Annotated in this window: 69 protein-coding genes (1 of these 69 cut by a window edge); 31 read left to right on the top strand and 38 right to left on the bottom strand. The window is 61.9% G+C overall.

Annotated elements, in window-relative coordinates:
* The coding region (locus tag K8U03_04790; protein ID MCE9604204.1) for a hypothetical protein at positions 1-250 on the top strand (250 nt) is incomplete at its 5' end.
* 65 nt (positions 251-315) lie between these two features.
* Here K8U03_04790 and K8U03_04785 read toward each other — a convergent pair.
* Positions 316-969, bottom strand: coding sequence for a hypothetical protein (locus K8U03_04785; GenBank protein ID MCE9604203.1), 654 nt, complete (start codon positions 967-969; stop codon positions 316-318).
* A 290-nt stretch (positions 970-1,259) separates the two neighbouring features.
* Between K8U03_04785 and K8U03_04780 the strand changes: the two genes are divergently transcribed.
* The 9 genes from K8U03_04780 (at position 1,260) to K8U03_04740 (ending at position 13,169) form a co-directional block, all read left to right on the top strand.
* Positions 1,260-2,234 carry a DnaJ domain-containing protein gene (locus K8U03_04780; GenBank protein ID MCE9604202.1) on the top strand — a complete coding sequence of 325 codons (975 nt, stop codon included), beginning with the start codon at positions 1,260-1,262 and terminating at the stop codon, positions 2,232-2,234.
* Positions 2,235-2,279: 45 nt separating this feature from the next.
* Positions 2,280-2,699: a ribonuclease P protein component gene (rnpA, locus tag K8U03_04775; protein ID MCE9604201.1), complete on the top strand. Its 420-nt coding sequence runs from the start codon at positions 2,280-2,282 to the stop codon at positions 2,697-2,699.
* A 5-nt stretch (positions 2,700-2,704) separates the two neighbouring features.
* Positions 2,705-2,956, top strand: coding sequence for a membrane protein insertion efficiency factor YidD (yidD, locus tag K8U03_04770; GenBank protein ID MCE9604200.1), 252 nt, complete (start codon positions 2,705-2,707; stop codon positions 2,954-2,956).
* Positions 2,957-3,150: 194 nt separating this feature from the next.
* Positions 3,151-5,016, top strand: a complete 1,866-nt coding sequence (locus K8U03_04765) for a flagellar basal body P-ring protein FlgI (protein ID MCE9604199.1) — start codon at positions 3,151-3,153, stop codon at positions 5,014-5,016.
* Between the two features lie 51 nt (positions 5,017-5,067).
* Positions 5,068-8,721: a chromosome segregation protein SMC gene (smc, locus tag K8U03_04760; GenBank protein ID MCE9604198.1), complete on the top strand. Its 3,654-nt coding sequence runs from the start codon at positions 5,068-5,070 to the stop codon at positions 8,719-8,721.
* A 119-nt stretch (positions 8,722-8,840) separates the two neighbouring features.
* Positions 8,841-9,677, top strand: coding sequence for a TPM domain-containing protein (locus K8U03_04755; protein ID MCE9604197.1), 837 nt, complete (start codon positions 8,841-8,843; stop codon positions 9,675-9,677).
* A gap of 85 nt (positions 9,678-9,762) precedes the next feature.
* The gene (locus tag K8U03_04750; protein MCE9604196.1) at positions 9,763-10,440 is read left to right on the top strand and encodes a hypothetical protein; all 678 of its coding nucleotides are present in this window, start codon (positions 9,763-9,765) and stop codon (positions 10,438-10,440) included.
* Between the two features lie 840 nt (positions 10,441-11,280).
* A complete protein-coding gene (locus K8U03_04745; protein ID MCE9604195.1) occupies positions 11,281-11,856 on the top strand; it encodes a helix-turn-helix domain-containing protein in 576 nt (191 codons plus the stop codon).
* A gap of 215 nt (positions 11,857-12,071) precedes the next feature.
* On the top strand, positions 12,072-13,169 hold the full coding sequence (locus K8U03_04740; GenBank protein ID MCE9604194.1) for a tRNA-dihydrouridine synthase family protein: 1,098 nt from the start codon (positions 12,072-12,074) through the stop codon (positions 13,167-13,169).
* A 53-nt stretch (positions 13,170-13,222) separates the two neighbouring features.
* Here K8U03_04740 and queG read toward each other — a convergent pair whose 3' ends face one another.
* Positions 13,223-14,359 carry a tRNA epoxyqueuosine(34) reductase QueG gene (queG, locus tag K8U03_04735; GenBank protein ID MCE9604193.1) on the bottom strand — a complete coding sequence of 379 codons (1,137 nt, stop codon included), beginning with the start codon at positions 14,357-14,359 and terminating at the stop codon, positions 13,223-13,225.
* A gap of 145 nt (positions 14,360-14,504) precedes the next feature.
* Between queG and K8U03_04730 the strand changes: the two genes are divergently transcribed.
* Together K8U03_04730 and K8U03_04725 are read left to right on the top strand one after the other, a co-directional pair.
* Entirely contained in the window at positions 14,505-15,038 is a 534-nt protein-coding gene (locus tag K8U03_04730) for a hypothetical protein (protein ID MCE9604192.1), read from the top strand.
* A 180-nt stretch (positions 15,039-15,218) separates the two neighbouring features.
* Positions 15,219-16,142: a hypothetical protein gene (locus tag K8U03_04725; GenBank protein MCE9604191.1), complete on the top strand. Its 924-nt coding sequence runs from the start codon at positions 15,219-15,221 to the stop codon at positions 16,140-16,142.
* A gap of 14 nt (positions 16,143-16,156) precedes the next feature.
* Here K8U03_04725 and K8U03_04720 read toward each other — a convergent pair whose 3' ends face one another.
* The 14 genes from K8U03_04720 to K8U03_04655 form a co-directional block, all read right to left on the bottom strand.
* Positions 16,157-16,528, bottom strand: coding sequence for a hypothetical protein (locus tag K8U03_04720; GenBank protein MCE9604190.1), 372 nt, complete (start codon positions 16,526-16,528; stop codon positions 16,157-16,159).
* The gene (locus K8U03_04715) at positions 16,528-18,510 is read right to left on the bottom strand and encodes a PDZ domain-containing protein (protein ID MCE9604189.1); all 1,983 of its coding nucleotides are present in this window, start codon (positions 18,508-18,510) and stop codon (positions 16,528-16,530) included. Before K8U03_04715 ends, K8U03_04720 begins: the two co-directional genes overlap by 1 nt.
* Positions 18,511-18,527: 17 nt before the next feature.
* Positions 18,528-19,595 (bottom strand): S1C family serine protease, encoded by a 1,068-nt coding sequence (locus tag K8U03_04710; protein ID MCE9604188.1) that lies wholly within the window; start codon positions 19,593-19,595, stop codon positions 18,528-18,530.
* Between the two features lie 8 nt (positions 19,596-19,603).
* Positions 19,604-21,496 carry a trypsin-like peptidase domain-containing protein gene (locus tag K8U03_04705; GenBank protein MCE9604187.1) on the bottom strand — a complete coding sequence of 631 codons (1,893 nt, stop codon included), beginning with the start codon at positions 21,494-21,496 and terminating at the stop codon, positions 19,604-19,606.
* A complete protein-coding gene (locus K8U03_04700; protein MCE9604186.1) occupies positions 21,496-22,680 on the bottom strand; it encodes an NPCBM/NEW2 domain-containing protein in 1,185 nt (394 codons plus the stop codon). Before K8U03_04700 ends, K8U03_04705 begins: the two co-directional genes overlap by 1 nt.
* A 63-nt stretch (positions 22,681-22,743) precedes the next feature.
* Positions 22,744-23,853 (bottom strand): hypothetical protein, encoded by a 1,110-nt coding sequence (locus K8U03_04695; protein ID MCE9604185.1) that lies wholly within the window; start codon positions 23,851-23,853, stop codon positions 22,744-22,746.
* Positions 23,850-25,502 (bottom strand): hypothetical protein, encoded by a 1,653-nt coding sequence (locus K8U03_04690; protein MCE9604184.1) that lies wholly within the window; start codon positions 25,500-25,502, stop codon positions 23,850-23,852. The genes K8U03_04695 and K8U03_04690 overlap by 4 nt, the downstream gene beginning before the upstream one ends.
* Before the next feature lie 214 nt (positions 25,503-25,716).
* Positions 25,717-28,017, bottom strand: coding sequence for a hypothetical protein (locus tag K8U03_04685; protein ID MCE9604183.1), 2,301 nt, complete (start codon positions 28,015-28,017; stop codon positions 25,717-25,719).
* Between the two features lie 140 nt (positions 28,018-28,157).
* On the bottom strand, positions 28,158-30,617 hold the full coding sequence (locus K8U03_04680) for a hypothetical protein (protein ID MCE9604182.1): 2,460 nt from the start codon (positions 30,615-30,617) through the stop codon (positions 28,158-28,160).
* Positions 30,614-32,863: a BatA domain-containing protein gene (locus tag K8U03_04675; protein MCE9604181.1), complete on the bottom strand. Its 2,250-nt coding sequence runs from the start codon at positions 32,861-32,863 to the stop codon at positions 30,614-30,616. Before K8U03_04675 ends, K8U03_04680 begins: the two co-directional genes overlap by 4 nt.
* A gap of 69 nt (positions 32,864-32,932) precedes the next feature.
* Positions 32,933-33,835: a DUF58 domain-containing protein gene (locus K8U03_04670; protein ID MCE9604180.1), complete on the bottom strand. Its 903-nt coding sequence runs from the start codon at positions 33,833-33,835 to the stop codon at positions 32,933-32,935.
* Complete coding sequence (locus K8U03_04665) at positions 33,804-34,874, bottom strand: MoxR family ATPase (protein ID MCE9604179.1); 1,071 nt, start codon at positions 34,872-34,874, stop codon at positions 33,804-33,806. Before K8U03_04665 ends, K8U03_04670 begins: the two co-directional genes overlap by 32 nt.
* Positions 34,875-34,966: 92 nt before the next feature.
* Complete coding sequence (locus tag K8U03_04660) at positions 34,967-35,956, bottom strand: terpene cyclase/mutase family protein (protein MCE9604178.1); 990 nt, start codon at positions 35,954-35,956, stop codon at positions 34,967-34,969.
* A 52-nt stretch (positions 35,957-36,008) separates the two neighbouring features.
* Complete coding sequence (locus K8U03_04655; protein MCE9604177.1) at positions 36,009-40,934, bottom strand: PQQ-like beta-propeller repeat protein; 4,926 nt, start codon at positions 40,932-40,934, stop codon at positions 36,009-36,011.
* A gap of 43 nt (positions 40,935-40,977) precedes the next feature.
* Between K8U03_04655 and K8U03_04650 the strand changes: the two genes are divergently transcribed.
* The gene (locus K8U03_04650) at positions 40,978-41,373 is read left to right on the top strand and encodes a hypothetical protein (protein ID MCE9604176.1); all 396 of its coding nucleotides are present in this window, start codon (positions 40,978-40,980) and stop codon (positions 41,371-41,373) included.
* 73 nt (positions 41,374-41,446) lie between these two features.
* Positions 41,447-41,773 carry an HU family DNA-binding protein gene (locus K8U03_04645; protein MCE9604175.1) on the top strand — a complete coding sequence of 109 codons (327 nt, stop codon included), beginning with the start codon at positions 41,447-41,449 and terminating at the stop codon, positions 41,771-41,773.
* 236 nt (positions 41,774-42,009) lie between these two features.
* On the opposite strand, the gene K8U03_04640 is transcribed toward K8U03_04645, so the two are convergent.
* Complete coding sequence (locus K8U03_04640) at positions 42,010-42,576, bottom strand: LemA family protein (GenBank protein MCE9604174.1); 567 nt, start codon at positions 42,574-42,576, stop codon at positions 42,010-42,012.
* A 50-nt stretch (positions 42,577-42,626) separates the two neighbouring features.
* Positions 42,627-43,322 (bottom strand): hypothetical protein, encoded by a 696-nt coding sequence (locus tag K8U03_04635; GenBank protein ID MCE9604173.1) that lies wholly within the window; start codon positions 43,320-43,322, stop codon positions 42,627-42,629.
* Positions 43,323-43,455: 133 nt separating this feature from the next.
* On the opposite strand from K8U03_04635, the gene K8U03_04630 reads away from it, so the two are divergent.
* Entirely contained in the window at positions 43,456-44,622 is a 1,167-nt protein-coding gene (locus K8U03_04630; protein ID MCE9604172.1) for a PLP-dependent aspartate aminotransferase family protein, read from the top strand.
* A gap of 27 nt (positions 44,623-44,649) precedes the next feature.
* The gene (locus K8U03_04625) at positions 44,650-45,708 is read left to right on the top strand and encodes a M42 family metallopeptidase (protein MCE9604171.1); all 1,059 of its coding nucleotides are present in this window, start codon (positions 44,650-44,652) and stop codon (positions 45,706-45,708) included.
* Here the strand turns inward: K8U03_04625 and K8U03_04620 are convergent.
* The 3 genes from K8U03_04620 to K8U03_04610 form a co-directional block, all read right to left on the bottom strand.
* A complete protein-coding gene (locus tag K8U03_04620; GenBank protein MCE9604170.1) occupies positions 45,698-47,350 on the bottom strand; it encodes a hybrid sensor histidine kinase/response regulator in 1,653 nt (550 codons plus the stop codon). The two genes, K8U03_04625 and K8U03_04620, sit on opposite strands and share 11 nt — an antisense overlap.
* A 144-nt stretch (positions 47,351-47,494) precedes the next feature.
* Positions 47,495-48,253, bottom strand: coding sequence for a TerC family protein (locus tag K8U03_04615; GenBank protein ID MCE9604169.1), 759 nt, complete (start codon positions 48,251-48,253; stop codon positions 47,495-47,497).
* Between the two features lie 174 nt (positions 48,254-48,427).
* Entirely contained in the window at positions 48,428-49,615 is a 1,188-nt protein-coding gene (locus K8U03_04610) for a hypothetical protein (protein ID MCE9604168.1), read from the bottom strand.
* 206 nt (positions 49,616-49,821) lie between these two features.
* Here K8U03_04610 and K8U03_04605 point away from each other — a divergent pair, with 206 nt between their 5' ends.
* From K8U03_04605 to K8U03_04595, 3 genes are all read left to right on the top strand, one after another.
* Positions 49,822-50,097, top strand: coding sequence for a hypothetical protein (locus K8U03_04605; GenBank protein MCE9604167.1), 276 nt, complete (start codon positions 49,822-49,824; stop codon positions 50,095-50,097).
* A gap of 154 nt (positions 50,098-50,251) precedes the next feature.
* A complete protein-coding gene (locus K8U03_04600) occupies positions 50,252-50,554 on the top strand; it encodes an acylphosphatase (protein ID MCE9604166.1) in 303 nt (100 codons plus the stop codon).
* A 61-nt stretch (positions 50,555-50,615) separates the two neighbouring features.
* Positions 50,616-51,563 (top strand): ABC transporter permease, encoded by a 948-nt coding sequence (locus tag K8U03_04595; protein ID MCE9604165.1) that lies wholly within the window; start codon positions 50,616-50,618, stop codon positions 51,561-51,563.
* A gap of 18 nt (positions 51,564-51,581) precedes the next feature.
* Here K8U03_04595 and K8U03_04590 read toward each other — a convergent pair whose 3' ends face one another.
* The 8 genes from K8U03_04590 to dnaK all read right to left on the bottom strand — a co-directional run bounded on the left by K8U03_04590 (position 51,582) and on the right by dnaK (position 62,769).
* Complete coding sequence (locus tag K8U03_04590; protein MCE9604164.1) at positions 51,582-52,673, bottom strand: Gfo/Idh/MocA family oxidoreductase; 1,092 nt, start codon at positions 52,671-52,673, stop codon at positions 51,582-51,584.
* Positions 52,674-52,720: 47 nt separating this feature from the next.
* Positions 52,721-53,593 (bottom strand): UDP-3-O-acyl-N-acetylglucosamine deacetylase, encoded by an 873-nt coding sequence (gene lpxC / locus K8U03_04585; GenBank protein MCE9604163.1) that lies wholly within the window; start codon positions 53,591-53,593, stop codon positions 52,721-52,723.
* A gap of 133 nt (positions 53,594-53,726) precedes the next feature.
* Positions 53,727-54,371 carry an OmpH family outer membrane protein gene (locus K8U03_04580; GenBank protein ID MCE9604162.1) on the bottom strand — a complete coding sequence of 215 codons (645 nt, stop codon included), beginning with the start codon at positions 54,369-54,371 and terminating at the stop codon, positions 53,727-53,729.
* A gap of 302 nt (positions 54,372-54,673) precedes the next feature.
* Positions 54,674-57,022, bottom strand: a complete 2,349-nt coding sequence (locus K8U03_04575; protein ID MCE9604161.1) for a M20/M25/M40 family metallo-hydrolase — start codon at positions 57,020-57,022, stop codon at positions 54,674-54,676.
* A 101-nt stretch (positions 57,023-57,123) separates the two neighbouring features.
* The gene (gene clpB, locus K8U03_04570) at positions 57,124-59,823 is read right to left on the bottom strand and encodes an ATP-dependent chaperone ClpB (GenBank protein MCE9604160.1); all 2,700 of its coding nucleotides are present in this window, start codon (positions 59,821-59,823) and stop codon (positions 57,124-57,126) included.
* A 31-nt stretch (positions 59,824-59,854) separates the two neighbouring features.
* Positions 59,855-60,496, bottom strand: a complete 642-nt coding sequence (locus K8U03_04565; GenBank protein MCE9604159.1) for a toll/interleukin-1 receptor domain-containing protein — start codon at positions 60,494-60,496, stop codon at positions 59,855-59,857.
* Between the two features lie 5 nt (positions 60,497-60,501).
* Positions 60,502-60,822 carry a hypothetical protein gene (locus K8U03_04560; GenBank protein MCE9604158.1) on the bottom strand — a complete coding sequence of 107 codons (321 nt, stop codon included), beginning with the start codon at positions 60,820-60,822 and terminating at the stop codon, positions 60,502-60,504.
* Positions 60,823-60,849: 27 nt separating this feature from the next.
* On the bottom strand, positions 60,850-62,769 hold the full coding sequence (gene dnaK / locus K8U03_04555; GenBank protein ID MCE9604157.1) for a molecular chaperone DnaK: 1,920 nt from the start codon (positions 62,767-62,769) through the stop codon (positions 60,850-60,852).
* A gap of 365 nt (positions 62,770-63,134) precedes the next feature.
* Between dnaK and pheA the strand changes: the two genes are divergently transcribed.
* The 8 genes from pheA (at position 63,135) to K8U03_04515 (ending at position 68,728) form a co-directional block, all read left to right on the top strand.
* The gene (gene pheA, locus K8U03_04550) at positions 63,135-64,262 is read left to right on the top strand and encodes a prephenate dehydratase (GenBank protein ID MCE9604156.1); all 1,128 of its coding nucleotides are present in this window, start codon (positions 63,135-63,137) and stop codon (positions 64,260-64,262) included.
* Between the two features lie 248 nt (positions 64,263-64,510).
* On the top strand, positions 64,511-65,269 hold the full coding sequence (gene tpiA, locus K8U03_04545; GenBank protein MCE9604155.1) for a triose-phosphate isomerase: 759 nt from the start codon (positions 64,511-64,513) through the stop codon (positions 65,267-65,269).
* Positions 65,270-65,671, top strand: coding sequence for a preprotein translocase subunit SecG (gene secG / locus K8U03_04540; protein MCE9604154.1), 402 nt, complete (start codon positions 65,270-65,272; stop codon positions 65,669-65,671). It abuts the gene before it with no gap.
* 70 nt (positions 65,672-65,741) lie between these two features.
* Positions 65,742-66,614 (top strand): YicC family protein, encoded by an 873-nt coding sequence (locus K8U03_04535; GenBank protein MCE9604153.1) that lies wholly within the window; start codon positions 65,742-65,744, stop codon positions 66,612-66,614.
* 34 nt (positions 66,615-66,648) lie between these two features.
* Complete coding sequence (gene gmk, locus K8U03_04530; protein MCE9604152.1) at positions 66,649-67,227, top strand: guanylate kinase; 579 nt, start codon at positions 66,649-66,651, stop codon at positions 67,225-67,227.
* A gap of 3 nt (positions 67,228-67,230) precedes the next feature.
* Positions 67,231-67,494 carry a DNA-directed RNA polymerase subunit omega gene (locus K8U03_04525; protein ID MCE9604151.1) on the top strand — a complete coding sequence of 88 codons (264 nt, stop codon included), beginning with the start codon at positions 67,231-67,233 and terminating at the stop codon, positions 67,492-67,494.
* Positions 67,491-68,039 (top strand): phosphopantothenoylcysteine decarboxylase, encoded by a 549-nt coding sequence (locus K8U03_04520; protein ID MCE9604150.1) that lies wholly within the window; start codon positions 67,491-67,493, stop codon positions 68,037-68,039. Before K8U03_04525 ends, K8U03_04520 begins: the two co-directional genes overlap by 4 nt.
* A gap of 44 nt (positions 68,040-68,083) precedes the next feature.
* The gene (locus tag K8U03_04515; GenBank protein MCE9604149.1) at positions 68,084-68,728 is read left to right on the top strand and encodes a phosphopantothenoylcysteine decarboxylase; all 645 of its coding nucleotides are present in this window, start codon (positions 68,084-68,086) and stop codon (positions 68,726-68,728) included.
* 870 nt (positions 68,729-69,598) lie between these two features.
* On the opposite strand, the gene K8U03_04510 is transcribed toward K8U03_04515, so the two are convergent.
* Positions 69,599-70,957 carry a hypothetical protein gene (locus K8U03_04510; protein MCE9604148.1) on the bottom strand — a complete coding sequence of 453 codons (1,359 nt, stop codon included), beginning with the start codon at positions 70,955-70,957 and terminating at the stop codon, positions 69,599-69,601.
* Positions 70,958-71,209: 252 nt separating this feature from the next.
* On the opposite strand from K8U03_04510, the gene K8U03_04505 reads away from it, so the two are divergent.
* A complete protein-coding gene (locus tag K8U03_04505; protein MCE9604147.1) occupies positions 71,210-72,163 on the top strand; it encodes a sugar kinase in 954 nt (317 codons plus the stop codon).
* A gap of 83 nt (positions 72,164-72,246) precedes the next feature.
* On the opposite strand, the gene K8U03_04500 is transcribed toward K8U03_04505, so the two are convergent.
* Positions 72,247-73,455, bottom strand: coding sequence for a PLP-dependent aspartate aminotransferase family protein (locus K8U03_04500; GenBank protein MCE9604146.1), 1,209 nt, complete (start codon positions 73,453-73,455; stop codon positions 72,247-72,249).
* A 495-nt stretch (positions 73,456-73,950) separates the two neighbouring features.
* On the opposite strand from K8U03_04500, the gene K8U03_04495 reads away from it, so the two are divergent.
* The gene (locus tag K8U03_04495; GenBank protein MCE9604145.1) at positions 73,951-74,589 is read left to right on the top strand and encodes a hypothetical protein; all 639 of its coding nucleotides are present in this window, start codon (positions 73,951-73,953) and stop codon (positions 74,587-74,589) included.
* Between the two features lie 153 nt (positions 74,590-74,742).
* On the opposite strand, the gene K8U03_04490 is transcribed toward K8U03_04495, so the two are convergent.
* From K8U03_04490 to truB, 6 genes are all read right to left on the bottom strand, one after another.
* The gene (locus K8U03_04490) at positions 74,743-78,021 is read right to left on the bottom strand and encodes a valine--tRNA ligase (protein ID MCE9604144.1); all 3,279 of its coding nucleotides are present in this window, start codon (positions 78,019-78,021) and stop codon (positions 74,743-74,745) included.
* Between the two features lie 42 nt (positions 78,022-78,063).
* The gene (gene cimA, locus K8U03_04485) at positions 78,064-79,641 is read right to left on the bottom strand and encodes a citramalate synthase (protein ID MCE9604143.1); all 1,578 of its coding nucleotides are present in this window, start codon (positions 79,639-79,641) and stop codon (positions 78,064-78,066) included.
* A 403-nt stretch (positions 79,642-80,044) separates the two neighbouring features.
* Positions 80,045-80,443 carry a type II toxin-antitoxin system VapC family toxin gene (locus K8U03_04480; protein ID MCE9604142.1) on the bottom strand — a complete coding sequence of 133 codons (399 nt, stop codon included), beginning with the start codon at positions 80,441-80,443 and terminating at the stop codon, positions 80,045-80,047.
* A 1-nt stretch (position 80,444) separates the two neighbouring features.
* A complete protein-coding gene (locus tag K8U03_04475) occupies positions 80,445-80,678 on the bottom strand; it encodes a hypothetical protein (protein ID MCE9604141.1) in 234 nt (77 codons plus the stop codon).
* Between the two features lie 92 nt (positions 80,679-80,770).
* Positions 80,771-83,452 (bottom strand): DNA translocase FtsK, encoded by a 2,682-nt coding sequence (locus tag K8U03_04470; GenBank protein MCE9604140.1) that lies wholly within the window; start codon positions 83,450-83,452, stop codon positions 80,771-80,773.
* Between the two features lie 248 nt (positions 83,453-83,700).
* A complete protein-coding gene (truB, locus tag K8U03_04465; protein ID MCE9604139.1) occupies positions 83,701-84,591 on the bottom strand; it encodes a tRNA pseudouridine(55) synthase TruB in 891 nt (296 codons plus the stop codon).
* Between the two features lie 129 nt (positions 84,592-84,720).
* Here truB and K8U03_04460 point away from each other — a divergent pair, with 129 nt between their 5' ends.
* Both K8U03_04460 and K8U03_04455 read left to right on the top strand, forming a co-directional pair.
* Positions 84,721-85,632: a hypothetical protein gene (locus K8U03_04460; GenBank protein MCE9604138.1), complete on the top strand. Its 912-nt coding sequence runs from the start codon at positions 84,721-84,723 to the stop codon at positions 85,630-85,632.
* A 277-nt stretch (positions 85,633-85,909) separates the two neighbouring features.
* The gene (locus K8U03_04455) at positions 85,910-86,296 is read left to right on the top strand and encodes a hypothetical protein (GenBank protein MCE9604137.1); all 387 of its coding nucleotides are present in this window, start codon (positions 85,910-85,912) and stop codon (positions 86,294-86,296) included.
* 34 nt (positions 86,297-86,330) lie between these two features.
* Here the strand turns inward: K8U03_04455 and K8U03_04450 are convergent, their stop codons facing one another.
* Positions 86,331-87,471, bottom strand: the 3' portion of a protein-coding gene (locus K8U03_04450) for an MmgE/PrpD family protein (protein ID MCE9604136.1). The gene runs 386 nt beyond the window's last position; only the last 1,141 of its 1,527 coding nucleotides appear in the window; its start codon lies beyond the right edge, outside the window — the gene reads right to left on this strand; the stop codon is at positions 86,331-86,333.

Here is an 87,471-nt window from a genome sequence, read left to right as displayed (position 1 = left end):
AGTCTCGCGCGGCATGCTGATCGCGATCGGGCCGAAGCACTGGCGCGCCGCGGCCGAGCTCGACGACGAAGCCTGGCGCGCGCAACTCCTCGATGTGGCTCGAACCGTCGACGTGAAACGCTACTTCACCGAACCCCGCAATAAAAAGAAATCTCCCGCGCAGCCCGTAGCTCCGCTCGGTCCTAAAGCCCGAGGAGGCCACCTCGCCACACAACGAATCCTCGATCAAGCAAAACAACCGAAAAGCTAGCTTCACAACCCTGGCAGTCATGCCCCCGTTTCTGCGCAATCGATGAACGGATGCAACCTGCCGCTTTATCGCACCGTCGTCGGTCGGCCGGCGATGGGGTTCGAGACTTTCATCAGCGACTCCGACTCGCCTGTCGCCTTCTCCAACTCCGCGGGCACGTTGCCGCTCACGATCTGGCCGGTGCCCAAGACGCTCCAGGCTTTATGATCGCTGCGGGCCAGCATCGTGCCGGAGTTGATGACCGGCTGTTTCGTTTTGATGTCGTAGGCCAAGACCGCGAGCTTCGCGGTGCCGTTGGATTTTACGCGGTTGTAAAGCGCCATCTTCGGAATGCTGATCGGGAGCGGAATCGGGAGTTGAATCTCCGGAATACCGACGAACATTTCTTGCCGATCGGTGCCGACGCCGCCGCTGCCGATCTCGACGCAGACGTTCGCATCGTCGGGCTTCTCGACCAACGTGCAGCCGGCCTTCAGCAATCGCTGGTGCAGGGCGACGACGACGTAGTTCTTGTCGACGCATTCAAGATACTTCTGTTCGACGTACACGGAAGCTCCGGAGATCGAACGGAAATCGACCCGATCGAGCGAACGATCGATCGCGCTGGAAACGAGCAACTGTTCGACTCCCGTTCGCGCCGTGTCCGATTGTTTGATCGACGCACAGCCGACGAAGAGCGGCAGAATCGCCAAGTACGCGCAGCGACGCAAAGCGAGCATGATCGAGTTCCTCAGGATTTGCGACGAACGAAGACGTGTGCCGGAGCGACGATCGAGGGACCGCCGGACCGGCCGATGTTCGGCACTAATTTTCGATTCGGAAATGAACGGAAATGATGTGTGCGGACGAAGGGGAGGCGGGATATAGCGGAACTCCGCACGCGCATCAAGACAAGTTGCCCGTGCCGCCGAGCGGCAACGCCCACTCACTTGAAGCCGCGCGGCCCTCCCACCTACAATGGAAGCGGAGCAAAGGTGCCCGTACTGCCGGCAGAGAGCGATGTTTCCCAATGGCCGAAGACTACTACAAGATACTCGGGGTCGAGCGCAGTGCATCGGCCGCGGATCTGACGAAGGCGTATCGCAAACTGGCCCGGAAGTACCATCCTGATTTGCATCCCGACGACAACGCCGCGAAGCAAAAGTTTAAGGAAGTTCAGCAGGCCTACGATGTGCTGAACGATCCCAAGAAGCGCGAGCTCTTCGATCGCTACGGCTCCGACTTCGACAAGATCAACCCGAGCGGCCCCGGCCCGGGACAAGCCTGGGCACGGCGCGGTGGGCCCGAAGCGGCCGGAGACGACGGACCCGGCTTCGATTTCTCGCAGATGTTCGGCGGCGGCGGAGCAGGGGCGGGGATCGATCTCGGCGACCTGTTCGGGCAATTCGGGCGTGGTGCCGGCGGCGGAGCGGCCGGTGGCCGGCGCACTCGCGGCGCTCGGGCCAAAGGGGCCGATGTCGAGTCCGAGGTGCATGTGCCGTTTAAGACGTTGATCGTCGGCGGCGAGATTCCGCTGCGGTTGATGCGTTCCGATGGGCAGAGCGAAGAGCTCGTCGTAAAAATTCCGGCCGGCATCGAAGAGGGAAAGAAGATCCGGCTGCGCGGCAAAGGAGAGCCCGGCGCAGGAGGTGCGGGCGATCTTTACGTCGTCGTGCGCGCCGAGGCGCATCCCTACTTTCACCGTCGCGGCGACAACTTGCACGTCAAGCTGCCGATCACGCTCGGCGAAGCGGCCGTCGGGGGAAAGATCGATGTGCCGACGCCGACCGGAACCGTGTCGTTGCGCGTCCCGGCGGGCGCGTCGAGCGGGATGAAGTTGCGTATTAAAGGACACGGAGTCGCCGTCGCCGATAAGCCGGCCGGCGATCTTTTCGTCGAGTTGCAAATCGCGCTGCCGAATAAGTATTCCGAAGAAGAACTGGCCGCGATCGAGCGCATCGAAGCCAAGCACAAGCTTGAGCCGCGCAAAGATTTGAACTGGTAGCGAACCGCTGTTACAAGAAACGCCGTTACGCTAAGAAACGCCGCTATACCAAGAAAGACGACCATCGTGACGCTCGGCTTCGGCAGCGATCGACGCCTGCGCACCGGTGCCGAATTCCGCGTCGTCTATCAAGCGCGGGTCTCCGTAGCCGACGGCCTGCTCGTGGTCTACGGCTTGGAGAACGACGTCGGGCTTTCTCGGCTCGGGCTCTCCGTCTCCCGCAAAGTAGGCGGAGCCGTGGTGCGCAATCGTTGGAAGCGGGTCTTACGCGAGGCTTTCCGGTTGCATGTAGCGCAGTTACCAGTCGGCGTCGATTTCGTCGTCGTGCCGCGCTCGGTTGCGCCGCCTTCGATGCCGGAAGCGGCAGAGTCGTTCGTGCGGTTGGGTGGCGACTTGGCGCGGAGATTGGAGCGCCGCCGTTCGCCCGAGCGGCGCTCTCCCAAGCAACCGCGAGATCGGACGTAGCCGTTATGCGACAGCGACTTCTCGCGACGGCGAAACTGCTAGTGCGCTTGCCGGCATTGACCGCGATCGGCTGCGTGCGGCTCTATCAACTCTCGTTGAGCCGGCTTATCGGGCCGGTTTGTCGCTTCGAGCCGTCTTGCAGTCGCTATTTTATCGGAGCCGTCGAAAAATACGGTCTGCTCCGCGGCGGCGCGAAGGGGGTGGCGCGCATCTGTCGTTGCCATCCGTGGCATCCCGGCGGCTACGATCCGCCGTAGCCGGCGTCGTGTTGCGCGGTGCTCGCATCGCGTGCGCAAGTCATATTGACCGCTTGCCGGCGGCTCACTACTCTGCCCGCCCACGTCTCGTCACATCTCCGTTTCACGTCCGTAGCGCTGCGGCATCGTCGTCGTCGGCTTCTCAGAAGCCTACGCATCGATCGCCTCGCAGGCAGCTAGGGAGCGAGCATTCCATGAAAATTTTCGTTCAGCGCCTCGCCGTCGTTCTCGCACTTGTGCCGATTTCGCTCGGCGGTTGCAACGGCCTGTCGATTCGTTCGCAAAGCCCGGAAGATAAATCCGAAGAGCTTTCCGAAAAGCGACAACTCGTGGGCGATGTCTCCGCGCCGTTCGGAATGTTTCCGGTTCGGCTGGAAGCGGTCGGCCTGGTGACGAACCTGCCCGGCACCGGAAGCGATCCGATTCCTTCGCCCGAGCGTGCGAAGTTGCTTTCCGAAATGCATCGCAAAGGGATTCAAAACGCGAATCAAATTCTGGCGTCGAACGCGACCGACTTGGTGCTGATCCGCGGATATCTTCGTCCCGGCATTCAAAAAGGGGACAAGTTCGATCTCGAAGTTCGAGTGCCGACGCGCAGCGAAAACACCGGTTTACGCGGCGGTTGGTTGATGCAGACGCGTCTCACGGAGCTCACCGCCGCCGGCGGCTCGCAACACGAAGGCGAACTCGCGGCGTTCGCCGAAGGTCCGGTGCTCGTCGATCCGACGGTCGACGCCAAATCCGACAAAGTGCTCGTCGGCCGGGGCCGTGTGTTAAGCGGCGGCGTTTCGACCGTAACGCGCCCGCTCGGACTATCGCTCAAAGGTAAATTCAAAAACGTAGCCGTCAGTTCGCTGGTCGGCGCGGCGATCAACAAGCGGTTTCATGTGTACGAAAAAGGGGTGAAGGTCGGTGTCGCGAAGCCGAAGACCGAGGAGTTCATCGAACTCACCGTTCACCCGCGCTACAAAGACAACATCGAACGCTTCGTCCGCGTGATCCGCTCGGTGCCGATTAAGGAAACCCCCGCCGAAGAATTGGCACGGATGCAGGTCTTAGAGCGCAATCTGCTCGACCCGATCACCTCGTCGGCCGCGGCTCTTAAATTAGAAGCGATCGGCAAGGCCGGAATTCCGGTTTTGAAGAAAGGTCTCACCGCTTCGGATGTCGAAGTCCGCTTCTACTCGGCCGAGGCGCTGGCTTATCTCGACGAAAAAGTCGCGGCTCAGCCTTTGGGCGATGTCGCCCGCGACCAACCGGCGTTCCGCGCTTACGCGCTCGCCGCGCTCGGCGCCATGGACGACTTCGATGCCTTCGAAGCCTTGAAGAACTTGCTGGAAGTTCCGAGCGCCGAAACGCGCTACGGTGCCTTCCGCGGCTTATGGGCCATGAACAAGAACGACGCACTCATCAAAGACGAAGCGATCAGCGATCAGTTTCACTACCATTTGCTCAAGGTCGCCGGTCCGCCGATGGTTCACTTCACCCGCAATGCTCGCCCGGAAATCGTGTTGTTCGGCGGCGATCAGCGGTTGGTGCCGCCGGTGTCGCTCGAAGCCGGTCCGAGAATCATGATCAATTCCATCGACGCCGACCATCTTTCGGTGAGCCGCTACGTGGCGGGCGAGGCCGATCAGAAGCGGATTATTTCGACGAGCATCGACGAAATGATTCGCGCCATCGCCGATCTCGGCGGCACCTATCCCGACGTCGTGCAAGCCTTGCAACAAGCACGCGGCACGAAAGCCCTGGCCGGTCGCTTGGAAATGGAAGCCATCCCGCAAGCGGGTCGTGAATTCGAACGGGAAGCGCCAAAGGGAAGTCCGGCGACGGGAGAGGGAGACACCTTGGCGAAGTCCGGCGACACGGCGGACGACGAGAAGGCCGAAGCGAAAAGCATCTACATCGGTGCCCCGGCCCCTGACTTATTTCCTCGTCAAAAGCCGCGTGATCGGCTGCCGAACGTCGCCGATGAGCCGAAAAGTGACGAAAAACAGGACTCGAAGGAGGCCGGCCCGAGCCTTTGGCAGCGAATTACTGGTAAAGTGGCAAGTAAGTAATTCGCTCCCCGCTGATTCCTCACGCTGCCGATTTTCCTCGGCGTTCGCCGCATGCTCAAGGCTCTCGAACTCGTCGGCTTCAAAAGCTTCGCCGATCGTACACGCTTTGAATTCTCGCAAGGAATCACCTGCGTCGTCGGGCCGAACGGTTCGGGAAAGTCGAACGTCGTCGATGCCATTAAATGGGTGCTCGGCGAGCAGAGCGTGAAGAGCCTGCGCGGCAAGGAAATGACCGACGTCATTTTCAACGGCTCGGCCACTCGCACGCCGATGAACGCCGCCGAAGCGACCCTCGTCTTCGACAATTCCGCGAAGCGGCTGCCGATCGACGCCCCCGACGCCGCGATCACGCGCCGCGTGTATCGCAACGGCGAAAGCGAATATCTGATCAATAAGCAACCCTGCCGGTTGCGCGATATTCGCGATCTCTTCTCGGGCACCGGTGCCGCGACCGACGCCTATAGCGTTATCGAGCAAGGTAAAGTCGACGTCTTGCTCCAGTCGTCGCCGAAGGAACGCCGCAACATTTTCGAGGAAGCGGCCGGCATCAGCCGTTTCAAAGCCCGCAAGTTGGAGTCGCTCCGCCGACTGGAACGGGTCGACCAGAACTTGCTCCGCTTGAAGGATATCGTCGAAGAGGTCGAGAACCGGCTGAAGAGCGTGCGCAATCAGGCGACGAAAGCGCGCCGCTATCAAGAACACGTCGAGCACTTGCAACAGCTGCGAACGCAAACCGCGCAGGTCGATTGGCGGCGCATGAGCGAGAAGCTGGTCGAGCAAGAGACGTTGGTCGCGGAGAAGACGACGCGTCGCGATAGCCTGTCGCGCGAGCTCGATACGGCCGAAGCGCGGCTGCTGGAAATCGATGTTCGGCTCGGCGACGTCGTGGCTTCGTTGCGCGTCGTCGAAGGTCGTGGCTCGCAAGCCGTGCAGCGCATCGCGGCCGATGAGTCGGTGATGCATCACGAGCGGGAACGCTGTCGCGAGTTGGAAGAAGAGGCTGCTCGACACCGTCGGCACCTGCGCGACTTGCACGGCAAAGCCGGTGACCAGAAAGTTCGGGTCGTCGAAACGTCGTCGGCTCTCGAATCGGCGCAAACGCAATACGCCGCGTTGACCGAAGGCCGCGCCACGGTCGAATCGCGCCGCACGGCGCTCGACGACCGACGTCGCGTAGCCGAAAAACAACTCGAACGGCTCCGCGCCCACATGCGCGAGCTACAGCAGACCGAAGCCGCCGCCGAGAGTGAGCTCGCCATGCTCGGTGCGCGGCTCGCCGTGCAACGCGAAGAAGCGGCGCGGCGCGAAGCTCGCCACGCCGACTTAAGCGAACGCCTCGCCGTCGCGACGACGAATCTTGCCGAACACCGTGAGCGCCTCAGTGCCTGGGAAGCGCAGCTCGCCTCGGCCTCGGCGGCTTGCCAAGCGGCCCGAGGCGAGATTGCGACGTTGCAGTCGGAGTTGCAGCAAAGCGCCGAGCGCGTCAACGAGATGCGCCGCCGGCAAGCGGCGCTGGCCGAACGCTCGCATCTGCTCGAAGATTTGGAACGCCGCCGCGAGGGGCTTCAAGTCGGCGTGAAGCAAATTCTCGGCCTCCGCGAGAAGCAAGAAGCCGGCCCTCTGCAAGCGACCATCGGTCTCGCAGCCGACCTGATTCGCTCCCCGTTCGATGCCGCTCCGGCGGTCGATGCGGTGCTCGGCGAGCGTGCGCAGTTCATCGTCGTCCCTGCCGAAACCGGTCCGCTCGCAGCCGCGGCTTTCGCCTCGCAGCAACTCGATGGTCGGGTCGGATTCTTATTTCTCGAAGGGCTGCCGCCGGTCGCGATCCCGGCTGCCGATAGTTCGCCGGCGGGGCGGGTCGGCGTCGTCGGGCGTTTAGACTTGCTCGTCGATTGCGACTTCGAGCACCGCGGCTTGGTCCGCTTGCTGCTCGGCTCGACGTGGTTGGTCGAGTCGGTGGCGCGCGGATTGGAATTGCGCGCCGAGTTCCCGTGGCTCGATTTCGTCACGCGACAAGGAGACCTCACCACTGCGGCCGGCGAAATGATCGTCGGGCGCCGCGCTGCGGGAGCAGGGCTCGTTTCGCGACGGAGCGAGTTGCAAGCTCTCCGCGATCAGATCATCGAGGTCGATCAAGAAATCACCGCCGCCGCCGAAGCGTTGAAGCTCGTCGAAGGGCGTGTCGCCGAACGGGAAACGGAATTGCAACTGCTCGTTTCCGCCGAGCGAGGTTTGCTGCAAACCGTGGCCGATGAACGAAGCCGCGGACGGGTGTTGGCTCAGCAGCATGAAGACCTGACGGGCCAGGCGTCGGCCCTGCAACGTGAAACCGAAGCTGCTACGGCCGAGGCGCGCGAAGTGGCTCGGCGTCGCAGCGAAGTCGATCTGCGCATCGCCTCGGCGCAGGGAGACCGACAAACATCTGAAGGAGAGATTTCGGATCTCAAGACGCAGCTCGAATCGTCGGCCGGGGAACGTCGCGAACTCGAAGAACTATTGACCACGGCGAAGATCGAACTCGCGACGAGCGAAGAGCGGCTCAATCATCTGCGCGCGCAAAAGATTCGCCATGAGCAAGACCAAGCCGAGCGCCGACGAGCCCTCGATGAATGCCGCGCGAACTTGGCCGAGTGTTTGATGCGCACTCGCAGCTCGGAGTTCAACATTTTGCGTGCCGAAGGGAACGCGGCGGAAGCGTACTTGGTGAAGGAATCGTCGCTGCGTGAAGCGGCGGCGCAGGTCGAGCGCCAAGAAGGGTTGCGCTCCGAGCGGACGACCCTTGCCACGCACGCTCAGAAGGAACGGAGCCGGCTGCGAGGCCTGCAAGAAGAATTGCACGCGCTCGAGCTATCGGTCGAGACGACGCGCATGGAACGAGCGAACCTCGCCGATCGGATTCGCGACGATTACGGGATCGATCTCGCGACGCTCGAGCTTCCGGCCTCGGCCGAAGAACAGCAACAGCGCGAGGAAGTCGAACGCCAGATCGCCGACCTGCGCCGCAAGATCAACAACATCGGCAACGTGAATCTCGATGCGCTCGACGAGCTTGATGAACTCGAGACCCGCTTCAAGTCGCTCTCGGAGCAGTACGACGATCTGACCTCGGCGAAGAAGTCGCTCGAAGCGATCATCGTGAAGATCGACGCCGACAGCCGGCGGCTCTTCGCCGAGACGCTCGACACCGTCAAAGGCTATTTTCAGATCTTGTTTCGCAAACTCTTCGGCGGCGGGCAAGGAGACATCGTCCTCGAAGAAGGGGTCGACATTCTCGACGCCGGAATCGAGATCTTGGCCCGACCGCCCGGCAAAGAGCCACGCAACATTTCGCTGCTGAGCGGCGGCGAGAAGACCCTGACCTGCGTGGCGTTGTTGTTGGCCGTGTTTCAATATCGGCCGAGTCCGTTCTGCGTGCTCGACGAAGTCGATGCCGCGCTCGATGAAGCCAACATCGGCCGGTTCGTCGGCGTATTGCATGAGTTCCTCGCCTGGACGCAATTCATCATCGTCTCCCACTCGAAGAAGACGATGACCTGCGCGACGACCCTCTACGGCGTCACGATGCAAGAGTCCGGCGTGTCGAAACGGGTCGCGGTTCGCTTCGAAGACGTGCGCGACAACGGCGAAATCATCGAACGTCGTGGCGCGAGCGATGAAGCGAAGTCCGGCGACGCAGCGGCGTCGAACGATACCGACGCCGCCTGACTGCCTCGCTCCGCCGATTGACCGCGCCGTCGGTCTGCCGGATAATCTTCGTATCGCAGCGCTCTGAGAATCGCTTGCTTTCTCGAATCTCGCGCTTCGCTGCCGAGGAGCTCCGAATCATGTCGCATCGCAAACGCGTGCTTGTGTTCCTGGTCGCGCTCGTCGCGGCTTATTGCGGGCCGTCCGTAGGTGTCGCGCTGGCCGAGCCCGGCAAGATCACGCTCGATCGGCCCGGCGATCGGGAATTCGTGCGCGATGAAGCCCACCTGCTCACGCCGGCCGAGATCGCGAAGATCACGCAGATCGGCGACAAGCTGCTCACCGAGAAAGCGACGCCGATCATCGTCGTCACGATCGACAAGATGGCGAATCACGGCGGCGAGGGGATGCGGATCGAAACCTTCGCCAATCTACTATTCGATCAATGGGCCGTCGGTGTTGCCAAAGTGAACGGCCAAGATTGGAACACCGGCATCCTGCTGCTCGTTTCGAAAGGAGATCGCAAGGCCCGCATCGAACTGGGAGACCATTGGCGACACGACCAAGACAAGCTCGCGCAGCAAATCATGAGCGAGCAGATCGTGCCCCGCTTCAAGCAAGGAGACTTCCCCGGCGGCATCTTGGCCGGTGTCGAAGCACTCGACAAGATGGCGCGAGGCCTGACGTTGCCGGCTCCTGCTCATTCGTCGACCGGTTCCACGGGCGGGGCGAGCGGACCTCCGCAATGGCTCGTGATCGTGCTCGGCATCGTGGGAATCGTCACGATCATCTCGCTGATTCGCAGCGGCTCGGGGGGCTGGGCCTGGATCGGCTGGGGGCTGTTGTTCGGCCTCATCGGCACGATCCTCTATCAAATGCTCTCGAATAGCAGTTCAAACAGTTCAGGTGGCGGCTATTCCGGCGGCGGGTTCGATGGTGGCTTCTCGGGCGGCGGAGGGGCGACCGGCGACTGGTAAACGGACACACGCTTCACCTCAATGCCGGGCAAGCACCCATCTCCCGGCTTAAACCTTTCACGACTCTTCACGAAACTCTCCCGCTATGAAACTCCCCAGTCGCACGATCACGGCCGAAGATCGCCATCGGGTCAACGAAGCGATCGCCGCCGCCGAGTCGCGCACCTCGGCCGAAGTCGTCGCCGCGGTGGCCGGTTCCTCCGGTCGCTACGATCGCCCGGAGGATGTCGTCGGGCTGTGGCTGGCGCTGGTCTTGCTGGCCGGCGTTTGGTTCGTTTGGCCGACGCCGGCACAAGAGCTCGGCAGTTGGAGCGAAACCTCGCATGGTTGGCAACTCGCCGCTTTCGCGGCGGCGGTCGTCGTTGGGTTCGTGCTCGGTGCCGTGCTCGGGTCGAAGTCGTGGACGCTGCGCCGGCTATTCACGCCGAGGGTGCAGATGCAGGAAGAAGTATTTGCCCGGGCCCGGCAAACATTCTTCGACCAGCGCATTCACCGCACTGCCGGCGGGTCGGGACTATTGATCTATGTTTCCCTCTTCGAACGGATGGCCGCGATCATCGCCGATCAGTCGGTGTTGGAAAAGCTCGGGCAACCGGCGCTCGACGAGCTGTGCCGGCAACTCACTGCCGAGCTCCGCAAGCAATCGCCGATCGGCGCGATCTGCGACGTGGCTCGCACCGCCGGCGATCGCTTGGCGGCCGTCCTTCCGCGCGCTACGGACGACGTCAATGAGTTGGATGACGGGCTGATCGTCATCGACTAGCGCGGCGGGCTCGTTCGACCCGAGGCTTGGATTGCGCGACGAGCAACGATTGTCGGGTGCGGTGCTCAGCGCTTCTCCTGCGCCGGAATAATCGGAAAAATCGTCGTTTTCGATCCAGAGCGGTGCTGCCAGCCGGATATTTCCGATCGCTCCGGCCGGTTGATCGGTAGCTTCGCAAAAATATCCACAATGGTCCGAACCCTCATTATTGCCGTAAATACTGCGGCGGAATCGCTCGTCACGACGCTGCGGACCGCGATGTTCCTTACACGCGGCAAATGTTTCTAAAGTAAACCCCCGTCCGCAATCGAAAGTAACTTACGGAAGGTCATGTTTTGAAAGTGCGGCTTCGCAAGAAGCGGCCCTCTTGAAACGAGACTGCAGGGGGGAACCTGCCGTCAGCCAAGCGTATTCGTGCTTGCATCGATTGAGCGCAATCCCGCGCGCTCGTTCGGTGTGTCTTGTGGCTGCTCCCCTCTGACCTTGCCTCGCCGGGCAACAGTGCTGCCGGTCGCCTGAGAAGCTCCGTAATCTGCGGGCTGTAACAAGCCTGAAAGGTCGCGCACCGTTTCTTTGGTTTCCGAATGCCGAAGTCGCCGAATGAGATTCTTGGCCGAGGTTTCGATTTCGAAACCGAGACCGAGCCGACAACACCAACACCCGAAGCGAGAAGGGTCCCAACCCAGTTGTTTGCGGTTTGTGTTCCGAACCACCCACGGACACAAAGGGCATGCCCCGATACCGCCGACCGCAAGCAAGGGACCGCATGTGCCGCAAACAACGCAACAGCGGCGCGTGCTCCATAAACCAAACAGCGTATAGACAACGGGAGAGCGTGCGATGAAGGTATTCACTACGGGACAGGTCGCTAAGATCTGTAAAGTGGCCCCCCGCACCGTCAGTAAGTGGTTCGATTCCGGCCGGCTCAAGGGATACCGCATCCCTGGCTCGCAGGATCGACGGATTCCTCGTGAGTACCTGATCAAGTTCCTCAAGGAGCATGGTATGCCCCTTGGCGACTTGGAAGACGAAGCGATGGCCAAGGTGCTCATCGTCAGTCAAGATCAGATCCTCATCGAGAATCTGAAGCGTGAACTGCCGGTTGAAAAATCGTTTAAGCAATCGGTCGCGGCGTCCGGCTTCGAAGCCGGTATCCAAGCCGAGAGTTTCCATCCGGATAGCATCGTGGTCGACTTCTCGATCGGTCGAACCGAGGCCCTCCAAATTTGCCAAAATCTCCGTCGCAATACGGAGTACGCCGAAACGATCTTGATCGCTTTGCTGCCGGACGACGGCAACACGGCGGGCATCGATCGCTCGACGATCAACGAAACGTTCAAGAAGCCTTTCGACGCTGCTCTGCTCGCGGAACGCCTCCGCACGCTGATCGGCGGCCGCAAGGAACTCGTCCGCTAAGTAGTCCGAAATTAGTTCGATATCGCCGATTAGAAGACATCTTAAAAATCGCCACGGTGACCCCCGTGGCGATTTTTTTTTTGCGCTAGCAGAAGACGCGCCTTGGCGGCAGCGGTCAGTTTAGAGAGTTTACAATTCAGCCGTGCCGCGTCGTGGTCCGCTTGCGGTTTCGCGAGCCCTCAATCCGCCCGTCGCAATCTGTTATAATCGCTGGGATGAATCCAGCTCCATATCTAGCATCGCCGCCGCTCCTCTTACCGCATCTCGCGATCGGGTCCGTCGACATCGGGTTCCCCATCGTCCAAGCGGCCTTGAGCGGCTATAGCGACATGGCGATGCGCGTCATCGCGCGTAAGCTCGGGGCTTCGTATACGCTCTGCGAAGTGGTGCTCGACAAGCTGATTCTCGAAGCCGGCAACAAGCTGAAAAAGCGATTTCTCCAGGTCGACCCCGGCGAGCATCCGGTCGCGGGCCAGCTCATGGGCAGCGAGCCCGACCAGTTTGCAGCGGCCGCTCTGGAGCTCGTCGCCGCCGGCTTCGACGTGGTCGACATCAACTTCGGCTGCCCGGTGAAGAAGGTGCTCGGGCGTTGTCGCGGCGGCTTTCTCTTGAGCACGCCCGACACGGCGCTCGAGATCGTCTCGCGCGTGCGCGATGTCGTGCCGCCGCACGTTCCCGTCTCGGTGAAAATGCGACGCGGGCTCGACGACACACAGCAAAGCCGCGACAACTTCTTCACGATCTTCGACGGCGCGTTCGCTCGAGGCGTAGCGGCCATCACGGTCCACGGTCGCACGGTCCATCAGCGCTACGTGGGCCCGAGCCGTTGGGAATTCCTCACGGAAGTGAAACGCCACGCCGGCTCGCGCACCGTGATCGGCAGCGGCGACTTGTTCACGGCGCAGGCCTGCCTCGACATGATCCGTCAGACGGGCATCGACGGCGTGACGGTCGCGCGCGGCTGCATCGGCAATCCGTGGATCTTCGAGCAATGCCGAGCGCTGGCCGCCGGGTTGCCGCTGCCCCCGCCGCCGAGCGTGTTTGCGCAGCGCGAAATCATTCACGAGCATTATCGCTTGGCCGAAGGCATTTACGGCAGCAACCACTTTGGGCGGCAGATGCGCAAGTTCGGCATCAAGTATTCGCGGCTGCACCCGCAAGCCTTGGAAGTTCGCAACGCCTTCATCGCGGTTTCTTGCACGGAACAGTTGCAGCAAGTCCTCGACAAATACTATTCGGAAGACCTGCCGGGCCGGTACCCGCCGGATCACCCCGATGAATCGCCGGAAGACACGACCTGCGAGATTGGGTAACGCAAGTTGCGAGTCGCTTTATAGTGCGTTTGACTCGGAAACCGTCAGGTCGCTTACGGTTTCGCGGAAATCCGTTCCAGCGCCCAACCACAAGCCTCGCGTATCAGAGGCTCCTCGTCGGCCAAGCCTTTCGTGAGTGTCGGAATAGCGTCGATACAGCGTTGATTCCCCAGTACGATCGCGGCGTTGCGCAGAATTCCGCGTCGTTTCGAGCGCCACAGCGGCGTATGCCGAAATCGTTGGCGAAAGCCGGCGTCGTCTAAATCGAACAGCTCGATCAAGTCCAGCGGATGCGAAACGTCGCGCGGCCGGAACTCCGGCTCGTCGACGATCGGCGCTTTGCGATTCCACGGGCAAACGTCTTGGCAGACGTCGCAACCGAAGACCCAATCCCCCTGGCCCGCACGGAGCTCTTCGGGAATCGAGTCGCGTAGTTCGATCGTCGTATAGCTCAGGCACTTCCGCGCATCAAGCACATACGGCGCGACGAACGCTTGCGTCGGGCAGGCGTCTAAGCAAGCCGTGCAGGTGCCGCAATGATCGGTTTCGTGCGGAGCATCGTACGCGAGCTCCTGGTCGGTGAGCAGCGCCGCGAGAAAGAAGTAGCTCCCCCACTGCTTATTGAGCAGCAAGGTGTTCTTGCCGATCCAGCCGAGCCCGGAGAGTTGCGCGAACTCGCGCTCCAGCAGCGGCGCGGTGTCGACGACGCCGCGCACGCGCGCTCCCGGCACGCTCGCGCGCAAGAAGTCTGCCAAAGAATGCAGCCGATCGTGGATCAAGTCGTGGTAGTCGTTCCCCCACGCATAGCGCGAGACCCGACCTTGCCCGGGCTCGATCGGCACCGGTTCCGAGGTGCGATAGCCGATCGCGAGAACGACGATGCTCCGCACTCCCTCGAGTACATGCTTCGGATGCGCATAGGCTGATTCGCGCTCCGTGAGATAGTGCATCGTGCCGCCGTAGCCCGAGGCGAGCCATTGGCGGAGCCGCTCGAAACCGGTCGGCGCGACGGCCGGCGCAATCCCCGTGAGGCTGAAACCGAGCCGTTCGGCCTCGTTTTTTAGCTTCACGGTCAACGTCGAGGCGTGCTCCGCGGCGACGTCGAATGGGGGCGAAAGGGGTGGTTTCAAAGTGTTCGGTGCTCGTCCGCCGGTCGAACTCGGCCGTTTTCCAGTTGTCGGGCCGGTCATTCGGATTAGCCTGGAAGATACGGTACGAAAATCACCGGTTCGGCCTACGGCAGACCGTCGCCGTTTCGGCCGTCGACTCGACTCTTCCGAAACCAACAATCGACTTTACACGAATCGCCTCTTGGGTGCATCTATGATCCGCAACTTGTCGCGTGCCCTCGTCCTTGCCGCCCTGCTTTCCATCTTCGCTCCCGGCGATGCCCATGCGCAATGGGGATGGATGGGCTATCCGCAGTTCTACGGCCGCAACGTCTACACGGTCTACGATCAAGATCGCCTGCCGTACTTCGCGTTGCACCCACCGGTGTACTACAGCCGTGCCGTGCCGCGTACGTTCGGCTACAGCCCGTTCGCTTATCCGGGCATCGTGCAAACGCCTGACGTCGCGCCGGCCGGACCGGAGATGGTGGTCAATCCGTTTATCGAACAGCTTCCTTCGGCTAGCGGCTCGAACGGACCTACCGCGCCGAATGGCGCTCCGACGCCGGCACCCGTTATTTCCCCTTCGCCGAAGGCGGGACCGTTGCAAGGCTTCAAGCCGCCGAAGGCGAACTCGAAGGGAGGCGTCGGTGCCGCTTCGAAAGCCGATAAATCGGCGTCGGCCGTGCCGCACCGCATCGTGAACCCGCACTTCGAGCGCACCATCTTGAACGCGTCGGCAACTAAGCTCGGCCGCTAACGGCAGCGGGAGCGTTCATAAATCGGCAGGCCGGGAAGCAGTGCCGGCGTCCGTCTTCGGTCGTCGCTCCGCTCCGACCGCTCTAGGCGCTCGTCCCGATTTCGCTACTCTAGCACCCCTTCGTAGGGCGAATCGGCAGGGCCGAGTTGCGCCGCGTGGTGTTTTAGCGGAGTTCGAGTTATGGGGCGCTTGCTCGCGCTGGCGATGTTGTTGAGTTTGTGCAGCGGTTGCAAGAACCGACCTGCCGCGCTCGATCCGTTTCTCGGGCGCACGAAAGTTCCGGCACCGCCGACCGGCAGCGTCGGAGCGCAGCCCCCCGGCGCATGGAACTATCCCGCCGCGCCTCCCACGCTGAATACCTCGACGACCGGCAGCTCGATCTACAGCCCGCCGGGCGGATTCAACTCGAACAATAGCACCGGCGCGACGCCGCCGAACCCGTTCACGACTCCCGCGCAACCGGCGACCGTAAATCCTTCGTCGACCCCGGCGCGCTTCACCGGCACGAGCGGCGCAGCGCCGATCGCGCCTTCGAGCATTCCGTCGAACGGAGTCTCCGGCGGACAATCGATTCGCATCGTCGAGCCGTCGGCTATGTCGACGCCGTCTGCTTCGGCCGGCAACTCCGGCACGTATACCGGCGCCGCGCGCGGAGGGGTCGACATTATGGACTTGCCGGTCGCGGGCCGAACGTCGCAACCGAAGACCGCCGAAGGGGCCGGACGCGCCACACAACAAAGCTACACTCAGCCGGCCGCTGCGCCGAGCGCGCCGATCTCCTCGGGAATCGATCCCGCCACCGTGCGCAACTCCACGCTGCCGGGCCAAGAGCCGGCCTTTGGGTTCGACGCGGCCTATTCGCAGCTCAACGGCCGGCTCGAGTATTCCGCAGCCGATAGCCGGTGGATCCTGCGCTACGTCGAGCCGGGGCAGCGGCCCGATCAGGTCGGCGGCGTAGTCGTGCTTTCGCCGACGAGCCCTGTGAACGGGTTCCGCAACGGTGATTTCGTTTCCGTTCGAGGGCGATTGGAAGCCGGCGGCGGGGGGACTTCGCTACCGTCGTACACCGCCGCGAGCGTGACGCCGCAGCGCGATCGGCGCTAGAGCAAAAGCCGTCGCTACCGCGGCTTGCCGGTCAGCGCGCTTGTGAACTTGCGCAGGAACGCCAACGCGCTCAGAATCGCGATCAACGGAATGACGGCCTTGAACCCGAGCTTCCCCGCGCGCGAGAGCATCGCAACCGCGAAGACGAGGGCGCCGAGAAAGATCCAGACGCCGGGGCCTTTCGTCGTGTCGGGAAGGGCGAGCCAGAGGACGGCGAGGACGGCCGTCATGCGCACGCTGCCGGATTGCAGCGCCGCGTAGGTGTCGCCCGTCGCGCGATCGAACACGTTCAGCCAGAGCGCCATGAGGGCCATGATGCCCGTGAGGACGCCGAGAATCATGCGGCGGCGTTTCGCTTCCTGCTTTGCTGCGGAGTCTTCAGCCATCAGATCCGATCCAGCGTATCGATCCAGCGCACCAACTCGGAGAGTTGCTCGGCATCGAGATAATTGGCTTGCGGAGGCAACTCGCGAACCGTGACGGGCAGGAATTGCTTTCGTAGAAGCTCGATGCCTGCGACGATGCGCGTCTTGGCTTGGAAGTCGGAGACGGTCGCCACGTAGTAGGCGATCGAATGGGCCGGATCTTCCTCGATCGGTGCGGCGAGCGAAGGGCTGTTGACGACCGCCGCGGCACGAATGCGCTCGGGGAATTGAGCCGCCGTGCGCAGAGCGACGAGGCTTCCTTCTTCAACGCCGTGCGCAACGACGCGCCCCGGATCGACCGCGTAGCCTTCGGCGACCCGATCGATCACCTTGCCGATGAATTCCAGATCGGCCGCCGCCCATTTGCCTTCTTCGCCGGCGGCGCTCGGCACGAGCAACATCAAACCATCGCGCCGGCAATGGGGCATCCACTGCTTCACGAGAGCTGCGAGCTCGGCGTCTTGAAAACCACCTTCGGGATGCAGCAACAGCACCAGCCCATGTGGGTGCTTTTCCGAATAGGTCTCCGGCACGTAGAGCTTGCACTCATTCTTATGCTCGGCGAATTTCACGCTCACGCCCTTCGGCTCGGCCCCGTCGTCGCCGGCCGCAGGCTCGCCCGCTGCTTGCGGAAGTTTCGCGGGGACGGTTTCCGGCTGCGGCGCGGCTTCGAGCTCGACTTGGACTTTCTCTCCCGCTCGTTGCAGCTCGAGCTTGAGCGGCTTGCCGGCTTCCGATTCGGCAACGGCAAGCCGGAGCGCGTCGCGGTCCTTGATCGCCGCTCCGTTGATCGCTTGGACGACGTCGCCGACTTTGATTCCCTTCAGCGCCGCCGGCGAATCTTCGTACACGTACCGCACGACGACTTTCCCTTCGTTCGCTGCGGGCGAGCTGCGCTCGGCGAGCAAACCCAGAAACGGTCGCTTGTAGGGATCGAGATGATCGACGAGCGGCAGTTCGCGATCGAAAGTTTCCTTGCCGTCGGGACCGCGCGCGATCGAGACACGAAGCTTATCGCCGGCGTAGCGGCTTTGAATCGCTTCCATCACCTGCACTTGCAAGTCGACCGGCTTCCCTTCGACGGCCCGAATCCGATCTCCTTTACGCAGCCCTGCTAGATACGCGGGAGAATTCGCGCGGGCCCGAGCGATAATCGGCGGATCGGCGTAGACGTTCTTCCCCCGAAAGCTAACGCCGATCAGGCCGGTTTTCAGGTCTTCCCCCTTTTTCAACCGGGGCAAGATCCGCTCGATATGCGCCATCGGCACGGCGAAGCCGATGCCCGAGTCGTACCATTCGACTCCCGACTGATCTTCTTTTTCGTTCGGCGACAACGGCACGAGCACGCCGAGCACGCGCCCCCGAATGTCGACCAGCGGACCGCCGTAGTTCGCCGGCGAAATCTTCGCGTCGGTTTGAATCGCTTTGCCCCAGATTCGATTTACGGCGCTGATGATGCCGACGGAGACGTTCGGCTTCTCCGGCTCGAACGCGCGGCCCAACGCGATCGACCAGATGCCGACCGCGATATCCGACTCGGGAGCGGTTTGCGCTACGGGAAGCTTCTGCGCGTCGATCTTCAACAGCACGAGCTTGCGTACTTCGTCCCGCGCGACGAGCTTCGCCGGAGCGCGGCGTCCGTCGTTGAGGCTCACGATGATCGACGCCGGCTTGTGCGCGAAGTTGAAGGTGCTGGAAATAATATAGCCGTCGTCGGACACGACGAGCCCGCCGGTCGGACCGGTGCCGACGAGCAACTCGCCGAGCGTATCCAAACCCCCGACGGTTTCGATCGCGACGACCGACGGGGACACCTGCGCCGCCGCCGCGCGGAACGCAGCCTCTTCGCGGAGCGACAGGTCTTCGGCCGCATGGGAGATACCAGGCGCGTTTGCTGCGCCAAAGAAGCAAATCGCCGCGAGCAGAGTCGAGCGAACAGGCATGGTAACGCGATTCAAGCTCACGGTGTTTTCTCCGCGGCAGCTGCCGAAGTCGAGCTGCGGAGCGGCGCGCGAAGCGTCACTTCGATCAACTCCTGCCCCCGCAGCAAAGTGGCTTTCACCGGATCGACGCGGTGGATGAAATCCAATTCGTTGCGCACGGCGGCGCACGATTGCGTGATGCGATTGTTGATGAACAAGATCTGATCGTCGGGCCGGACATCGGACATCGCGGCGGAAGAGCCCGGCACGACGGCATCGATAAACGGCGGCGTCCGCTCCAAGACGTCGGGCACCAGCACGATCCCGAGCAGGTCGAGCGTTTGCGGTTGGTCGGGCTTGGCGACTCGTTCTTCCGGCGCGCGGCGCACATACTTGCCGGTGCGGATCGCTTCGGCCGTCTCGCGCAGCTCCGAAGTGGGGATCGCGAAGTTGAGCCAAATGTTCGACTGCGTATGCCGTAGCTCTTTGCCGAGCATCCCGAGCAGGTTGCCCCGATAGTCGACGAGCGCTCCGCCGGCCGCTCCGGGATTATTCGTCATCGCATCGACGATATACGCCGGGCCGTCGTAAGGAGTGGCGAACGCTCCACGTCGCGCGTTGAGCTTCGTCACGACGCTGACGACGCCGTGCAGCACGCTCGCTTCTTCATCACCCACCGCTACGCCGAACATATTGCTGAACGCTAAGACGCGCGTGCCGGAGTCGGCCGTCGTCGCAGCGGCAAGGTCGAAGTGTGGCAACTCGGATCCGTCGATCTTGAGTACCGCCAACTCCAAGCGAGGATCGGAAGCGACGAGCTTCGCTTCTTCGAACTTCCGGCCGTTGTCGAGCGTGACGGTGATGTAATCGGTGTCGAGCACGTAGCTCATTACGGTGAGAATGTAGCCGTCGGCGGAGAACAGGAATCCGCTTTGATAGGCTTCGAGCCCCCGATAGCCGCCGGCCCCTTGAATTTTGACGATCTTCGGCTGCGCCCCGCGAATCACCTCGCGCAGCGGCGCCGCTTCGAGCGCTCCGCCCGTGGCGAATAGGAAACACGCCGCAAAGAGCACTGCGCGGCGAAATGTCCCATCGGCGTTAGTCATAACTCGGATCATTTCGCGGCCTCCGGCGAGAATTTCCATTCACGCGGCACGACGACGGCATACGTCGCATCGCCGTGGCGGATCTCGATGCGCGTCGGTAAGCGTCGTCCCTTCTGTTCCCGATAGTCGGCGAAGAAAAGCTCGCAAGGATCCAGCTCGTCGTCGGCTTGCATTTCGACGCTCACAAGATCGCCGCTGCGCGGGTCGACGAAGAAGCGGCAGGCCACGCCGGCCTGCCGGCCGAGCAATACGTCGTAGTTGTCGGGCAGGCCCGGCAAGGAAAACGCCCCTTCGTAGCGTAGGTCGCCGAAGCGCGTCGGGCCGAGCACGATGAGCCGCCGCCAGAGCGAGAGGGCGGCGAGCAAGCCGCCGGTTCCTTGCGGATCGACTGCCCCGGCAAACGAACCGCCGACCGGCAGCGTCGCCGCGCCGGAAGGGAGCCGATATTCGACCAACGCGTCGCCGATCGTGATCGTGAGGTTCGATTTCGCAGCCGCGGCCCCTCCGGAGATTTGCTCCGCTTCGATCGTCCAGGTGCCGCCGATACTAGCGGCGGGTTGCATCGAACGGGAGAGGGCGTTCCAGGTGCGGTCGCGCTCATGCTCGTTGAATTTGTAATTCGCGAAGCCGCGCTTCTCGGCGTAGTGCTTCTTCACGATCTCGGGCACCGCGATCTCTTCACCTGCGTCCGACTTTTGGAACGGCAGCTTAAACTTCTTCGGCAAATGATCTTCTTGAGACTTGCCCTCTTTCGGTTGCTCTTCGGGGCCGTCCTTCGGCTTCTTCTCGTCGGGCTTGTCGTTCGGGCCCGGCTCTTCCGGCGGCTTCGGCGGGCCGGGGGGGAGACCTTTCTCGGGTTCGGCCTTGCCCATCGTTTTTTCGATTAGGTCTTCGATATCGTGGACACCCGCGAGCCGAATGAAAGTCTTGTGAGACGTCCCTTTGTTGCGATAGGTGACCGGTACGCGCCAACCTTGCGGGAAGATTCCCAAAATGTTTTTGAAGGCGTTGACCGTGCGGACTTGCCGCCCGCCGAACTCCGTGATCTCGTCGCCGATACGCAGCCCGCGCCGCCAAGCATCGCTGTCTTCCAGAATGTCGGCGACGATCACACGGCCGTCGGCGTCCGACGCGGTGCGCGCGCCGAGCGTAGCATGGTCGACGATCCGGCCGCTTTTCAGGCAGCCGAGAAAGTGCTTGATCTGGTTGATCGAGATCGCATAGCCGACCCCGACGTTCACGCGCCCGCGTTTCTCGAACGAGCCGCGGCCGTTGATGCCGATCAGCTTTCCTTGTGCATCGAAGAGCGGGCCGCCGGAGTTGCCGGGATTGATCGAGGCGTCGGTTTGGATGCAGTCGGCGTATTCCAGCAGCGTGCCGGAGGGATATTGATAGCGATGCACTCCGGACACGATGCCGTAGGTGACGGTCGGCTTGAAGTCGTGCGCGAGCAGAAACGGATTGCCGGAAGCGAAGACCCAATCGCCGGTTCGCACGGCATCGCTGTCGCCGAACTCGGCGTGGGGGAAGTCGTCGCGGCCGAAGATCTTGATGAGGGCCACGTCGCCGACCGGATCGATGCCGACGACGACGGCGTCGTACGAACGGCCGTCGCTCAGGCCGCACTTCATGAACTTTTCCGAGCCCTTCACCACATGGAAGTTCGACAAGGCGTAGCCGTCGGCCGAGATGAGCACGCCGGAACCGCCGCCGTTTCCTTCCGGCGGGAAGATCGCGACCGTCTTGCTGCGAGCCTCGGCCATCACGGCGACTCGCGCCGCCTCGGCATCCAGCACGTCGCGCTCGACGTCTCCGTAGGCCGCGGGCACGGCGCCGAAATCGGCGACGGCAACCCAAGCCGCGAGCATGCTCGCGATCATCATCCGACGGCGTGACGACATCATTGAAACAACCTCGGATCGCAGAGATCTAAGTAATCGCCTGCGTCGATGCGATCGGCACCGAAGTCGACGGTGAACTTCAAACGGGTCACGCCGGTAAGATCGAGAGAAATCGGCAGCGGTTCTTCCGCGCCGGTGATGTTGCGTTCGAGCAACACCCGATCGTCGCCGTGGATCGTGAGCAAGACGTTGCCGTGCGGGCGGACGCGGTCGTCGATGCCGGCGATCGCCGTCAGTTTGACGAACGGCTCCGGCAGCAGGAACGTCACGCTCGAACGACTGTGCAGCGCGATCCCCTTAAAGTATTCGCGCCCGCCGAGCCGCAAGGGGCCGGGCTCCATGGCTTGATCGAATCGGGGACGGTAGCGCGCGCCGATGCTCTCGGCGACGATGCGCGGCTCGCGGACCAACGGCTCGAACGATAACGCTTCCGGCTTCATCTCGCTCAAATAACGGGCCGGGAAGTCGATCGCGTTCACACGCTCGAGCGGCAGGGTCAGCTCGGCACCGGTTGGCGTCGTGATCTTAAGTCGGCCGGCGGCGAGCGTCGTGCGCGCGGCTTGAATGGACGAGCCGGCTCGATCGGTCACGACGCAGAACGGGCCTTCGAGCGTCGGAGCCTTGGGGTGATAGTAGACCAGCCCTTCGACTTTCGGGCGCTTGACGGGAATCGCTTCGCCGTCGAGCGTGAACTGCACCGAGTCGGCAGTCACGTCGCCGAAGACCCCTTCGAGGTAATCGATCGAAGTCTCTTCGCGGATCACGATCAGATCGGCCGGCGCGGGGCGATTCAAAATCGCGTTCCACTGCTCGGCGATCGCTTGCGGTTGCTCTTTCAGTCGCACGGAATGGATGGTCGCGGTCGGGACGACGATGTCGAGCCCTTTGCCGAACGAGATCGTCGCCTTGCCGCCGGCGACTTGGTAGGAGACGGCGTCGAAACGGGTGCCGTCGAGCATCCGGACCCAAACCACGGCGGTGCCGACCATCGAGGTCGAAGCTTCGCTCGGGATCATGCGTACGAGCCCGCCGGTCGGGATGCTTCGTTCCCCTTCGCTGGTGCGGAACACGGCCTTCTCGCCGGTGAACTCGGTAAGCTCTCCGCGAAACTTCGAGCCGTCGGAACCGACGGCTTGAAACTCCGGGGCGGCGGCCAGCAGCGCGAGGGCGATGAAGTTCAGCATGAATGCGGATCTAAGTGCGGGAAAAGTAGAGACGAACGGCGGACGGTGCGAGCGAAGACGAAACTATTTCGGCCGCGCCCCTGACCGTTCGGGGTTGTTGAAATACTGCTGAATGAGGTCGTAGTAATGGGCCGGTAAGTCGCGGCCGATTTGTTGCTTGATCTGTTCGCGCGCTTCGGGCGGAAGATCGCCCCAGTCGGATTTGCGACCGATATCTTTCGGGTCGGTTTGGCCGGGGCCCTTCTGTTTGCCGATCTGGCTGTCTTGCATCGGCTGGCCCGACTGCGAGCCGCCGCCCCCACCTCCGCCACCGCCCCCCTGTTGTTGCTTCTTTTCCAGGTCCTCGATCATCTTATCGAGCGACGCGATCACGCCGTCTTCGATCCGGCGCGTCCGCTTGTCGGCCCGGCCGTGGTCGAGCCGGCGACGGATGTCTTCCATCCGGCGGGCGATGTGATCGAGCGATTCGTCTTCGAGCTTCTTCAAGTCTTCGCGCATCAAGCCGGCGACGATCTGAAACCGCGCCGGACAGTGGTCGACGTCGTTCAACAAACGATCGATCGCCCGGAGCCCCGGCGCTTTGCGCAGCTGATGATGGTATGCGGCGGCCTGATAGAAGAGGAGCGAGGCGGGGTCGACGACGTCGGTCGGCTCAAGGCCGGCGAGCGCCACGAGGGCTTGGTCGTACATCTTCCGCTGAGCCAGCCAGCGGCCGAAGTACAAGCGTAGTTGGTCGCGGAGCCAAGGATCGAGCCGGTCGCCGGCGGCGGGGCTCATATCGCGCAGCCACGCTTGATCGGGGACGAGCCAAGGTTCGGTCGGGCCGGAGCAGATGCGAACTAAGCTCGCCGCACGGTCGTCGAACAGGGTCGCCGTGCGGGCGATCCGCTCCAGGGGGTCTTCGCCGGGAGCGACGTTCGTGGGCCCGCTCCAAAGCGCCGCGATCGCGAGTTGCACGGAGACGTCGTCGGCGGTTGCGGCGGCGGTCGTGCGCAAAATTTGGCGTTGAATCTCGGCCGGATCGGTTCGGCCGAGGCGCCGAACCTGCACCTTCGACGGCACGCCCGGCGCGTCGTTGGCGGCCCACGCCGGCAGCACCGACGCCGCTCCGACGATCCAAGCCGCGCTCCAGACCAGCGCTAGCGAAAAGAAGTTGTTCACGCGATGCGTCATTTGTTTTTCCCCAACACGATGTCGCGGGTAATCCGGTAGACGTCCAGTTCGGTAACGGCGAGCTTCTTCAACATTTCGAGCGCGGCTTGTTCGGCCGAGACGTCGACCGTTTCGCTGATGAGCTTGGTCCGGCGGTTCACGCGCAGTTGCAACGAGCGAATCATCTTCAGTTCGGCGATCTGGTCGATCAGCGATTGCTGCTGCTCGCTCGGTTGGCCTTCGCCCGGCTTCGGCGGTTTCTTATCCTTCATGTCTTTCTTGGCCTTCTGCAAGGCCTCGATCAACTCCTTGAGCGCCATCACGACGTCTTGCTCGACGGCGAGCGTCAGCTCGTCGACTTTCACGGCCGCGAGCAGATCGACGATCTGCGCGATGTCGTCGCGCATTTGCTCGACCGTGCGCGGGAACGCCACAGCGGTGCCGTCTTCCTTGAGCAGTTGCAAGGCCTTGTCCGCCTCGATGAGGATCAACCCCTCTTCGCGGCTAAGCCGACCCGCTTCGATTTCTTCGCCCTTGCCGCGCGACGCGAGCGGGATGGCGTGCAGCCCTTGCGTATCGCGGTTCACCGCTTCCTGCATGCGGAGCATTTCGGTAAACCGGCGCTCGAGCACTTCCAAGAGGCGCGCCTTCTCTTCTTCGCGCAGCTGCCGGAGGATCTGTTCCAACTCGGCTTTCGCTTGCTCGAGCTCTCGCACCGCTTCTTCCTGTTCCTTCATCGCGTTTTCGCGTTTGGCTTCGTCGAGCTTCTTGCGCGCTTCCGCCATGCGCTGCTGAGCCGCTTCGACTCGCTTTTGCGGCGACTGCATCGGCGACTTGTTGTCGTCCGATTTTTGATCGTCCGACTCGCTCGGCGGGCTCGGCGGCGATTGCCCCTCGCTCGGCTTCCCCGGCTTCGGCTTGCCGCCCGACTTCGAGGGCTCTCCCGGCTTCGACTCGCTCGGTTTCGCTTCACCGGGCTTCGACTCACCCGGTTTGGCCTCGCCCGGCTTTGCTTCGCTAGGTTTCGACTCACCGGGCTTCGCTTCGCTGGGTTTACTTTCACCCGGCTTTTTGTCGCCGGGTTTCTTATCGTCCGGCTTCGACGCACTCGGCTTCCCTTCGCCCGGCTTCGAGTCGCCGTCTTTCGGCTTTCCGGATTTCGGGTCGTTCTTCCCTTCGTCGTCGTTCGGTTTGGCTTCGCCCGGCTTCGGCTTGCCGGCTTCGCCCTCTTTCGGCTTTTGGTTACCGCCGGGGTTCATCTTCTTGGCGAGTTCGGCCGCGGCGTCGGAGAGGCTTCCTTGATCGGGGGCCACGCTCTTCGGGTCGGCTTCCGCCGTGCGCCCTTCCAACTCCATCTGCTTGTTGATCATCTGCTTGATCTGCTTGATGAACTCTTTAACGCGCTCTTGCTCGTTCTTGAGTTCCTTATCACGCTCGGCGGCCAAGAGCATCGTCAACAGTTGCTCGAGCTGGCCCGTCAGTTGGTCTTGATCTCCGACGGCTTGCGCCAGCCGCTTCTCTTGCAGCATCTTCACGACGTCTTCGAACTTCACGTCGAGGGAGCGCGATTGGCTTTCCGCGAAGACTTGCCGCAGCAAGCGGGCTTGGTCTTGATCCGCTTCGTCGGAGAATCGCAGCCGGCTTCGCCGTCGCAGCAGGGACCGCCGCATTCGCGGGAGCTTTGCTCTCCACCGGTGCCGGGTCCGCGGCCGCGACGCGCGTCGACCAACATAATAGTAAGCAGGCGATCATCGCCGGCAGGGCGACGAGCACGCTCGGCCTCATGCGGCCGGCGTCCGTTGCAGTTTGCGAATTGCGCACCATCGATCGGCTCCTGTTATCCGAGACGCGGCGACCATGAACCGGTCGCGCGGCAGACGGCCTCTAATCGCCCAATAATCGAACCTTGCTCTTTCGTTCGGCTTTCGTTCGGTCGCCGATGTCCTTTTGTAAAGCGATGATCGACCGCAGCAGGTCGACCGCCTCTTTAAACGATTCCAACTCCAGCATCTTATTCAACACCACGTTCATCTCGACCAAGATCCCGTCGGCCGCGCGCAGCGCCTCGCGCCGCGCCGCTTCGATCACGGCCGGGTCTTTCGTCGTCCGATCGACCGCGAGTTGCAACGCCGTCAACTTCGCGTAGTAATCGGGAAAGCGTTCGGTGCCGATCCGTGCGAGCGGAGCCGAGATGTCGGCCGCCAGCCGGTCGCGAAGGTTATCCGAATCGGGCACCCGATTGTTCACCAACTCGGCGACGATGCCCGCGAAGCCGGTGGAGACGACGAGCGTTTCCGAACGATTCTCCTGCGTGTGCGAGCGGGCCTGATCGACGATGATCTTGTCGCGATTGCGTGGCTGCGATTCTTCGTCTTTGTCGACTTTTTCGGCACTTGCGGCAGGCTGAGCCTTCCCGACGTCGACGAGCGAGTCGCGGTCGCGCGTCACCTTTTCGATCAACGCTTTGAATTGCTCGCGGTACATGATCTCGCGCCCTTCGAGCAGCCGAAGTAAGTCGGCATCGGAGACGATCGTGAACGTGAACGAATCTCCGCCGGCGACGTTGCCCGCCGGTTGGTCGGGCAGCTTGCGATTGTCTTGCGCCTTGAGCCCGATCGTTATGGTTCGGCCCGGTGCGAGCGGGGTGGAGGTGCCGCCGGGGGTGATGTCGCGCAGGTCGAGAGCTTCGTCGAGCAAGACCTCGCGCGCTCCGCCGGCGGAAACGATGGTCGGAACCTGGAGTTGTTCGCTGCCGTCGAAAGCGTAGTCGAACCAGAGCCGCGACAGACCGTAGTCGTCGTTGATTTTACCGGTAAACGGCAGGCGGGCCCGCGCCGTGACGGAAGTGTCGACGCCGTTGCGAGCCAAGTCCTTAAACGCCGGCGGCGCATCCGCCACGACCTGCAACGCGAGCTTGGCCGCGTCGTCGATACCGTCGGCGTCGAAAAGGCGAATCGTCACGACTTGGTCGGCATCGAGCCGACCGAGCTCGAACCGGAACTCGCTTTGGGGCTTGCCGTCGTGCATGAGATCGAGCGTTTCCGAGATCGTGCCCGCTTTGGCGTCGGCGCCCGAATCGGCAAGTCGTTCGACGACGGCCCGGCGCAGCGGCTTGTTGGCTTCGGCTTCGACCGTGACGAGCGTTCCTTGCGGCAGCGGCATGATGCCGGTCACGGCGATCGGCAGATCGTCGGCGCGGTTCATATACGGCGGGAACTTGCACCGCAACCGCATCGTGATTTGCGGCCGTTCGACGACGCGAATCTTCAAGTCGCGCAGGCGAGCGTCGCCGCCGCGAATGTCGAGATCGAGCGTCGAAGCGATGCCGCGGAGCGGGGTCTTGTATTGTTGATACGGATCGATCCCCGGCTTAGCGAGACCTTCGCGATCCATGATCAATTCTTCTTCGACGGAGCCGTCGTCGGATTCGTAGTACAAGTAGACGACGCCCGGCACTTCCATCGTTGTGTCGGCGCGGACGACGAGATCGAGATCGGCTCCTCTCGGGACGACGATCTCGCCGTTCTCGAAGCCGTCGATCGTCAGTCGTGTGTTGCGCGGATAGAGCATGTCGGTTCGGCCGGCGAGCCGATCGATGCCGAGATGAAAGGTCTTCGGCACGGCGAGCGCGAAGCTCGCGATGGAAAGCAAGAGCCCGAGCGCCGCGACGACGGCGCGGGTGCGGGGGCGCGGATCGAAGAGCTCGCCGAGGCGCGCGTCGGCCAGCTTGCGGCGCGCTTCGAGGCGCGTCGCTTCGAGCATGGCCTGTGCCGGCGTGGAGAGCGCGGCAGAAGGGGCGGCGCCCCCCTTGCCTTTGTGCTTCGCTTTGCGGTCGGAGTCGTCGATCGCGGTGAGTAGCGCATCGTCGAGGTTGCGGAAGCGGCGTTCGAGCAGAATCGCGACGTTCCGATCGGCGAACCGGGCGAAGAAGCGCCGCAAGATCATCCGATAAACGGCGACGACGACCACGAGCGCCAACGCGACGACGAACCCTTGCCGCACGCGCGAGGCCGGCTCAAAGAGCCAATCGAGCGCGAACGTGACCCAAAAGCCGAGACACGCCGTCGCCACGACGAGCGCCAACCCTTCGACGGCTACATAGGAGCGAATGCGCCGCCGCACCTCGCGGAGCATCTGCTCCAGCGAAGGACTCCGATCGGCGGTTTTCGGGGGTGCCGAGGCCATGGCTCTCTTCAGTCTACCCGACACGCACGAAGCGGTCGGCTGGTAATTTCGAAGCCGGCGGTTTCAGGGGAGATTCGGGGTCGGTTCGTAGCAGGTTCGTTTCTAGTTCCGGCGTGGGTTAAGTTCGGGGGATAAGCCGATTATGCCAGTTTTACCAAGCGGCGGATAAGCCATTCGAGGCACATGAGCGAGCAAAGCACGATCATCGTCCATTGGTTGTCCCACAGGGACACGGGCCGGGCCAAGCGAGGCGTAATCCGGGTCTTGTCGAGCAACCGGGAGACGAGCGACGTCGGGGGGGCGATTGCCGCACCCGCGGCCGGCGTACCCGCAGCAGGCGTTGCGGCGGAGCCGATGCCGGCCAATGCACCGTCGACCCCTTCATAGTAGGCCCCGCCGGTCGCTTCGGCCAAACGACGCAGTAAGACGGCGTTCAGGCGCACGTCGTCGCTTTCCTTATTGGGAACGCGCACTTGCAGCCGGCGGGTCAGAAGGTCGCGGTCGCCGTCCGGCAGCACGAGGTCGAGCCGGTAAGGGCCGGTCAGGCGAACGGGGAACAAGCCGCGAAAGTTGCCGGGGAGGGCTGGGTCGGCCTGCAGCTTTACGGTGAACGACGTGCGATCCGGCGCCGAGACCTCGAGCGGCACGTCGGTCGCTTTGAGCGGCTTGGCCTGCGCGTCCATCAGTTGGGCCCGAACTTCGACGATGTCGTTGAGCACGTAGCGTCCGTTGTCGTGGTCGACCATCAGCACGCCCCGCTTCGAGCCGCGCAACAATCGGGCCTGCGCCACATGCCGGACGAACTGCGTGTAGAGCCGGGTGAAGTAGCCGGAGTTGACGGTGCGCAACCGCCAGAACTCGCCGCTGCCGACGTAGAGCACACGGCCGGCACCGACCGCATGCTCGACGAGGAAGTAAGGCCGGCCGTCGTCGGCGAACTTCGCATTGGGCTTGCCGCCGGCCGGCGCGCGAGGATCTTGCAAGCCGGCCAGCACTACGGACTTCTCCTTGATGCTCTTCGCGGGATAGCAATCGTAGAAGCCGGGGAAACTTTCCCAAGCGTCGAGACCGGCCGCTTCCGTATCGGCAAGGCGGAGGAATTCGCTCTTGCGGCCTTCGGGCGTGAAGGCGAGTTGCCAAGGTTCCGACGTGCCGTTGAGCTGGTCGCCGGCCGACGCGAAGATGCGCCCGAACTCGACCGGGTACAGGCTCCGGATCGTCGACAGGGCAGGGTCGCGCGCCGTGATGTCGGTAAAGATTCTGCCGGCGACGAGAATCAAGCCGCCGGCCTTATCGGCGACCCATTCCTTCAGCAGCGCGCTCTGCGCCGGCGTCAGCCGACGCCAATCGGGATCGAAGGCGATGATGCAATCGTAGTCGAACAGCGCGGCACCGGTTTCCGGGAAGTCGGGTAAGATCTCGCTCGAATCTTGCGAGATCCCTTCGCTGCCGGTTTGCAGATAGATGTCGACGATGAACTCTTTGTCCTTCGAGCCGTCGCTCCGCAGAATACGTTGCAACTGGTTGCGAAGGAACTGGTACTCGCGCGTCGCCGCGGAAGCGAACAGCAAAATCTTATTGCGCCGCTCGCTGATTTCGACGTCGGCATCGAGCACGTTGTCGAACTTGTTGTGATCGTCGGCCGGCGGGTTCTTGATGCTTACTTGCACCGTCGTCCGGCCGAGTTGCGTCGGCTTGAGCGTAAAGTCGACCCCGATCGGCTTGCCGTCGGCCGGCAGCGCCACTTGCTTCGTCAGCTGCGCCAGCGGCGGCTTCGGAGCGGCATTGGCATCCGGCTTTCCCGCCGTCGCTTCGCGCCAAGTGAGCTCGACCGTCACCGTGCGGCCGGCCATCCCTTGAGCCTGGAGATAAGCCTTCACGCCGAACTCGTCGTTCGGATACGTGCGGGCCGGCGCGGCGACGTCTTGAATCCGGACGTTCTTCAACTCTTCCGAAGACCCGAGCCCGACCGCTTCGATCGGCGGGACGGGCAAGTGATCGAGGCGGGCTCGCGTGAGGGCGTCGAGCGGTTCGACCCCCGTGTTTTGCCCGCCGTCGGAAAGGAGCACGATGCCGGAAAGCGGCGCGGCCCGTTGATCGAACAACGTCTGAGCCAGCGCTTCGCCGAGCCTCGTTTCGGCTCCGCGTGGGGCGATCTCGTCGAGCAGCGGCGACTTCAACAGTCGCAAGGCCTCGGCCGAGCGCGAGCCGGGAGCGATGCCCGCCGATTCGGAGGCCGCAACGGCGGGTGCCGAGGCAGCGCCGGGAGCGGCATCGCGAGCGGCTTCCGCCATGCTCAGGCTCGAGTCGACGAGCACCACCACGCGCGACGGAGTCACGACGTCTTCCTCGTTGCGCCATTGCGGTTGCAACCACACGGCCAACAAGCCGATGAACGTCAGCGTTCGCAACAGCACCAGAAAGAGGGAAAGCGCCGGATGCAAGGCCCGCGTGTCGCGACGATACATCCACCACACATACCCGAGCAACAAAGCCGTCACGGCGATCGGCAACAGCCAATCTTCGGGTGCCCGAATGCGACCCCATTGAAAGGTCGTTCGGACGACGGAATCGGCGGCTAGCAGGGTGAGAGCGTTCATGCGACCGCTCCCTTGCGCACGATGCTCGCGGTCGACGGATGGTACGCAGCCGAATACGCGAGCGCTTGTTCCCCGATCAGCAAGATCGCCAGGGCATAGAGAATCGCCGTGCTCATGTTCGACGACGAATTCTCGCTTTCCGACAGTTGGATTCGATCGGCCCGACGGAAGTTGACCTTAATGCCGGCGAGTTGCTCGCGCAGCGTGTCGTCGTCGATGCGGCGTAGCTCCCCTTCGTCGGAGTCGACGTTGCGGGCCGAGTGGCGAAGTTCGCTGGTCCGATCGGTTTTCGTAAGTTCGGTTCGATAAAAGCCGGCCGTGCTCGTATCGGCGAATTCCACCTTGAGGCCTTGGGGTGCGATCGCGGCTTGCACGACGACGGCCGTGCTTTCCGAAGCGCCGGGAGCGAGGAAGCGCACTTCCGGATCATACGATTTCGGGTCGAGAGTCCAGGCGATCGGCGTGCCGACGAGACTTTCATCGCCGGCGTGTTCGCGCGACGAAATGTAAGACTGCAACTCGAGCATCGCGACGATGAAGCTCGGATTATCGTACATCCAATCGCTCCACGGCCGGCTCGGCTTCGTCAGCAAGGCGACGACGCGCCCTTTGCCGAACGGCTTTTCGACGGCCAGCGGCGCGCCGTTGCGCAGCTTCACGATCACCGAGGCCAGCGACTTCGCGGCGACCTCCGGAGTCCAATCATCGCGGACGCCGAAGTATTTGTCGACCGTCCACTGATAGAGCCGGCTGTTCTGCTCGTCGGCGAAATGCTTGAAGATCGGATGGGTGCTCGCCGCGACGTCGGAAGCCTTCGCTTCGCGATCGCGGAACAGCGGCTTCTCGGAATCGAGCGGAGCGGGGAACAGGCCTTCGCCGTCGCGATACAGGCTTTCGTTATAGAACTGCGCCGAGGCACGATCGCCGACGACGAACGCTAGGCCTCCTCCCGCGCGAACGTAGGCTTCCAAGTTGCGCACCGCTGCGGCATCGAGCTTCGGCACGTTCACGAGGTAGATCGAGCGGAATCCGCCGAGCGGGTTCTTCTCGGCGTCGTTCAAGTAGGCGGGGGCTTGCCGACGAGGCGCGATGCCGCTGCGCACCGGGCCCGGGGGCGCGAGCGCCCAAGCGATCGCCGCGGCATCGGGCGATTCCGCTTCGCCGTCGATCAGCAGCACCGGCATCTCGGCCGGAAGGTGCAGCGCCGCGTAACGGCGATTGTCGGCATCGACGGCGTCGGCCTCGAGACTGACCGAAACAAGGTGCTCGCCCGGATCGGAGAAGTACACCGGAAAGGTCCCTCGCACGGTCTTGCCGGGCGGAATCGCTTCGAGGAACACGACGCCTCCCGAGGCGCCGTCGGAACGAATCTCGACCGCGGTCTTCTCGGCCGTCGTCGTGCCGAAGTTCGTCACCTCGACTTGCATGTAGAAATGAATTCCCGCGGCGACCGTGCCCGACTGCGGTTGCAGCGAGGCGACGGCGAGGTTCGGACGATCGGCATCGGCGCAGCGGATGAAGTAGATCTGCGCCGATTTCTTTTCCTGCGCTCCGAGCAGCGTGCGGAGGTCGGAAATGTCGCGCCAATCCTTCGCGCGGAAATCGGAGACGATGTAGATCACGCGCTCTTCCGACTCCTTCGATTTCAACAACGACGACAACGCCTTCAGGCACGCTTCCGGGCCGACCGCCGAATCGGACGGCGCGAGCGGCTCGAGCACGCGATTCAGCTTCCGATCGGGGCGATCTTTGAAGACGAAGTCGGAGTTGACGAGCTCTTCGAGAATGTCCGGCTTCGGGCCGGCTGCCGAGGCGCGCGACGCGCGGAGCAGCGTAAACGTCTGCGCCGACGATTCTTCTAAGGCCGTCGAAGCGATCCGCTCTACGGCGGCCTTCGCTTCGTCGAACACGTTGCGCTCGGCGAAGCGGTCGCTCATCGAGAAGCTGTCGTCGAGCAGCACGATGTGGTGCGTCGTGACGTCGCCGAGTCGCTTGCCGACGGAGCCGTCGAGCCGGGGCCGAGCGACGATCATTACCACGGCCGCTACCGCCGCCATGCGCAACAGCAGCAGAAGGAGTTCCTTCAACCGAATCCAAGTGCTGTGCTTCCGTTGGCTCGCGAGGAGGAATTCCATCGCCGCCCATTTCACGCGCTTGTGCCGCAGCATGTTGATCATGTGGATGATCACCGGGGCGGCGACGATGCCGAGGCCCCAGAGCAGCGGTTGATTCAAAAAAGTCGGCATGAAGAAAGGAGTTCGGCGGCGAGAGAGCGGAGCGTGGCGGAAAGATCGAGTGGCGAACGGGCGTTTCGTTTAGTTACGGTGGTGCATGCCGAGGCGGCTGCTGAGGTAGGCGGCAAGCGCGGCGTCGAGCGGTTGGCTGGTGCGGATCAGGGCGTAGTCGCAGGCGTTTTGGGAGCAGCCGCGGCGAACTTCATCGAGAAACCCGTGCATCGCTTCCATGTAGCCTTCGCGCAGCGCGCGGGGATTGCAGTTGAGCTGGTCGATGGTCTCCAGCCCCTCGAAGCGGGTTGCGCCGTCGAAGTTGAAATCGAGCTCGTCGTCGTCCATCACGTGAAAGACCATGACGTCGTGCCCCCGGCGACGAAGCAAGCGAAGGCCTTTGATGAGCCCCGCGCGATCGGCGAACAAGTCGCTGATGATCGCGACCATGCCTCGGCGCGGCACTTCGTTGGCGACATGATTCAGGATGCCGAACAGATCCGTCTTGTCGCGCGGCGCGCTGGCGTCGAGTGCGCCGATCACCGATTGCAGATGGTTCATGCGGCTCTTGATCGGCACGGTGCGCCGCACCTTTTCATCGAACGAAATGCAGCCGACCGCGTCTTGCCGGCGGAGTAGCAAGTACGCGAGGCTTGCGGCGATCGTCGAGGCATATTCGTATTTATTGAGCGGTCCCGAGCCGTATTGCATGCCGGCCGAGACGTCGACGACGAGCGTGGCGCGCAGGTTCGTCTCTTCCTCGTATTGCTTGATGTAATACTTATCTTGCTTGGCCCAGACCTTCCAATCGACGCGGCGCAGATCGTCGCCGGCGACGTATTCGCGGTGCTGCACGAACTCGATCGATTGCCCGAAGTACGGACTCCGATGCTCGCCCGAGAGAAACCCTTCGACGATATGCCGAGCCCGAAGATCCATGCGCCCGATGCGCTGGATCGCCTCAGGATGCAAAAATCTTTTGGAATCGGACATCGCGTGTCAGCTCATCTTCTTTGGAGGGAGTGTTTTCGAGCAGCCGTTCGACCACCTTGTCGGACGTCACCCCTTCGCTTTCGGCGGCGAAGTTGACGACCAAGCGATGCCTCAACACCGGCTTGGCGAGAGCCTGGAGATCGGTTTCGGTCACGTGCGTTCGGCCGTAGAGCAAGGCCCGGGCCTTCGCGCCGAGGATCAAGTTCTGCACGGCTCGCGGTCCGGCGCCCCAAGAGACTTGGTCGCGGATGAAGCTCGGCGTTTCCGGTTCGTGCGGGCGGGTTTGGCGAATCAGCGCGAGGCAGTAACGCACCAAGTGATCGGAGATCGGCACCTCGCGCACCAACTGCTGTAAGAGAATGATCTCTTCGCCCGAGAGGACGGCCTGCACGGGGCTCGACGCGGCGCCGGTCGTGCGCTTCGCGATCTCGAACTCTTCTTGAAACGACGGATACTCGACATAGACCTTGAGCATGAAGCGGTCTTGTTGCGCTTCCGGCAGCGGATAGGTGCCGTCTTGCTCGATGGGGTTTTGCGTCGCCAAGACGAAGAACGGGTCGGGCAGCTTATGGCGCACGCGACCGACCGTCACTTGGCGCTCTTGCATCGATTCGAGCAACGCGGCTTGCGTCTTCGGCGGCGTACGGTTGATTTCGTCGGCGAGCACGATGTTGGCGAACAGCGGACCTTCGAGGAAGCGGAAGTCGCGCTTGCCGCCGTCGTTTTGATCGAGGATTTCCGTGCCGGTGATGTCGGCCGGCATCAGGTCCGGGGTGAACTGAATGCGGCTGAACGAGAGGTTCATCGTTTGCGCGAGGGTGCTGACCATCAAGGTCTTAGCGAGGCCCGGCACTCCTTCGAGCAAGCAGTGGCCTCGGCTGAAGATCGAGATCAGCAATTCTTCGATGACGTTGGTCTGACCGACGATCACGGTGGAGAGTTGTTCCATGATCCGGCTGCGAGCGGCGCCTAGTTTGGCGACCGCGGCCGAGGCTTCGGCGGTGAGTTCAAGTGCGCCTTCGTCAGGCTCCTGGCTCATCTATTTCGATCCTTTCGGAAGATTAGGCGGGTAAGTTCGAGGTGGTCGTAGCGCGAGGCGGGAAAGCTTAATGGATCGAGGGGCGCGAACGCTTAGCGTTGGTAGATCGGCAAGGCGTTCAGCTCTAGCTGCAGAATAGTCAGATTCACGGCCGTGGTATAGACGGTGCCGATGTATCCTTGGCTCCACGAGCCGTCGGCGCCGGCTTCGGAAATCAAACGGGCGAAGATCTTCTCGCGATAGGCCTTCCACATTTCGTCCCCCTCGCGGTAGCAAACCTGCGAGTAGTAGTAATGGGCGTAATGCCAATGCCCGAAGCCTTCGTTTTGGATATTGCTGAGGTTCTTCTTACAGTAGTCGAGCAGCTTCGGCACGTATCCGCTGTCGTATTCGCCGGCGTTGAACAAGCACGCGATGGCCGCCGCGGTGATCGCCGGACGTCCGCCGCCTCCTTGCGAGCTGTATTGCACTCCACCATCCGGCAGGGTGCATTTGCGAATGTATTCCACCGCTTTGTCGATGATCTTATCCGGCACGGGCACCCCCGCGTTGCGGCAGCCCCGAAGCCCTTGCACTTGCGTGATCGTGGTCGAGCCTTCGTCGAAGTTGCTGCCGTCTTTCGCGCTCACGTAGCCCCAGCCGCCGGCTTGGGTTTGGGCCTCGCCGGTGAACTGCACGGCTTTCACCAGCACGTCCATCAACTCTTGCCGACGTTCGAGGTCTTCCTCTTCGCCGAGCACCTGCGAGAGAAACATCATCGAGTAGCCGTGGCCGTAGGTGTAGCGATCGTCCCCTGCGGGATCGCCGATGAGCCCGTTCTTCCGGCTGCGACTGATCAAGTAGTCGACCGCGGCGCGGACGTTCTTCGCGTGCTTGCCTTGCGTCGTGGTAGAGCCTTCGCAGAGGAATGCCATGCCGGCAAGCGCCGTCATCGCCGTCGGGTAGTGGCCGTCGTTCGCGGTCCAATGCCCTTGCGTCGACTGCCGTGCGGCGAGCCAATCGAGACCTTTCTCGACGACCCGTTCCCATTTCTCGCGCTCGGGTCCTGCGGCGGCTCGGCATGGCGAAGCCGCCGGCGCCAAGCCCCCGATCGCAACGATCACGACGAACGATTTCAGCATCCGTGAGTTCATGTTATTCCTTTTTCGCCGGTATCGGGGCGGTACCGGAGCCGGATGGCTTCGGCCCGTCCGCCGGTTTCACATTGCCTGCCGGCTTGGCGTTGTTTGCCGTGCCCGTTGCTTTCGGCAGCTTGTCGAGTTCCTTCTGGGCATCGCGCAGCACTTTGCCGAGCCCTTCGGCCGATTCGCCGAGCGCCTTGCCGACGTTTGCCGGCCCGGGCTCCGGTTTGGCTCCGATTCCCTTATAGCTCGGATCCGGTTGCGTGATCGGATCGGACCACGGCTCTTCGCTGAACGTGAACCGCATCGTGTTGCGCATCGTCTTCAACACGACGGCGTTCTTCTCCGGCTCGCCGACGAGATCGATCATGTTGATCGGCGCGGTGAGGCGTTTGTCGTAGAGCACGCGACCGGTTCGCTTGTCGATGCAGAGCATCACCGCTTGCGGCGGACGAACTTGACCGTTGCGCGGGTTCTCGTAAATCTGCGACGCGAAGACCATCATCGGAATTCCTTCCGGCTGATGCAGGGTTAAGCCGTAGGCCTCGATGCGCGTTTGATAGAGTTGCTTTTGCGTTTTCCGGTCGAAGCCGTAGAGGTTGCCGTTGATAAGCGGATTGTTGAACCCGCCCGGCACGGCTTGGATGTTCACGCCGTCGCGCTGGCGATGCGGGCCGTTCGTGAGCAGCAAATAGCTGCCGGGAGCGCGGAAGACGTAGATCTCGGAAAGGTTTTGTTCCGCCGGAACCGTCGCTTGCAGGCGATGCGAACCGTCGTTCGTCGCCACGATCTGAAACGCCCCTTTGCGATCCATCACGCCGACTTCGTCGGTGCCGAGCGGCCAGAGCTTCGCACCGACGGTGTATTGATGCTTCCAGAGCGTCTCTTCGGTGAACATGTCGCGCAGCGCCAACTGCGGCTTGCCGGCTTCGAGCCTCCAACTCAACAACTTCCGACCGTACGCAGCGACCCGTTCTTCGACCTTCGGCAGCGACACGATCTTCACTTGCTCGCCGTCCGACGCGCGCAGCACGAGCGTTTGGTCGCTGTTGGGGGGCGAAACGAACAGGAACTCTTCGTCGCCGAAAATCTCGGCAGCCGGGTCGATATCGTGCCGGATCCAGAGCGTCTTGCCGGTCAAGGGGTCGACCACGTGCAGCGCCTTGCGTCGCAAGAACGAAACGTAGCGCAACGTCGCCGGGCCCGACATGCCGATCGGGTTGCCGTCGGGAGTTTGTGCGAAGAAGCGTTGCACGCCCCAGTTCATCTGCACGTTGCGCAGATGGACTTGTTGAATGAAGTTGTTTCCCATGCCCGGCAGCGTTTCCGTCAGGTCTTGCCGCCAGAGCACTTTGCTGGTGCCGCGCCCGCCGGTGCCGAGCGTGTCGATCGCGATGAGTTCATGCCCCACGGAGACGACGATCAGATGGCCGTCGGCCCGAATGTGGCTCACCATCGGGTTGACCTGATTGATCCCACGCCGGCTCGGCTCGCTCAGCGAGACGCGCCACCGCTCGATGCCGTATTCATCATGTCCGACGAGGGCCTGTTGCGGCTGATCCATCTCGATCACCGAGCGGCCGAAATACGGCCCCCGCTCGCCGCGGAACTCCAGGGGGAACGTGCGGAACGAAACCCCCGTTTGCGCGCGAACTTCGGAAACGTCGACCTTGCCGTTCGGCCAGTCGTGCGCGGTGGTCGCTTTTCCGGCATCGGCGCCGAGCAGCGCGGCGACGAAGTCGCGGCCGTTCTTCTCTTCCAGACAAATCTCGGTAGCCCAGGGGCCGGTCAAGCGTTCGAGGTAGACCGAGGCATCGTCCCGTCGTCCTTTTTCGACGAGCAAGCGCGCGAGCCGCGCGGTCGCTTCGCGGGCCAGCGCGGCATCGGTCGACTTCACGACGGCCCGCAACAAGTTCTCGGCTTCGAGCAAGGCGTCGGTCTGAACCAAGCGTCCGGAGAGCTTGATGCGCAAAGCATCGGCCGCCGCGTGGTCGCCGAAGTAGTCGAGGAAGCGGCGCATTTGCGCCACGTCGTCGGAGGCGAGCGCGGCCGTGCGGCGACGTTCGATCTCTTGTTGCAGCGCGGTCACGAGCGCCGGATCGTCTTTCGACGAAGCGAAGGCATCGAGCCGGGCCCGAATCCAGCGCGGCCGGCTGATCGAGATCAGGTTCGCGGAAGTACGCAGCGTATCATCCGACAGCTTGGCGCCGTCGACGAGCCTCAGGTATTGCTCCAACGCCTTGAGTTTGTCGCCGGCCTTCTCATGGGCCAGGGCGCGTTGACGGTAGTAGGCCTCTTCCTTGCCGGAGCCGATGGCGAGCGCTTCCAGGTCGGCGAGGTTCGCCGTGTTCGCGGCGAGACCGGAGGCGAGCCCTTCCAAGAGCGCATCGAGGAAGAGATCGCGCGTGCGAGGATCTTCTTTCTTGCGGTAGGCGCTGCGCAGCACGTCGATCGCTTCGGCGACTTTGCCTTCGTCCAGCAGCAGCTCGCCGCTCGATGTCAGCGCGGCCGGATCTTCCGGAGTCGCCGCGAGTTTGTCTTTCACTTCCTTCCGCAGGTCTTCCAATTGGAAGAAGCATTCGAGACCGCCGGTCCCTTGCGAGATCACCGCGCCGCGATAGCAAATTAGATTGCCCGGCACGTTCGCCGAGCGGGACTTGCTGCGGGCCGTAAAGAGACCCGCCTCGATATCGAGCGAGGCGACTTCGGCCGACGACAGCGGCAAGAACAAGAGTTTGCCGTTGAAGAACCCGCGGCCGCTCGGCTTCGCGGCTTCGGGTAACGAGGCCGACCATTTTTGTTTACCGTCGGCGAGATCGTAGGCGACGACGGCGCTCGTCGCGACGACGATCGCGCTCCCATCGGTGTTGTCGGTCGGCGTGCTTCGGCCGTTCATTTGCCAAGCCATGAAGACTTGGTTGCGCGTGCTGATGCCGGCGCGAGGATATTGGAAACCCCATAGGAGCGAACGGTCGTTCACGTCGACGGCGACGATCGCTCCGAGCGCGGTCGGGCAGATGAGAACGCCGTCGGAATACGAAGGGGAGAGCCCGCAGGTCCGGCGGAGATTCATATCGGCCGCTTCGTTGGCGACGGCCAGTTGTTGCGCCCAATCGAACTTGCCCGTCGCGGCATGCAGCACGATCAACCGGATCTCCCCTTTCGTCTCGGCCAAGACATAAAGCCGATCGCCGAGCGGCAAAGGAGCGCCGAGGAAAAACGTGTCGGCTAGGTTCGGGTCTTGCATGCCGTACGGCCCGCCGATTTCCCAGACGAGCTTTCCTTCGCTGGCAAGTTCGTAAGCCGCGAGGCGATTGGAGGAGGGAATGTTCCCCATGCCGGAGATGCGCCGGCCGCCGGCTTGAATGACCATGCGCTGAACTTGAGCGTCTTGCTGCTGGTTGCTCTGATCTTCGACGCAGTAGGCCCGACTACTATCGCTGCTGAAAATGCCGTAGGCCGCATCACGCCACAATCGCTCATCGACCAGCATCGCCAACGGGCTCGGCTGCTGATCTTGGCGATTCGCGGAGAGGGAGTTGTTCGCAAGTAGGCCTTCCGCGTATTCGTCGCCGGCTCCGTGCCAGATGCGCTTGCCGGTGCGGAAGTCGACCGCCGTAAGGCCGGTCAGGCTGCGCATCAGCACGACGTCGTCGACGGCGAGCGGATGCGTAGCGGGGAGCAACGCGAGATCCCGTTCGTTGTGCGACTTGCGCAGGCTTTCGATGAGCTTCTCGATATCGGGATGATTCGCAAACGGCACGGCCCAACGCCGATTCAACAGTGGGCTCCCGCCGGTTCCGGCGGCGTTGCGCGCCGCATCGCCTCGATACACGGCCCATTGCGCGATGCGCGCCGTCGCGTCGATTGCGGAGGGAATCGCAGCGAGCGTGCTTTTGGCAAGCCAATCCATCGGTTGTTCCAACCGGCCGAACCAGCGCCGCGATTCTCCGGCGACGGCGAATTCGGCGCTCGGGAAGTTTTGCTTCGCCGCCGTTAGGACGCTCGTGGCGTTGAACGCGGCACCGGCGCGGGCCCAACTCGTGGCGAGCTTCAGCGAGAGTTCCGGTTCGTACTGCGTGGCGACGTTCGCCACGTCCTTCAACCGCCGCAAGCTCAACGCCGCGGCGAGCGGCCGATCGTGGTCGAGATGGTGCATGCCGAGCAAGTAAGTCGCTTGGTATCCGGCCGTGGTGTGGAAGTAGCGCCGTGAGACCTCGGCGAGCCCGCGCTCGTCGCCGGTTTGAATCGCTTTCTCGAGCAACTGCTTGGCCTTTGCGCCGTACTGCAATTCGTAGGCGGCGCGCCCTTCGTCCGGCAGCGCTCCGATGCGGCGCAGCGCTTCCCCTTTCAGGCTCCGACGGGTCGAGCCTTCGTTATCGAAGTTGTACGAATAGTCTTCCGGCTCTTCGAGGATTTCGCCGAGTTCTTCGACCGCTTCCGCGTACCGCTTCTCTTCGATGAGCGTTTCGCTCCGCTTGAAGCGTTGCAACAGCGGACGGGGCGGATCGCGAAACACGGTGTCTTCGGGCGTCGTCGTGCCATCGGCATTCACGGCGAAGGCGTTGCCGTTGACGACGACCTTGCCGCCGTTGATCTGCACGTTCCCTTTGACTTGCACGTTGCCCTGAATGATGACCCCGCCGGCACCCCCTTGCACTTGGATCTGCATTTGCGCCGGAGCCGCAACGGCGGGCTTCGCCGGGGCGGGGGCTTCGGGCTTCTTCTCGGTAGGCTTTTCAGTTGGCTTTTCCGCGGGCTTCTCCGCAGCCGGCGCTTCCGCGGCTTTTTTCGGAGTGGTTTCTTGCCCCGTGGCAGTGTTAGGGCTGAGGACACTGTTCGCGTTGAGGCTGAAATTGAGGCCGAAGAGGAGCAGCGCGGCCCCGGCAATCAGGCTCGATCGCGCGTGCCGAATGTTCGAACGATGCTTCGTCTTCATTCAAGTTCCCTCCTGAGATGATCGCCGCATCTTCGCAACCGTCTTGCGCAAGACCGCTCTCGCCGAACGCGAGCTTTCGACGTATTCACCGGTGCCAAAAAGCTCTAAGCGCCGATATTTCAATATCTTACACCGTGTCAAAACTACGGACAAGCAAATCCGGTATACGTGGCGCGTCGTTGCGAAGTTCGCCGCAGAGTTCGTCGCGCTGTTCAGTGCGCTGTTCGCTGCGCAGCGCGGTGAAGTCGCACAGCGTGTCGCAGATGCAAAACGATCCGAAACCAACTCGAAATGGTGCCCACCGCTTTCGCGTGGCGGCTGCGCGAGCCGGTCTGAGAGGGGCGAACTTCGTTGTTTCCCGAGGTTTTTCGACCTCAATTTGACAAATGCACCGTATTTCCCGGGTTTTTGGATTGATTTTTCTCCGGGCAAGTTATAAATCTTCCCGGTCCCAACATTCGGACGGACAAAATCATTCATCCCCGTTTCATCTCCAAGGAGGACACCCAATCATGGCGAAGACCACCGTAAAGGCTCCCACGCAAAGTGAAGTTCTGAACAACTTGGCGACCGCCACCGGTCTGACCAAGAAGCAAGTGGCCGCCGTCTTCGACGCACTCGGCGCCGAGATCAAGAAGAACGTCACCAAGGGTGCCGGCGTCTTCAAGCTCCCGGGCGGTTTGCTCAAGATCAACAAGAAGAAGGTTGCCGCTCGTCCGGCTCAGAAGAACGTTCCGAATCCGTTCAAGCCAGGCGAAACCCGCGACATTCCCGCCAAGCCTGCTTACAACAAGGTGCGCATCGTCGCCCTGAAGACCTTGAAGGACATGGTCAAGTAAGGTTCGCCGTTAAGTCGTTGCACGCACGGTTCGGCTTCGCGAAGTAGGAATCGGATCGCCGACCTACCGCGCGACACAAGCTTACCGTTCGACTCCGGAGAGGTGCGGGCCGAGAAGTCGTCGCAGGTGGCCCTTTCGACGACCGGCCCGGCTTGTAGAAGTCTCGGCGACGAAGCTCACAAAAACTCAAACGCCTCGAATCGTTTTCGGTTCGAGGCGTTTTTGTTTGCGCCGGTTCACACGCTCACGCGCGGTGCTTCGCGTTCAGCGGCGTATTCGATCTCGAAATAGTCGCGCCGCGTGAAGCCGAACATCCCGGCGACGATGTTCGACGGAATCACTTCGACGCGCGTGTTCAGATCGCGCACGTTGGCATTGTAGAAACGGCGTGCCCGCTGAATGCGGTCTTCCGTGGTGGTCAGCTCCGTTTGCAATTCCAGAAAGTTGCGGTCGGCTTTGAGATCCGGATACCGCTCCGCCACTGCGACCAACCGGCGCACTTCGCCCGATAACGCCGTCTCGTCGACGGCGTGGCTTCGCGCCGGGCCGTCGTTCGACGCCGCCGCGTTGCGGGCCGCCGTGACACGCGCGAGCAATTGCTCTTCGTGCTGGGCATAGCCCCGCACCGTCTCCACGAGATTCGGAATCAAGTCGTGACGGCGCTTCAACTCCGTATCGATATCGGCCCACGAGTCTTTGCAGTAGTTCACGTGCCGCACGAGGCCGTTGTAGAGCACGGCGACCCAAATCGCGATGAGCAGCAGGAGGCCGCCGAAGATCCAGGTCGTGACGTCGCTAGTCATAAGGGGTGTTATCCGAGTTGGGAAACTGCAATGCGAATGGCGGGGAGCGATTACCGGCCGTCTTTCAATTCCTCGATCACGGAGCGCGGCAGCATTTCCAATAGCCCGACGATCGTGTTCAAGCTCGCTTCGTATTCGTCGGGAGTCGGGCGAACGCCTCGACCCATCACCCCGGTCGCTTGCATTTCCAGCGAGAGTTTGTCCGGCGCTTGCAGTAGAAACTCGATGGCATGTTGATGCAACACATCGAAGGCCCAGCGACGATCCTGTGCCGACACATGGTAGCGTCTGCTGAATTCTCCCGATTCGAAATTGATGTCGTCGAAGCCGATGAAACTGCCGATCTTATCGAAGAAATTTTCCCGGCGAATCCAAAGAGGCTTGAGCCGCAGCGGCGACTCGACGACGACCACCGCAAAGCTGTGATGGTTCGTTTGCGTCTTGCCGTCTTTATCGGTCGAGTAGGTTTCGTAGTGGTACTCGAACGCCGTGAAGCTTCGCTCGCGAAAGGTTCCTTCGAGCACGTTTTCGCCGTACCGCCGGCTTCCTTCGCGCAGGCAGGCGAACTCCGGGAAGCGAAGTTCCAAGCCTCGATTCTTCGTTTCGGAAAGACGAAAGCGCCGCTCGGCAGCCCACAGGCGCAGGGCCGCCATGCGCTTCATGTTCGCTCGATAGGCCCAGATCCCAATCCCGATGACGAAGAGGAAGAAGAGCACGAATATGAAGACGAATCCGTTTTCGAACATGGGTTGCCGGCTCGATCATGTGGCGTAGGGCTGCGGAGGCTGAATCCGCTCAGGCCGATTGGAAGGTTGACGCGAATAGGGTACAAACGAACGGCAAGTGAAGCGACTGTTTTTTAGAAATGTGTGGTTATCGATGGACGAACGAGACTGGTCTTTCCGCACCCGCGCGATTCACGTCGGCCAAGACAACGATCCGGCGACCGGGGCTGTGGTGCCGCCGATTCATATTGCCAGTACGTTCGTGCAACACCATGCCGGCGAGTGGCGCGAGTTCGATTATTCGCGCTCCGGCAATCCGACGCGCAAGGCCTTCGAGACCACGCTCGCCTCGCTCGAGTCGGGCTGCGGAGCGCTGGCTTTCGCCTCGGGCATGGCGGCGACTCATTGCGTGATGATGCTGCTGGCAAGCGGCGAGCATGTCGTCGCCGGGGCCGATATCTACGGCGGCACTTATCGCTTGTTGCACAAGATCGTCGATCGGTCGGGCATCACGACGTCGCTCGTCGACACGACCGATCTCGCGGCCTTAGAGCGCGCCTTCACGCCGCAGACGAAGCTGCTCTGGCTGGAAAGTCCCGGCAATCCGCTGATGTCGATCTCGGATATCGCGGCTTGCGCCGAGATTGCGCATCGCCATGGGGCGCTGGTCGGCATCGACAGCACGTTCGCCACGCCGGTCCTCACGCGGCCGCTCGAGCTCGGCGTCGACATCGTGATGCATTCGGCCACGAAGTATCTCGGCGGCCATAGCGATTTGCTCGGCGGAGCGCTCGTGGTGCGCGATCCGGAGCTCTTCAAGCGGCTCTATTTCAACCAGAACGCGACCGGGGCCGTGATGGGGCCGTTCGAGGCGTTCCTTTGTTCGCGAGGGCTCAAGACGCTCGAACTGCGCGTGCGCGAGCAAAGCCGCACGGCCCAACGCCTCGCCGAGTTTCTCGCGGCCGATCCTCGCGTGGCGCGCGTCTTCTATCCGGGCCTGTCGAGCCATCCCGGCCATGCGATCGCCGCGAAGCAAATGCACGACGGCTACGGTGCGATGCTCACGTTCGAAGCCGCCGGCACGTTTGCGCAAGTCAAGCAAGTTTGCGAGTCGACGAAGCTCTTTCAACTCGCGGTGAGCCTCGGCGCGGTCGAGTCGCTCATCGAGCAACCGGCGAGCATGTCGCACGCCAGCTACGCCCCGGCCGATCGCCTGAAGCACGGAATCACCGACGGCCTCATTCGCCTTTCCGTCGGCCTAGAACACTTCGACGACTTGAAACAAGATTTAGATCAAGCGCTCAACGCCCTCCTAAACTGACCCCCGACCCCTGCCCCCCGATCCCTCATGGACTCTTCCGCCCTCGACTTCTTCAAACAACTTCTCGACGCTCCGAGCCCTTCCGGCTTCGAGCAGCCGGTGCAAGCGGTCGTGCGCAAGTACATGGCTTCGTTCGCGGATGAAGTTTCGACCGATCGCCACGGCAACGTCTATGCGGTGAAGAACAAGCAAGCGCCGTTGCGGCTGATGTTCGCCGGCCACTGCGATCAGATCGGCATGCTGGTGAACTACATCGACGCCGAAGGTTTTATCTACGCCGCGACGATCGGCGGCTGGGATCCGCAAGTGCTCATCGGTCAGAAGCTCGTCGTGTGGACGTCGACCGGCCCGCTCAACGGCGTCACGGCGCGCAAGCCGATCCATCTGCTGAGCGATGAAGAACGGCGCGTCGCGGTGAAAGTGAAGGATCTGTGGATCGACATCGGTGCAAAGAACAAAGAAGAGACCGCCTCGCACGTGAAGATCGGCGACCCGATCACGATGGAGCTCGGCTTCCGTCCGATGCTCAACAATCTCGCGTCGTCGACGGCGATGGACAACCGAACCGGCCTGTGGGTCGTGATGGAGGCCTTCCGCCGCGCGTCGCAAAAGTCGCTCAATTGTGCGCTGTATTCCGTTTCGACCGTAGCCGAAGAGATCGGCCTGCGCGGGGCGCAAACCAGCACCTACACCGTCGACCCGCATGTCGGGATCGCGGTCGATGTGACTCACGCCACCGATTGCCCGACGATGGATAAGAAGCAAGACGGCGATATCAAAGTCGGCGCCGGTCCGGTCGTGTTTCGCGGGCCGAACATGAGCCCCGTGGTCGTCGAGCGGTTGATGAAGATCGCCGAAGCGTCGGGCATCGTCTACCAGCCCGCCGCGTCGGGTCGTGCTACCGGGACCGATGCCAACGTCATGCAAACTTCGCGCGGCGGTGTGGCGACGGGACTCGTCAGCATTCCAAATCGCTACATGCACAGCCCGGTGGAAGTAATCTCGCTCGACGATATCGATCGCGCGGCCGACTTGCTCGCGGCTTTCGCTTGCGATCTTCAAGCCGACGAAGATTTCATTCCGTAACGTTGACGCCGGCCGGCTTGAGCCCTTCGAGAATGGCTTTCAGCTCCACGGGATCGATCGGCTTCGTCAGGTGATAGGCCAAGCCGGCGGCGCGCGAGCGTTGAATGTCCGAGGCTTGGCCGTAGCCGCTGATCGCGATGATCGTCACATCGCTCAAGCCGGGGAGGCGGCGGATCTCTTCCGCGAGTTGATAACCGTTCATCTGCGGCAAGCCGATGTCGGTCAGCACGACGTCCGGCTTGAACGTGCGGATCGTTTCGAGGGTTGCGAATCCGTCGTGGCAGACTTTCGCTTCGTGGTTCCAAAACAACAGCAGCTTCGCCATGATCGATGCGGTCGCCGCGACGTCGTCGATCACCACGACTTTGAGATGTTGCCGAGCGTCGCCGGCTTCCACGCTCTCGACCATGTCGCGGTGGAACTCGGGCGTCAGCGGCACGGAGTCCGACTCTAAATCGTAAGAATCTTGCGGGGGCGATTTGATCGGCAGCCGCACCGTGATCTCGGTCCCTAAGTTCGGGCCGGGGCTGTCGGCCGAAATCGTTCCTTCATGCATTTCGACTAGGCTGCGGGCCAGCGTTAGGCCGATGCCGAGGCCTCCCTTGGCTTGATCGACCGTGTTGTGCGCTTGCTCGAATAAGTCGAACGCACGCGTCAGTTCGTCGGCGGTCATGCCGACTCCCGTGTCGCGCACGCGGAGCGTGAGCAGCGTCGGCGTGGTCTCGACGGTCAGCCAGATGCGGCCGGTCGGCTCCGTGAATTTCATCGCGTTGTGCAGGAGATTCGTGAAGACCTGCGTCAGCCGCATCGCATCCGCGCTCAAGTAGATCTTCTCGGCCGGCAACCGAATCCGGAGGTCTTGTTGCTTCTCGGTGATGAGCGGTCGCACGGCGTTGATCGCCGAGTCGACGATCTTGCCGAACTCCGCCCGTTCGATCTGGAGATCGATTTTTCCTAAAGTGATTCGCGAAACATCGAGCAAGTCGTCGACGAGGCGCACCAAATGCGCCACCTGGGTTCCGATGAGCCGATGCAACTGCTCGACTTGGCGCTCGTGCGGCCCGATGGCGTCGAGCAGATACAAAGCGTTGCGCAACGGGGCCATCGGGTTGCGCAACTCGTGCGCGAGCATGGCGAGGAACTCGTCTTTACGCGCGTCTGCTTGGCGCGCGAGGCGGTAGAGGCGTCCGTTTTCGATCGCCGCGGCCCGCAACGATTCACACACGAACGCCGTCACGACGCCGATCGTCAGGCTGACCGAAAACGAGAAGAGGCTTGGAGAGAACCCGAGCGAAAAAGTATCGGCCGGAGACTCGAAGTAATAGTTCCCCAACAGCGCGCCGATGGCGGCCGATGCGAGGGCGGGGACCAAGCCGCAACGCCACGCGACGAACACCGTGGCGACCAGAAAGAAGCCGTAAGAAACGCGCCCGGCGAGATAAGGCTCGAGCAGAGACCGGATGGTAAACGCCGTGGCGATCGCGGCGGCGGCGGTGCCGTAGCGCCGCAGCGCCGATCTTTGGTTCGCGGAGTCCGAATGATTCGCTAGCCACGTAATCAGCTTCGAGCGCGGCACGTAAGTGCCCGAGAGCGCTTCGTCGGACTCGGCAGACAGTTTCAGCGAACCTAAATGCCGGTTCATTCTCGTCTTCCGAAAGGTACGAGTAGCCTCAAGACCCTCAATGAGGCGGAACCTTAAGATGATAGCTTGCGGCACCGATTCCGAGTAGCACCCTCGCTCGTAAATCGGTTCAGGACGACAACTTGTCGCGGCAAACCGCATGTTTTACGAGTCGGCGATCGAAGGGTCGTCGATTTTGGAGTGCAGCCGGACCGGTTTCGTGCCGGCCTTCGTCAGCCGCTGGTTCAATAGTTCGACGAAGATGCTGAACCCCATCGCGAAGTAGATATACCCCTTCGAGACATGTTGGTCGAACCCTTCGGCGATGAGGGTCACGCCGATGAGCAGCAAGAACGACAGGGCCAGCATCTTCACGGTCGGATGTTTTTCGACGAACCGGCTGATGGCGGGAGCCGCGAACAGCATCACGCCGATCGCCGCGATCACGGCCGCGATCATCACCCCGACGTGTTCGACCATGCCGACCGCCGTGATGACGGAATCGAGCGAGAAGACGATATCGAGCAACAGGATCTGCACGATCACGCTTCGGAACGACGGCTTGCGACCGACGAAGTCGTGGTCGTCGTCCCCTTCGAGCTTCTCATGAATTTCGTGCGTGCTTTTGCCGACGAGGAACAGCCCGCCGATAATCAGAATCAGATCGCGCCCGGAGATTTCATGGCCGAAGACCTTGAATAGCGGATCCGTGAGATGCACGAGCCAAGCGAGCGCGAGCAACAGCATGACGCGCGTCACGGTCGCGAGCATCAGCCCCGTGACGCGGGCCCGCCCTTGCTGCTCGGCAGGGAGCTTGCCCGCGAGGATCGAGATGAAAATGATGTTGTCGATCCCCAGCACGATTTCGAGAATCGTGAGGGTGAGAAAGGCGATCCAAATCGCCGGGTCGGAGATCCAAGCCATCGTAAGTTCTCGGAAAACGTGGTTCCGCGTCGTTCGCCCGTTCGGCTGCCGCAGAGAAGTTCACTGCAGAGAGGTTCGCCGCGTAGTTCTCAGACCTTAGCGAACGCTCGCCGCACTGGATAGCCTGACGGCGGCCGACCGCACGGTGCCGAAGTCGACGAAGGTCCCCGCCGGCTACTTCTTTTCCGCTTCGCGACGCCGATTGAATAAGTCGGGATCGAACGGATCGATCCCGGCCGGCGAATTGGCCGGCGGCCCATTGGTAGCTGGTCCATTCGTCGGCGAGCTGCTTGTCGTAGGCGCCGGCGAAGGCCCGATCGGCAGCGGAATCGCGGCTCCGGCGGCATCCAACGTCACGGCCGTTTTGAGCTTCGCCGGGTCCGATGAATCCATGGCCGAAGCAGTCGTGGCCGGAGTCGACGGCGGCGCGATCGGTAGCCGTTGTTGCAGGGTATTCGTCGCGCTCACGACATCGGCCGACGTCGGCACGGGAACCCCGTTGCGTTGCGTCGGCAGACGCGCCGCCCAGCCGGCCAGCGACCGGAAATGTTCTGCGTTGTGTGCGTTGAAGATCGGCTTCTTCGACCCGCCGTGCGCCGTCAGCGGAACATTCAGCAGCGGGCTCTTGTTCGGTTGCGCTCGATCGATTTGTTTCAACGTCGCGTGCAAGTTCGCCCGCACCGTCCGCGGGTCGGTTCGTTCGTTGAGGTAAGCTCGTTCCAAGTGAAACGTCGACGCGGGGCGTGGGCCGTGGCAGCCCGCGGTCGCACAGTAGTTCATCAACAGCGGTTGCACACGAACCGTGAATTCATGCAGCGACTCCGCGCCGATACTTTTCGCCGCACGATCGAGTTCTTCGTCGTTGAACGCCGGCGCAACGGGCTTCGGCGGCGTGGGCACGGCGCGCGGCGTCGACATCGCGGCCTGCATTCGGCGCTCGAGCAGCGCGATGCGCGGATGAAGATCGTCGAGGCGGATCGCGTCGGTAAGGGCGCGGGCCGCATGGCCGTACAATCCTCGATCGATGCACCACTGCGCGAGTGCGAGATAAGAGTCGGCGCTCCGGGCGTTGACGAGCGACAGTTTCTTGGCGAACACTTCTTCGAGGTCGCGACAAACCGCTTCCACTTCCCGAATGCGAACTTGGATTTCCGCGGTCGGCGTGATGAGCAGGTAATAGTCGCCCGAGCGCGAGATCCGCCCTTCGAGCGTCTCGCCGTTCTTCAGCAGCAGCAGGCCGTCGACCGTTCCCATCATCGGGTTGGCGGCCGCCGTCGGAGGGCCCGATTGCGCGTGCGCCACCGAGCCGGCCAACGTCGCGGCGATGAGGCTGATCCGAAGAAGTGAACTAATTTGCGGCATAGAGCGGGACGGTAGAAGAAACGTCCAGGGCGGTCAAGATCGGCGCATAATCGAACTTGCGCAAAGCTACTTCGACCGACTGCCGGTTGTCGCGAAGGTGTCGAGAACTTAAGGTAGCAAGGGGCTGCCGGCATCCCCGGCCGGTTGCTTTCGCGATGGCCTAGGCTTCGACTTTTCCGTTTCTTCGTGCAGGTTAAAACATCGTCATGACGAGCGGCATCGAAACCTTATCCGGCCGGACCGTCGTGCTCGATCTGAAGACGTCGTTCATCTACATCGGCGACCTGGAATCGGCCGACGGCGAGTTCGTCGTGTTGCGCCAGGCCGATGCGCACGACCTACGCGATACGCCGACCATGACGCGCGAGCAATATATCGTGCGCTGCCGCGAGCATGGCGTGGCGGTGAATCGAGAGCGAGTGTGGGTCGTGCGAGCCGAACTGACGGCGATCTGCCTGCTCGAAGAAGTCGTGCTGAATTAAACCGGCGGAAATGGCGAGCGGAGCGTGGTTGCCCCGGCCGTTTTGTTAGTGTTCGGTTAGAACCCTGCGCCGCCCCTGGTCTACGACCGACCGCAGGGGATAGATTGCGAAAGAACGGACAACCAGTCCGGAGCCGCGACGTAAGGACGCTAGGATGACGGAACACAGAACGACCGCGAATGAAGCCATTCGGCAAACGGTTCGCTACACGGGCCGAGTGCAAGGGGTCGGCTTTCGCTTCACGGCCCACGAGACGGCGGCCCGCTTTCGCGTGACCGGCTTCGTGCAAAACTTGGACGACGGCCGCGTCCTGATGGTTGCCGAAGGAGCGGCCGACGAAGTCGAGCGGTTTTGTTGTGCGCTCGGCGAGACGATGAAGCGCAACATCACCGCGATCGACATCGAAGAGCCGGTCGCCGCCGCGGCGGAATTCCCCGACTTTTCGATCAAGCACTAGTTTTCGATGGCGCTGGTTTTCGATGGCACTGGGCGGATAAACACAACCGAGACTAAGAACCATGATCTTGTTCGGCGTTTGGTACAACTGGATCGTCCCGCTGTGGATCGTCGTCGCCGGCGTGTTGGTGCAGCTTGCGCTGTTGTGGAGCTTCCGGCGCCTGCTGTACGTGCTGTTTCCGCGCGTGGAAGCGGTCGTGCGCACGACGGCGAAAGAGTGCGTCTCGCAAAGCTTGTTCTTCGCCGTGATCTTCTTCGGAATTCTCCTCGTCGGCTTCTCCGCCTTCTTGCCCTATAGCACGTTCGGCGACGACTTGAAGATGATGAAAGACACCGGGCTCATGATGATCCTGGTCCTCTCGATCATTCTGGCGGTCTCGTCGGCCGCGGTTTCGATTTCGGAAGAAGTCGACGGTCGTACGGCGCTCACGGTCCTCTCGAAGCCGATCGGCCGGCGCGAGTTCGTCGTCGGCAAGATGCTCGGCGTGCTGATGCCGGTCGTGATCTATTACATCATCATGGGAGCGTTCTTTCTCGCGATGACGAGCTACAAGGTGAAGTTCGAGGCCCGCGAGAATTCGTTGCCCGACCCCGCCTGGATGGCCTGCCAAGCGGAGATGATTCAAACCGCGCCGGCGCTCTTTCTCTGCTTCTTGGAAACGATCGTCATGACGGCGATCAGCGTCGCCATCAGCACGCGCCTGGCGATGGTCCCGAACATGCTGATCTGCGCGACGATCTACGTCGTCGGCCACATGACACCGCTGTTGGTGCAATCGTCGATCGGGAAGCTGCCGATCGTGGCGTTCGTCGGCCAATTTCTGTCGACGCTGCTGCCGGTGCTCGAGCACTTCAACATTCAGGCCGCGATCGCCTCCGGCCGCGACTCCGTGCTCACCGTGGCGCAATGGGGCACGTATCTCGGTTGGGCCACGCTCTACTGCGCCCTCTACACCGGCATCATGCTCTTAGTGTCGCTGCTGATGTTCGAAGACCGCGACTTAGCGTAGCCGTGCGTCGAAAGAACCCTAGCCCGCTTCGCGCCGCGGCATCGTCGCGTTGCTGCGCAGGTGCCAGTGCGGGCCGGTAAGGATCTTCGGCTTCGTCTCGCGCGTCGGCATTTCTTGCGGGCCTTGGATCGCAGCGACGACCTTCGTCGCGACTCGCAGCGCTTCCAAGCCGTCGATGCCGGACACGGTCGGGCGGCGGCCCGTCCGAATCGCTTCGCTGAAGTCCTGCAGTTCCGCGGCGATGGCATCGCGCGGGGCCGCTTCGAGCGTCTCTTGCTTGAGCAACGTCGTGAGCAAGACTTCCTTTACTTGCAGCTTTTCTGCATGCGAGAGCCGTTCGACGTCCAGATCGCCCCGTAGCAGGCTCTCGTGGATGCGCGTCATCGTAGCGGTGCGGCTGTTGAAGTCGATGGTCGCCATGGTGTCGGCGGTGCGAACTTTCATTTGTCGCGTGGCGACATGACTGACCCGCGATGCGTTCAGCACGGCAATGCAGCCGTTTTCGAAGCGGATGCGCGCATGGGCCACGTCTTCCCGCGAGCCGAGGAGTGCCGTGCCGCAAGCTTCGACGTCGACGACGCGCGACTTCACCAAGTCGAGCACGAGGTCGATATCGTGGATCATTAGATCGAGCACGACCCCGACGTCGGTCGAGCGAAAGCTGAACACCCCTTCGCGGACGCATTCGATGTACGTGGGAGCGTTGAGGTGCGGCCGAACCGCATTCCAAGCCGGATTGAAGCGTTCGACATGCCCGACCTGCAACGCCAGGCGACGGAGCATCGCACACTCGACGAGCTCTTCCGCTTCTTCGATCGAGGAGCAAATCGGCTTCTCGACGAATGCCGGGATGCCCGCTTCGAGAAAATCGCGAGTGACTGCGTGATGGAATTTCGTCGGCGCGGCGACGATGACGGCGTCGACCCGATCGAGCCAGCGGCGATGATCGTCGTCGACCGCGACGCCGAACTGTTCGGCTACCATGTTGCGAGCCGCTTCGACCGGATCGATCACGGCGACGAGCTCGAAGTCGCCCAGTGTCTTAAGGATCCGGGCGTGAATGCGGCCGAGATGTCCGGCACCGACGACGGCCGTGCGAATCTTTTTCATAATGCTACTCTCCGAATCCGTACAGGCTCTGTTCTAGGCGCTCATCGCTAAGCGCTGCGGCGAATCTCCGACGGAGCCGCTTCGCTCAGCAGCGAGCGAACGAGATCGGCGTTCAAGCGATGGCCGCTGCGATAGGCGACGAAGTGTCCGATGAGATCGCATCCGGCCAGAGCCAGATCGCCGACCAAGTCGAGCGCTTTATGTCGCACGCATTCGTCGCGATAGCGCAACTCGTTGTCGATCGGGCCGTCGGCGTCGAAGATCAATAAATCCTTCGGGGTCACATGCGTGCCGAGCCCTTGCGAGAGCAGCCAATCGGCTTCGCTCTTTAGTAAAAACGTGCGGCTCGAAGCCAACTCGCGACGAAACGAATCGACCGTAATCGGTAGCGACAACGTTTGCTCGCCGACGCAATTGCCCGGCCCGTAGTCGAGATGAAACTTGACCGAAAGGCCGTTCGCGGGGTTCGGCCGAGCTTCGATCCAGACGTTCTTGTCGCCCAGGCGCGTCACTTCGCGCACCACGAGGGCGCGGCGCATCGCGGGCTGCGTTTCGATGCCGGCCGTGGTGAGCGCGTCGACGAAGGCTTGGCTCGAGCCGTCGCAGCCGGGCATTTCCGGTGCATCGACCCAAACTTCGCAATTGTCGACATGCAAGCCGAACAAGGCCGCGAGGATGTGTTCGACCATCTCGACTTCCGCGCCGCCGCTCCGCAGAACGGTGCGACGAGGGGCGTCGATGCTGTGGTCGACCGCGGCCCGAATGCGGACGGCGGGCGTTAAGTCGCGGCGAACGAACGTGACGCCGGTGTCGGGCGGGGCGGGGCGAAATTCGACTTGAACGTCGCGACCGCTCCAATAACCGTAACCGGCGACGACGGCCGATCGGGCGATCGTGCGCTGTTGTCGTGGTGCGTACATCGGAATACCGGTGGCCTAGCGGGAAGAAAGGTTTCGCCGCGCACCCTCGGATCGGACGCAGTCGTTCGCATGTTTCGCGAACGACTGCGCACTCGATGCGTGAGGGTCGCAACGGAGGACGAACGAACCGTTCTTAGCGCTGAACCGGGAACGCGGGATTCGCGGCCGGGTTCTGAGCCGTTTCCGGAATCTGCAAGCCGCGGTTGCACATTTCGAGCACGATCGGCGTGATGTCGACGCCCGGGTGCTTGTAGAGCACCGTGCTGTTGAGGCCTTGGATGACCGATTGCGGATTGCTGCCGTCGACCGGATCGCCGTTGAAGTTGATCACGAGTACGACGCCGTTGTTCTGGGCGTGGTAGCCGACGTAGCGCATCACTTCTTGGTAGACGTCGAAGTAGTTCTTCGCCTTCTTCTCGGCGAAGTTCTTCTTCATGATGTTGATGCGGAGCGACATATCGGCGTCGCGCTTGGCGAGCTCTTCCTCAAGCTGCTTGTATTCCGGGGTCCCTTGCTTGAGCTCTTGCAGACGGGTGACCATTTCCTTCATGGCCTTTTGTTCGGTCATGAAGGTCCCTTCGGCACCGCCGATTTCTTGCTTTAGGACTTCGTCCATTTGCTTGAAACGGTTGTGATTGCGGAACAAGTACGGCAGATCGAGAATGGCGATCGGCGAGATCACTTGCGGGTGAGGTTGAGCCGGTTGCTGCGCGAACGCAGGGGCGGCCATCGATAGAACAATCGTCGCCAACAATGCCGAGAAAATCGTTTTCATCACGCGAGAGCACTCCTTGCTTGGGTCGAGTCTTCCGTTACTCAACATTCACGACCGTGTCACGCTCCGGTGGGGGAACGCCGCTCCGATCAGAGCATGCCTCGCAGGCAGCCCGAGCGCTAGGTCGTGGAGGCGGGATTGTGACGCAATCGGCCAGAGCGGTAAAGGTCAGAATATCGAGGCGCAAGAAAACGCTCCGCAGCCCGTAAAATAGGCCGTTTCAAGCCGCCGGCAGCGATCGCCGAAGGCGTTGTTTTTTGCGCGATTTCGCGTTCGATATGCGCTCGTCGCACCGGCCGAACGGGCTACCGCGGCGCGCCGAGCGTCACCGACAGAGAGACTTCCTTCCCCTCGCGCTTCACGACGACCGTAACCTTATCGCCCGCTTTGAACTTGCGGAGCGCGGAGTCGAAGTCGTCGAGATTGCCGACGCGGCTCTCCCCCAACTTGATGATCACGTCGCCGCTCTTGAGCCCCGCCTTTTCCGACGGGCTACCCTTCGCGACGCCGCTGATGCCGTAGCCCGGCTCGCTTTGCGCGAAGTCGGGGATGCTGCCGAAGTAGGGTCGGTCGCCGCCTCGATCGCCGCCGCCGGATGCGCCGGCTTTCGATTCTTGATACGTCGGACGTTCCGGCAGTTGGGCGATCGTCGCCGCGGTATCGCTCACCATCTTCGCCACGCGGATCAGTCCCGCCGCGTTCACCTTGTCGGCGTCGTCGGTCGGACGGTGATAGTCCTTATGCAAGCCGGTGAAGAAGTGCAACACCGGCACCTTCTTCGCATAGAACGAGGCATGATCGCTCGGCCCGAAGCCGCCGGGATTGTGCGTGAGCTTGAAGTGAAATTCGTCGGCGTTGAGTTTGTCGAGCAACGTCGTGAACTCCTTCGCCGTGTCCCCCCCTTGGATGATGAGCTTGTCGTCGGTGAGGCGACCGACCATGTCCATGTTCAACATCGCGACCGTCTTCTCCAGCGGAAACAGCGGGTCTTTGCAGTAGCGAGCGCTGCCGATCAGGCCGCGTTCTTCCGCCGTGAACGCGATGAATACGATCCGTCGGCCCGGCTTCTTGCCGCTCGAACCGAGCAGGCGGGCCGCTTCCAAGAGGGCCGTGGTGCCCGAGGCGTTGTCGTCGGCACCGTTGTGGATTTCGCGCACCGTCGGCACGAACGAACCTTCGCCTCCGAAGCCGAGATGGTCGTAATGCGCGCCGATGACGACCGTTTCGTCGGCATGCGGGCCGTCTCCTTCGAGCACGCCGACCACGTTCTTCACTTCGGCTTCTTTGCGCTCGACGTCGACCTCTCCTTCGACGCTCCACCCTTCGAGCGAGAAGCTTTGCGGCTTCGGCCCTTCGTCGATCTGCTTCTCGATTCCGGCGAGAGTAGGCTTCTTGAGCTCCGTCAGCAGCGTGTCCCAAACCTTGCGGCGGGCGTGCATCGCGGGGAGGCGCGAGCCGTCGGACGAGCCGCCGGCGCTGCGGAACTCGAGCAGCGGATCGCGCTCGTCGTCGAGCTTCTTGCTCTGGTCGAGCACTTGCTGCGCAGCGGCGTCGATCGTCTTGCGATACTCGGCCGTTTGGGCCGGCGTCGGCTTCTTGATCGCCGCAAACTTCTTTTGTTCTTCAAGGATTTCGTCGACCGCCTCTTGCCACTGCTTCCGCCGGGCTTCGAGCTTGTTGTTGATGTCGTAGTCCGAGGTCACGAAGATGACCGCCGCGGCACCATGTTCGTAGGCGTTCGAGATCTTGCGCGTGAACGGAGCGTGCGGCGAGTTCGGAATGCCGGGCAAGATGCCGTGCGGGTTCCCTTGCTGCGGCTGATGGCGAAACACGACGACGCACTTCCCCTTCACGTCGATGCCGGCGTAATCGTCGTACACGATCGCATCTTCCGGCTTCGCTCCCGCCTTCACCGGCGCGGCATGCGGATCAACCACCGCTTGCGGTTTCGCGGCCTCCTTAGCCGGCTCCTTCACAGGTTCCTTTTCCTTAGCAGGTTCCTTCGCCGCAGCAGGCTGCGCCTTCGGGGCAGTTCCCTTGGGAGTAGGCGTCTTCGGATCCGCCGGCTTCGCGTGCGGATCGCCGTGGGGGTTGGCATGCGGATCGGCGTGCGGATCCAGCGCCGCTTGCGAGCTTTGCTTCGCCGTGATGCCATAGCCGACGAATACGAGCGGCACGTTGATCTTGCCCGAGCCGCCGATCGAAAGGGGCGAATAGTCTTGCCCGAGCTTGAGTTCGATGCGGCGCGGCTTGCCGTCCGGTCCCGGCGGGCCGACGAGCGTGAGTGAGTTTCGTTTGCCGAGCTCCGAGCCGATGCCCATCGAGAACGCTTGGTACGGTTGGCCGGCGAACAGATCGGTCTTCAATCCCGCCTTCTTGAATTCGGCGGCGATGAACTCCGCGGCTTGATCGATCCCCTTCGTGCCGGGCCCGCGCCCTTCGAGTCCGTCGGAGGCGAGGAACGAAATCGTCTCCTTCACGTGCTTCTCTTCGGCGCTCGGAGGGGCTGCCGCGGCCGGAGCGGCGACCGGCGGCGTCGTCTTCTCGGCCGGCTTTTCTTCCGCTCCGAAGCAAGCGAAGCTCGCCCAGCCGAGAACCAGGGGAGCGAGCAAAACCGCGGGTACGAAGAACGACCGGCGAGTGCGTTGGTTCATGGGAATTCCGTGGCGGCGGGCTGGCGAGGGCTGGAGATACTCGATTTTATACCAAGCCCTCGATTCGAGCCAGCAGGTTGCGAGGGGGAACGAATCGACGGTTACTTGGCCGTGGCCGGCTTCAGCGGCGGCGCGGCCGGTTTTTTCGCTTCGAGACGAGAAAACACGAACTCCTCGTCGACGAAATCGATTCCGATCGTGCTCCCCGGCGGGTATTCGCCGCGCAGCAGCTCGCTTGCCAGCGGGTTCTGCAATCGCTGTTGAATCACCCGCTTGAGCGGCCTGGCGCCGTAGATCGGGTCGTAGCCTTCGACCGCGACGGCGTTGATCGCCGCCGGCGTAATCTCGATGTGTAGATCGTTTTGCTCGACCTGCTTCTCCAACCTTTGCAGCTGCAGTTCGACGATCCGATGAATGTGTTTCCGATCGAGCGGGTGGAACACGATCGTCTCGTCGATCCGGTTGAGGAACTCCGGCAGAAACTTCTCTTCGAGCGCTTCTTGCACGGCGCTTTGGATCTCTTCTTGGCTTGCGCCGCTGCGCGTCAGTTCTTGAATCGCTTGGCTGCCGACGTTCGACGTCATCACGATGATCGTGTTCGTGAAGTCGACGGTGCGTCCTTGGCCGTCGGTGAGCCGGCCGTCGTCGAGGACTTGCAGCAGCACGTTGAACACGTCGCGATGCGCTTTCTCGATTTCGTCCAGCAGCACGACGGAATACGGCCTGCGGCGCACCGCTTCGGTCAGCCGGCCCCCTTCTTCGTAGCCGACGTAGCCCGGCGGCGCGCCGATCAACCGGCTGACGGAATGCTTCTCCATAAACTCGCTCATGTCGATCCGGACGATCGCTTGCTCGCTATCGAACAGGACTTGCGCGAGCGCTTTGCACAGCTCGGTCTTGCCGACTCCGGTGGGCCCGAGAAAGATGAACGAGCCGATCGGCCGGTTCGGGTCTTGCAAGCCGGAGCGACTACGGCGCACGGCGTTCGCCACGGCCTCGACCGCTTCGTCTTGCCCGACGACGCGCTGATGCAGCCGCTCTTCGAGCACCAAGAGCTTGGCTTTCTCGGCTTCCATCATGCGGGTCACCGGAATGCCGGTCCATGCGCTGACGACTTCGGCGATCTCCTCCGGCCCGACCTCTTGGCGCAGCAGCTTACGGCCGGCGTGCTTCGCGCCGTCGCCGTCTTTATGGGTGGGCGTTTCCGTCGTCGGCTGCTCGAACTTCGCCGTGAGTTTCTTGCGCTGCACGTCGAGCTCGTACAAGCGTTGATACATCTGCTCGTCGATCGCTTGGCCGAGCGATTGCTTTTCCTTGAGTTCGTTGCTGAGCTGTTGGAATTGCAGTTCGACTTTGTCGAGTTCCTGGCGGACGTTCTGCACGTCGCCGACGCCGAGCTTCTCGGCTTCCCATTGCTCGCGGAGGCTCGCCAGCTTGCGGCGCAGCTCGATCATCTCCGCTTCGATGTCGGCCTTTTGCTCGAGGGCGTGCTCTTCCGTTTCGTCGGCGAGTTGGCGAGCCGCGAGTTCGAGTTGCATGAGCTTGCGCTGCACTTCGTCGATCTCGGTCGGCACGCTTTGCAATTCCATCGCGAGGCGCGCGGTCGCTTCGTCGACGAGGTCGATCGCCTTGTCCGGCAGGAAGCGGTCGGCGATGTAGCGATGCGAAAGCTGCGCGGCGGCCACGAGGGCCGAGTCTTTGATCTTCACCCCTTTATGATGCGCTTCGTAGCGCCCCTTGAGGCCGCGGAGGATCGCGATCGTATCCTCGACGCTCGGCTCGCCGACGAACACCGGTTGAAAACGGCGCTCGAGGGCGGCATCTTTTTCGATGTATTTGCGGTACTCGTCGAGCGTGGTAGCGCCGATGCAGCGAAGCTCACCCCGCGCGAGGGCCGGCTTGAGCAGGTTCGCCGCGTCGTTCCCTCCTTCGGCCGCTCCGGCACCGACGACGGTATGCAGCTCGTCGATGAAGAGAATGATGTTGCCGTCGGCCGATTGCACTTCCTTGAGAACCGCTTTGAGCCGCTCTTCGAACTCGCCGCGAAACTTCGTGCCGGCGATCAGCGCGCCCATGTCGAGCGTCACGATCGAGCGGTTCTTCAACGACTCCGGCACGTCTCCCTGAATGATGCGCAGCGCCAAGCCTTCGGCGATCGCCGTCTTACCGACGCCCGGCTCGCCGATCAAGACCGGGTTGTTCTTCGTCCGCCGCGAGAGAACTTGGATGACGCGGCGAATCTCCTGGTCGCGGCCGATCACGGGATCGAGCTTCCCTTGCCGAGCGCGGTCGACGAGGTCGATGCCGTATTTCTGCAAGGCTTGGAACTTCGCTTCGGGATTCTGATCTTGCACGCGTTGCGACCCGCGGACGCTTTGCAGCGCCTTGAGAATCTGCTGGTCGTCGATCGCGTTGGCCTTGAGGAGCTGCTTCGCTTTGGTGTCGGCCTTGGCGAGCGCTAAGAGCAGATGCTCGACGGAGACGAACTCGTCTTTCATCTTCTCGGCTTCGCGCTGCGCCGCCTCGAGCACTTGCGTCATCGCTTGCGAAAGCTGCGGCGGGGAGCCGCCGGTCGACTTAGGAAAGTGCCGCAGCTCCGCATCGACGATCGACTGGAGCTGCCGCCGGTTGGCACCGATCTTTTCGATGATGGGCCAAAAGATGCCGTCGGTCTCGCGCGTCAGCGCGGCCAACAGATGCACTGGCTCGATCTGCGGATTCCCCTGATCGGCCGCAAGTTCCTGCGCAGTCTGAACGGCTTCTTGAGCCTTGATGGTGAATTTGTCGAAGCGGAATGCCATTGTTCCTCATTTCGACGAAGACAAATCGGGGTCAAATGCCGGGAAACGGCGGCGGGCTTTCCGCTAATATTCGCCGTCTTCGATTGTCGTCCGTCGCAAAACGTTCTTGTAGATGACTATCTTGAGCAAACCGAACCGCAAGATTGATCGCCCACTGCTCTTCTTGGTGAACGAAGCTCTCTATCGCATCCGCCGCCCACTCGACGTGGTTCCTTCCCCAGTATCCATCTGCGGCGTCCAAAATCGGAATGTTGCAGCGAAGAGATTTGTCGATTAGAGAACGATAGACCAAACGCTGGAACACATCGTCCGTCGAATCGGCGAATAGCAGAGGAAGTTCTACATGCGCTAGTTCAATGTCTTCATAACGAAGAAGCTGCTGAATCGTGGCCGAGTATCCTCGTTCGATTTGAGTCCAACCTCGACCCTGGTTAAGCATCGCAGGCGTGATGAAATAAACGACGTGGCGCGTTCCAAGAAGTTCTTCACGTAACGTTTCGAATGAGTCTCTTCCTGCCGGATAATGATGCCGGTCAAACCACCCGGCAATTTTTCTTCGTTCCAGCTCTTCGAAAACGGGAGATACGAGATTCGCACGGTCTTCCGCACAATGCGACAAGAATGCATGTTTCGTGCACTCGGGCCAGAAATCGATTTGCCATCGTGCAGGCATTGGGATTAACTACCGGGCGGTACGAACGCAGGGACTTTGAAATCGCCGGCTTTTTTACCGGTAAGTACCGTGATGATTTCTTCGCCTAATTCCGTCGGCTGTACGAAGAACTTGTTTTTTATCGTGGCGGCTTTTCCCGTCTCCAGTTGGTTACACGCTTCAATAATTTCGCCCGGCGACCATTTGTCTTTCAAGAGGGCGAAAAAGGTCGGCAACGCCAGGCCGTAGCCGACCTTTCTCGCTGGTTCCGCTTTGGGGAATGTTGCAAAGATCTCCTTGTAGATATTTTCCAATCCCGCAACATACTCACGTGTGACGGCATCCATGTTATTGCCTCTTAAGCTGAACGACGTTTACTTCTTCACTTCGAACTCGGCGTCGATCGCGTCGTCGTCGCCACCTTTGGCTCCGCCCGAGGCTTGCGCTTCCGGGCCGGCTCCGGCGTTCGGCGCACCCTCGGCTCCCTTGCCTGCTTCGTAGAGCACTTTGCTCATCGCGTTCGAGGCATGTTCGAGCTCGGTGATGGCCGCCTTGATCGTGTCCGGGTTGTCTCCCTTCGACGCTTCCCGCGCTTTGGCGATCGCGTCTTCGAGCGGCTTCTTGTCGTTGTCCTTCAGCTTGTCGGCGTGTTCCTTGATGAGTTTCTCCATCTGGAAGCACATCGAGTCGGCTTGGTTGCGGGCCTCGGCAAGTTCGCGCTTCTTCTTGTCTTCCGTCGCGTGCAGTTCGGCGTCTTTCCGCATCTTCTCGATCTCGGCATCGGAGAGACCGCTCGATTGTTGAATCGTCGCCTTCTGCTCCTTGCCCGTGCCGAGGTCTTTCGCGGTCACGTTCAAGATGCCGTTGGAGTCGATATCGAACTTCACTTCGATCTGCGGCATGCCGCGCGGGGCCGGCGGAATGCCTTCCAGGTTGAACGTGTTGAGCAGCCGGTTGTCGGCGGCCATCTCACGTTCGCCTTGATACACCTTGATCGTCACGGCCGATTGGTTGTCGTCGGCCGTGCTGAAGGTTTGCTTCTTCTCGGTCGGAATCGTCGTGTTGCGCTCGACGAGCTTCGTCATGATGCCGCCGAGGGTCTCGATACCGAGCGACAGCGGGGTCACGTCGAGCAACAGCACGTCTTGCACTTCGCCGGCGAGCACGCCCCCTTGAATCGCGGCGCCGATCGCTACGACCTCGTCCGGGTTCACGCCCTTGTGGGGCTCTTTGCCGAACATCTTCTTGACGAGCTCTTGCACCTTCGGGATTCGCGTAGAACCGCCGACGAGCACGACTTCGTCGATTTGGGAAGTGGAGAATTTCGCATCTTTAAGCGCCTGTTCCACCGGGCCGCGGCAGCGCTCGATCAGGTGATCGACCAACTGCTCGAACTTGGCACGATTGATATTCATCTGCAAATGCTTCGGACCCGACGCGTCGGCCGTGATGAACGGCAGATTGATGTCGGTCGAGTTTTGCGTGCTGAGCTCCTTCTTCGCCTTCTCGCAAGCCTCTTGCAATCGCTGGAGCGCCATCGGGTCTTTGCGGAGGTCGATGCCGTTGTCGCGCTTGAATTCGTCGGCGCAGTAGTTGATGAGAACTTGGTCGAAGTCGTCGCCGCCGAGGTGGGTGTCGCCGTTGGTGCTGATGACCTGGAACACACCTTCCGCAACGTCGAGGATCGAGACGTCGAACGTACCGCCGCCGAGATCGAAGACGACGATCTTCTCGTTCTTCTTCTTATCGAGCCCATAGGCCATCGCGGCCGCGGTGGGCTCGTTGATGATCCGCATCACTTCGAGGCCGGCGATCTGGCCGGCGTCTTTCGTCGCCTGGCGCTGCGCGTCGTTGAAGTAAGCCGGGACGGTGATGACCGCCTTGTTGACCTTATGCCCGAGGTACGACTCGGCCGCTTCCTTGAGCTTGCGCAGCACCATCGCCGAAATTTCCGGCGGGGTATACTGCTTGTCGCCGATCTGCACCTTCACGTATTCGTTCTGCGCGCCGACGACCTTATACGGCACGATCTTCTCTTCCGATGCGACTTCGCTGTGCCTGCGGCCCATGAAGCGCTTGATCGAGTAGACCGTCCGTTGCGGGTTCGTCACCGCTTGCCGCCGAGCCGGCTCGCCGACCGGGATGTCGCCTTTGTCGGTAAACGCGACCACGCTCGGCGTGAGTCGGTTGCCGTCGGCGTTGGGAATTACCTTCGGCTCGTTCCCTTCCATGATCGAGACCACGGAGTTGGTCGTCCCTAAATCGATCCCGATGATCTTCTCGCCTTTTGCCATGAAGTGTCTCCTTCTTGATGCGGCTATACTGAGTTCGCGCCGAACGGCGCGCTGGTTGGAAATGCGGTTTCGCGTCGATCGGCCTGCGTTTGTGGCGGGCTGTGAGCGACGAACCTCAAATAAAGCAAAGTTTGTGCCAGCGCCGTTCGCCGGGCATAATGTCTGAAAATTGAGTCGTTAAATCGCTTAGCTTAGGACATTTACGCCTGCTCGCAAGAAATCCAACGGTATATTTAGCCAGCCGATTCGTTCTTCAAGGCTGTCGTTTTGGCATGTTAGGGAACGAATGAGCGGCGTTGTCATTTTGGCAGTTTCACAGAGGGAAGCGGGGCACTCGCAGGCCGCTCCGCTAGCAGGTGATTTAGGTGTCTGAAACGCCCGACAAAAAGAAGTCGCCGCCCCAAGCCGAAGGGCCGGAAGCTCTGCGCCGCCGACGCGAGAAGCTCGACCGCGAACTCATCGCCCTGCTCAATCGCCGAGCCGAATTGGCCGTGCAAACCAGCGGCACCTCCGCAGCCGAGGCCGGGGCTGCAACTCACCAACCCCATGCGATTCCCCCCGCGTTCGATAGCCTCCCGGCCGATGCCGAGGCTATGAACGAAGGTCCGCTCGACCTCGCGACGCTGCAGAACGTCTATCGGGAGCTTGCCAGCGGTTGGCGGAAGCTGCAACGCAAGACCCAGGTCGCGTTTCTCGGGCCGGCCTACACTTACAGCCATCTCGCGGTGCTGAGCCGTTTCGGCCAGTCGATCGACCAAGTCCCGGTTGGGAGCATTTCGGCCGTCTTCGAGGAAGTGAACCGAGGTCAGGCCGACTTTGGGGTCGTGCCGGTCGAAAACTCGACGGACGGGCGAGTTGCCGACACGCTCGACATGTTCACCCGGCTCCGGGTACGCGTCTGCGGCGAGGTGCCGTTGGCGATCCACCATAGCCTGCTTGGCGTCGGCCCGAGGGCCGGCATTACCGAAGTGCATAGCAAGCCGCAGGCGTTGTCGCAGTGCCGCAATTGGCTCTCGCGGCATCTGCCGGAAGCGCGGTTGGTCGAAGTCGCCAGCACGATCGCCGCCGCCCAAACGGCCCGCTCGCGCCCGGAGGTGGCTGCCGTGGCCGGCGCGCAAGCCGCGGCGGTTTACGGTTTGAATCTCTTGGCAGAGAACATCGAAGACAATCAATCGAACGTCACGCGCTTCTTCGTCATCGGCGAAGCATCGGCTGCCCGAACGGGCCGCGATAAGCTCTCGGTGATGTTCGAGGTGCCGCACAAACCGGGAGCGCTGGCCGACGCGATGAACGCCTTCAAGCGCGCCAAGCTGAATCTCACTTGGATCGAATCGTTTCCGATCGCGCGGCCCGAAGGGGGCTACATGTTCTTCGTCGAACTCGACGGCCACGAAACCGATCTGAAAGTGCGCAACGCCCTGAAATCGTTGGAGAAGAAGACCCTCCGGCTCGAAGTGTTAGGGTCGTATGCGAAGGCCGAGCCGGTCGGGTAACGGGCTCCGTCTCGCACGCTCGGGCCGCGTCTTCTCGGTCTTCTAGTCCCGTCTCGCGAAAATAACGGGCCCTGTCGTTCCGAGCCGCTAGACAATTTCGCGGCCATCGTGCAGACTTCGCCCTGGCGAACTTCGTTCGTCTTCGGAGCCGCCTCGAGCGGCTTTCGCATCGCAAGCCCGGCGGTCGATAAGGCAAACCTGTAGTCCACCCAACGAACACTCAGCACGAGAGAATCGAGAGAGCAAGCATGCGAACCCCGCTCATCGCCGGCAATTGGAAGATGAACCTCACCCGCAGCGAGTCGGTCGCCCTGGCCGGCGCCGTGGCCGACGGTGCTAAGAACTATCCGCAATGCGAGCTCGCCGTGTTTCCCGCCACGGTCTACGTCGATGCGGTGCGCCAAGTCTTGAAAGGCTCGGCCGTCGCGTGGGGGCCGCAGAATTTGTATCCCGAAGCTCCGGGTGCCTACACCGGCGAAACGGCCGCCACGATGGTCGTCGACCTCGAGTGCAAATACGTGATCCTCGGCCATAGCGAGCGCCGGACGATACTGGGCGAGACCGACGCCGTGGTGAATAAGAAGACCCTCGCGGCCTTGGCGGCCGGGATCAGCCCGATCGTCTGCGTCGGCGAGCTGTTGGCCGAGCGGCAAGAAAACCGGACCAAAGATGTGATCCGGAAGCAGTTCGAGGGCTCTTTGGCCGGAATTTCGGCCGAGCAGATGGAAAAGATCGTCATCGCCTACGAACCGGTTTGGGCGATCGGCACCGGCCTGACGGCCAGCCCGGAGCAGGCGGAAGAAGTGCATGCCGACCTTCGCAAACTGATCGCTCAACGCTACAATGAGCCGCTTTCCCAAAAGGTGCGCATCCTCTACGGCGGTAGCGTGAAGCCCAGTAACGCGGTCGAATTGATGTCGCAACCGAATGTGGACGGAGCCTTGGTCGGCGGAGCGAGCCTGAAGGCCGCCGACTTTTTGGGAATCGCGGCCGGAGTCAAAAGCTAAATGATCTTCTTGATTAAGACTTTGTTGTTCATCATCTCGGTGTTCCTCATCTTGCTCGTGCTCGTGCAGCGCGGACGGGGCGGCGGCCTCGCCGGCGCGCTCGGCGGCATGGGAGGCCAAAGCGCCTTCGGCACCAAAGCCGGCGACTTGTTTACCCGCGTCACGATCATCGTGGCGGCCGTGTGGATTTTACTCTGCGCCGCTTCGGTGAAGTATTTCCGGCCGAGCTTGGATACGCAATTCGCCGACAACAGCCCGGCCGTGACGACGGGCGTCGAGCCGGGCGTGCCGTTGCCGAATGCCAACCCGCCGGCCGCGACGGCGCCTGCTGGTACGGCTCCCGCTCCGGTTGGTACTGCTCCAGCCGGCTCGGCTCCGGCTGCCACCGGCACCGGTTCCTAAGCTTCGCCCGCAGGCTGCCGGCCTCGATCGCCATGTCATCGTTCGGGAGATTCGTTTTTTGCTGCTGAGCATGACCGGATTCGGAGAGGCGCATCGTCGTGAGGCGGAACTCTCGACGGCGGTCGAAGTCCGTACCATCAACAACCGGTACTTCAAGCTCAACATCAAGTGCGGCGAAGGCTATAGCACGCTCGAAAGCGAGATCGAGCAGATCGTGCGCGAGCATGTTCGCCGCGGCACCGTGCAGATCAATCTCCGCGTCGATCGCCTCACCTCGGCCGACGACTATCTCATCAATCGGGCCGTGCTGGCCGGTTATCGCGAGCAATTGCAAGCGATGCACGATCAATGGCACGTGACCGATCAGGTGCCGCTGGAAACGCTGCTCGGGCTCCCGGGCGTCGTGATGGAGAACCCGAACCGCGCGCCCGACGTCGCCGCCCAATGGCCGACGATCCGCGCAACGCTCATCGCCGCGCTGGAAAACCTCGACAAGTTCCGCACCGACGAAGGCCGGAGCATGACGACCGACTTGCGCGCCAACTGCGCCGTCGTCGCCACGGAGCTCGTCGAGATCGAGAAGCGTGCGCCGTTTACCGCCGAGCAATACCGCAAACGCCTCATCGAACGGGTGCAAGCCGCGTTGTCGGAACATCAGATCACGCTGAACGTCTCGGACCTTATCAAGGAAGTCGCGGTGTTCGCCGATCGGGCCGATATCAGCGAAGAGATCGTCCGGCTGCGGAGCCACATCGAGCAGTTCGAGAACTTTATTCAGGCGACGGAAAGCACCGGCCGGAAGCTGGAGTTTCTCACGCAAGAAATGTTCCGCGAGATCAACACGATCGGCTCGAAGGCCAACGACGTGCAGATCTCGAAGCATGTGATCGAAGTGAAGACCGCGGTCGAACGTATCAAAGAGATGATCCAAAACGTCGAGTAGCGCGCGGCCGCCGAGCTCGCCACCCCAAGCCTTTATGACCAGCGCGACCAACGGCAAGTTGATCGTCATTTCCGGGCCCTCGGGAGCCGGGAAAACGACCCTTCTCAAGCGGATGTACGCCGAGTGCGATGCTCCGCTCGTCGCGGGAGTTTCAGCGACGACCCGTCGCCCGCGCCCCGGCGAGACCGACGGCGTCGACTACCACTTTCTGACGCTCGAAGAATTCCGCCTCCGTCGCGAACGGGGCGAATTCCTCGAATCGTTCGAGGTTTTCGGCCGGGGCGATTGGTACGGCACGCTGCAAAGCGAAGTAGCCCCTAGGCTTGCGTCGGGAAAATGGGTAGTATTAGAGATCGACGTTCAAGGTACGTTCGCTGTCTTGCAGCACTACCCTGAGGCGATCACGATTTTCATTCAGCCCCGATCGGTCGAAGAACTTGAGCGGCGGCTAACGGCGCGCGGCACGGAAACCCGTGAAGCGATCCAGCGTCGTTTGGAAGTGGCCCGGCGGGAAATGATGGAAGCCGGCGCGTATCGTTATCACGTCACGAACGACGACGTCGATACGGCGGTCGGGGAGCTTTGTCGGATTCTAACTCATTGCGGAGATTAACGTATGCTCGACGCCCTGCGGGAAGAAGCGATCGTCAACAAGGTGGGCGGCCGCTTTAAGCTGTCGACTTTGATCCAGAAGCGCCTCGTCGCGCTCAACGCCGGCGCTCGCCCGTTGGTCGAAGTCCATACGGCCGACAAGATGCAGATCGTCCTCGCAGAGATATTGAACGACAAGATCTATCTCGACACGACGGGCAGCATGCGCGTAACGGGCGACAACACCGCGGCCGGCGGCCCGCCGGAATTGGATCTCAACGCGCTATGATCGTCGCCGGGCGCGAAATCGTCGTCGGCATTACCGGCGGCATCGCGGCCTTTAAGACCGCGGCGCTCGTCAGCCGGCTCGTGCAAGACGGCGCTGCGGTGACCGTCGTGATGACCGAAGCCGCTTGCCGCTTCATCGGCCCGCCGACCTTCGAGGCCCTGACGGGCCGGCCGGTGTATCGCACGGTGTTCGACAACAAAGAGTTCCCGCTCGGCGCGCATATCGGCCTAGCCGAGCGAGCGCAGTTGCTCTGCGTCGCCCCGGCCTCGGCCGACTTTCTTTTCAAAGCGGCGCAGGGCGCAGCCGACGATCTGCTCAGCACGCTCTATCTCGCGTTCGGCGGCCGCGTGCTCATGGCTCCGGCGATGAACACGCAAATGTGGGAAGCGCCGGCCGTGGGGCGCAACGTCGAGCAATTGCGCTCCGACGGCGTTTCGATCGTCGATCCCGGCGAAGGTTGGCTGAGCTGCCGGACGCGCGGCTCCGGCCGCATGGCCGAGCCCGACGTGATTCGCGCCGCCATCGATGCGGCCCTCTCCGAATAGCGCGCCTTGATATAGCACCTTGAATTAACAGACCAGCTCGGGCCATGGCGCGCATCCTCATCACCTCCGGCCCGACCCGACAGTATCTCGATCCGGTACGTTATCTGACGAACGCTTCGAGCGGCCGGATGGGGCTCGCGCTGGTCGAGGCGGCACTCGCGGCCGGGCACGAAGTCGTCGTCGTCTCGGGTCCGGTCGAGATCGCGTATCCGGCCGCGGCGCGCGTCGTTCCCGTCGTCACGACGGATGAGATGCTCGCGGCGTGCGAGCGTGAGTTCCCCGCCTGCGACGGCTTGATCGGCGTGGCCGCTCCGTGCGACTACAAGCCGCAGCGCATGGAAGACCGGAAGATCGCGAAGACGGGGGCTCCGCTGCCGATCTTGTTCGTGGAAACGCCCGACGTCGTCGCCACGCTCGGCCGCCGCAAGCAAGAGCAGGGGACGTCGCAATGGCTCGTCGGCTTCGCTCTGGAGACCGACGATCATCACCATCGCGCGGTGACGAAGCTGCAAAAGAAAAGCTGCGATCTGATCGTGTTGAACGGGCCCGATGCCATCAGCGCCGACTCGAACACGGTGGAGATTCTCGACCGCAGCGGCACGGTCGTCGCAAAACTCAGCGGCAAGAAATCGGCAGTCGCCCAAGGCATCTTCGACGTCATCGCAAAGAAGCTGATCCGAATAAAGTAGCAGGCACGTTCCACGTGCCGTAGCCACGTGCGCCGTTGAAGCTAAGTGCAGCATCGCGACGCAGCCTCCGTTCACACGCAGCTCCGTTCAATAGCCCCGGATGCATATCCGGGCCACACCGCGATGATCGTTCCGTATCAGCTGTGGCGGACGGCACGTGGAACGTGCCTGCTACGTTGTAGACATGGCCCAATTCTTCGCGTTGAATCTCGCGGCGCGTCGTGCGATGTTGAGCGGCGTGAGGAGACGCGACTCCGACCTCCGGTAGGTTTCGACATGTTGCAATAAATGCGACGACGAATCGCGATGGGAAGCTTCGAGCCACGGCCGCGCCGCTTGTCGCCGCCGGTGCTCGAATGAATCGACTTGATTGTCGGTCCCTTGCGACGATGGTCGATCGAGCGAGAAAGCAAATCGTTCGGTGTCTTCTTCCGGCCTGCGGTGCGTAAGAAATTACGCATCGCGATCCTCGGTCGTCGTACGTTCAGGCGAGACGCACGACGACAAAAAACCGAAGATCGAAACTTGCACGACGGATCTTTGCGAAGTTGCAACATCGCAGAGACCGCTTCGCTGCCCTGGGCGTCGTCCGGTGCGTCGTCGCTTGAGCCAGTCTTTCTTCAAAATGAAGCAAGCCGGTTCGGGCGGAATGCTCTGCGCAGAGAATCGTTTGACAAGAAGCCCAAGCCCGCTCGGGCGACGACGCACGAACTTTTTCTATGTCGCAACAACGCGCGATCACGGCCGTGCTTTGTTTAAGTAGCAGGCACGTTCCACGTGCCGTCCGCCACACGGGCCTTCACACAACCGACACGGCTTCGTTAATTAAAGGCGCACGTGGCTAACGGCACGTGGAACGTGCCTGCTACTTTATTCCGGTCTGCCGTTCGGCAGTGGGACGTCCTTGAACGTGATCATCACATCGCGCTGCGAGCGAATCCTCGGGTATCCGAAACGCAAGGTCGTCGGTTTGCTGTCGGTCGATTCGCCGATGAAGGTGAACTTCATTCGTGCGCCGTCGCTTTCGTAGCTGTTGTTCTGGCCTTGCTTCCGATACGGGGTTTTGTGTTGATCGAGCAATTCGACTTCGCACTCTTGAAAGAACGCCTCTTGAGGATCGCTAAGCACCAAGTCGCGCAGCACCAGCAGTCCGACTTCGCAGCGCAAGCCCGAGGATTGCTCGACTTGCTCGACGCGGAGTTCGACGTCGTCCTGGTAGTGCGGTCCGCGGCGCTCGAGATCGTTGATCGTCAGGGTCGCCATGTCGCCGACCGCGATCACGCCCCATTTGAGCGTCAGCGTTTCGAGCTTCGAGGCGGCCGTGGCCGGCGGATGCAAGCGCAAGTTCATGGTCAATTGACGCGTTCCGCCGCCGGCGACGTTCCAGCCCGAGGTTCCCGGTTGCGTAGCGGCGATCTCGGTTCCCGCGTTGGTCCGGGCGACGACGAGCTCCGGCTGCGAACGATAGGCGATCAGTCGAAAACGATCTTCCCACATCATTTGCAAGTTCAGTTGAAACGTATGCGAACGATCGCTCTTCGACGTTTCGTAATCGATCTCTTCGCTATACGCGCGACGAGCCGAACTGATCTGCGCGCGGATCGCGCCGGCATATGCGACCGGGAACTTCCCCGATTCGCCTGCCGTAACGACGAGCGCCGGTTCGCGCGTGTCGTAGTGCGGTCGGAGCTTGTTGCTCGTGCGCCGGCAAATGTCATCGAGCGCCGGCCAGTATTCTCCCCGCTCGAAGCGCACGTCGAGCGGCTTGTCTTCGAAGTTGCCGTATTGGTCTCCGAGCAGCAAGTGGTTGCCGGTCTGTTCGGCGATCGCGGCGAGAATCTTCGAGGCCGGCTTTCCGGCGTCGAGATATTGAAACCGGCTCGCGCGCCACAGTTCCTCGATCCGAATATGCTTGAGCAGCTCGCGGGCCCGCAGCCGGACTTCCGGGTCGGCATCGGCACCTGCCTTAGCCAGCTCCAGGCTCGCTTGCGAGCCGAGCTTCGCCAATTGTTCGTCGGCCCGAGCCCGAATGCGATAGTCGTCGGCACCGAGGTCGCGCACGAGCGCCGCGACGAGCTCGACGTTGCCGCCCGAGTCGAGCGGCGGAGTCGTTGCCGGCGACGGGGCTTGTTGGCCGCCGCAAACGAGAGGAACGAAAAGTGAAGCCGTCGCGAGCCACCGAGGGACTGCGACAGTCAAACGAAATGCACCGAAAAAACGGCCCGCCATCTGCATTTCCTCCGTTAGATTCGAGTTCCATCTCGAACCGCAACGGCATGCCAAGGCTTGCATGGTGCGAATCAACGGTGTGTCGGGACTGGAAAAAGCGATATTCGGCTGTTAGAACCGATCACTCTTTTCGCACGCCTTCTCACGCCAGGATGCGGAAGTTATCTAGATCCAGTAAAGCAGTCAAGACCGGCAGGAAGCAAGAGATGCAATCCAAAATCATTAGGAATTGGGAAGTGGGTACACACACGGATGGCTAACGACTGCTTAAGCGTCGGCGTTTTGGTGGCCGACCATATGTGCGCACCGATTGCGAGAATGCCCAAAGCCGGCGAGCTCGTACTTACCGATCAACTGCTGCTGACGATCGGCGGCTGCGCCTCGAACGCGGCGATGGATATGGCGCGCGTCGGCGTCGATGTGAGCGTGGTCGGTTGCGTCGGCAACGACGCGTTCGGCCAGTTTATCGTCGACACGCTCGATGCCGCGGGAGCGGGGACGAAGCTGATTCAGCGCCTCCCGCAGGTCGGCACCGCCGCGACGTTGATCGTTAACGTGCAAGGCGAAGATCGCCGCTTTATTCACACGCTCGGGGCGAACGCGAAGCTCACCGTAGCGGATATCCCGTGGGACGAAGTGCGCAAGTCGAAGGTGCTCTACGTCGGCGGCTATCTCTTGATGACGGCGCTCGACCAGTTGGAACTGGCCGAAGTCTTCCGCCAAGCGCGTGCCGTCGGCGTGACGACGGTGCTCGACGTCGTGTTGCCCGGCGCGGGAGACCACTGGAGCCGCTTAGAAAAACTGCTGCCGCATACCGATGTCTTTCTGCCGAACACCGATGAAGCGGCCCTCATCACCGGGCTCGACGACCCGCGCGCCCAGGCCGAACGCTTCCGCGAGGCCGGCGCAGCGACCGTCGTCATCACCTGCGGCGGCGATGGCACGCTCCTAAGCACGCAGGGGCTTCGCCTGAAGGCCGAGATCTATCGCTTCCCCTACGTCGGCGCTACCGGCGCGGGCGACGCCTTCGACGCGGGCTACATCGCCGGGCTGCTGCAAGGGCTCGGCCCGCGCGAATGCCTCGCCTGGGGCAACGTGCTGGGCGGCAGCTGCGTCCGCTCGATCAGCGCCACGGCCGGAGTGTTCAACCGCGAGGAAGCCGAAGCGTATCTTAAGGAACATCCGCTTGTGACGACGAGCTGGTGACGTTGAATGCAAAAGTCAGAAGGCAAAATGCAAAAGTACGAAGAGCCGATCAAGCTCCGATAGCTTCGGCTTTGCAATTCGCGTCATACTTTCTCCAACGCCTGCTTCAGATCGTCGATCAAGTCCTGCGTGTCTTCGATGCCGCAGGAGAGGCGGATCATGTTGTCGTCGATGCCGAATTGGGCTCGCATTTCGGGAGAGTAGTCCCAATAGCTCATCACCAGCGGTTGCTCGATCAGCGATTCGACTCCGCCCAAGCTGGGCGCGATCCGCGGGATTTTCACGCCGTCGACGACGCGGCTCGTTTGCTTCCAATCGGCGTTCTTGATCGTAAAAGTAATCAAGCCGCCGTAGCCGCGCATCGTCCGTCGGGCGACGTCGAAGTAGGCGTGGGTTTCTAGGCCAGGGTAGTATACTTTCTCGATCTTCGGATGGCCCGCGAGAAACTGCGCGATCGCGAGGCCGTTTTGATTGTGGCGCTCCATGCGTAGCGAGAAGGTCTTCAAGCCGCGCAGCAACAGGTAGATGTTATGCGGCGAATTCACCGCCCCGAGAATCCCCCGCAGCTTGCGAACCGGCTCAAGCTTCGCCGTGCTGCCGACGAGCACGCCGGCCAGCAGGTCGTTGTGGCCGGCGAGATACTTCGTCGCCGAGTGAAGCACGTAGTCGACTCCCGCGGCGATCGGGCGGGCGTTGTACGGCGTGCCGAGCGTGGCATCGATCAAGGTCTCGACGCCGTGCTTCTTCGCCACCCCGACGAACTTCTCCATGTCGACGACGCTCAAGTGCGGGTTCGTCGGCGATTCGCTCACGAGCAATTTCGTGTTCGCGTTGATCGCGGCGTCCATCGCGGCGAAGTCTCCCATCTTCACCTGCCGCGTAACGACTCCGAACCGCGACATGTGCTTCACGCAGAACTCGCGGCTACGGTGATAACACTCGTCGAAGAAGACGACCTCGTCGCCGGCGCTGAGCTTGGAAGTAAGCAGCCCGACGATCGCCGCCATGCCGCTGGAAAACAGAATCGCATCTTCGCCTCCTTCGAGCGCCGCCAGTTTCTTTTCGGCGGTCCGTTCGTTCGGGTTGCCGTAGCGCCCGTATTCTTCACGCGGCAACTTCTTCTCGATGAACTCCAACACCGCGGCCGTATCCTCGAACGAATACGTCGACGCGCAGAAGATCGGATCGGTGACGGAGTTGCCGGGCTTTTGTCGGGCCTCGCCGGCGTGAACCGAGAGAGTCGAAAAGCGTTCGGCGGCGTCGTCGCCGTAAGGATCGTGGAACTCGGCCATGGCAAACATCCCTCGCAGTGCGATAGTAGCGGTGCGCGAACAGGGGATTGTCGCCACACGACCGGAAACGAAAAAACCGCGTTTACCTACAGAGGGCAAACGCGGCTCGAATCGATCGAGTTATACGTTTCGGACAACTAAAAAAAGTTGCCGGCAACGCAGGCTCTTTAGCAGTGCGAGGCGAGCGACGAGCGTCTTGAAACGCATCGTGCTTACCGGCTGGCTGCAAGCGGCCGCAAATCCCATCTACTTCGATACTAACGCCCCGCCACGGCGCCGACAAGGGGCGGCTTAAGCGACTTGGGAAATTCGCGAAACGGCCGCGAGCAGCCCTTCCGCAGCAGCGCAAGATTCGTCGTCGACGACGGTAAATGGCCTACGAACCGCGATTGCTCCGTTTCCCGCGTCTCGCAATAATCGCCCCGCTCGCGACATCGCCCTCGGCACTCTTTGCCCGATCGTTTTACTCCCATCACCTTCTCTCGCTTGGCAACCATGCGCACGCTCTTCGTCGCCGTCGGTTTCGTCATGTCGTTCGCCGCGGGCTGCACCTCGCCCTACCTGGCCGATCGGGGCGCGCTCATCGGCGGGCTCGGCGGTGCGGGAGCCGGGGCCTTGATCGGCAACGCGGCCGGCAACACTCCGGCCGGCGCCATCATCGGAGCCGGCGTCGGCACGTTGGCCGGTGCCGCGATCGGCTCAGGGCTCGATGAAGTCGAAGCACGCAATCGGGCTCAGATCGAACAGCGGCTCGCGCGACAACTTCCCCCCGGCGGCGTCAGCACCGGCGACGTGATCGCGATGTCGAAGTCGGGCATCGATCAAGACCTGATCGTCAACCACATTCGCGCCAACGGCGTCGGCAAGAAAATCGATGCCAACGATCTGATCATGCTGCAACAAGAAGGGGTCAGCAAAGCGGTCATCACGACGATGCAAACGACTCCGCAGCCGCAGTTGCAAGGGGGCGCGCCGATGATGGCCGGCGGCCCGCAACCGGTAATCGTCGAGGAACACTACTACGCCCCGCCGCCGTACTATCGCGGCCCGCGCTACTACGGCCCACCGCCACCGTACTACTACGCCCCGCCGCCGCAAGTCGGCGTCGGCTTCTCCTACAACACAAGACGCTAACCCTTCTCCCTGCGGGAGAAGGTGGCCGAAGGCCGGATGAGGGGCGGAGCTGTTTCGACTAGAATCCGCAAGCCCCTCACCTGACTCGCTCCGCTCGCCATCCTCTCCCGGTGGGAGAGGGGTTTCAATCAACCGACGCAGCGAAGCATGTCGTTACGTCTTCTGCTTCGCCCGCAGTTCCACGAGTGATCGCTCGACCGATTCCAGCGTCTTCTTCGCGTCCTCAAGCGATTGCTTCTCTTTCGCCACGACATCGGCCGGCGCGCGATCGACGAAGCTGGCGTTTGAGAGTTTTCCCTCTTTGCTTTTGATCATGCCCGCTAAATTGTCGCGCTCTTTTTCCTTCCGCGTAATCTCGGCGGCGAAGTCGATCAAACCTTCCAGATCGACGAACAGCTCGCCGAACGGCAGCGTCAACGTCGCGGTCGTCTCGAAGGCTTGCACCGTCGGACCCCAAGTCGTCGCTTCGGCACCCGCGAGCGAGCCGAAATACGGAGCCATCGGGCTCAAGAGCGTCGCGGTTTCCGCATCGCAGCGAAGCGCGAAACGGATCGACGTCTTGGGCAGAATGTTTTGCCGAGCGCGAATGTCGCGCAGTCCGCGGAGCATCTCTTGAAACCGAGCGAAGCGGGCCTCGATGGTCGCGTCTTGGCGCGCGGTTTCGCATTCCGGCCACGCGGCGATCATCACGCTTTCAGCCGCGGGCTGCGGATTCGTCAAGCCGCGGCTCGGGGCGAACTCGCGGAGCCGTTGCCAGATTTCTTCAGTGATGAACGGCATCGCGGGATGCAAAAGACGAAGCATCACGTCGAGCACATGCGCGAGCACGCGCTGCGCGGCCGGACGCTGCGCGGCATCTTGCATCCGACCTTTCACCATCTCGACATAGAAGCTGCAGAACTCGTCCCACGCGAATTCATACACCTTGCGCATCGCTTCGGCATAGCGATAGTGGTCTAAGTCGTCGGTCATTCCGGCTGCGACGGTATTCAATCGGCTCAGAATCCAACGATCTTCCACCGCCAACTCGGCATCGCTTACCGAACCTGCCGTGTAGCCTTCGAGGTTGAGCATCGCGAACCGCGCGGCGTTCCATAGCTTGTTGCAGAAGTTGCGCGCGAGCTCGAACCGCTCGCTCACGACCGCACCGCGCAGCAACGCCGTATCGGCGGGCTTCTCGGCCCATTGCGTGCGGAACGGCTGCCCGCATTTCTTACAATCGACGCGCGGCTGCACGCGGTTCTTCTTCGTCTGCTCGATCAGCTCATGGCAATGCGGACACTCGAAATCGACCGGCATCCGGACGTCTTGTGTTTCCGTCGTGATATAGGCGAGGCCGAACCGCAGGGCATCGGCCCCGAACTTATCGACCACATCGAGCGGATCGACGCCGTTCCCCTTCGACTTCGACATCGTATCGCCGAACGAGTCGAGAATCTTCGGGTGGATGAAGACTTCCTTGAACGGCACCTCGCCGACATTGTGCAAGCCGGTCAACACCATCCGTGCGACCCAGAGCGTGATGATGTCGCGGCTGGTGATGAGCGTGCTGGTCGGATAGTAGTACTTCAACTCGGCAGTCTGCTCCGGCCAACCAAGCGTACTATGCGGCCAAAGGGCGGAGCTGAACCAGGTATCGAGAACGTCAAGATCGCGCTCAATTTCGATCACGTCACGGACCAATGCCCAAGCTGCGTCAGTAGCTTGTGGGAAGTGACCAATAGTCGGAAACAAGTGGCGAAGATTCGATGCGCCCGGTTGCCGAACCGCATCATTTTTCCAGTAAGTTGCCATCGCCTCTTGGAGTGCAAGAATCGCTTGGTCTCCGGCGTCGGTTTTGACGCAGCAGCGAAACTCTTCGCGGCTATCCTTTTGGATAGCAATGTCACCTTCGTCCACACCTGCGGCTTGAAGATATGCCCTGAATGCAGACATCGTAACTTTTACGTGTTCGGGCTTTAAAGAAAAGTGTTGGATATGCCACACCGGAATCCGATGTCCCCACCAAAGCTGCCGGCTCACCGGCCAGTCGCGCTTCTCGCCGAGCCAGTCGAGGTAGCTTCTGCCGTAGCGTTCCGGAATGATCTTCACGCGGCCGTCGCTCACGGCGTCCATCGCCGATTGCGCGAGGCCTGCCTTGCCGTCGTCGGCATCTTTCATGCGTACGAACCATTGGTCGGCCAAGTACGGTTCGATCGGTGTCTTCGAGCGGTCCGACATCGGCAGCTCGATCTTGCGATCTTCCGTTTCGAGCAAGAAGCCGAGCGCTTCCATATCGGCTACGACTCGCTCGCGAGCCTTCGGCATCGGCAGGCCTTTGTAAGCGGCTCCGTTGTCGTTGAGCGTGCCATCGGGGTTCAGTATGTTGATCATCGGCAGCGACTGCCGCTTGCCCACTTCGTAGTCGTTCGGGTCGTGCGCCGGCGTGATCTTCACGCAGCCGGAGCCCATCTCAGGCTTGGCCCATTCGTCGGCGACGAGCGGAATCTGCCGGCCGGTGAGAGGGAGGTCGAGCATGCGGCCGGCGCGGGCCATATCGCGGAGCTGAATGAGCAACGGCAGGTGCGTGGTGCGGCGCTCGGCGAGCTTTTCGAGCTCGGCCTGAATCTGCGGCTTTTCTTTTTCGCTCGCGCTCTCTAACTTGGCGCGTAGTTCTTTCTCAACTTGGTTCAAAGCTTCAGCCGGGTCGGGATGCACCGCCACGGCCGTATCGCCGAGCATCGTCTCGGGGCGCGTCGTAGCGATGGTCACGTGCGTCGGCTCCCCGGCCTGCGGGTTCACCACGGGGTAGCGCAAGTGCCAGAAGTGTCCGTCGACCGTGACGTTTTCGACTTCGTCGTCGCTCACGGCCGTCTGCAGGTAGGTGTCCCAGTTGACGAGCCGCTTGCCGCGATAGATCAGGCCCGACTTGAAGAGACTGAAGAACGTCTGACGCACGGCCCGAGCGCACATCGGGTCGAGCGTGAAGCGGGTCCGGTCCCAATCGCAACTGGCTCCCATGCGCTGCAACTGGCCGAGGATGCGCTTCTCGTATTCCTCTTTCCATTTCCAGATGCGCCGCACCAACTCTTCGCGGCCGAGATCGTGTCGACTGAGCTTCTCTTCTTGTAGCAGCCGGCGCTCGACCACGGCTTGCGTGGCGATGCCCGCGTGATCCGTGCCGGGCATCCAGAGGGCGTTGTAGCCTTGCATTCGCTTGAAGCGAATGAGCATGTCTTGCAATGTGTTGTTCAGCGCGTGCCCGAGATGCAGCGCACCGGTGACGTTCGGCGGCGGAATGACGATCGTATACGGACCCTTCGGAAATTTCTTACGTTCCGGGTCGGGCTCGCTGTGGAAGTATTTGTTGTCGAGCCAAAACTTGTACCAACGCTGCTCGGGCTCGGCGTGCTGATACTGCTTCGGCAGGTCTTCGATCGTAGGCGCGTTCATGGTCGTTCCGTCGGTTTGCATGCTGACTTTTGCATTCTGCGATCAAGACTTCGCAGCGTCGTCCGTCATCAACTTATACTCGATACTGTCGACCAGCGCGATCCAACTCGCTTCGATCACGTTTTCGCTGACGCCGATCGTGCCCCAGACTTGCGCGTCGTCGCGGCTTTCGATGACGACGCGCACGCCGGCAGCCGTGGCGGCTTCGGAGTTGATGACCCGCACTTTATAATCGACGAGCTGCATGTCGGCCAAGTTGGGATAGACGTCCATCAGCGCTTTTCGGAGTGCGGCATCGAGAGCATTGACGGGCCCATCTCCCTCGGCGACTTCGTGGCGGATGCGATCGCCGATCTTGAGCTTCACGGTCGCTTCGGTGGTGATGTTGCCTTCGGCGTCGGCCTCGACATTGACATGAAAGCTCAATCGCTCGAAGTGCGGCTTGTAAAGGTCTGCGCATTTCTGCACGAGGAGCTCGAACGAACCTTCGGCCGCTTCGAACTGATAGCCGTCGTTCTCGAGCGATACGACCTTCGCCAAAATCCGTTCCATCAACTGCCGATCGTGCTGCAAGTTGTGCTTCGCGGTCAGGGCTTCGATGTTCGAGCGACCGGAAAGCTCGCTGACGAGGATGCGCCGTTCGTTGCCGACCTTCTCGGGCGGGATGTGTTCGTAGCTGCTCGACACGCGATTGACCGCGTGAACGTGCATGCCTCCTTTGTGGGCGAACGCGCTGGCGCCGACATACGGCTGGTTGACGCGATGGTTCAGGTTCGCAAGCTCGTAGATGTAGCGCGAAAGCTCCGTCAGCCGACCGAGGCAACCGGGCTGAAGCACCTCGTAGCCCTGCTTGATCGCGAGGTTCGCGACGACCGAGATAAGATCGGCGTTGCCGCACCGCTCGCCGAGACCGTTGATAGTCCCTTGCACTTGCACCGCTCCGGCATCGACGGCCGCCAGCGAGTTGGCGACGGCGAGCTCGCAATCGTTGTGCGTATGGATGCCGACCGGCACGTTGAACGGCTTCAAGGCTGCGATCGCGGCGGCAACGCAACTCGCGACCTCGTGCGGCATCGTGCCGCCGTTGGTATCGCAGCAGACGACGATCCGCGCGCCGGCTTCGGCCGCCGCGCGAATGGTCTGCGCGGCGTAGGCGGGATTCGCTTTCCAGCCGTCGAAAAAATGTTCGGCGTCGTACACCACTTCGCGCCCTTGGCTGCGCAAGTAGGCGATCGTCTCGCGGATCATCGCGAGGTTCTCTTCGAGCGACACGCGGAGAACTTCCAGCACATGAAAGTCGGACGTCTTGCCGACGATCGTGATCGACGGCGCTCCGGAATCGACGAGCGCCTTCATGCCGGGATCGTCGGCCGGAGCGACCCCTTTGCGGCGTGTCATGCCGAAGGCCGTGATGCGCGTGTGCGGAAACTTTTCGCCGCGGACCCGCTCGAAGAACTGGGCGTCTTTCTCGTTCGAAAGGGGGTAGCCTCCTTCGACGTAATCGAAGCCCATCTCGGCGAGCCGACGGGCGACGAGCACTTTGTCTTGCAGCGAGAAGCTCACCCCTTCGCCTTGGCTGCCGTCGCGAAGCGTAGTGTCGTAGATTTCGATGCGTCGCATGTTGGAGAAGCCGGCGAAGACGGTGTGGGATGAAGACTGCGTGAGAATAAGGAGCGGTAGCGCGAGTGAAATAAAAAACCCTGGGGCCGAGAAGGCCTCAGGGTGCGGGTTGTTCGTTGGTGGTCGAATCCGGCTCCCTAAGGCAAGGCAACTCCGACGCGAATGATTCGCGAGGAAATACCGCCGATGGTAATTCGACCGATGACGGCGGAAAACTTGACGCCGATCGATCCACCTTGCCCGACCGCTACGAAGCGCGCAACGCGCAAGAAAGCCGAGGATTCGGCCGGCGCTGCGTCGGGATTTAAGGGTGTGGTCGGCATAATCGTCGTGTTGGGAGTTATGAAACTACGATACGCGGAGGGGTTCGGAGTGTCAAATCGAAGAGAGGTTTAGGCTATAACTAGCTCGAGATCCAATCTTGCAAGCGAAGGTTCGGAATTCGACCGAAATCGCGAGCGTTGTGCGTGACCAGCGTAAGGTTGAATGTGAGAGCCGTCGCAGCAATAAGCAGGTCGGGAAGTCCGATCGGTTTTCCGGAGTCCGAAAGTTCGGCTGCGATCTTGCCGCAGCGACCGGCGACTTCCTGGTCGATCGTGAGAGCATGAAACTCGGCGATCATGGTCGTGTAACCGAGGAGAAAACGATCGGGAGTATTCTTTCGGTAAACCCACGACGAGAGCTCCGCGATGCTGATCACGGAAACATGGAGTTGGCCCGTGTATTGGAGAAACCGACCGGTAACGGAAGCATCGCCGCGAAGGTGTGCCGAGCAAATGTCGGTGTCGATGAGAAACGACATCTTATGTCAGGTCGCGATTCGAGCTGCGTGCTTCCATCGTCGCTTCGAGCCAGCGATCGAGATCGTTGCCGGCGTCGGCCCAAGCTCCGGCAGAGGCGCGAATGCCATCACCAGGTTTAGCGGATACGGATCGAATCACAACCTCGACGCGCTGTCCGTCGGCAATGGCGACGGTTTGATCGAGTTCGATCGTGCGGCCATGCAAGATGCCGGTCACCGTGTTGCCGATGGTCATGAGTTGCCTCGCAGCGTCGATTTTTTCAAATGAAGCCCTAAGGCAATTGTACGACGATTCGGATCAGGTTTCCACCGCATGCAAGTTCGGTGTTACGCGGTTCGGCTCCGGCGGCCGTTGCCGGTCGACTCGTCGTCGTCGGAGTCGTCTTCGGCTTCTTCCCATTCGTCTTCCGCATCTTCGGCCGCGGCGAAGGCATCGGTCTCAGCAGCTTCTTCGCTGTCGTCTTCGTATTCGTCGGTCTCGGCTTCGTCTTCTTGTTCGACGATCACGTCCGGTTTAATCGGGCCGCGCTTCGCCGACTTGCTTGCCGAGGCGGTCGGTTGCCGCGGCGTGACCGTGTTGCCTTTGTAGAGCGATTCCCATTCTTCGACCGTGAGCAGCACTTCGCGGGCCTGCGAGCCGTTGTAAGGGCCGACGATGCCGTCTTCGGCCATGAAGTCGATCAGCCGCGCACCACGACCGTAGCCGACGCCCAACGCCCGTTGCAACAACGAGACGCTCCCTCGCCCTTCGCGCACGATGACGTCGATCGCCGCTTCATACAATTCGTCGCGGCTCTTCCAATGGTCGGCCCCTTTCTCGGCGTCGGCACCTGCGGGCTTGAGCGAGACGAGCTCCTTCACGAAGTCCGGCTCGGTCGTGCTGACGAACTCGACGACCTTGTTGATCTCGTCGTCGCTGACGTACGTGCCTTGGCCGCGCAAGAGCGTGCTCGTGCCCGGCGACAGGAAGAGCATGTCGCCGTTGCCGAGCAACTTGTCGGCACCCATCTCATCGAGCACGACGCGGCTATCGGTCCGGCTCGCCACTTGGAACGCGATGCGCGCCGGCAAGTTCGATTTGATCAGACCGGTGATGACGTCGACCGTCGGCTTCTGAGTCGCGAGCACGAGATGGATTCCGACCGCACGACTTTTCTGAGCGAGGCGGATGATGTGCGCTTCGACGTCTTTGCCCGACTGTTGCATCAGCAAGTCGGCCATTTCGTCGGCGACGATCACGATGTACGGCAAGTGTTGCGGGATGTTCTTCCGCTCTTCGTCGCTCTCCGGTTGCAACCGTTCCATCAGCTCTTCTTCGCCGAGCTGATTGTAGTTGGCGATTTGGCGCACACCTGCTCGGGCCAGCAGCGCGTAACGCTCTTCCATCTTTTCGACGGCCCATGCCAAGATCGCTTCCGCCTTCTTCATGTCCGTCACGACCGGATGCATCAAGTGCGGCAACGTCTTGTAGCAACTGAACTCGACCATCTTCGGGTCGATCAACAGCATGCGCAGCTCATCCGGCCGACGCGTCATGAGCATGCTCATGATGAGCGTGTTCAAGCAGACCGACTTGCCGGTGCCCGTGCGGCCGGCGATTAGCAAGTGGGGGAGTTTCGCCATGTCGGCGAGTAGCGGATTGCCGGCGACGTCTTTCCCGAGATAGATCGGGATCGTCATCTTCGCGGCCTTGGCGGCTCCTTCTTCGATCACTTCGCGCAGCATGACGGTCTGACGCTCGGCGTTCGGCACTTCGATACCGACCGTGTTCTTGCCGGGAATCGGGGCGACGATCCGGACGCTCGGCACGCGCAGCGCGATCGCCACATCGTCGGCCAAGCTCGAGATCTTGCTCAAGCGAAGACCGGCTTCGAGCTCGAGCTCGAATTGCGCGATGACCGGACCGGTTTCGATCTCGACCACCTTCACGTTGAAGCCGAAGTTGGCGAACGTCTTTTCGAGTTGCTTCGCCTTCTTCCGTACGTCCTTCTCTTGCTCGTCGGTGTTGAAGGGAACGCCCTTCACGAGCAGATCGATCGGCGGCAGCTCGAACTCCGGTCGCTCTTCGGTAATGTTGGCGGCTTTGTCGAGCTCGGCCATCATCGCTTCGCGCTCGTTCTTCTTCGAATTCTGCGTGCGAACACGCGGGCCGGCGCTTTCGGCGGCGACCGTCTTGGCGGGCTCGGTTTTCGTCGGCGGGGCGACGGCGGCCACAGGAGCGACAGTCATCGCTTCGATCTCGGCTTCTTCCTCGGCGTCGAGTTCTTCGACCTCCTCGTCGTCTTCGACTTCTTCTTCGTCGGCTACTTCATCCTCGACGCGGCTTAGCTTCTTGCCGCCGATCTTGATCGCCATCTCCGTCGGCTCGATCGGCAGCGGAGCAATGTCGGTGCGCAGCTGCGCGGCGACGGTCCGCTTGCGCCGCTCGGCCAGTGCGTCGGCCCCTTTGGCGAGGCCGCGGCTCATCTGCCGCACCGGCGCGCCGAAGATCGCCGCCGAAATCCGGAGCAGCACGTAATCGGTGCAGAGCAACAAGCCGCCCGAGACGACTCCCAGCAGCAGGATCAACGAACCGGTCAACGCGAAGTGGGCTTCGAGAAACGCGCGCCCCATCGCTCCGACATATCCGCCCGAGCCGATGATCGGGCCCGGCGACATTCCCGGCGCAAGCAACTGCACCACGGTCGCGAAGCCGAGCAGCGACAGAGACCAACCGCCGGCGCGAACCCACGGCTGTTCGACTCGTTTACCTTGCAGCAACACCGCCGCAAGCACGCCGAGCGAAAGCGCGATGTAGTAGGCGCCGAGACCGAGCCCTTCGAGCAACAAGAAGGCGGTCCATGCCCCGAGCTTGCCGCAGGCGTTCGTCGGCACGGGCGACTGAGGATAGACGTGCATCGACGGCGGATCGGCCGGCGAATACGTGAACAACGTCAGCGCAAGGAAGACGGTACACGCAGCCAGCGCGATCGCGAATAAGTCGAGCTTGACGCTCCGCTCTTGGAGCATGGCGTTGTCCGTCCGTTTCATCGAACGGTCTCTCACTGTGGGACTTCTCGTCTTGCGACGAGATGGGTTCCAGGGCGAGTCCTTGCCCGAAAACGGTCCGTATCAGCAATAGCTTTCGGCCGGCCGAGGCGGTGTTCCCCAGTTTGTCGCCGCGGGCCGTCCGAAGTTTCCCTCGACGGAAGTTCGGCACTTCGCGCGCAAGCGGCACGTTCGCTACGAGCCGCTCGGCCGTGGTATGGTCGTAGCGGTTATGCGAAGTTGCGCGCCGGCTTCCAGAGTTCGCGCGTGACCGGCGCGAGCAGACCGACGAGGTTGCCGGCCTCGTCGAGAGCTACGAGTTCCTCCGGCAGGGCGGCTTCGGCCGAGGCGAACTCGGTCCGCACGATCGCGCGACCGTTGGTCAGCAGTTGTTGTTCGTCCGGCGTGACGACGACGCTCGGCAACTCGGCTACGGCGTGGCGAGGCGATCGGAGATGTTCGCCGAGGTTCGCCGGCGTGAGGAACTCGGCATCGATACCGGCGTCCGAAGTGAAGCCGCCGATCGCGGTTCGCTCGAGGGCCGACATCACGGCGCCGGTGTCGAGCGCCAAGGCGATGTCGCGCCCTAGCGAGCGAATGTAGGTTCCCGAGCCGCAACGAATGCGCAGGCGGAGTTGAGGATACTCGTAGCCGAGAATGTCGATCGCATGGATTTCGATCGGACGTGCTGCGAGCTCGAACTGTTCGCCGGCCCGAGCCATGTCGTAGGCGCGGCGGCCTTGCACTTTGAGCGCCGAGTAGGCCGGCGGGCGTTGCATGATGGTGCCGAGAAAAGCGGGGATCGCTTGCTCGATCGCTACGAGGGAAGGGATCGGCGGGTCGATTAATTCCACGACCGTTCCTTCAATGTCTTCCGTATCGCTCGTTCGGCCGAGCAGGAATTCCGCGACGTAGGTTTTCGGCATCCGTTGCACATATTCGATCAAGCGCGTGGCTTGGCCGACGCACACGATCAACACACCCACGGCCAGAGGATCGAGCGTGCCGGCGTGACCGGCCTTCGCCGGCCGAACGACTCGCTGCACCCGATCGACGACCTGCCGCGACGTGAGGCCGGCCGGTTTGGCGATGTTCAAAAGTCCGGAGAGCGCCTTGGTCATGCTGTCGGTGCGTGCGGGTAAGAGCGGAAGAGAGAGGAGCGGCGGCCTAGGAACCGTTAGTGATCCGTCGGACGATGCGTTACCATATCCGCTGTCGTCGCGAATCACTAGGACCGTGCGAGGTCGCTCATGCCGAAGCGCCACACCGAATGCTGGGTCGCCGCGTTATGCATCTTTGCGGCGAGTCTGTCGACGATGAATCACGCGCGGCTGCCGGCTCAAGAGCCGACCCAACAGCAGAATACGCCGGCGACGAAAGCCCCCGCCGGATCGACTGCTGCGGTCAAGCCCGATGAGCGGCCTCGGCCGTCGGATCCGCTGATCGATGTCCAGCGCGGAACGCTGGCGATCGTGATCACCGCTCCGCATGGGGGCCTGGAAGACGTGCCGGGGGTTCCGCTGCGCGTCAATCGCAACGCGTATCGCTTCGTTACGGGCAACGATGCTAACACGCGGCTCTTGGCGCATGAACTTGCGAAAGATATTGAGAAGCGACTCGGCGGGAAACCCTATTACGTGACGGCCCGCTTTCATCGGAAGTATATCGACGCCAACCGCGAGGCGGCGCATGCGTATGAGTCGCCGGCCGCAAAGCCCTACTACGACGGTTATCACGACACGATCGCGGAGTTCTGCCGCGAAGTATTAGCGAAGCACGGCTCGGGCCTGTTGATCGACGTGCATGGTCAGGCCGTTTACAAAGACGAGATACTCGTCGGCACGATCGGCGGCGAGACCGTGCCGCTGTTGCGACAACGATTCGGCGTCGAGGCGCTCGTCGGCAAGACCGGTATGGTCGGTTGTTTGCAGGCCGCGCACCTGAAGACCATGCCCGCTCTCGACGCGACCGACCTGAACGTGCCGCGATTCAACGGCGGATTCACCGTGCAAAACTACGGCAGCCACAAGCCGGGAGGGCTCGATGCCATTCAATTCGAGTACGGCTCCCACTATCGAGCACTCGACCAAATCGGAACCACGGCGCGAAAAAGCGCCGAGGGAGTCGAGCGTTTCTACCTCCGATATATGGTGCGCAGGTAGGTGCGAGTGATTGGTACTACCAATAGGCTAGTATCGAAATTGCGTATTCCCGTCGTCTCGGTACGATCGAGACGCTGTAAATCGAAAGCAAATAAAATGCATCCCTTGATTGAGGGAGTCTTTTTTTGTGGGGAGAAGTGCTAACGTAATGCGATAAGAAAAGAAGAGAATGACTTGAGCCCGCCGCTGCTTCGCGAAGTTCCTTCCCTACAACTCGTCTTTGTCTCTCAAGACAAGCCCCGACGAGTCCTACCTACTACGGATGCTTGGGAACGCTATGAACGCAGTCAATCGCATTGCGCATCTCTTTCCGGCCGGTCTCTCCGTTCTGTTTCGTGATTTCTATGCTCACGTCGACGGGTTCGTCTTGATCGAGAAAAGCGCAGACGCGGCCGATGAAACCGCGGCACGTGTGGAAGTCTTCGAAGCCGCCGCGGCCGAAGAGCGATGCCTCGAGGAACGGCATCTTGAGGAGCGGCATTTTGAAGACAATGCCGACGAGTTGTTCGAGCGCCACGTCGCGGCCAACATGATTCCGATTCGCGGCGGGCAACGGTTCCGCGTTTGGAACGATCGCAAGTCGCCGGTCACGCTCTGTTTTCTACCGACGGATCAGACGCATCCGATCATGTCGCTGAATCTGTTCTCGCAACAAGAACGCTAAGACCGTAGCTCGCAGGTTCGAGCAAGCATGCAAGCTATTCGACGCCGCGGATCTTGAAGTCGTAAAGCGTCGCGATCTCGGCCGCTGATTTATCGCGTAGGTCGGTGAAGCGTCGGTGCAACGCGACTGGGTCGTCGACGCCGAGCGACGCGAGCAGGTGAAACTTGTGCTTCAGCAATCCGGCCAGATTGCCGCTTCGGTTGCGTGCATGTCCTTCGGGATACATGACGAGCCCGCTCTCGAACGTCCGGGTTTCGGCCTGCGAGTCGATGAAGTCGATCGCGAGCGAGGTCGGAATGCCGTCCGGATAGCGCTCGTCGTACTCGCGCCCTCCGTGGCGGAAGTCGATCCGGTCGATGAGCCGTCTCGTCAACGGATGCATGAGCGCCGCGTCGGAATAATCGTCGGGCACCAGCATCAATTGTTCCCAACCGGCCTGCTTGGTCTCAATCGCTTTGCGCAGCAAGGTAGCGATGATGTACACCATCGAATGGTCGGCGCTTTGGCGCGTCCGCGGATCTCGTTTGGCCGGGTCGCCGATGATGGCGAACGCCGGTTCGTAGATCGTGATGGCGAGGCGCGCGAGCTTCGCTTCGTCTGCGAGCAACGTCGGATTTCGCACGAGCAGATCGATGAGCCCTTGGATCGCGCCGGCCGATTGATGCTCGTAGAGCCCGAGCTTGAAATGCATGCCCATAATGCAAAAGTCGTCGCCGTCGGCAGCGACGACGAGATCGAACGGACTCTCCCCTTTTCGCGCCGGCTTCTCGAACAGGCAAAAGATCGCTTCCGCGTTGCGAAAGATATCGGCCGGCCCGACGAAACCGCGCATCGCGCGGCGCATGCTCAACACGGCGACCTCGGCGCTGATGGCGGCGGAAGCCCCTTTGGAGTCGGAGAGTTGCTTGCCATGCCTAATGGCGCGAAATGGAATGTAGTGCGCCACGGTGAGCCCGACGGCCGATTCGATCTGGTCGACCGAAGCTCCGAGCGCAGCACCGTAGACGATGGCCGAAGCGATCGCGCCGTGAACGACGTGGTCGATCTTATACGACTTGAGCGAGAACACTTCGGCGAGCCGGCCTCGAATCTCATCGACGAGCAACATCGCCTTGAGCGTGCGGCGGCCATCGAAGCCGGCAAGTTGCGCTGCCGCAACCGCGACCGGGTAGAAG

The organism is Planctomycetia bacterium (assembly GCA_021413845.1).
Taxonomy (GTDB): domain Bacteria; phylum Planctomycetota; class Planctomycetia; order Pirellulales; family PNKZ01; genus PNKZ01.
This window is presented reverse-complemented; position numbering and strand designations above follow the sequence as displayed.

What these genes read in the sequence shown, in the direction of transcription:
- clpB (MCE9604160.1), bottom strand. Translation starts at nt 59,823, where the DNA reads ATGGCATTCCGCTTCGACAAATTCACCATCAAGGCTCAAGAAGCCGTT.
- K8U03_04665 (MCE9604179.1), bottom strand. Translation starts at nt 34,874, where the DNA reads ATGAGCCAGGAGCCTGACGAAGGCGCACTTGAACTCACCGCCGAAGCC.
- K8U03_04700 (MCE9604186.1), bottom strand. Translation starts at nt 22,680, where the DNA reads ATGCTGAACTTCATCGCCCTCGCGCTGCTGGCCGCCGCCCCGGAGTTT.
- K8U03_04565 (MCE9604159.1), bottom strand. Translation starts at nt 60,496, where the DNA reads ATGCCTGCACGATGGCAAATCGATTTCTGGCCCGAGTGCACGAAACAT.
- K8U03_04520 (MCE9604150.1), top strand. Translation starts at nt 67,491, where the DNA reads ATGATCGTCGCCGGGCGCGAAATCGTCGTCGGCATTACCGGCGGCATC.
- K8U03_04725 (MCE9604191.1), top strand. Translation starts at nt 15,219, where the DNA reads ATGGGGCGCTTGCTCGCGCTGGCGATGTTGTTGAGTTTGTGCAGCGGT.
- K8U03_04510 (MCE9604148.1), bottom strand. Translation starts at nt 70,957, where the DNA reads ATGGCGGGCCGTTTTTTCGGTGCATTTCGTTTGACTGTCGCAGTCCCT.
- K8U03_04575 (MCE9604161.1), bottom strand. Translation starts at nt 57,022, where the DNA reads ATGAACCAACGCACTCGCCGGTCGTTCTTCGTACCCGCGGTTTTGCTC.
- K8U03_04475 (MCE9604141.1), bottom strand. Translation starts at nt 80,678, where the DNA reads ATGACCATCGGCAACACGGTGACCGGCATCTTGCATGGCCGCACGATC.
- secG (MCE9604154.1), top strand. Translation starts at nt 65,270, where the DNA reads ATGATCTTCTTGATTAAGACTTTGTTGTTCATCATCTCGGTGTTCCTC.
- K8U03_04630 (MCE9604172.1), top strand. Translation starts at nt 43,456, where the DNA reads ATGGACGAACGAGACTGGTCTTTCCGCACCCGCGCGATTCACGTCGGC.
- K8U03_04615 (MCE9604169.1), bottom strand. Translation starts at nt 48,253, where the DNA reads ATGGCTTGGATCTCCGACCCGGCGATTTGGATCGCCTTTCTCACCCTC.
- K8U03_04505 (MCE9604147.1), top strand. Translation starts at nt 71,210, where the DNA reads ATGGCTAACGACTGCTTAAGCGTCGGCGTTTTGGTGGCCGACCATATG.
- K8U03_04690 (MCE9604184.1), bottom strand. Translation starts at nt 25,502, where the DNA reads ATGCGGCGGTCCCTGCTGCGACGGCGAAGCCGGCTGCGATTCTCCGAC.
- tpiA (MCE9604155.1), top strand. Translation starts at nt 64,511, where the DNA reads ATGCGAACCCCGCTCATCGCCGGCAATTGGAAGATGAACCTCACCCGC.
- K8U03_04525 (MCE9604151.1), top strand. Translation starts at nt 67,231, where the DNA reads ATGCTCGACGCCCTGCGGGAAGAAGCGATCGTCAACAAGGTGGGCGGC.
- K8U03_04670 (MCE9604180.1), bottom strand. Translation starts at nt 33,835, where the DNA reads ATGTCCGATTCCAAAAGATTTTTGCATCCTGAGGCGATCCAGCGCATC.
- K8U03_04715 (MCE9604189.1), bottom strand. Translation starts at nt 18,510, where the DNA reads ATGCCTGTTCGCTCGACTCTGCTCGCGGCGATTTGCTTCTTTGGCGCA.
- dnaK (MCE9604157.1), bottom strand. Translation starts at nt 62,769, where the DNA reads ATGGCAAAAGGCGAGAAGATCATCGGGATCGATTTAGGGACGACCAAC.
- K8U03_04605 (MCE9604167.1), top strand. Translation starts at nt 49,822, where the DNA reads ATGACGAGCGGCATCGAAACCTTATCCGGCCGGACCGTCGTGCTCGAT.
- K8U03_04500 (MCE9604146.1), bottom strand. Translation starts at nt 73,455, where the DNA reads ATGGCCGAGTTCCACGATCCTTACGGCGACGACGCCGCCGAACGCTTT.
- K8U03_04455 (MCE9604137.1), top strand. Translation starts at nt 85,910, where the DNA reads ATGAACGCAGTCAATCGCATTGCGCATCTCTTTCCGGCCGGTCTCTCC.
- K8U03_04610 (MCE9604168.1), bottom strand. Translation starts at nt 49,615, where the DNA reads ATGCCGCAAATTAGTTCACTTCTTCGGATCAGCCTCATCGCCGCGACG.
- K8U03_04685 (MCE9604183.1), bottom strand. Translation starts at nt 28,017, where the DNA reads ATGGCCTCGGCACCCCCGAAAACCGCCGATCGGAGTCCTTCGCTGGAG.
- K8U03_04590 (MCE9604164.1), bottom strand. Translation starts at nt 52,673, where the DNA reads ATGAAAAAGATTCGCACGGCCGTCGTCGGTGCCGGACATCTCGGCCGC.
- cimA (MCE9604143.1), bottom strand. Translation starts at nt 79,641, where the DNA reads ATGCGACGCATCGAAATCTACGACACTACGCTTCGCGACGGCAGCCAA.
- K8U03_04720 (MCE9604190.1), bottom strand. Translation starts at nt 16,528, where the DNA reads ATGGCTGAAGACTCCGCAGCAAAGCAGGAAGCGAAACGCCGCCGCATG.
- K8U03_04595 (MCE9604165.1), top strand. Translation starts at nt 50,616, where the DNA reads ATGATCTTGTTCGGCGTTTGGTACAACTGGATCGTCCCGCTGTGGATC.
- smc (MCE9604198.1), top strand. Translation starts at nt 5,068, where the DNA reads ATGCTCAAGGCTCTCGAACTCGTCGGCTTCAAAAGCTTCGCCGATCGT.
- K8U03_04490 (MCE9604144.1), bottom strand. Translation starts at nt 78,021, where the DNA reads ATGAACGCGCCTACGATCGAAGACCTGCCGAAGCAGTATCAGCACGCC.
- gmk (MCE9604152.1), top strand. Translation starts at nt 66,649, where the DNA reads ATGACCAGCGCGACCAACGGCAAGTTGATCGTCATTTCCGGGCCCTCG.
- K8U03_04635 (MCE9604173.1), bottom strand. Translation starts at nt 43,322, where the DNA reads ATGTTCGAAAACGGATTCGTCTTCATATTCGTGCTCTTCTTCCTCTTC.
- K8U03_04705 (MCE9604187.1), bottom strand. Translation starts at nt 21,496, where the DNA reads ATGTCGTCACGCCGTCGGATGATGATCGCGAGCATGCTCGCGGCTTGG.
- K8U03_04460 (MCE9604138.1), top strand. Translation starts at nt 84,721, where the DNA reads ATGCCGAAGCGCCACACCGAATGCTGGGTCGCCGCGTTATGCATCTTT.
- K8U03_04645 (MCE9604175.1), top strand. Translation starts at nt 41,447, where the DNA reads ATGGCGAAGACCACCGTAAAGGCTCCCACGCAAAGTGAAGTTCTGAAC.
- K8U03_04625 (MCE9604171.1), top strand. Translation starts at nt 44,650, where the DNA reads ATGGACTCTTCCGCCCTCGACTTCTTCAAACAACTTCTCGACGCTCCG.
- K8U03_04680 (MCE9604182.1), bottom strand. Translation starts at nt 30,617, where the DNA reads ATGAACGCTCTCACCCTGCTAGCCGCCGATTCCGTCGTCCGAACGACC.
- K8U03_04750 (MCE9604196.1), top strand. Translation starts at nt 9,763, where the DNA reads ATGAAACTCCCCAGTCGCACGATCACGGCCGAAGATCGCCATCGGGTC.
- K8U03_04640 (MCE9604174.1), bottom strand. Translation starts at nt 42,576, where the DNA reads ATGACTAGCGACGTCACGACCTGGATCTTCGGCGGCCTCCTGCTGCTC.
- K8U03_04710 (MCE9604188.1), bottom strand. Translation starts at nt 19,595, where the DNA reads ATGACTAACGCCGATGGGACATTTCGCCGCGCAGTGCTCTTTGCGGCG.
- K8U03_04675 (MCE9604181.1), bottom strand. Translation starts at nt 32,863, where the DNA reads ATGCCGACTTTTTTGAATCAACCGCTGCTCTGGGGCCTCGGCATCGTC.
- K8U03_04655 (MCE9604177.1), bottom strand. Translation starts at nt 40,934, where the DNA reads ATGAAGACGAAGCATCGTTCGAACATTCGGCACGCGCGATCGAGCCTG.
- K8U03_04740 (MCE9604194.1), top strand. Translation starts at nt 12,072, where the DNA reads ATGAATCCAGCTCCATATCTAGCATCGCCGCCGCTCCTCTTACCGCAT.
- K8U03_04785 (MCE9604203.1), bottom strand. Translation starts at nt 969, where the DNA reads ATGCTCGCTTTGCGTCGCTGCGCGTACTTGGCGATTCTGCCGCTCTTC.
- K8U03_04560 (MCE9604158.1), bottom strand. Translation starts at nt 60,822, where the DNA reads ATGGATGCCGTCACACGTGAGTATGTTGCGGGATTGGAAAATATCTAC.
- K8U03_04515 (MCE9604149.1), top strand. Translation starts at nt 68,084, where the DNA reads ATGGCGCGCATCCTCATCACCTCCGGCCCGACCCGACAGTATCTCGAT.
- K8U03_04755 (MCE9604197.1), top strand. Translation starts at nt 8,841, where the DNA reads ATGTCGCATCGCAAACGCGTGCTTGTGTTCCTGGTCGCGCTCGTCGCG.
- K8U03_04780 (MCE9604202.1), top strand. Translation starts at nt 1,260, where the DNA reads ATGGCCGAAGACTACTACAAGATACTCGGGGTCGAGCGCAGTGCATCG.
- K8U03_04600 (MCE9604166.1), top strand. Translation starts at nt 50,252, where the DNA reads ATGACGGAACACAGAACGACCGCGAATGAAGCCATTCGGCAAACGGTT.
- K8U03_04535 (MCE9604153.1), top strand. Translation starts at nt 65,742, where the DNA reads ATGACCGGATTCGGAGAGGCGCATCGTCGTGAGGCGGAACTCTCGACG.
- truB (MCE9604139.1), bottom strand. Translation starts at nt 84,591, where the DNA reads ATGACCAAGGCGCTCTCCGGACTTTTGAACATCGCCAAACCGGCCGGC.
- K8U03_04620 (MCE9604170.1), bottom strand. Translation starts at nt 47,350, where the DNA reads ATGAACCGGCATTTAGGTTCGCTGAAACTGTCTGCCGAGTCCGACGAA.
- yidD (MCE9604200.1), top strand. Translation starts at nt 2,705, where the DNA reads ATGCGACAGCGACTTCTCGCGACGGCGAAACTGCTAGTGCGCTTGCCG.
- K8U03_04745 (MCE9604195.1), top strand. Translation starts at nt 11,281, where the DNA reads ATGAAGGTATTCACTACGGGACAGGTCGCTAAGATCTGTAAAGTGGCC.
- K8U03_04695 (MCE9604185.1), bottom strand. Translation starts at nt 23,853, where the DNA reads ATGACGCATCGCGTGAACAACTTCTTTTCGCTAGCGCTGGTCTGGAGC.
- lpxC (MCE9604163.1), bottom strand. Translation starts at nt 53,593, where the DNA reads ATGTACGCACCACGACAACAGCGCACGATCGCCCGATCGGCCGTCGTC.
- K8U03_04765 (MCE9604199.1), top strand. Translation starts at nt 3,151, where the DNA reads ATGAAAATTTTCGTTCAGCGCCTCGCCGTCGTTCTCGCACTTGTGCCG.
- K8U03_04495 (MCE9604145.1), top strand. Translation starts at nt 73,951, where the DNA reads ATGCGCACGCTCTTCGTCGCCGTCGGTTTCGTCATGTCGTTCGCCGCG.
- K8U03_04470 (MCE9604140.1), bottom strand. Translation starts at nt 83,452, where the DNA reads ATGCTCCAAGAGCGGAGCGTCAAGCTCGACTTATTCGCGATCGCGCTG.
- queG (MCE9604193.1), bottom strand. Translation starts at nt 14,359, where the DNA reads ATGACCGGCCCGACAACTGGAAAACGGCCGAGTTCGACCGGCGGACGA.
- K8U03_04480 (MCE9604142.1), bottom strand. Translation starts at nt 80,443, where the DNA reads ATGTCGTTTCTCATCGACACCGACATTTGCTCGGCACACCTTCGCGGC.